The sequence below is a fragment of the Vibrio albus genome (assembly GCF_003144035.1).
Classification (GTDB): Bacteria; Pseudomonadota; Gammaproteobacteria; order Enterobacterales; family Vibrionaceae; genus Vibrio; species Vibrio albus.
In genome coordinates, this window is sequence record NZ_QFWT01000011.1 from 1 (window position 1) to 115,343 (window position 115,343).

The 115,343-nt window shown below is 47.1% G+C and carries 92 protein-coding genes, 12 tRNA genes and 1 other annotated feature; of the genes, 47 read left to right on the forward strand and 57 right to left on the reverse strand.

Annotated features, from left to right (window positions below; genetic code table 11):
* Positions 1-391: 391 nt before the first annotated feature.
* The 3 genes from clpB to rluD form a co-directional block, all read right to left on the reverse strand.
* Complete coding sequence (clpB, locus tag DI392_RS16915) at positions 392-2,980, reverse strand: ATP-dependent chaperone ClpB (protein ID WP_109320885.1); 2,589 nt, start codon at positions 2,978-2,980, stop codon at positions 392-394.
* A gap of 84 nt (positions 2,981-3,064) precedes the next feature.
* Positions 3,065-3,790 (reverse strand): peptidoglycan editing factor PgeF, encoded by a 726-nt coding sequence (gene pgeF / locus DI392_RS16920; protein ID WP_109320886.1) that lies wholly within the window; start codon positions 3,788-3,790, stop codon positions 3,065-3,067.
* A complete protein-coding gene (gene rluD / locus DI392_RS16925; RefSeq protein ID WP_109320887.1) occupies positions 3,791-4,765 on the reverse strand; it encodes a 23S rRNA pseudouridine(1911/1915/1917) synthase RluD in 975 nt (324 codons plus the stop codon). It abuts the gene before it with no gap.
* Positions 4,766-4,901: 136 nt separating this feature from the next.
* Between rluD and bamD the strand changes: the two genes are divergently transcribed.
* The 4 genes from bamD (at position 4,902) to yjjX (ending at position 8,344) form a co-directional block, all read left to right on the forward strand.
* Complete coding sequence (gene bamD, locus DI392_RS16930; RefSeq protein ID WP_109320888.1) at positions 4,902-5,630, forward strand: outer membrane protein assembly factor BamD; 729 nt, start codon at positions 4,902-4,904, stop codon at positions 5,628-5,630.
* 365 nt (positions 5,631-5,995) lie between these two features.
* Positions 5,996-6,328 (forward strand): ribosome hibernation-promoting factor, HPF/YfiA family, encoded by a 333-nt coding sequence (gene hpf, locus DI392_RS16935; protein ID WP_109320889.1) that lies wholly within the window; start codon positions 5,996-5,998, stop codon positions 6,326-6,328.
* A gap of 157 nt (positions 6,329-6,485) precedes the next feature.
* Positions 6,486-6,608: a sequence feature (Phe leader region), on the forward strand.
* Positions 6,609-6,622: 14 nt separating this feature from the next.
* On the forward strand, positions 6,623-7,801 hold the full coding sequence (pheA, locus tag DI392_RS16940) for a prephenate dehydratase (protein ID WP_109320989.1): 1,179 nt from the start codon (positions 6,623-6,625) through the stop codon (positions 7,799-7,801).
* 9 nt (positions 7,802-7,810) lie between these two features.
* Entirely contained in the window at positions 7,811-8,344 is a 534-nt protein-coding gene (yjjX, locus tag DI392_RS16945) for an inosine/xanthosine triphosphatase (protein WP_109320890.1), read from the forward strand.
* A 31-nt stretch (positions 8,345-8,375) separates the two neighbouring features.
* On the opposite strand, the gene trpR is transcribed toward yjjX, so the two are convergent.
* The gene (gene trpR / locus DI392_RS16950) at positions 8,376-8,690 is read right to left on the reverse strand and encodes a trp operon repressor (RefSeq protein WP_109320891.1); all 315 of its coding nucleotides are present in this window, start codon (positions 8,688-8,690) and stop codon (positions 8,376-8,378) included.
* Positions 8,691-8,784: 94 nt separating this feature from the next.
* Positions 8,785-10,713 carry a transglycosylase SLT domain-containing protein gene (locus tag DI392_RS16955; RefSeq protein WP_109320892.1) on the reverse strand — a complete coding sequence of 643 codons (1,929 nt, stop codon included), beginning with the start codon at positions 10,711-10,713 and terminating at the stop codon, positions 8,785-8,787.
* Positions 10,714-10,961: 248 nt separating this feature from the next.
* On the opposite strand from DI392_RS16955, the gene ettA reads away from it, so the two are divergent.
* The 3 genes from ettA (at position 10,962) to DI392_RS16970 (ending at position 13,618) form a co-directional block, all read left to right on the forward strand.
* Positions 10,962-12,629 carry an energy-dependent translational throttle protein EttA gene (gene ettA, locus DI392_RS16960; protein WP_109320893.1) on the forward strand — a complete coding sequence of 556 codons (1,668 nt, stop codon included), beginning with the start codon at positions 10,962-10,964 and terminating at the stop codon, positions 12,627-12,629.
* A 107-nt stretch (positions 12,630-12,736) separates the two neighbouring features.
* On the forward strand, positions 12,737-13,105 hold the full coding sequence (locus DI392_RS16965; RefSeq protein WP_109320894.1) for a PilZ domain-containing protein: 369 nt from the start codon (positions 12,737-12,739) through the stop codon (positions 13,103-13,105).
* A 234-nt stretch (positions 13,106-13,339) separates the two neighbouring features.
* Positions 13,340-13,618 (forward strand): type II toxin-antitoxin system RelB/DinJ family antitoxin, encoded by a 279-nt coding sequence (locus tag DI392_RS16970; RefSeq protein WP_181388457.1) that lies wholly within the window; start codon positions 13,340-13,342, stop codon positions 13,616-13,618.
* Between the two features lie 90 nt (positions 13,619-13,708).
* On the opposite strand, the gene lspA is transcribed toward DI392_RS16970, so the two are convergent.
* The 4 genes from lspA to murJ all read right to left on the reverse strand — a co-directional run bounded on the left by lspA (position 13,709) and on the right by murJ (position 19,895).
* Positions 13,709-14,227 (reverse strand): signal peptidase II, encoded by a 519-nt coding sequence (lspA, locus tag DI392_RS16975; RefSeq protein ID WP_109320896.1) that lies wholly within the window; start codon positions 14,225-14,227, stop codon positions 13,709-13,711.
* A gap of 13 nt (positions 14,228-14,240) precedes the next feature.
* Positions 14,241-17,072, reverse strand: a complete 2,832-nt coding sequence (gene ileS, locus DI392_RS16980) for an isoleucine--tRNA ligase (protein WP_109320897.1) — start codon at positions 17,070-17,072, stop codon at positions 14,241-14,243.
* A 63-nt stretch (positions 17,073-17,135) separates the two neighbouring features.
* Positions 17,136-18,071, reverse strand: a complete 936-nt coding sequence (gene ribF, locus DI392_RS16985; protein ID WP_109320898.1) for a bifunctional riboflavin kinase/FAD synthetase — start codon at positions 18,069-18,071, stop codon at positions 17,136-17,138.
* 270 nt (positions 18,072-18,341) lie between these two features.
* Entirely contained in the window at positions 18,342-19,895 is a 1,554-nt protein-coding gene (murJ, locus tag DI392_RS16990) for a murein biosynthesis integral membrane protein MurJ (protein WP_109320899.1), read from the reverse strand.
* Between the two features lie 240 nt (positions 19,896-20,135).
* Between murJ and rpsT the strand changes: the two genes are divergently transcribed.
* Positions 20,136-20,396 (forward strand): 30S ribosomal protein S20, encoded by a 261-nt coding sequence (gene rpsT / locus DI392_RS16995; protein ID WP_109320900.1) that lies wholly within the window; start codon positions 20,136-20,138, stop codon positions 20,394-20,396.
* Between the two features lie 75 nt (positions 20,397-20,471).
* Here rpsT and DI392_RS17000 read toward each other — a convergent pair whose 3' ends face one another.
* Positions 20,472-20,768, reverse strand: a complete 297-nt coding sequence (locus DI392_RS17000; RefSeq protein WP_109320901.1) for an ArsR/SmtB family transcription factor — start codon at positions 20,766-20,768, stop codon at positions 20,472-20,474.
* A 126-nt stretch (positions 20,769-20,894) separates the two neighbouring features.
* On the reverse strand, positions 20,895-21,785 hold the full coding sequence (gene nhaR / locus DI392_RS17005) for a transcriptional activator NhaR (protein ID WP_109320902.1): 891 nt from the start codon (positions 21,783-21,785) through the stop codon (positions 20,895-20,897).
* Between the two features lie 382 nt (positions 21,786-22,167).
* Here nhaR and DI392_RS17010 point away from each other — a divergent pair, with 382 nt between their 5' ends.
* The 3 genes from DI392_RS17010 to DI392_RS17020 all read left to right on the forward strand — a co-directional run bounded on the left by DI392_RS17010 (position 22,168) and on the right by DI392_RS17020 (position 25,132).
* Positions 22,168-23,316: a Na/Pi symporter gene (locus DI392_RS17010; protein WP_109320903.1), complete on the forward strand. Its 1,149-nt coding sequence runs from the start codon at positions 22,168-22,170 to the stop codon at positions 23,314-23,316.
* Positions 23,317-23,463: 147 nt separating this feature from the next.
* Positions 23,464-24,315 carry a thymidylate synthase gene (locus tag DI392_RS17015; protein WP_109320904.1) on the forward strand — a complete coding sequence of 284 codons (852 nt, stop codon included), beginning with the start codon at positions 23,464-23,466 and terminating at the stop codon, positions 24,313-24,315.
* Positions 24,284-25,132, forward strand: a complete 849-nt coding sequence (locus DI392_RS17020) for a helix-turn-helix domain-containing protein (RefSeq protein ID WP_109320905.1) — start codon at positions 24,284-24,286, stop codon at positions 25,130-25,132. The genes DI392_RS17015 and DI392_RS17020 overlap by 32 nt, the downstream gene beginning before the upstream one ends.
* Positions 25,133-25,169: 37 nt before the next feature.
* Here DI392_RS17020 and DI392_RS17025 read toward each other — a convergent pair whose 3' ends face one another.
* The 5 genes from DI392_RS17025 to rppH form a co-directional block, all read right to left on the reverse strand.
* Positions 25,170-25,847, reverse strand: coding sequence for a fructose-6-phosphate aldolase (locus tag DI392_RS17025; protein ID WP_109320906.1), 678 nt, complete (start codon positions 25,845-25,847; stop codon positions 25,170-25,172).
* Positions 25,848-26,088: 241 nt separating this feature from the next.
* Positions 26,089-26,898, reverse strand: a complete 810-nt coding sequence (gene lgt / locus DI392_RS17030) for a prolipoprotein diacylglyceryl transferase (RefSeq protein WP_109320907.1) — start codon at positions 26,896-26,898, stop codon at positions 26,089-26,091.
* 30 nt (positions 26,899-26,928) lie between these two features.
* Complete coding sequence (locus DI392_RS17035) at positions 26,929-27,723, reverse strand: sulfite exporter TauE/SafE family protein (RefSeq protein WP_109320908.1); 795 nt, start codon at positions 27,721-27,723, stop codon at positions 26,929-26,931.
* Positions 27,724-27,731: 8 nt separating this feature from the next.
* Positions 27,732-29,984, reverse strand: coding sequence for a phosphoenolpyruvate--protein phosphotransferase (ptsP, locus tag DI392_RS17040; protein WP_109320909.1), 2,253 nt, complete (start codon positions 29,982-29,984; stop codon positions 27,732-27,734).
* A 2-nt stretch (positions 29,985-29,986) separates the two neighbouring features.
* The gene (rppH, locus tag DI392_RS17045) at positions 29,987-30,505 is read right to left on the reverse strand and encodes an RNA pyrophosphohydrolase (RefSeq protein WP_109320910.1); all 519 of its coding nucleotides are present in this window, start codon (positions 30,503-30,505) and stop codon (positions 29,987-29,989) included.
* A 633-nt stretch (positions 30,506-31,138) separates the two neighbouring features.
* Here rppH and DI392_RS17050 point away from each other — a divergent pair.
* The 3 genes from DI392_RS17050 (at position 31,139) to DI392_RS17060 (ending at position 36,962) form a co-directional block, all read left to right on the forward strand.
* Complete coding sequence (locus DI392_RS17050; RefSeq protein ID WP_109320911.1) at positions 31,139-32,224, forward strand: AI-2E family transporter; 1,086 nt, start codon at positions 31,139-31,141, stop codon at positions 32,222-32,224.
* A gap of 94 nt (positions 32,225-32,318) precedes the next feature.
* On the forward strand, positions 32,319-33,341 hold the full coding sequence (gene rsmC / locus DI392_RS17055; protein ID WP_109320912.1) for a 16S rRNA (guanine(1207)-N(2))-methyltransferase RsmC: 1,023 nt from the start codon (positions 32,319-32,321) through the stop codon (positions 33,339-33,341).
* Between the two features lie 264 nt (positions 33,342-33,605).
* Positions 33,606-36,962, forward strand: a complete 3,357-nt coding sequence (locus DI392_RS17060) for an ATP-binding protein (protein WP_109320913.1) — start codon at positions 33,606-33,608, stop codon at positions 36,960-36,962.
* 93 nt (positions 36,963-37,055) lie between these two features.
* Here the strand turns inward: DI392_RS17060 and brnQ are convergent, their stop codons facing one another.
* Positions 37,056-38,372, reverse strand: a complete 1,317-nt coding sequence (gene brnQ, locus DI392_RS17065) for a branched-chain amino acid transport system II carrier protein (protein WP_109320914.1) — start codon at positions 38,370-38,372, stop codon at positions 37,056-37,058.
* Between the two features lie 291 nt (positions 38,373-38,663).
* Here brnQ and DI392_RS17070 point away from each other — a divergent pair, with 291 nt between their 5' ends.
* Positions 38,664-39,383 carry a tRNA1(Val) (adenine(37)-N6)-methyltransferase gene (locus DI392_RS17070; RefSeq protein WP_109320915.1) on the forward strand — a complete coding sequence of 240 codons (720 nt, stop codon included), beginning with the start codon at positions 38,664-38,666 and terminating at the stop codon, positions 39,381-39,383.
* A 91-nt stretch (positions 39,384-39,474) separates the two neighbouring features.
* On the forward strand, positions 39,475-40,704 hold the full coding sequence (srmB, locus tag DI392_RS17075) for an ATP-dependent RNA helicase SrmB (RefSeq protein ID WP_109320990.1): 1,230 nt from the start codon (positions 39,475-39,477) through the stop codon (positions 40,702-40,704).
* Positions 40,705-40,744: 40 nt separating this feature from the next.
* On the opposite strand, the gene DI392_RS17080 is transcribed toward srmB, so the two are convergent.
* Positions 40,745-42,076, reverse strand: coding sequence for a sigma-54-dependent transcriptional regulator (locus DI392_RS17080; protein WP_109320916.1), 1,332 nt, complete (start codon positions 42,074-42,076; stop codon positions 40,745-40,747).
* A 678-nt stretch (positions 42,077-42,754) separates the two neighbouring features.
* Here DI392_RS17080 and DI392_RS17085 point away from each other — a divergent pair.
* The 7 genes from DI392_RS17085 to DI392_RS17115 all read left to right on the forward strand — a co-directional run bounded on the left by DI392_RS17085 (position 42,755) and on the right by DI392_RS17115 (position 54,180).
* Positions 42,755-44,425 carry an ABC transporter substrate-binding protein gene (locus tag DI392_RS17085; protein ID WP_109320917.1) on the forward strand — a complete coding sequence of 557 codons (1,671 nt, stop codon included), beginning with the start codon at positions 42,755-42,757 and terminating at the stop codon, positions 44,423-44,425.
* 154 nt (positions 44,426-44,579) lie between these two features.
* A complete protein-coding gene (locus tag DI392_RS17090; RefSeq protein ID WP_109320918.1) occupies positions 44,580-45,566 on the forward strand; it encodes an ABC transporter permease in 987 nt (328 codons plus the stop codon).
* 2 nt (positions 45,567-45,568) lie between these two features.
* On the forward strand, positions 45,569-46,579 hold the full coding sequence (locus DI392_RS17095) for an ABC transporter permease (RefSeq protein ID WP_109320919.1): 1,011 nt from the start codon (positions 45,569-45,571) through the stop codon (positions 46,577-46,579).
* Between the two features lie 28 nt (positions 46,580-46,607).
* Entirely contained in the window at positions 46,608-48,314 is a 1,707-nt protein-coding gene (locus DI392_RS17100) for a glycoside hydrolase family 9 protein (protein WP_109320920.1), read from the forward strand.
* A 14-nt stretch (positions 48,315-48,328) separates the two neighbouring features.
* A complete protein-coding gene (locus DI392_RS17105; RefSeq protein ID WP_109320921.1) occupies positions 48,329-50,251 on the forward strand; it encodes a beta-N-acetylhexosaminidase in 1,923 nt (640 codons plus the stop codon).
* Positions 50,252-50,317: 66 nt separating this feature from the next.
* On the forward strand, positions 50,318-52,726 hold the full coding sequence (locus DI392_RS17110; protein ID WP_109320922.1) for a glycoside hydrolase family 94 protein: 2,409 nt from the start codon (positions 50,318-50,320) through the stop codon (positions 52,724-52,726).
* Between the two features lie 41 nt (positions 52,727-52,767).
* Entirely contained in the window at positions 52,768-54,180 is a 1,413-nt protein-coding gene (locus DI392_RS17115) for a phosphoglucomutase/phosphomannomutase family protein (protein ID WP_109320923.1), read from the forward strand.
* 154 nt (positions 54,181-54,334) lie between these two features.
* Here DI392_RS17115 and DI392_RS17120 read toward each other — a convergent pair whose 3' ends face one another.
* From DI392_RS17120 to ffh, 5 genes are all read right to left on the reverse strand, one after another.
* Positions 54,335-55,564: an ammonium transporter gene (locus DI392_RS17120; RefSeq protein ID WP_109320924.1), complete on the reverse strand. Its 1,230-nt coding sequence runs from the start codon at positions 55,562-55,564 to the stop codon at positions 54,335-54,337.
* A gap of 25 nt (positions 55,565-55,589) precedes the next feature.
* On the reverse strand, positions 55,590-55,928 hold the full coding sequence (gene glnK / locus DI392_RS17125; RefSeq protein WP_109320925.1) for a P-II family nitrogen regulator: 339 nt from the start codon (positions 55,926-55,928) through the stop codon (positions 55,590-55,592).
* 265 nt (positions 55,929-56,193) lie between these two features.
* Positions 56,194-56,439, reverse strand: a complete 246-nt coding sequence (locus DI392_RS17130) for a DUF1127 domain-containing protein (RefSeq protein ID WP_109320926.1) — start codon at positions 56,437-56,439, stop codon at positions 56,194-56,196.
* Positions 56,440-56,894: 455 nt separating this feature from the next.
* On the reverse strand, positions 56,895-57,260 hold the full coding sequence (locus tag DI392_RS17135; protein ID WP_109320927.1) for a YacL family protein: 366 nt from the start codon (positions 57,258-57,260) through the stop codon (positions 56,895-56,897).
* A gap of 79 nt (positions 57,261-57,339) precedes the next feature.
* Entirely contained in the window at positions 57,340-58,731 is a 1,392-nt protein-coding gene (gene ffh / locus DI392_RS17140) for a signal recognition particle protein (RefSeq protein ID WP_109320928.1), read from the reverse strand.
* Between the two features lie 162 nt (positions 58,732-58,893).
* Here ffh and DI392_RS17145 point away from each other — a divergent pair, with 162 nt between their 5' ends.
* Both DI392_RS17145 and DI392_RS17150 read left to right on the forward strand, forming a co-directional pair.
* Positions 58,894-59,688: a cytochrome C assembly family protein gene (locus DI392_RS17145; RefSeq protein WP_109320991.1), complete on the forward strand. Its 795-nt coding sequence runs from the start codon at positions 58,894-58,896 to the stop codon at positions 59,686-59,688.
* A 130-nt stretch (positions 59,689-59,818) separates the two neighbouring features.
* Positions 59,819-61,084 (forward strand): HlyC/CorC family transporter, encoded by a 1,266-nt coding sequence (locus DI392_RS17150; protein ID WP_109320929.1) that lies wholly within the window; start codon positions 59,819-59,821, stop codon positions 61,082-61,084.
* Positions 61,085-61,183: 99 nt separating this feature from the next.
* Here DI392_RS17150 and luxS read toward each other — a convergent pair whose 3' ends face one another.
* From luxS to recA, 23 genes are all read right to left on the reverse strand, one after another.
* Complete coding sequence (luxS, locus tag DI392_RS17155) at positions 61,184-61,699, reverse strand: S-ribosylhomocysteine lyase (protein ID WP_109320930.1); 516 nt, start codon at positions 61,697-61,699, stop codon at positions 61,184-61,186.
* 17 nt (positions 61,700-61,716) lie between these two features.
* The gene (gshA, locus tag DI392_RS17160) at positions 61,717-63,285 is read right to left on the reverse strand and encodes a glutamate--cysteine ligase (RefSeq protein WP_109320931.1); all 1,569 of its coding nucleotides are present in this window, start codon (positions 63,283-63,285) and stop codon (positions 61,717-61,719) included.
* 120 nt (positions 63,286-63,405) lie between these two features.
* Positions 63,406-66,258, reverse strand: a complete 2,853-nt coding sequence (locus DI392_RS17165; protein ID WP_109320932.1) for a M16 family metallopeptidase — start codon at positions 66,256-66,258, stop codon at positions 63,406-63,408.
* A gap of 9 nt (positions 66,259-66,267) precedes the next feature.
* Positions 66,268-66,726, reverse strand: a complete 459-nt coding sequence (locus DI392_RS17170; RefSeq protein ID WP_109320933.1) for a YqaA family protein — start codon at positions 66,724-66,726, stop codon at positions 66,268-66,270.
* The gene (locus DI392_RS17175) at positions 66,720-67,670 is read right to left on the reverse strand and encodes an NADP-dependent oxidoreductase (protein WP_109320934.1); all 951 of its coding nucleotides are present in this window, start codon (positions 67,668-67,670) and stop codon (positions 66,720-66,722) included. Before DI392_RS17175 ends, DI392_RS17170 begins: the two co-directional genes overlap by 7 nt.
* Positions 67,671-67,953: 283 nt before the next feature.
* On the reverse strand, positions 67,954-69,084 hold the full coding sequence (locus DI392_RS17180) for a sodium ion-translocating decarboxylase subunit beta (protein ID WP_109320935.1): 1,131 nt from the start codon (positions 69,082-69,084) through the stop codon (positions 67,954-67,956).
* A 9-nt stretch (positions 69,085-69,093) separates the two neighbouring features.
* Positions 69,094-70,875: a sodium-extruding oxaloacetate decarboxylase subunit alpha gene (gene oadA, locus DI392_RS17185; RefSeq protein ID WP_109320936.1), complete on the reverse strand. Its 1,782-nt coding sequence runs from the start codon at positions 70,873-70,875 to the stop codon at positions 69,094-69,096.
* Positions 70,876-70,907: 32 nt separating this feature from the next.
* Entirely contained in the window at positions 70,908-71,162 is a 255-nt protein-coding gene (locus DI392_RS17190; RefSeq protein WP_109320937.1) for an oxaloacetate decarboxylase subunit gamma, read from the reverse strand.
* A gap of 352 nt (positions 71,163-71,514) precedes the next feature.
* Positions 71,515-71,591: transfer RNA gene (locus DI392_RS17195), tRNA-Arg, on the reverse strand.
* Positions 71,592-71,640: 49 nt separating this feature from the next.
* Positions 71,641-71,717 (reverse strand) — tRNA-Arg (locus tag DI392_RS17200).
* Positions 71,718-71,766: 49 nt separating this feature from the next.
* Positions 71,767-71,843: transfer RNA gene (locus DI392_RS17205), tRNA-Arg, on the reverse strand.
* A gap of 52 nt (positions 71,844-71,895) precedes the next feature.
* Positions 71,896-71,972, reverse strand: a tRNA-Arg gene (locus DI392_RS17210).
* A gap of 68 nt (positions 71,973-72,040) precedes the next feature.
* Positions 72,041-72,117 (reverse strand) — tRNA-Arg (locus tag DI392_RS17215).
* A 47-nt stretch (positions 72,118-72,164) separates the two neighbouring features.
* A tRNA-Ser gene (locus tag DI392_RS17220) sits at positions 72,165-72,257 on the reverse strand.
* A 32-nt stretch (positions 72,258-72,289) separates the two neighbouring features.
* Positions 72,290-72,366: transfer RNA gene (locus DI392_RS17225), tRNA-Arg, on the reverse strand.
* Between the two features lie 23 nt (positions 72,367-72,389).
* Positions 72,390-72,482: transfer RNA gene (locus DI392_RS17230), tRNA-Ser, on the reverse strand.
* Positions 72,483-72,745: 263 nt separating this feature from the next.
* Complete coding sequence (csrA, locus tag DI392_RS17235) at positions 72,746-72,940, reverse strand: carbon storage regulator CsrA (RefSeq protein WP_109320938.1); 195 nt, start codon at positions 72,938-72,940, stop codon at positions 72,746-72,748.
* A 116-nt stretch (positions 72,941-73,056) separates the two neighbouring features.
* Positions 73,057-74,256: an aspartate kinase gene (locus DI392_RS17240; protein ID WP_109320939.1), complete on the reverse strand. Its 1,200-nt coding sequence runs from the start codon at positions 74,254-74,256 to the stop codon at positions 73,057-73,059.
* Positions 74,257-74,497: 241 nt separating this feature from the next.
* The gene (gene alaS / locus DI392_RS17245) at positions 74,498-77,083 is read right to left on the reverse strand and encodes an alanine--tRNA ligase (protein WP_109320940.1); all 2,586 of its coding nucleotides are present in this window, start codon (positions 77,081-77,083) and stop codon (positions 74,498-74,500) included.
* Between the two features lie 207 nt (positions 77,084-77,290).
* Positions 77,291-80,443 (reverse strand): efflux RND transporter permease subunit, encoded by a 3,153-nt coding sequence (locus DI392_RS17250; protein ID WP_109320941.1) that lies wholly within the window; start codon positions 80,441-80,443, stop codon positions 77,291-77,293.
* Positions 80,444-80,449: 6 nt separating this feature from the next.
* Complete coding sequence (locus tag DI392_RS17255; RefSeq protein ID WP_109320942.1) at positions 80,450-81,601, reverse strand: efflux RND transporter periplasmic adaptor subunit; 1,152 nt, start codon at positions 81,599-81,601, stop codon at positions 80,450-80,452.
* A gap of 119 nt (positions 81,602-81,720) precedes the next feature.
* Positions 81,721-82,170: a recombination regulator RecX gene (gene recX / locus DI392_RS17260; RefSeq protein WP_109320943.1), complete on the reverse strand. Its 450-nt coding sequence runs from the start codon at positions 82,168-82,170 to the stop codon at positions 81,721-81,723.
* A gap of 215 nt (positions 82,171-82,385) precedes the next feature.
* Entirely contained in the window at positions 82,386-83,435 is a 1,050-nt protein-coding gene (gene recA, locus DI392_RS17265) for a recombinase RecA (protein ID WP_109320944.1), read from the reverse strand.
* 207 nt (positions 83,436-83,642) lie between these two features.
* Here recA and modF point away from each other — a divergent pair, with 207 nt between their 5' ends.
* From modF to DI392_RS17280, 3 genes are all read left to right on the forward strand, one after another.
* The gene (gene modF, locus DI392_RS17270) at positions 83,643-85,100 is read left to right on the forward strand and encodes a molybdate ABC transporter ATP-binding protein ModF (RefSeq protein WP_109320945.1); all 1,458 of its coding nucleotides are present in this window, start codon (positions 83,643-83,645) and stop codon (positions 85,098-85,100) included.
* Positions 85,101-85,176: 76 nt separating this feature from the next.
* Positions 85,177-85,452, forward strand: coding sequence for a PepSY domain-containing protein (locus tag DI392_RS17275; protein WP_109320946.1), 276 nt, complete (start codon positions 85,177-85,179; stop codon positions 85,450-85,452).
* Positions 85,445-85,945: a cytochrome b/b6 domain-containing protein gene (locus DI392_RS17280; protein ID WP_109320947.1), complete on the forward strand. Its 501-nt coding sequence runs from the start codon at positions 85,445-85,447 to the stop codon at positions 85,943-85,945. The genes DI392_RS17275 and DI392_RS17280 overlap by 8 nt, the downstream gene beginning before the upstream one ends.
* Before the next feature lie 69 nt (positions 85,946-86,014).
* Here the strand turns inward: DI392_RS17280 and carB are convergent, their stop codons facing one another.
* From carB to secA, 5 genes are all read right to left on the reverse strand, one after another.
* Positions 86,015-89,242, reverse strand: coding sequence for a carbamoyl-phosphate synthase large subunit (gene carB / locus DI392_RS17285; protein WP_109320948.1), 3,228 nt, complete (start codon positions 89,240-89,242; stop codon positions 86,015-86,017).
* Positions 89,243-89,256: 14 nt separating this feature from the next.
* Positions 89,257-90,396 (reverse strand): glutamine-hydrolyzing carbamoyl-phosphate synthase small subunit, encoded by a 1,140-nt coding sequence (carA, locus tag DI392_RS17290; protein ID WP_109320949.1) that lies wholly within the window; start codon positions 90,394-90,396, stop codon positions 89,257-89,259.
* Between the two features lie 509 nt (positions 90,397-90,905).
* Complete coding sequence (gene dapB, locus DI392_RS17295) at positions 90,906-91,715, reverse strand: 4-hydroxy-tetrahydrodipicolinate reductase (RefSeq protein ID WP_109320950.1); 810 nt, start codon at positions 91,713-91,715, stop codon at positions 90,906-90,908.
* Positions 91,716-91,789: 74 nt separating this feature from the next.
* The gene (gene mutT / locus DI392_RS17300) at positions 91,790-92,188 is read right to left on the reverse strand and encodes an 8-oxo-dGTP diphosphatase MutT (protein ID WP_109320951.1); all 399 of its coding nucleotides are present in this window, start codon (positions 92,186-92,188) and stop codon (positions 91,790-91,792) included.
* A gap of 283 nt (positions 92,189-92,471) precedes the next feature.
* Entirely contained in the window at positions 92,472-95,201 is a 2,730-nt protein-coding gene (gene secA, locus DI392_RS17305; protein WP_109320952.1) for a preprotein translocase subunit SecA, read from the reverse strand.
* Positions 95,202-95,588: 387 nt separating this feature from the next.
* Here secA and DI392_RS17310 point away from each other — a divergent pair, with 387 nt between their 5' ends.
* The 6 genes from DI392_RS17310 to ruvX all read left to right on the forward strand — a co-directional run bounded on the left by DI392_RS17310 (position 95,589) and on the right by ruvX (position 99,386).
* Entirely contained in the window at positions 95,589-96,050 is a 462-nt protein-coding gene (locus DI392_RS17310) for a DUF721 domain-containing protein (protein ID WP_109320953.1), read from the forward strand.
* A complete protein-coding gene (locus tag DI392_RS17315) occupies positions 96,047-96,562 on the forward strand; it encodes a SprT family zinc-dependent metalloprotease (RefSeq protein WP_109320954.1) in 516 nt (171 codons plus the stop codon). The genes DI392_RS17310 and DI392_RS17315 overlap by 4 nt, the downstream gene beginning before the upstream one ends.
* Positions 96,563-96,645: 83 nt before the next feature.
* Entirely contained in the window at positions 96,646-97,377 is a 732-nt protein-coding gene (gene rsmE, locus DI392_RS17320; RefSeq protein ID WP_109320955.1) for a 16S rRNA (uracil(1498)-N(3))-methyltransferase, read from the forward strand.
* A gap of 13 nt (positions 97,378-97,390) precedes the next feature.
* The gene (gshB, locus tag DI392_RS17325; protein ID WP_109320956.1) at positions 97,391-98,338 is read left to right on the forward strand and encodes a glutathione synthase; all 948 of its coding nucleotides are present in this window, start codon (positions 97,391-97,393) and stop codon (positions 98,336-98,338) included.
* Positions 98,339-98,377: 39 nt separating this feature from the next.
* Positions 98,378-98,941, forward strand: coding sequence for a YqgE/AlgH family protein (locus tag DI392_RS17330; protein WP_109320957.1), 564 nt, complete (start codon positions 98,378-98,380; stop codon positions 98,939-98,941).
* 19 nt (positions 98,942-98,960) lie between these two features.
* Entirely contained in the window at positions 98,961-99,386 is a 426-nt protein-coding gene (ruvX, locus tag DI392_RS17335) for a Holliday junction resolvase RuvX (protein WP_109320958.1), read from the forward strand.
* A gap of 129 nt (positions 99,387-99,515) precedes the next feature.
* On the opposite strand, the gene DI392_RS17340 is transcribed toward ruvX, so the two are convergent.
* Positions 99,516-100,622 (reverse strand): PilT/PilU family type 4a pilus ATPase, encoded by a 1,107-nt coding sequence (locus DI392_RS17340; RefSeq protein ID WP_109320959.1) that lies wholly within the window; start codon positions 100,620-100,622, stop codon positions 99,516-99,518.
* Between the two features lie 158 nt (positions 100,623-100,780).
* On the reverse strand, positions 100,781-101,818 hold the full coding sequence (locus DI392_RS17345; RefSeq protein WP_109320960.1) for a type IV pilus twitching motility protein PilT: 1,038 nt from the start codon (positions 101,816-101,818) through the stop codon (positions 100,781-100,783).
* A 28-nt stretch (positions 101,819-101,846) separates the two neighbouring features.
* Here DI392_RS17345 and DI392_RS17350 point away from each other — a divergent pair, with 28 nt between their 5' ends.
* The 6 genes from DI392_RS17350 to hemW all read left to right on the forward strand — a co-directional run bounded on the left by DI392_RS17350 (position 101,847) and on the right by hemW (position 106,604).
* Entirely contained in the window at positions 101,847-102,557 is a 711-nt protein-coding gene (locus tag DI392_RS17350) for a YggS family pyridoxal phosphate-dependent enzyme (RefSeq protein WP_109320961.1), read from the forward strand.
* Between the two features lie 261 nt (positions 102,558-102,818).
* The gene (gene proC / locus DI392_RS17355; protein WP_109320962.1) at positions 102,819-103,637 is read left to right on the forward strand and encodes a pyrroline-5-carboxylate reductase; all 819 of its coding nucleotides are present in this window, start codon (positions 102,819-102,821) and stop codon (positions 103,635-103,637) included.
* Between the two features lie 50 nt (positions 103,638-103,687).
* Positions 103,688-104,245 (forward strand): YggT family protein, encoded by a 558-nt coding sequence (locus DI392_RS17360; protein WP_109320963.1) that lies wholly within the window; start codon positions 103,688-103,690, stop codon positions 104,243-104,245.
* Positions 104,245-104,562 carry a DUF167 family protein YggU gene (yggU, locus tag DI392_RS17365; RefSeq protein WP_109320964.1) on the forward strand — a complete coding sequence of 106 codons (318 nt, stop codon included), beginning with the start codon at positions 104,245-104,247 and terminating at the stop codon, positions 104,560-104,562. The genes DI392_RS17360 and yggU overlap by 1 nt, the downstream gene beginning before the upstream one ends.
* 265 nt (positions 104,563-104,827) lie before the next feature.
* Positions 104,828-105,421: an XTP/dITP diphosphatase gene (locus DI392_RS17370; protein ID WP_109320965.1), complete on the forward strand. Its 594-nt coding sequence runs from the start codon at positions 104,828-104,830 to the stop codon at positions 105,419-105,421.
* A gap of 22 nt (positions 105,422-105,443) precedes the next feature.
* A complete protein-coding gene (gene hemW, locus DI392_RS17375; RefSeq protein WP_109320966.1) occupies positions 105,444-106,604 on the forward strand; it encodes a radical SAM family heme chaperone HemW in 1,161 nt (386 codons plus the stop codon).
* Between the two features lie 400 nt (positions 106,605-107,004).
* Here hemW and trmB read toward each other — a convergent pair whose 3' ends face one another.
* Entirely contained in the window at positions 107,005-107,724 is a 720-nt protein-coding gene (gene trmB, locus DI392_RS17380; RefSeq protein WP_109320967.1) for a tRNA (guanosine(46)-N7)-methyltransferase TrmB, read from the reverse strand.
* A gap of 141 nt (positions 107,725-107,865) precedes the next feature.
* Here trmB and mutY point away from each other — a divergent pair, with 141 nt between their 5' ends.
* The 7 genes from mutY to DI392_RS17415 all read left to right on the forward strand — a co-directional run bounded on the left by mutY (position 107,866) and on the right by DI392_RS17415 (position 111,000).
* Positions 107,866-108,927 carry an A/G-specific adenine glycosylase gene (mutY, locus tag DI392_RS17385; protein ID WP_109320992.1) on the forward strand — a complete coding sequence of 354 codons (1,062 nt, stop codon included), beginning with the start codon at positions 107,866-107,868 and terminating at the stop codon, positions 108,925-108,927.
* A 13-nt stretch (positions 108,928-108,940) separates the two neighbouring features.
* Positions 108,941-109,213 carry an oxidative damage protection protein gene (locus DI392_RS17390; protein ID WP_109320968.1) on the forward strand — a complete coding sequence of 91 codons (273 nt, stop codon included), beginning with the start codon at positions 108,941-108,943 and terminating at the stop codon, positions 109,211-109,213.
* A gap of 189 nt (positions 109,214-109,402) precedes the next feature.
* Positions 109,403-110,533 (forward strand): membrane-bound lytic murein transglycosylase MltC, encoded by a 1,131-nt coding sequence (mltC, locus tag DI392_RS17395; protein WP_109320969.1) that lies wholly within the window; start codon positions 109,403-109,405, stop codon positions 110,531-110,533.
* Positions 110,534-110,629: 96 nt separating this feature from the next.
* Positions 110,630-110,705, forward strand: a tRNA-Phe gene (locus tag DI392_RS17400).
* 54 nt (positions 110,706-110,759) lie between these two features.
* Positions 110,760-110,835, forward strand: a tRNA-Thr gene (locus tag DI392_RS17405).
* A gap of 7 nt (positions 110,836-110,842) precedes the next feature.
* Positions 110,843-110,918 (forward strand) — tRNA-Phe (locus DI392_RS17410).
* 6 nt (positions 110,919-110,924) lie between these two features.
* A tRNA-Asn gene (locus DI392_RS17415) sits at positions 110,925-111,000 on the forward strand.
* 115 nt (positions 111,001-111,115) lie between these two features.
* On the opposite strand, the gene DI392_RS17420 is transcribed toward DI392_RS17415, so the two are convergent.
* The 3 genes from DI392_RS17420 to DI392_RS17430 all read right to left on the reverse strand — a co-directional run bounded on the left by DI392_RS17420 (position 111,116) and on the right by DI392_RS17430 (position 115,179).
* A complete protein-coding gene (locus DI392_RS17420) occupies positions 111,116-112,675 on the reverse strand; it encodes a methyl-accepting chemotaxis protein (protein ID WP_109320970.1) in 1,560 nt (519 codons plus the stop codon).
* Positions 112,676-112,839: 164 nt separating this feature from the next.
* Positions 112,840-113,454 carry a LysE family translocator gene (locus DI392_RS17425; RefSeq protein WP_109320971.1) on the reverse strand — a complete coding sequence of 205 codons (615 nt, stop codon included), beginning with the start codon at positions 113,452-113,454 and terminating at the stop codon, positions 112,840-112,842.
* A 702-nt stretch (positions 113,455-114,156) separates the two neighbouring features.
* Positions 114,157-115,179, reverse strand: coding sequence for an OmpA family protein (locus DI392_RS17430; RefSeq protein WP_109320972.1), 1,023 nt, complete (start codon positions 115,177-115,179; stop codon positions 114,157-114,159).
* Positions 115,180-115,343 lie beyond the last annotated feature (164 nt).

Here is a 115,343-nt window from a genome sequence, read left to right on the forward strand (position 1 = left end):
AGACTAAGTAAACTTAATCTCGATTGGTCACTCAGTTCATTGAAACCTAATTTGATACCGAAGTATCTCATTTGATTTTCATCAACGAGTGCCCACACAGATTGATAGGTTTAAATTGTTAAAGAGCGTTGCTTTGAAGCTTTCCTCAAAGCGGACGTGCATTTTAGCGAGATAACTGTCAGTGTCAAACACTTTTTCAATTTTATTTCTCAGAAGCTTTCGTCCTGACTGACTCTTGGCTGAAGCCTTGTGGGCTCTGCCGTGTCAGTGAGGCGGCATTATAGAGATCCCAATCACATTGGCAACCCCTTTTTTCATAAAAATGTAAAAAAAGGGGTTATATGCTCAAGGAGTGAACGAATTGGCAAAAAACGAAGTTAGACAGCGATTTTTAGTCCTCAAGTTTACTTTGATACGCCATTATTTTGCCGTTACTGACCACTAATTGAACGGTCTTGTCCGTACTCACCTCTCCAGACAATATGGATTTCGCTAACGGGTTCTCAACACTATTCTGAATTGCCCGCTTCAATGGCCTTGCACCATAGACAGGATCAAACCCGACTTCAGCTATCACTTCCAACGCTTTGTCAGATATTTCAAGTTCGTAGCCATGTTCCAGCATTCTGGACGCAAGACGCTGCAGCTGAATTTGTGCTATCGACTTGATATGTTCTTTGCCCAGTGGATGGAACACAACGGTTTCATCTACCCGGTTAAGAAACTCAGGACGGAAATGCTTGTGGACCACATCCATCACCTCATTCTTAATACCCTGATAGTCAAGATGCATGAAGTTTTCCTGGATTCGGGATGAGCCCAGATTAGAAGTCATAATGACAACGGTGTTTCTGAAATCGACCGTTCTTCCCTGTCCGTCAGTCAACCGGCCGTCATCCAGCACCTGCAGCAGAATGTTAAATACATCCGGGTGTGCTTTTTCCACTTCATCCAGAAGGATGACAGAATAAGGTTTGCGACGAACAGCTTCTGTCAGATATCCACCTTCTTCATAGCCGACATAGCCAGGAGGAGCCCCAACCAGACGCGCCACTGAATGTTTTTCCATAAATTCGGACATATCAATCCGGACCATGGCATCTTCACTATCAAACATAAAGTTGGCCAATGTCTTACAGAGCTCTGTCTTACCAACCCCAGTCGGACCTAAAAACAGGAAGGAACCAATTGGCCGGTTCGGATCAGAAAGTCCAGCGCGACTACGGCGTATCGCATCGGCAACCACTTCCACCGCTTCTTCCTGTCCTACGACTCGTTTGTGTAAGGCCTTTTCCATATGTAATAACTTATCTTTCTCGGCCTCCAGCATTTTGGATACCGGTATGCCAGTCTGTTTTGAAAGCACTTCTGCAATTTCCGCCTCTGTCACTTTGTTTCTCAGCAGAGTCATCTCCTGCATTTCTGCCTGAGTGGCCAGATCCAACTGCTTTTCCAGTTCAGGAATCCGACCATACTGAAGTTCTGACATACGGTTCAGATCACCAGCCCGACGAGCCACATCCATATCCATACGGGCTTGTTCCAGTTCAGACTTTATATGCTGGGTACCAGAAAGCGCGGCTTTCTCTGTTTTCCAGATCTCTTCCAGCTCGGCATATTCGCGCTCTTTTTCATTTAATTCTTCATTCAGAGCCTCAAGCCTTTTCACACTAGGCTCATCGTGATAATTCACCAGCGCCTGCTGCTCTATTTTCAACTGGATGATTTTTCGATCCAGTCGATCCAGAGATTCAGGCTTGGAGTCCATCTGCAGACGAATGCTGGAAGCGGCTTCATCGATCAGATCAATGGCCTTATCCGGCAACTGACGATCAGAGATATAACGATGAGATAAGCTGGCTGCGGCCACAATAGCCGGATCAGTAATTTCAACATGGTGGTGAAGCTCATAACGTTCTTTGAGTCCACGCAGAATCGCGACCGTATCCTCAACGCTTGGCTCGTCCACCAGCACTTTCTGGAAACGGCGCTCCAGTGCAGCATCTTTCTCAAGGTACTGGCGATATTCGTCTAAGGTAGTCGCGCCAACGCAATGCAGTTCACCTCTGGCTAACGCAGGCTTGAGCATATTACCCGCATCCATAGAGCCTTCGCCTTTACCGGCACCAACCATGGTATGCAGCTCATCAATAAAGAGGATGATATTTCCCTCTTCTTTTGCCAGTTCATTCAGCACGGATTTCAGGCGTTCTTCAAACTCACCACGATATTTTGCACCGGCGACCAAAGCGCCCATGTCCAGAGAGAGAACCCGACGACCGCGCAGCCCCTCAGGCACTTCGCTGTTGATAATACGCTGCGCTAACCCTTCTACGATGGCCGTTTTACCTACCCCTGGCTCACCAATAATTACCGGATTATTTTTTGTTCTGCGCTGCAATACCTGAATGGTTCGGCGGATCTCATCATCTCGACCGATAACCGGGTCCAGCTTACCCTGCTCTGCCCTTTCGGTAAGATCGATGGTGAATTTTTCCAGAGCCTGACGTTTCTCTTCCGCATTGGGATCATCCACTTTCTGCCCACCACGAACTTTTTCGATGGCTTCGGTGACAGACTCTTTTGTCAGCCCTTGCTCTCTGAGCAGAGTCCCAAGCTCACCTTTATCTTCGATAGCCGCAAGTAAAAAGATTTCGGAAGAAATATAAGCATCTTTTCGGTGCTGAGCCACTTTATCGCACAGGTTAAACAGCACGCCCATATTATTGGATAACTGTACGTCACCCCCTATTCCGCTGACTTTCGGTAAGCGATCCAACATTTCTGCAAGTTTGGATCGCAGCTGTACGACGTCAACATCCAGCATGGTAAGCAACGGACGGATCGTACTGCCATCCTGATTCAGCAGTGCAACCATAAGGTGGACCGGCTCGATATACTGATGGTCACGTCCCAAAGCCAAAGACTGAGCATCAGAAATAGCTAACTGAAATTTACTGGTAAATCTGTCTAAACGCATGACAACCTCCGGCGAGATAATTCTGTTACAAGAAAGATGGTCACTGCCGGGAGGATTTTCAAGAGAAAAGAGTGTGGATATGATCTATTTTTCGATCCAGATGAAGGAGGCCTGACGTCCGGTAACGCCCTGACGACGATAAGAATAGAAGCGTGAAGGATCTGAGTAGGTACACAATCCACTGACGGTAATGTCTTCAACGCCAGCCGCTTTTAGCCGCTGTGTTGCCAGCAAAAACATATCTGCCAGATATTTCCCATTGCCCTTGCTGCGAAAGGCCCATTCAGCCGTGGGATCATGGCTGACAAATACCTCAAAGACATCCTGACCGACTTCAAATGCGTTAGCCCCAATAGCCGGGCCAAGCCAGGCCATCACCGGCTTATCGAACTGACTCACCGCATTTTCCACAATCCCGTTTGCCAGCCCACGCCAGCCGGCATGTACAGCGGCTACCTGAGTTCCCTCAGTATCAGTCAGCAAAACGGGTAAGCAGTCCGCAGTCATCACACCACACACAACTGAGCTTGCTGTGGTTATCGCCCCATCTGCGGCCATAACCTCATCAGTCGGCTCACAAACCCGCTGCACGACAGTCGAATGGGTCTGCTCCAGCCAGACCGGCTTAGCCGGGAAGTGATGCTCACGAACCAGTAAGTCCCGGTTGGTCTGTACTACATCAGGCTTATCCCCGACATGCATACCAAGATTCAGACCATCATAAGGCGGCAGGGAAATCCCACCGTCCCGGGTAGTACTGATTGCCTTTATCTTCGCGGGTGCATTCCAGTCGGGAATAATAACGTCCATTTAAATCTCATCCTCATGATGTAGCTTAGCGTCTTCACGCAGCGCCTCAGTCATCGCCACCATATCATCAGGAACCGGAGCGTGGAATTCCAGATCTTCACCGGTAATAGGGTGCGCAAACCTCAACATAACCGCATGCAAAGCCTGGCGATCAAAGGCCCGGATCATTTCAGCCAGCTCGTCAGACGCCCCTTTAGGGATTCTGGCTCTGCCACCGTAGGCGATATCGCCTAAAAGCGGATGCTGAATATAGGACATATGTACCCGGATCTGGTGAGTACGCCCCGTCTCCAGACGCAAACGAATACGGGTATGTTCACGAAAATGTTCCGCTACCCGATAATGAGTTATCGCTGGTTTACCCAACACATTCACGGCCATCAGAGTACGTTTGGTCGGATGTCGGCCAATCGGCTTCTCAACTTTGCCACCAGCGGTCATGGTACCAATAGCTATCGCTTCATACTCTCGGGTAATGTTTCTTTTTTGCAGCTCTCGGACCAGGCGTGTCTGTGCCGGTACCGTTTTCGCGACAACCATCAGACCGGTTGTGTCTTTATCCAGACGGTGTACGATCCCCGCACGAGGCACTTCAGCAATTGGCGGGTAATGGAACAACAACCCGTTAAGTACGGTTCCGTCCGGGGTTCCAGCGCCTGGGTGCACAACCAGATCCCGAGGTTTATTGATGACGATAATATCGTCATCTTCATAAACGATATCCAGAGGCACATCCTGCGCTTCCCAGCGTTCTTCATCTTCCAGTTCAGCCAGCACAGTGATCTCTTCACCGCCCATGACTTTGGTTCTGGGTTTGGTCACGACTTCGCCGTTAACCTGAACTTTGCCATCCAATAGCCACTCTTTAAGGCGAGAGCGGGAAAAATCTTCAAACAACTCCGCAATAGCCTGATCTAATCGCTGACCAAGCTGGCTCTCTTTTACTTTATTTGTTAACTCAATCTGTTGGGCCATATCGAACTTTTTTAAAAACCGTGAGACTAATACTCACTTCTATGAAAGAATAAGTGGTTGGGCTATTGTAGCCGTAACCGCTTTAAAAGTAACGGACGCTCAAGAATTATTTGAATCTGAGGAATAAAATCCTGACATGAAATACCGCACTTTATCGGGTTTACTGACCTTATCATTACTGTTTGGCTGCTCCAGCACAGAGGAAATTGTACCGGATATTCCTGCTGCTGAACTCTACTCAGAGGCACAGTCTTCTCTTCAAAGCGGGAATTGGATGACCGCGATCGAAAGACTGGAAGCACTTGATAGCCGCTATCCTTTCGGAGCATATTCAGAGCAAGTTCAACTTGATCTGATATATGCCTACTACAAGAACAATGATATTCCATTAGCTCAGGCGAGTATTGAGCGGTTTCTGCGCCTGAATCCAACCCATGAAAAGCTGGACTGGATTCTATATATGCGTGGTCTAAACTATATGGCCCAAGATCATAGCTTTATGCACAGTGCTTTTAATATCGATCGCTCAGACCGGGACCCAGAGCCGGCACGTTCTGCATTCAATAGCTTCAAACAGCTACTGCAACGATATCCAAACAGCGTTTATACGGCAGACGCTCATAAGCGTATGTACTCACTCAAAAACAGACTGGCCAATTATGATCTGGCAACCGCAGACTTTTATCTGCGCCGGGAGGCATGGATCGCCGCTATCAATCGTTGTCAGGAATTGCAGAAAACCTACCCGGATACGGAAGCTGCAAGAGAATCCCTAAAAATACAACTTGAGGCATATCAAAAACTGGGACTGGATGAAGCAGTACAGCGAACCCAAAAGTTAATAGAGCTGAATCCTCAGTTTTAATTTCTTTACGCCTGACATAAAAAAATGCCGCGAACAAAAAGTAAGCGGCATTTTTTTATTGATCAATTTGAACAGGACTCGGGTCACAAAAAGTAAGTGTTTACTATTTGTCCACAGCTTTATTTATGGCTGTACAAGCCCCCTAAAAAACACAAGATTTCTAGTCCTTACCTTTCCCCAAGGTAACAAACTCCAGTGAATCTACAAGCTTTTTTTAATATTTTCTGAAATAGTTTTTGTGAATGATCACATTAATCTTCTCATTCGAATTCCTTTTATTTAAAAGTGATCTTGATCACATTTTTTCCTAATCACTGAGGTAGTCTGGAGTTAACCCATAAGGGATGTTACAGAGGAGATCATCTATGAGAGTAAATATCACTGGTAAAAATATTGACACAACCTCTGCAATCCGTTCGCATATCGAAGCGAAGCTGAAAAAACTGGAGAAATGGCAAGTAGATATCATTAACTGTCAGGCGGCTATCAGCGAAGAACCTAACCGGCAGAAAAAATTTGAAGCAACTGTGACTATACCTAAAGGCAAGCTCGTCGCTTCTGCAACTCATGAAGATCTGTATGCAGCAATTACAGAAACAGAACAAAAATTGGAGCGTCAACTAAATAAATTGCGTCATAAACCTGATGCAAAACGCGCTGCTTACCCAGATAAGCCAGAGTTAGATGAAGCGGTTTAATGTAATAGCCTGTAAATAGATAAGAGGATTTAGAAAATAGCGCCGATAAGGCGCTATTTTTGTCTGAGACGTTTTTTGCATAGACAAACTTCTGCTTGACGCGTACACCCACCTTGCTTATTGTGTATTCCAACTTATGAAGGAACCCATAACCAATGCAAACCACCATCCTGTTCTTTTTTGATTTCTTTTTTATCTCCTGAATACACGGGGCTGAAATCGTTTTGGAAAAAGAAATCAAAAACGAACAGAAAGCCTCCCACCGGGAGGCTTTTTTAATAAGGATAATAAATGATGACAGACAGTAATTATTCTCTGGATGAGATACGACTTCGCCTAAACGAGTTAGACGACAACCTGCTGCAGATTCTTTCGGAACGCCGGGCACTCAGTATCGAAGTCGCCAAAAGCAAAATTGAAACGTCTAAACCCGTCCGGGATTCAGAGCGCGAACAACAACTGTTAGTCAAATTAATTGAGAACGGTAAAAGTAAGTACCAGCTTGATGCTCAGTATATCACCAAAATCTTTCATACTATTATCGAAGATTCAGTTCTGCTCCAGCAGGCCTATCTGCAAAACCTCGCTAACCCTGAATTAAGCAGGAAGCCGCTCGCCAGAGTCGCCTACCTTGGCTCAAAAGGTTCGTACTCTCACCTTGCCAGCCGTGAATACTTCGGCCGTAAAAATATGGAATTGGTCGAACTTAACTGCGATAACTTTAAGGAAGTAACAAAAACAGTTGAATCCGGACATGCTGACTACGCGGTACTGCCTATTGAAAATACCAGTTCAGGCTCCATCAACGAAGTTTACGATTTGTTGCAACACACCACCCTATATATCGTCGGTGAGCTGACTCAACCTATTGAACATTGTATTCTTGCCAACTCAGATATCCGCCTTGAAGAAATAAAAACACTTTACTCTCATCCGCAACCACACCAGCAATGCAGTGAATTTCTCAGCCGCCTGAAAGGAGTGACTTTAGAAAGCTGCGCCAGCACCGCTGATGCTATGCAGAAAGTAGAAGAATTAAACCGTCCGGATGTCGCCGCTATCGGCAATGCTTCCAGTGGCAAACTATATGGTCTTCAGACAATCCAGAGCAACATTGCCAATCAGACAGAAAACTATACCCGGTTTATTATTGTTGCCCGTAAACCCGTTGAGGTTTCTTCACAGATCCCAGCCAAAACGACACTGATTATGTCAACCTCTCAGGAAGCGGGTTCTCTGGTTGAAGCGCTTCAGGTTCTGCAACGCTATGGCATCAATATGACTAAGCTGGAAAACCGCCCGATAATGGGTAACCCATGGGAAGAAATGTTTTATGTTGACCTGGAAGCTCACCTCAACTCAGAACCTATGCAGAAAGCACTCTCAGAGCTGACGAGCATTACCCGACACCTTAAAGTGTTAGGTTGCTATCCGGTGGACAATGTACAGCCAACAGAAGTCAAAATGGATTAAATCAATACTATGCAGAAAGTCATTGTCGCTTCGTTAAATCCAGCCAAAATTAATGCGGTAAAAAGCGCCTTTCAGGAAGTCTTTCCTGAACAGGCGTTTGTCTTTGAAGGTATCAGTGTTCCAAGTGATGTATCTGATCAGCCAATGTCAGATAGAGAAACAAAACAGGGGGCGCTGAACCGGGTAAAAAATGCTCGTGCAGCCGTTCCTGATAGCACCTTCTATGTTGGACTGGAAGCCGGTAATGAGGAAGATGTGACCTTTGCATGGATGGTCATTGAATCGGGTAACCGGAGAGGCGAATCCCGTTCCGCCAGTCTTATGCTCCCGCCACATGTTGTTGAAGGCGTACATAACGGCAAAGAACTTGGGGATGTCATGGATGAAGAGTTTGGTACCCAAAATATCAAACAGAAAGGCGGAGCTATCGGGCTGTTAACCAAACATATTCTGACACGAAGCTCCGTTTATCATCAGGCCCTTATCCTGGCACTGATCCCTTTTATCAACCGGGAACATTTTCCGGATAATCTTCAGAGTTAGTTGTCGATATCATCCCTGCGAAAGCAGGGATTTATTTATTAGCAGAAAGCAGTTCAAGCAGTGTCTGCTTTTCTTCTTCACTGCGACTTTTGAGCTCGTTCGAGCCGCGGGTAATCGTCGCGACCCCAACCCCCAGCATCTGGCTTATCTGGCGCTGGGATATCTCCCCTTTCAGTAATTCATTAAAGATATTGACTCGGGCAACCAACGCGTCTCGCTCATCCGCCGTCATCATCATCGTCAACAACATCTCATGCTGATCCTTTTCTGCTGCATTCTTAACCAGTTTCATTAAGTGTTGCCAGTCTGAAAACTCAGGCACCAGGGTCTCTTTTATAGTAGACATTCAATGTACTCGTCAGGTAGTTTGTCCACGCATAGTATACTTAAGCCACCTGAATATGCGAGCATCACTGAGTATTATATTCTTCCCGGTTTGTTTAATATCTGGAACTTAACTCCTTCGCGTGCAGAAAACTGCCGTCGACCCCCATCAACTCTCGGTAATAGGTTTCAAACATCAGAATATTTTGCACATAACGTCGGGTTTCCTTAAACGGGATCGTTTCGATAAAAGCAAAGGCATCCAGCTTGTTACCACTGATTTCACGCCATTTTTTTACCCGATGAGGTCCTGCGTTATAAGCTGCCAGCGCCAGAATACGGTTATTATCATACTGACTCAGCAGGCTATTCAGATACCGACTGCCGATTTCAATATTTTTTCCGACATCATAAAGATCACTCGCCCCTCGATAGTTGAGCTTATATTTTTTTGCCGTGTATTTCGCGGTTCTTGGCATGATCTGCATTATCCCCCGGGCACCTACCGGTGAACGAGCCTGAGCATCTAACGCACTTTCCTGCCTGGCAACTGACATCAAAGTAATGGGGTCAACCTTATGTTTATCCCCATAAAAGTTAAACCACCATCGATGTGCTACCGGAAAGCGTAATGCCGTGTCATCCCACATTTTCGCTTCAATCGTGGCGGTTACCGTCAGGTGATGCCACCCCCGCTCCGCAGCATATACTGCCAGCGCTTTTTTCTCAGACTTGCCAACCATCCATAGCAGCCAACTCCATTCTCGTTTTGCCGCATAAATCTTATCCAGCTCAATCATTTCTTTGATTCGAATAAGGCTGTCTTTATACGGATCCAGAATACGGGTATCCGTTGAGGTTTTCTGTACCTGATAAATCACCGGCTTATCCAGTGATTTGGCGGCTGCCACACTATAAAAGTTGCGTTGCCCCAGAATAGCCTGTAGTCGCTGTATTCCCTGCTCTCTCTTGCCCAGAACCAGTTCTGCCCTGCCAAGCCAGTATTGCCAACGCAAGGTTTTCTTCTTATCTGCTGGTAAATGCTGAATCCAGCGCTGAGTTGCAGGCCAGTCACCAAGTCTAATAGCCAGCCGGATGCGCCGTTCCAGAACCGATGACGCATGACTTTTTTCCAGCACACTATCACGCCACTCGGCCAGTTCACTATCATCGGTACTGATAAGCCGGGAGGCTAGGTATTCCAAGACTTTCTGGGCATGGGTGTCAGAAAACTCCTGCGCAATAAAGACGGTATCCAGCAAAGAGCGTGCTTTATTGATGTCTTTACGCGCCAGCCTTTTCAGGGCAATCGCAGACTGCTTACGGTTAAATGCCGAAGGGGGATTGGTCTGAGCGAACACTTCAACATAATCAGGGTGAGCCGACATATATTTGAGAGAGTTTGCTTTCAGCTTACTCTTCTCGCTCTGCGTCATCTTAGCCAGATAGGAAAGCAAAGAGTAACTTCGGCTGTCAAAAGTCAGTAGCATACGCCGCAGGATAAGATCGTCAGTCCTCAGACCTGCCTGATCCCAGGCTTCAAACAGCGGGTCACAATGGTCTGAAACACTATGCCCATTTAACCAGAGCTTTTCCGCCCCCTCGAATGCTTTATCCGTCTGCCCGTTTTTATACTGGGCATAGTAATAACTGCAGCGGTATTTCTCTGTTTTGGGTTCATAGGTCTGGTACTGATAAAACCGCGTCCAGTTACCCTGCTTTATCAAAGCATCCAGATACGCTGCCCTCACATTATTGATGAAAGGAAAAGACTGGTGCAGCCGGGTAAACTGCTCCACTTCCTCCGGTGTTCGTTTACCGATATCAATCAGAAAAGTCCGGTAATCGACATAAGGAGTAAGAGGGTAATCCGCGATCTTGTCTCGAATTTCCAGGTATTCGTCTACTTGCTTTTTATCCAAATAGCTTTGTGCTTGTTGGTATATAACTCGCTGCTGTGCAAGAGACGCTGGTGCGGCATTGGCACCAGAAGAGATAGCCACGAATGGCAAAACAGCAGAGACAAGTTTTATCAACTTTTGCATCTGTTCGTACTTCCTGAGAGGTGTATATTGCGTGAAACTTCACCAAATCTCATACTAGCGTAATACTCAAGCAATGTCTGAACAGAAAATGAAAAAAAATGCAGAAATGAATTAACAAAATGAATCCACAGCAAATATTTTTTTGTCTTAATCATTAAGCCGCGGTTATAAGCTTTCATATTTGAAATAGACAACAGCCCCGGTCTAAAATAGACGCTTATTTTTTCTGATAATAGGTTCAATCGGCAATGGCTGAATACGTTTATACCATGTCGCGGGTGAGCAAAATTGTTCCCCCTAAGCGTCAAATACTTAAGGACATTTCTCTTAGTTTCTTCCCGGGAGCTAAAATCGGCGTACTTGGCCTGAATGGTGCGGGGAAATCAACCCTGCTACGCATTATGGCAGGTATTGATACCGACATCGACGGTGAAGCCCGTCCACAACCAGGTTTGAATGTTGGGTACCTGCCACAGGAGCCGATTCTTGATGAATCGAAAACAGTACGGGAAATTGTGGAAGAAGCGGTTTCCGACGTTGCAGATGCCCTGAAACGCTTAGATGCGGTTTATGCCGCCTATGCCGAACCAGATGCCGATTTTGATGCACTGGCAAAAGAACAAGGTGATCTGGAAGCCTTGATTCAGGCAAAAGACGGACACAACCTGGACAACGCTCTGGAGCGTGCAGCCGATGCCCTTCGCCTTCCTGAGTGGGATGCCAAAATTGCGAATCTTTCCGGTGGTGAACGCCGGCGTGTGGCTATCTGTCGCCTGCTGCTGGAAAAACCAGATATGCTACTTCTGGACGAACCAACCAACCACCTGGATGCCGAATCCGTTGCCTGGCTGGAACGATTCCTGGTGGACTACAGCGGTACCGTTGTGGCCATTACCCACGACCGTTACTTCCTGGACAACGCTGCCGGCTGGATCCTGGAACTGGACCGTGGTGAAGGTATTCCATGGGAAGGCAACTACACCTCATGGCTGGAACAAAAAGATGCCCGCCTGCAACAGGAAGCATCGCAGGAAAAAGCTCGTCAGAAAACCATCGAGAAAGAACTGGAATGGGTGCGTCAAAATCCAAAAGGTCGCCAGGCCAAATCTAAAGCGCGTATGGCCCGCTTCGAAGAGCTTAACAACACCGAACACCAGAAGCGTAACGAAACCAACGAACTGTTTATCCCACCGGGTGAGCGTCTGGGCGACAAAGTTGTCGAAGTCAACAACCTGACAAAATCATTCGACGGCCGCGTACTTATTGATGACCTGTCTTTCAGCATGCCTAAAGGTGCCATCGTCGGCATTATTGGTGCCAACGGTGCGGGTAAATCAACCCTGTTCAAAATGCTCAGCGGTACAGAACAAGCCGATTCAGGCACCATCGAACTGGGTGACACTGTAAAACTGTCTTCTGTTGACCAGTTCCGTGACAGCATGGATGACAGTAAAACTGTCTTCCAGGAAATCTCTGAAGGGGCGGATATTATTCGTATCAACAACTTTGAGATCCCGGCTCGCGCATACTGCTCCCGCTTTAACTTTAAAGGTACCGATCAGCAGAAAGTGATTGGTGAGCTGTCTGGTGGTGAGCGTAACCGTGTTCACCTGGCGAAACTGCTTAAGGCCGGCGGTAACGTGTTGTTACTCGATGAACCAACCAACGACCTGGATGTAGAAACCTTGCGTGCACTGGAAGAAGCTCTGCTTGAATTCCCAGGCTGCGCCATGGTGATCTCGCATGACCGTTGGTTCCTTGACCGTATTGCTACCCATATTCTGGATTATCGTGATGAAGGCCAGGTGAACTTCTATGAAGGCAACTATACTGAGTATACCGAGTGGCTAAAACAGACTCTCGGGGCTCAGGCTGCCGAGCCTCACAGAATCAAGTACAAGCGTATTGCAAAGTAAATATTTATTGTACGGGTTAACGAATCGTGTATCAGGCTGCTTTTTATAAGCAGCCTTTTTATTTATGATTATTCATAGACAATAGATAGCTTATAGAGAGATAAACCATGACAGAACGACGCCGTTTCTCACGTATTCTTTACCAGGCTCCAGCTGAACTGCGTCAGGGCGACACCAGATTTAGTTGTTCCATTCAGGATCTATCACTCCATGGCATGCTTCTGACTTCATCAGATGACAACCCGATCAATGCAGATAAACTGGTTGATGTTTTTTTCCATTTGCCGGAAAGCGACATTGTGATTTCTTTGACGGCGAATGTGATTGAGATTACGTCAACCCTGATGCGGACCAGCATTGACCATATCGATATTGAAAGCATCAGCCATCTGAAAAGACTGGTAGAGCTCAATATGGGAGACGATGCTCTTCTCCACAGAGAAATCGAACAGCTTTCCGAACTTGGAGACGAGTAAGTCATTTTCCGTCTCAAAATTTGGAATCAAGTTCAAAAACTGGAATTTATTTTTCATTTCTATCAGCCCCTAGGTTGGCTTAAGACAACAGTAATTGTTTATAAATAAAACATATTTTCACTCAATCTTAAAAATAAGACAAAACACCCATTGCTTTATTGCCTCTGGTTGCGTATGGAAATGCTTTTTCCTAACGATAAAATTAGAGTGGAGAGAGAGCCGTTGAGGAGAAGCATGATGAGTTACGACGTTAAATTAACCCCGGTAGACAAAAAAACAAAAGCCGCTTTTGCACAAGTGTGTGAAGATGCAGGCCTTAGCCCGAGAGAAGCTCTGAGTCTGTTTACTAAATCTGTCGCTGCAAAAGGCGATATACCTTTCGATATAAAGGCAATGCAACTCTCTAATACGATGTTTGGTGAAGTGGGAGAAGAACACTTCATTGTCGATGATGACATGAGCATAGAAACAGAAAAAGAAAGCCGTTTCTTCAATGAAATGATGGGAATCTAATCCTTTTTTGATATTATGCTGACCGCTCTCTTTCCGACTCAATTAAAAAGGGAGCCTTGATAGGCTCCCTTTTGCTATTCCTGATACCATTTATTCTGGTTTACTGCGAAAACCATCCAGAATAATCATGACAGCACCAATGCATATCGCTGAATCGGCAAGATTAAAGGCTGGCCAATGGTAACTGCCCCAGAAAAAATCCAGATAATCCACCACAAAACCATGAACTAAGCGGTCAAACAAATTACCTATTGCCCCGCCAATAATCAGCGCATAGGCACTATTATTCCATTTTTCCCGGGCTGGTAACTTGCTCATCCAGAAGACCAGCATCAGACTGACGGCAACAGCAATACCAGTAAAGAACCAGCGCTGCCACCCGGCCTGATCGCCGAGGAAGCTGAATGCCGCACCGTAGTTATGTACATGCAATAAATTAAAGAACGGAAGGATTTCTATCCGGTTCCCCCATCCATAGCCTATACGGTCCAGAACCAGAAACTTAATTCCGATATCTGCCAGAAAAACCAGAGCTGCCAGCCATAGCCAGCGGACTCCTGATTGTGATAACGCGGGCTTATTCTTGCCCGCGTATTTCTCTTCTGTCATGCCAGAGCATCCATTAAGCAAAGCGACGTTGCTCGCCTTCGCCCTCAACGTTAGATACACAGCGACCACAGATTTTTTCATGGCCTTCAATCGTGCCTACATCCGCTACATGGTGCCAGCAACGGTCGCATTTTTCGGCTTCTGATGCTTTCACTTCAACAAACAGACCTTCAATATCCGTTGCCTGTGCCGCGTCTGATTTCTCGCTCAGAGGCTTCACTGCCGCTTTAGAAGTCAGCAGTACAAAGCGCAGCTCATCTTCCAGCTTGTTCAGTTTTTCCGCCAGAGCATCATCAGCATACAGAGACACCTCAGCCTGAAGTGCACCACCGATCACTTTTTCGCTACGAGCCGCTTCCAGCAGTTTATTCACAGCGCCACGAACCGCCTGAATCTCGTTCCAGAACTCATTGTTCAGCTCTTCACCTTCAGCCAGGCCAAACAGACCGTCATACCACTCTTCAGTGAAGACAAACTTGCCTCGCTCGCCCGGCATCTGGTTCCAGATTTCATCCGCAGTAAACGACATGATAGGTGCCATCCAGCGAACCAGAGCCTCTACAATGTAGTACAGAGCGCTCTGACAGCTGCGTTGTGCGTTGCCGCCCAGTTTTGCTGTGTACTGGCGGTCCTTAATCACATCCAGGTAGAAAGAACCCATTTCGATAGAGCAGAACTGCATCAGACGTTGAGTCACGGCGTGCGTGTTGTACTCTTCATACGCCTTAATAATGTCTTCCTGAGCTGCCAGTGCACGACCAACCGCCCAGCGATCCAGAGCCACCATATCTTCTTTTGCAACCAGATCCGTTTCCGGATTAAAGCCGCTCAGGTTAGCCAGGAAGAAACGCGCTGTGTTACGGATACGACGGTAAGCATCAGCAGAACGCTTCAGGATTTCATCAGATACAGCCACTTCACCAGTGTAATCTGTGGATGATACCCAAAGACGCAGAATGTCAGCACCCAGTTTGTTGGTCACATCTTTTGGTGCTACCACGTTGCCGATAGACTTGGACATCTTACGGCCTTGTCCGTCAACCACGAAACCGTGAGTCAGTACCTGGTTGTACGGTGCCTTATCCTTCATTGCAATTGAAGTGATAAGTGAAGACTGGAACCAGCCGCGGTGCTGGTCTGAACCTTCCAGGTACAGGTCAGCACTGTTGCCGTTAAACTCTTCACGGCTATCCACTACAGAGTAGTGAGTCACACCGGAATCGAACCAAACATCCAGAGTATCCAGCACTTTTTCGTAGTTCTGTGCGTCTTCTTCACCCATCAGCTCAGCAGGCTCAACATCCCACCACGCCTGAATGCCTTTTTCTTCCACCAGCTTAGCCACTTTTTCGATCAGCTCAGCACTGTTCGGGTGAAGCTCAGAGGTTTCTTTATGCACAAACAGCGCAATTGGCGTACCCCAGGTACGCTGACGGGAAATACACCACTCAGGACGACCTTCGATCATCCCTTCGATACGGCTTTGACCCCACTCAGGCATCCACTGAACACCTTTGATCGCTTCCAGCGCTTTCTCACGCAGACCAGCCTGATCCATAGAAACAAACCACTGTGGTGTTGCACGGAAAATGATCGGTGTTTTGTGACGCCAGCAGTGCGGGTAACTGTGTTCATACGCGTGATGGTGCAGCAAAGCGCCACGCTCTTTCAGTACTTCAAGAACAGAATCGTTCGCTTTAAACACGTGCTGACCGGCAAACAGTTCAGTATCCGGCAGGAATACACCGTTTGAACCAACCGGATTAGCCACCTCAAGGTCATACTGCTGACCAACCGCGAAGTCTTCCTGACCGTGGCCAGGAGCGGTATGTACCACACCCGTACCAGAATCAGTCGTTACGTGGTCGCCAAGGATAGCCGGCACATCAAAATCGTAGAACGGATGCTGGAAACGAACCAGCTCAAGATCCGTACCTTTACAGAAGCCAAGATTGTGGAAATGCTCAATGCCAGCGCGATCCATCACGTCTTTGGCCAGCTCAGTCGCTACGATAAGACGCTCTTTCTTCTCACCTTCAACCTGAATAAGTACGTACTCAAGATCAGCCCGAACAGCCACAGCACGGTTTGCCGGCAGTGTCCATGGCGTTGTGGTCCAGATAACAATCGAGACATCACCTTCACCAATATGCTCGTTGGCCAGAGTAAATTTCTCTAGCAGAGCCGCTTCATCGACTGCAGCGAACTTAACATCAATAGATGGTGAAACCTTGTCTTTATATTCCACTTCGGCTTCTGCCAATGCAGAGCCACAGTCAGTACACCAGTGTACTGGCTTAAAGCCTTTGTGCAGGTGTCCCTGATCCGCAATCTTACCCAGAGCACGGATGATATTCGCTTCAGTCGCGAAATCCATCGTACGGTATGGCTTATCCCATTCACCCAGAATACCCAAGCGCTTGAAGCTTTCTTTCTGACCTTCAACCTGACCGGCAGCATACTGGCGACACTTCTCACGGAATTCCGCAGCTGTCACTTTCTGACCTGGCTTGCCCACCTTTTTCTCTACCATCAGTTCGATAGGCAGACCATGGCAGTCCCAACCCGGGATATAAGGTGCGTCATAACCTGAAAGGGTTTTGGATTTAATAATAATGTCTTTAAGAATCTTGTTTAGCGCGTGACCAATATGAATGTCACCATTAGCGTATGGAGGACCATCGTGTAGTACGAAAGATTTCTTGCCTTTCTTCGCTTTACGGATCTCACCGTAAAGGTCTTCTTTGTACCAACGCTTAAGCATGTCCGGCTCGCGATTAGCCAGATTACCGCGCATCGGAAACCCTGTTTCAGGTAAGTTCAGGGTATCTTTATAGTCTGTCATTGATTCTTAATTCCGTTATATTGGGCGAAAGTTAGACATTATACCAAGTGGAGGAACAGCCACTCAGTGCTCAAGCTGACGCAGCCACACCCTTGCTGCCTCAGCATCCAATTCAATTTGTTTTTTCAGCACATCGAATGATTCAAATTTCTGTTCATCACGCAGTTTTTTTAATAGCGACACTTCAAGCTGCTGGCCATAGAGGTTCCCACTGAAGTCAAATAAGTGGACTTCAAGCTGCTGACGGATCCCATTGACCGTTGGTCTGTGACCGATATTGGCCACCCCACCGACAGGACCGCCCTGCAGGCCATGAACCTCAACAGCATACACTCCGGATACCGGTGACACACACCGTTTCAGAGGAATATTTGCCGTTGGGAAGCCGATAGTCCGGCCCAGTTTACGTCCATGGGATACACGTCCGTTGATACTGTACGTCCGGCCCAGCATGCGCTCAGCTTCACTTAAATTGTTGCTTGCCAGAGCTTCCCGGATAGCCGTACTGCTCACCCTTTGTTCTCTAACACAAAAACTGCGGGTATTAACCACTTCAAAACCAAACTTTTTGCCGGCTTCCTGTAACATGGAGAAGTTGCCTGCCCGGCCCCTGCCGAAACAGAAATCGTCTCCAACCACCAGAAACTTAACACCCAAGCGATCGACCAGCAAGTCACGAATAAAAGCATGGGCAGATAAATCGGCAAAACGCTGATTAAAATTCACACACAACAAACGATCAAGCTGCAATTTGCGTAACTGAACATACTTATCCCGTAACCGGGTTAGCCTGGCGGGTGCCTTTTCTCCGATAAACAGCTCTAATGGCTGAGGCTCAAAGATCATGGCCGCGGAAGGAAGCCCTAACGCCTTTGCTTTTGAAGCCACCTGTGCCAGAACCTCCAGGTGACCAAGATGAACACCATCAAAGTTACCTATGGTCAGTACACACCCGTAGTGCTCCGGCTTTATATTGTGAATACCACGAATCAGTTCCATTTGAACCAGCTACAAATCCAACTCAGTTTATTATGCTTAGCGTGAAACCGACGGATTATATACCAGTGGCTGTTTTGCTTCCAATATTTGTTCTATGTTTCTAAGGCTCACAACAGCATGCAGGTATCGATAAACAGACCCTCTGCGCCAAGGATGGCGCAGCGGAACTCCATGGATGGATTTATGCGTGCCTGTGTTCGATACTTGCGTGCTGCTCTGCAATCCGAAACACATTCCAACCGAAGATATCAACTGATTAGTCAGACCTAATCAGCCTTTTAAATGACGCATTCTCATTCCTAGTGCGACAGCAGTGACCACATAGACCAGACCACCAAAGCCGATCAGTAACGCCAGCATCATGGCGCGCTCGGTCAGGCTCCACCCCAGCCAGACCGGCATCGCTTCTAACTGCCACAAAACTGCAGCTACCATAACCCCACCAGCGATGACAAGGCGGGCAACAAAACCCATCGTCTGTTTGCTGATTTGGTACACCTGAGCAATATGCAGCCCACGGTACAGCAACGCCATATTCACAAATGCAGACAACGCGGTCGCCATTGCCAGGCCGATATAGCCATAGAAATACGCCAGAATCGCGTTAAACACCATATTAGTGACCATCGCAATGATGCCGTAACGTACCGGTGTCTTGGTATCCTGGCGCGAGTAATAGCCGGGAGCCAGTACTTTTATCAGCATAAAATTCAGCAGGCCGGATGCGTATGCCAATAAAGATAACGAGGCCTGCTGCACGTCGGCCGGAGTAAATTCACCGCGCATAAACAGCACCATCATCATCGGCTTGGCCAACACCATTAACCCCAGCATCGCCGGAAGTCCGAGCAAAATGACCATACGCACGCCCCAGTCCATAGTAGAAGCGAACCCTTCGCTATGAGCATCCACATGCTTTCTGGACAAAGCAGGCAGTATCACGGTCGCAATAGCAATACCGAACAGACCAAGAGGAAACTCCAGAAGACGATCAGAATAGTACAGCCAGCTGATCGAGCCGGTTTGCAGAAAACTGGCGATAAAGGTATCAAACAACAGGTTAATCTGACTGACTGACACCCCAAACAGCGCCGGGATCATCAGGGTACGAATTTTAACCACGCCCGGATCATGCCAGCCCCATTTCGGCCTCACCAGCATCCCCTCTTTAATCAGGAATGGGAGCTGGAAAAGAAACTGCACCAACCCGCCCAGAAAGACCCCAATAGCCAGACCGATCTCCGGCTGATCCAAATTCGGGGCGATAAACAAAGCCGACGAAATGATCATGATGTTGAGGAACACCGGCGTAAAAGAGGACACCGCGAATTTCCCTAACGTATTCAGCACAGCTCCGGACAAGGCCACAAAGGTAATAAACCAAAGATACGGAAAGGTGATCTTCAGCATCAGGCTCGCCAGCTCAAATTTAGGTGCTGCGGGTCCGTCATTCAGCCAGTCGATAAACCAGCCCGCCCCAAATAGTGCTGCGACAGCCCCGGAGCCGACTACCCCCAACAAGGTGACAATGGTAACAATGCCCCCCAACGTACCGGACACCCGGGCAATAAGCTCTCTGGTTCGATTTTTATCACCAGAAGACTCATATTCCGTTAATACGGGGACAAACGCCTGTGAAAATGCCCCTTCAGCAAACAGACGACGTAAAAAATTCGGGATCTTATTAGCGAAGAAAAACACATCGGCACTCGCTCCGGCCCCCATCAGGTTGGCAACGACCACATCCCTGACCAACCCCAACACTCGGGAGATAAAAGTCATCATGCTTACGATTAAGCCTGACTTTAACAATCTTTTGCTCACATATACCTCATCAGAACCATGCCGATAACAGAAACCAATGCCAATAGGACGACTTATTTAATAGCATTGGCAAAAAAATGCTGATAGAATCCCCGCCATCTTAACCGCGTTAACCTGACTATTCCAAAATTTGTGTGGACTAGATGGGTTTTTGCACAAATCATTTGACATTCCGGCGAGAAAGAGGCATCCTCCTCCGCCTTAAATTGTCACCGAACTAAGTTTTTGGGAGTTAGACCCTTGGCAAACAGTAAATCTGCTAAGAAGCGCGCTATCCAAGCTGAGAAACGTCGCCAGCACAACGCTAGCCGTCGTTCAATGATGCGCACTTACATGAAGAAAACTATCGCTGCTATCAACGCTGGCGATAAAGAAGCTGCAACTGCTGCATTTGCTGCAGTTACACCTATCCTGGACCGTATGGCAACTAAAGGCCTTATTCACAAGAATAAAGCTGCTCGTCATAAGTCTCGCTTCGCTGCAGCTATCAAAGCTCTGTAATTCAGTCTTTGTTGCAAGCGAAAAAAACCGGCTTAATGCCGGTTTTTTTATATTCGTTATATTGTTAAGCAACCATTATACGGCGCAATACATGCTATGCAGCAGATGGATCATCTGCTTTACTTCGTCACTCTTCAGTGAATAATACACCGTCTGCGCTTCTTTTCGGGTACTCACCAGACCGTCTCTTCTCAACCAGGCCAGATGTTGTGAAAGGGCTGACTGACTCAGCTCCAGCTTGGTACATAACTCCCCAACTGAAAGCTCCTGACCATGAAGTAAACAAAGGATTTGCAGTCTCCTCTCATTTGCCATTGCTTTCAGCAAGGCTACAGCCTGAGCAGAGTTTTGCTCCATATCCTGTAGATTCATTCTTAGCCTCCGTTGAGCTACCACATTATCATCTGTAAACTAAACTCTGGATATTAATACATTCATTATCTGTATAAAAGTATTTACAGCTGTTTATATTACAAATTTAGACTTATAAAAAAGAAATCAGTCAAATAGGTGGCTGAAGTCTTCATCACATACTTTTTTCACCGCTGGATGCTGGATCATTCTCTCGGCAAAAATGACATAATACTCTTCTTTGAGATCTTTAACCTCCCCAACCAGCTGTAACTGAAATTCATCACCCACCTCTGACAGATAAAAGTGAGGGGCCAGAAATATGGCATCGGTGTTATAACGGGCAAACGCTTTCATCAGTGCAACATCATCGAACTCTCCCAGTATATTCGGCTGAATTCCCTGCTGATCAAACCACTGCGATACTTTTCGTCCCATCGAAGTACGGCTTCCGGGAACCAGGAGCTTTCTTTGCTCTAAAATAGCTGGAAAATCTGGGTTATCGACACTCCCTGCACAAAAGAAGCTAAGAGAGCACTCTCCCAGCTTCTTACTGTACAATCCCGGGCTCTGACTGGAATCCACCGGACAATCAGACAAAATCATATCCAGTTTATGTTGGGAAAGCTGATCGATAAGCATTTCATGCGTCGATTCAAAGCAGCGTAAATGAATACTACTGTCCTCCGGTACAATCGACATCAAAACCTTACTGACCAAGTGTTTTGACAAAGCATCAGACACTCCGACATCAAACAACAGATTAGACCGCTGGCTATAATTAACAATATCCAACATTTCATAGCTCAAACCAAACATACGGTCGGCATACTTAAAAATAAGCTGACCAAGTTCGGTTGGCTCTATATTTCTGCCATTACGTTTAGTTAGCTTTCCTTTAACTCTCTCTTCCAGGGCCTTAATCTGACCGGTTACCGTCTGCGGAGTCAGAAACAGTGCGTCTGCTGCTTTGGAAACCGAGCCTTGCTTACAGACCATCCAAAAATAGTAGAGGTGATTATAATTAAGGTGTGACATATCTTTTTCTCGTTCGCTTATCCTATTAAGCTTAAATCATATTGATTGTGAACACGAACACTTAAAAATAAATGAACAAAACACCATTAACCATCGGAAATACCGAACAATGAAAATCATAAGATGACAGTACTGTCATTTTTCCAGAGGCAAAAAGGATAAAAAAGAGAATTGATTTTATATTTCCCAAACCATTACAAAAACAAGTAAAACATAGTAAAACCAAACAGTTAACCAACAACAAAATCACATCCTAAACTCAAAAAAACAACTCCCCCCTCAGTTTTATAAAACTGTCATATTACTGAAACATTACCTCTCTAGTATCCGCCTCAAGTTAATCAATTTGACCACAACAAAAACGGTCACGGAGAAAACGACTATGAACCAAGCAACTACTGTCGCAGAGCAACCGGTAACAAACTCTTCCCGCTTGCTACGCTGGATAAACTTGGCTTTCATGCTTTACTTGCTGTTATTGGCAGTATCAATGGTCGGAAGTGGATTTAAACTCGCAACCGGAGAACACGCCAAAACATTATTTGAGTTTGCGTCACACCCTGTCGCAGGCCTGATGATCGGCTTAGTTGCAACGGCGCTAATTCAATCTTCCAGTACGGTAACCTCTATCATCGTTGGCCTGGTTGCCGGCGGACTGCCGGTGGAAACCGCAATTCCTATGATCATGGGTGCCAATATCGGTACCACAGTAACCAATACTCTGGTCAGCCTTGGCCATGTTCGTTGCAAAGACGAATTCAAGCGAGCCTTTGCCGGTGCCACTGTTCATGACTTTTTTAACCTTTTGGCTGTGCTTATTTTCCTACCGATGGAAATGATGTTTGGTCTGCTGGAAAAAGTGTCTCACTGGCTGGTTTCACCAATGCTGGCAACGGGTGATATGAGCATCAAAAGCTTTAACTTTGTTAAACCGATTACCAAGCCTGTCGTGCATGCTCTAAAAGAACCTCTTAGCCATTTCAGCGATGTAGTTGGCGGTGCCGTGCTGATCGTTCTGGGTATTGCTATTGTTTTCGTAGCCATCACCGTAATGGGTAAACTCATGAAGAGCCTGATGGTTGGTCGTGCAAAAGATATCCTGAAAAATGCCATTGGTCGTGGTCCCCTGCACGGTATTCTGTCTGGTTCGGTTGTAACGGTACTGGTTCAGTCTTCTTCAACCACGACCAGCCTGATGGTACCGCTTGTCGGAACTGGTGTACTAAAAGTTCGTGATATCTATCCGTTTACTCTGGGCGCGAATATCGGTACCTGTATTACCGCGCTGTTAGCGGCAACAGCAGTAACCGGAGAGTTTGCAGCATTTGCTCTGCAAATCGCACTAGTGCACCTGACGTTCAATATCTTGGCAACACTGCTTATCTTCGGTATTCCTTTCCTTCGGGAATTGCCACTAAAAGGGGCTGATATCATCTCCGACCTCGCAATAAAGAATAAAGGGGTTGTAGCGGCTTATCTGCTGGCAGTATTCATTGTGATGCCGGGTAGCATACTATTACTGACAGTCTGATACAGAACCAATAACAGACTGAAATTTAAGGGCCTGCCGGCTATTGTCGGCAGGCCTTTTTGATCGCATGGAAAGTGCTACAGAAATGAAACTGAACCGTAAAGGTGATACGATTGCCCGCAATTATATTAACTCTCAGTTCAGACTATGAAACAGTACTTAGATTTATGCCAGCGGATCGTTGATGACGGTGTTTGGGTCGAAAACAAAAGAACCGGAAAACGTTGTCTTACCGTAATTAATGCGGACCTGACCTATGACGTCGCTAACGGTGAATTCCCGCTGGTAACAACCAGAAAAAGCTTCTGGAAATCAGCCATTGCAGAGATTATCGGGTATATCCGCGGATACGATAATGCAGCCGAATTCAGAAAACTCGGCACCAAAACCTGGGATGCGAATGCGAATGACAATGCAGACTGGCTGGCGAACCCACACCGTAAGGGCGCAGATGACTGCGGATTTATCTATGGTAAAGTCGGACGCAACTTCCCTAAGCCAGACGGCGGTAGCGTCGACCTGCTGAGACAGATCGTGGATGACCTGTCCAAGGGGATTGATAACCGGGGAGAGATTTTTACTTTCTACCATCCCGGAGCCTTCCATATGGGCTGCCTGCGTCCTTGTATGTACAGCCATCACTTCTCCCTGTTAGGTGACACCCTGTACCTTAACAGCACACAGAGAAGCTGTGACGTACCACTGGGGCTGAACTTTAATATGGTCCAGGTTTACTTCTTCCTGGCAATTATGGCCCAAATCACCGGTAAAAAGCCCGGACAGGCCTATCATAAAATCGTGAATGCCCATATTTACGAAGATCAGCTTGATCTGATGCGGGATGTTCAGCTGAAACGTGAGCCATTCCCGGCACCAAAGCTGATCATCAATCCGGAAATCAAAACTCTGGAAGATCTGGAAACCTGGGTCACTCTGGACGACTTTGACGTCGAAGAGTATCAGCATCATGAAGCCATCCGATATCCGTTTTCTGTCTGAATACGCTTCAGCCCCACACCTGATAGGGCAGGTTTACTTTTCTGATAACCTGCCCAGCCCGCCAGAAACGGCAGTACAGGTGCATTTTCAGCGTCTGGATATTGTTGTGGACGGGAAGCTACTCATAGAGACGGGTAGCGACACCGGACAGCATACCCGGTTTCATTTAAATCAGGGAGATATTTTATATACTCCGGCTAATTGTTGGAGCATTGCCCTCCCGAAAAAGCCGGTCACCATACTGAGTGTTCAGGTTGGTAAGCAGAGCTTCGGCCTGACTATGAAACTATGGGATGGGGAGCAATTTTCTGACCTTCAGGATATCCACATTCTCCGCAGAGGCCCAAGAACCGGCACTTTTATTTTACAGTCAATAGAAGAACTGCACTGGCATCAGAAAGACCAAAGTACTTTACGGTTGCTGTTCTCCTCACTATTCAGCCATATCCTCGATTTATACCTCAACCCACCAGATACACTTTCCCGGGGCAAAGCTCTGTTTGAGGCGGTAAGAGACTATCTGGAGCAACATTATCATACGCCTTTAACCCGCGAGGCTGTCGCACAGCATTTCTATGTCTCTCCGGGCTATCTGTCGCAGCTATTTCAGAAAGAGGGAAAGCTCAAATTTAATGAATACCTGACCCATATCCGCCTGGAACGGGCCAAGTATCTGTTGAAAGAGTATGACATGACGGTAAAAGAGGTCGCACACCGATGCGGTTTCAATGACAGTAACTATTTCTGCCGTGTATTTCGTAACCAGACAGCTCGCTCACCATCAGAATATCGTACCCAGTATCGCAGTCATCTCTGAGCGTGATGATACTGAACCGTCACTCTATGCCTGAGAGCTACAGAGCATCCAGTACCGTTGTACCAGCCCCATACACCGCTTCCCAGTCCGCAGTAAACCCGGCAACACCAGAATCCGTTAACGGATGCTTCAGCAATTGATCAAACACATCCGGGGCGATAGTCACCGTCTGAGCACCGGCTTTGGCCACTTCATGTACCTGCTGAACATTTTTAAAGGAAGCAGCCAGCACCTTCGCATCGAGATCGTACACACTAATCAGATGAGCAATTTCAGCAGCGACCAGCGTTCCGTCACCACAGATATTATCCAGACGGTTTACATAGGGGGCCAGAAACTCAGCACCAGCTTTTGCCGCCATCAGGGCCTGTTGGGGGGTCAGAATCGCCGTTGCCGTAACACGAATGCCTTTCGCTTTTAAAGCCTTCATGGCCTTAATACCCTGCGGCGTCACCGGAACCTTTATGATGAGCTCAGGGTCCACTTCTCGCATCGCATCGGCTTCTCTGACCATAACGTCTGCAGTCTCTCCCATAACCTGAGCGTGCAGCATGCGTTCAGAGCCAATAACTTCCCGGATACCCATCAAAATATCTTTCAGGGGCTTATTTTCTTTTGCCACAATAGAAGGGTTGGTTGTCACCCCCTCTAATGGGTACAAATCCACCGCTTTTTTGATCGCCTCTAAATTGGCCGTATCTAGCATATAAATCATCATAAATCTCCTGAGCATAGGACCATTTTTCTCAGCCCAATTTTCACTGGAAAAGGCTGACATATCAGGCCACCATTAAGTTGATGCCTATACTATAGAGAGAAAATGCTATTGCCCGCCAGAGGACAAATATTCTATTTACTGGATTTTTGTATACTGGGTATAAAAGGTAAACCAAACCCTCAAAAAAAGCCGCACTGTAAAGTGCGGCCCATGTGCATACCAAACAACCGGCATCCATTCACTTGGCGATGTTCTTACGGGCATCCACTCTATAAGCCCATACCATCATCAATACGCCGACAAAAATCATCGGGGATGAAAGGATTTGCCCCATAGAGATAATCCCGCCAAACAGTCCCAGATGAGCATCCGGTTCGCGGAAGTACTCAACGATAAAGCGAAACACACCATACCCCGCCAGGAATAATCCCGAAACGGCTCCTGCCGGCCTTGGCTTACGGATAAAGATATTAAGGATAATAAACAACAATACGCCTTCCAGTGCGAATTCATATAGCTGAGAAGGGTGTCGGGGCAGGTAGCCGCCACTTGGAAACAGAATCGCCCATGGCACATCGGTCACCCGTCCCCAGAGCTCATCATTCATGAAATTACCTAACCGGCCCAGTCCCAGGCCAAACGGAACCAGAGGAGCAATAAAGTCCGCCACGTTAAAGAAAGTCCGGCTATTTTTCCTGCCATACCAGAACATTGCGGTGATCACCCCAAGCAGACCGCCGTGGAAAGACATGCCACCAGTCCAGACCTTTAACAGATATAAAGGGTTATCCATAAACAGGTCAAAATGGTAAAACAGGACATAACCGACCCGCCCGCCGATTACCACACCCAGAAAACCTGCAAACAGCAAATCGGATACTTGCTCCCGCGTCCAGCCGCTATCCTTTTTATCTGCCCGGCGGTTCGCCAGCCACATAGCGAAAATAAACCCAAACAGATACATCAATCCGTACCAGCGAATGGATACCGGTCCGAACGAAATCAGTACAGGATCAATTTGTGGAAACTCAATAAACCCCTGAGCCATAAACATTCTCTTCTTTAATGTGATGAATTATCAGATAAACAGCATCTTACCAGCGACGAAAAGTAAAAACACGGCAAACACTTTTTTCAATATCTTAGTTGGAAGCCGGGATGCCAGAGACACCCCAACACGAGTGGTAAAGACTGAAGCAGAAACAATCGCTAACATAGCTGGAAGGTAAACATAACCAATGCTGTAATCTGGCAGGTTTTCAGTTCCGGCACCATTCAGAATAAACCCTATCATGCCTGATACCGCAATCATAAAACCACAGGCAGAAGCAGAGCCTATCGCCTTACGCATTTCAACCCCAAACCGGCTCAGAAAAGGAACCGTCAGTGACCCGCCCCCGATACCTGCCAGTGTCGATATGGTACCAATAAGTAAGCCAAAGAGTGTGGTACAGGCTTTTCCCGGCATCTCCCTCATCTTCGTGGCTCTTACGGACAGAAACATCTGCAACGCCAGTATCAGTAAAATTACGCTAAATATCTTAGGCAATATCTCTGCCGGAACCAATTCCGCTACATAAGCCCCCAGAAACCCTCCACAGACCACTCCGGGGATCAGCCACTTCACAACAAACAGATCAACATTGCCGCTTTTCAGGTGACTACGTACTGAGGATGCAGAGGTAATAATGATGGTAGACAAAGAGGTCGCTAAGGCAATATGCATAATATTGTCATGCCCTATACCGGCCTTGGGCAGCAGCCACAACAGAGAAGGCACAACAATAATACCGCCACCGATCCCCAGAAGACCCGCCATAACACCGACTATGCTCCCAATCATAAAGAGCACAGCTAATAATTCATAATTCAAGAGAACCTCTATTTGTTGCCGGCCCGTACCAGTCCGGCAAGCCCTTTTTCTTCCAGATAACTAAAGACTATGCTGGAAATTTTATGTCCATATGACTGCATGAGTGCTTTTTCTGCCAGCTCCTTCAGTTCCGAACTGTCAGACTGACGCAGCAGATACTTGATACGCGCCACATTAGACGCATTCATACTCAATGAACGGTAGCCTAACCCGGTCAGCAACAGGGCCCCGACCGGATCCCCCGCCAGCTCACCACAGACGCACACCGGCAACTGATAACGCTCACAGGTTTCCTGAATTTGTTTAAGTGCCATGATGACGGCCGGGTGCATGGACTCATACACATCGGCAACCCGGGAGTTATTCCGGTCAACAGCCAGTAAGTACTGAGTCAGGTCATTACTACCCACAGAAATAAAGTCGACATCATTGGCCAACATAGGTAATAAGTAGAGCATAGAGGGGACTTCAACCATAACACCTATTTGAGGCTTGGTCAGTTGCGGGGAGACCTTTTTCACCTCATTGTAAGCCTGCCAAACAAGCGTCATGGCGTCATCAAACTCCTGACAACTGGATATCATCGGCAGAAGAATACTAAGGTTATTCAACCCGAGACTGGCTTTCAGCATGGCTCTGACCTGGATAAGGAAAATATCCGGATGGTCCAGAGTAAAGCGAATTCCCCGCCAGCCCAGAAATGGGTTATCTTCCTCAATGGGCAGATAAGGCAATGCCTTATCGCCACCAATATCCAGTGTTCGTAGTACCACTTTCTGCTGAGGGTAGGAGTTCAGAATCGCACGGTACTGCTGCACTTGCTCTTCTTCAGACGGGAAACGATTCTGCAATAAAAAGGAAAATTCCGTCCGATACAAACCGACGCCATCAACCCCCTGATTAATAATCAGATTAGAATCAGCGCTCAAACCAGCATTCAGTAAGATTTCAAGACAACACCCATCTTTAGTACAGGCCTGTTCGGAGATTTCACCTTCCACCATTTGGGAAAATTCAGATTCTTCCGTCTGCAGCAACCGATACTCCGCCAGAATTTGGGGATCCGGGTCAACCAGAATCCTTCCGCTGTAGCCATTCACCACCCCCATTTTCTGATGCAGGGCATTAGGGTTACAACTGGCACCCATAATAACCGGGATGCCTAACGCTCTGGATAAAATAGCCGCATGAGAATTGGCTGCCCCTTCCAGAGAAACCACCGCCAGCAACTTATCTTTAGGAACTCCGGCGAGAATAGATGCAGTCAGTTCCCGGACAACCAGAATGACTGGCTCTTTAAGCTCCAGCCGGCTGCTGGTTTCGGTATTGTAAAGGAAGTACAGCAGACGCTGACCCAGCTCACGAATATCCTGAGCCCGTTCACGCAGGTATACATCCGTCATTCTGGCAAAGCGATTAGAATAGCTTTCTACCACCTGCCTCAGTGCCCAGTCAGCACGATCACCTTTATTAATCTGCGCCTTTAGGTCGGAACGCAGCATGGGATCATTAAGCAAGTGGGTAAACAGGTCAAAAATTGCCAGAGCGTCTTTGTTGATTTCACTGTCTAACTTTTTACGCATACGGCGAAAATCAACGGTAGCATTTTCTATCGCCAGTAACAGGCGTTCATGTTCCTGATCGATATCCAGAGAAGAGGCCGGATAGACCTCAGATAATTCCGGCTGCGTATTATCCCACCAGAATGATCCGATAGCGACGCCGGATGACGCAGCGATCCCCTGAATAATTTCGACACTTTTATCTGAAATCAGCCAATGCCCCTGGGTCTGAGCATGAGCAATAATCACCGCAATCTGAGCCGCAAGAGTCACTAAAAAAGACTCTTCCATTTCACTGAACTGCCTGGGCTTTTTCTGCTGAATAACCAGTACACCCAACACTTGTTTACGGTGAATGATGGGGGTTCCAAGAAAAGAGTGGTAAATATTTTCACCAAGTTCCGGAAAATATTTAAAATCGGGATGTTTGGAGGCTTTAGCCAAGTTGAGTGGTTCTGCACTCCTGCGAACCAGACCAACCAGACCTTCCTGATAGCCGATATGAATCGTCTTACCCTTGAACTTCAGCCCTTGCGTGGCTATCAGTTCTAACCGTTGTTTCTCATCATTTGCCAGATAGACAGTACAACACTCTGTATGCATTGCCTGGCATGTTTCTTTTACAAGAATATCAAAGGCCTGATGGACGTCATCCACCTTTGATACATGTTCAACGATGTCCCTTAACTGGGTAAGCATTTTTATCCTCTGCGTTTTTTGCGTTTACCTTTTACCCTGCGTTCTTTAAAAGGCATTGCAACCGATGCAAACTCCTTCATTGCACGACGATAAACGTCTCGTTTAAAAGACACAACCTGCCTGACCGGGTACCAATAACTCACCCATCGCCACCCATCAAATTCAGGGGTATTACCACGCTGCATATTGATTTGTGATTCATCACAATTCATGCGCAGTAAAAACCATTTCTGTTTCTGCCCGATACAAACCGGCTTCGAGTCCCAGCGAACCAATCGTTTTGGCAGGCGGTACCTTAGCCAATGCCGACTGGTTCCTATGATCTTCACATCCTGTTTTGTAAGACCAACCTCTTCGTACAATTCACGAAACATTGCCTGTTCAGGAGTTTCTCCGTCATCAATTCCCCCTTGTGGAAACTGCCAGGAATGTTGTCCGTATCGTTTAGCCCAGAATACCTGACCATGGTTGTTACAAATTACAATTCCCACATTTAAGCGGTAACCATCGCCATCGATCACTGGCTGACCTCTAAAAATAATTCTCTATTACCCTGATTTTTCCACATATCCCCAGAAGGGGCAAACTTAGCAGGTGATTTTACTTAAGTTTTATTACTTAGAGCCCATATTTTGTATAACCTTTCTGCTTCCGCTGACTTATTAACACCAGAGTGAGATATACTCCACATTTATTCACCTTTTCTGTGAATAAGTGTGTGCAGAATTATGATCTTCACGGCATCCGTGGTGAATTAATCATCGTTACGGAAAAGCCGCCCTCACAAAAAGAACAGTAAAAATCATTAAATAACAACAACATAAAACAACAAAAGTACTCAAACAAAGTTGAGTATTATTGAAAATCAGCGCCTCTACAGAGATCGGTTAAAGATCCACCACCACTATCTTTATCCACACAAACAGACCCGACATTGAGTAAAGCCAGTAATTTTCAAGTTATTTTTCTTAAAAAAACCCTGTTAATTGATCCAGTAATCCATCAGAAATGGTTATTGTCCCCCTTTCCCTGTGGATAACCTGAGTGTGCTTTTCTTCTAAGAATAGAAAGATCATCAGCTACAAATTGAAAATAAGAATCTAACCGTCCATTATAGAAGCCACTAACCTTATGACAAACAAGAGAACCTCTGGGTGAAAAACAAACTGCAAATACAGTCCAGTCACTGGGTATTGATCATTGCACTCCTGACCGCCGGATATGCTTGCTATCAGCTCATTCAGCCGTACATACACTCCATTGTAATGGCATTTATCTTCTCACTGCTTATGTTTCCTATCCATGAACAGATAGAGAAAAAGCTGCCCCAGCGTCCTAACACCGTGTCCTTTATCTCATGTGTTCTGTTAACGTTTATCATCATCATTCCGTTACTGGCGGTCTTTGCTGCCATTGTGCAGCAAGGTTCTTTAGCTTCCCAGAGTGTCTACCAATGGGTAACGAACGGAGGCATAAACCAGTTTTTTGAACAGCCCTGGATCCTGGATACGGTTTCCATCATCAATGAATACTCCCCTTTCGATAAGATAGAACCTCAGGAGATAGCCCAGAAAATCGCCCAGCTCTCAACCACATTCGGCAGTAAGCTTGTCTCTATCAGTGCAAAAGTACTGGGGGATGCCACCAGCTTCCTGGTGAATTTTTTCCTGATGCTGTTCGTCCTGTTCTTTCTGCTTAGGGATAACGATAAGATCATCCGGGTACTGCGCCATGTCCTGCCTCTGTCCCGAAGCCAGGAAGATAAACTACTGGACGAGATTGAAAAAGTGTCCAAATCTGCCGTCATGGGATCCTTCCTTACCGCCCTTGCTCAGGGTATCGCGGGCGGCATCGGGATGTTTATAGTCGGCTTTCCCGCTCTGTTCTGGGGAACCATGATGGGATTTGCCTCCTTTATCCCGGTAGTTGGTACAGCCCTTATCTGGCTGCCCGCAGCGGCTTATCTGTTCATTACCGGCGACACCGGATGGGCTATCTTTCTGAGTGTCTGGAGTATTGCTGTCGTCGGTTCTATCGACAACATCTTACGTCCTTTTCTGATGCAGGGCAGCGCTGGAATGAACACACTGCTGATCTTCTTCTCTCTGCTGGGCGGGCTGCACTCCTTTGGTCTGATGGGGTTAATTTATGGCCCGCTGATCTTTGCGATTACCATTGTTCTGTTCAATATTTATGAAGAAGAGTTCCAGAGCTTTCTTAACCAACAGGACAGAAATTAGACGTCGTGATGATATGATTTGGAGGAACGGGCAGATTATGCGAAAATCCGCCCGTTTTTATCCCCTGTTAATAGACTTCCTGTGAGAAAAATTCATGTCCGTTTATACCGCTCCAAGTCAGATCGCCGAACGTCAGCTTAATTACTTTGCAGGCAAGCACGTGCTTGTCGCGGGTGAAGCCGAAGATCGGTTCCCGGTGGAGCTGACGAATCACTGTGAGTCTGTCTCGATATTTACGACCAACTACGGGTATCACCGCCAGATGCAGAGTCACTCTGCCGTGACCAGCTATTTTGACGTGGAGCTGAATGCCGAAGTGAAAGCAGACATGATCCTACTGTACTGGCCAAAAGCAAAAGCAGAAGCCCAATATCTGCTGAAAATGCTGTTATCCCGTTTAGGAACAGATACTGAAATCTGTGTAGTAGGAGAAAACCGATCAGGGGTAAAAAGTATTGAAAAGATGTTCAAGCCTTACGGAACCATCCGCAAATACGACTCAGCCCGCCGCTGTTCTTTCTATTGGGGACTCTGCAGTGAACCGGCTTCTGAATTCAACCTGAACGACTGGTTTAAGAGCTACTCACTCACCATTTCCGGCACAACACTGAACATCAAAAGCTTACCTGGCGTATTCAGCCATGGTGAGTTCGATCTGGGCACACAACTATTAATTGATTCCTTGCCAGAATTACACGGTAAAGTCCTGGACTTCGGGTGTGGTGCCGGGGTCATAGGCTGTATTCAGGCAATCAAAAACCCGCAAATTGAGCTGGAAATGTGTGATATCAATGCATTCGCTATTGCCTCCAGCCGGGCGACTCTGGAAGAAAATGGCCTGAAAGGTCATGTTTTCGCTTCTGATGTGTACTCAGACACCGCTGACGATTATGACTTTCTGATCAGTAACCCCCCTTTTCACTCCGGACTCGATACCAGCTACAGTGCCACAGAGACCTTATTACAACAGGCTCCGGAACACCTTTCTGCCCACGGAGAATTATTTATCGTGGCCAACAGCTTCCTGAAGTATCCTCCTATCATTAATACAGCGTTCGGTAATTACGCAACTCTAAATAAGACCAGTAAATTTGCGATTTATCACGCAAAAAAATAGCTATGCCGCCCCTTTAACGGGGCGAAATCTATATTACCCTTCTTAAATTGTCTATTTATGCGCCATACTCCACGGTTCACATAAAACTTTCTTGCCAACAAAAAATAAGTTGTTACCTTTAGCTTACAAGACAGGCTCTCAGCCTCGTAAATCTCGTTACTGAATTCATTACTGTATCCAATGCTATTTAGAACATTTCACAAAATAGGTTTCAGAAAAAACCTGTTGCAAAGACAAAGTTTCAGACGCCTCCAGAGCACACTCATGGGGGCGTTTCTGTTGCTGAGCCTGATCCCGCTGACCAGCATTAGCCTGTTTTTCCTTCACTCTCACAGTCAGGATTTACAGGAACAAAGTCACTCTTATCTGCAGTCAGTACGCGACACCAAGCGCCAGCAGTTGCTCGATTATTTTAATGCTCAAGAATCCTACGTACTTGGTTTTGTCCGCTCTGAGCTGGCCTATGCCAGCGGGGGAAAATTCTATGGCCTGATCAATGCGTTCCGCAACCTTGGCGTTGATATTGAACAGGCCCGAAATAACGCACAACAACGCTATATTGCTGGCTCAGGAAATCAAATCAAAACCTCTGTCTTAAAAGAATCGGAAAACTATGCTGGTAGTGAACGTTATCGCCTGCTGCATAAACGTTATCACCGAGCCTATATCGAGTTACTGAAACGGTCAGATTTTGACGATATTCTTCTGGTTGACCGAGAAGGCAATGTTGCCTACTCCACTGCGAAACATGATAACTTTGGTCACAACCTGCTGACCGACAAATACCGGAACACGAATCTGGGCAAAACATTCCAGCAACTGAAACAGGTCCTGTCCTCTGAGCATAGTGATATAGAAGAGTTCATTCCTATTGTTATGTCTGATTTCGCCACCAGTGATTCATCAGAAAACAGTGGCAAAAGTTACGCCTGGTTTGGTTCACCCATTATACAGCATGGCTATCTGCACAGTTATGCGCTTCTACGGCTGCCAATTGCCGGAGTAAGCCGGATCGTTACTGACATCCGAGATAAGACGGAAATTAAGACACTGCTTGTCGGTAATGATATGCGCCCGAGATCGCTCGGAGTCTCTCCGGAACAGATCACTACCAGCCAAACGGTTGTACAAAAAGCATTATCAGGTGATAGCAATGTCGGAAGCTATATCAACAAACAAAACAACAATATCATCGCAGCCTATAGCAGGCTCCGCGTCCATAACCACAACTGGGCTCTGGTGACCGAAATAGAAAAAGACCAGGCCTATGCCAGAATCTATCAGCTCAAAAAAATCTTTGTGGTGGCCCTGGCTATTGCCGTTGTTCTGGTTATTGTTGCGTCCCATTTTTTGTCCAATTTTATTACCTACCCTTTGCTGAAGCTGACATGGGCAGCGGAGAAAGTCTCTGCCGGGGATCTGGATACCACGATCATCAACACTGACAGAAAAGACGAAATCGGCCGCCTTGCAGTGAGTTTTGAACGCATGCAACGCTCCATCCGGGAAAAAATCACAACGATTAGGGCACAAAATCAGGAGCTGGAAAAAAATATTACTCTTATCAGGAAACAAAATGATGAACTACATTTGGCAGATAAACTGAAGGATGATTTCCTTGCGACCACGTCACACGAGCTAAGAACACCTCTGCATGGAATGATAGGCATAGCCGAGGCCCTTGCCTCCGGAGACAATGGTGTTGTCCCACCAAATCAACGCTATCAGTTAGACATTATTATTAACAGTGGAGAACGGTTGGCAGCGCTGGTTGATGACCTTCTCGACTATCATAAAATGCGCTACGGTAATCTGGAAATACATCTTTCTGCAGTAGATCTCGCCTCTGCGACCAGTTTAGTTCTTGAGCTTTCATGTCATCTGATAAGTAAAAAGGGGATCCGGATCATCAATCAAATCCCAGACAACCTCCCTTTGGTATCCGCTGATCCACAACGCCTTGAACAAGTACTGTATAACCTGATAGGAAACGCCATCAAGTACACCGATGAAGGAAAAATTGTTATCTCCGCGACCGTTCTGGATGAAAAAGTCCGGATCCAGGTTGTTGATACCGGGCAAGGTATTCCTCCGGAGTATCTTGAGCAGATTTTCGAACCACTGACACAGAACACCACAGATAGCATCAGATACCGGCAGGGTGCCGGACTTGGGCTGTCAATCAGCCGACAACTGATTGAGTTAATGGGGGGAATCCTCTATGTCAGCAGCCAGCCACTGGTAGGTACAACATTCAGTTTCTACCTTCCTCTGGCAACAGAAAAAGAGAAGCAGGCATCACCACCGTCCTACGATACTCACTTCCAGCTTCCAGAAACCGACCTGCCTGTTGTGTATACCGAGACCGACCTGCCTGAGAACAGCGACGGTCCACTGATCATGATTACCGACGATGAAGCCGTAAATATACAAATTCTGAACAGCTTTCTACGGCTAGAAGGCTACCGTACGCGTATAGCCAGCAACGGCCATGATACGCTTAAGCTCATTGAAGAAGAAAAACCGGACTTGTTACTACTGGATCTAATGATGCCGGGAATCTGCGGATACGAAGTCTGTGAATCACTGCGCACCCAGTATGACCGGTATGAGCTGCCTGTCATTATGCTAAGTACACAGTCTCAGACCAAAGACAGAATCATCGGCTTTGAATCCGGAGCCAACGATTACCTGACCAAACCATTTAACAGGCAAGAGCTTGTTGCAAGAATAGACGTCCATCTGACTGCCAGCAGGACAGAAAAGCAACGACAGGAAAACCGCCTTTTACAGGCAGAACTGAACCAGAAAAAAGAAGTCGAAACCAACCTGCTCAAAACTCAGAAACACTTATTACAACAACTGGATTTCACGTCAGACGCCATTATATGTGTCCAGAAAGATCTGCGTATTCGTTACGCGAATGAAGCCGCTATACGGCTATTTAACCGAACAGAAGAGCAACTCAAACGCTCCGGAATAGACGAAATAGTGGTGTCCAAATATCTGCGTCCTGCAGAGGAACATTTTTGTGGTGGTATCGATATTTTTGTGGGTGATCAATATCAACGGGTCTCTGCTGACATCTTTCAGTTACCTGAACACTCAGGCTTAAGCGCCATGTATATTTTTAATACCAATGAAACTTCTGAAACCGAAAAAATATCCAAACTGGAAACTGCGGTGGAAGCATTGTCCTGTTATGCCTTTGACGGAGATATAAGTAAGCTGAATCATCTAAAATCCATAGGAGACGAATACCCTCACATTACCGGAAAACTGAACAATAATGTTGCGGATAAACAGGAGATAATCAGAAGCGTTCAGGTCGAAATAATGATCACCGCTCTCGAATACTGGAAAGAAGCGACTGGGCAGAGTAAGTTTGAATTTGCAGAAAAAAGTGGATTATGGCGTGTTTATCTCGATCGCTGTACGCTACAAACCAGAACTCTGGATAAGTATCTGCAACTTGAAACCTTACCGAAAACACCACGCTGGAGAACCGTTATTAAATCAGCGGATTATATCCTTCAACACTGTGAGAAAGAGTCAGGATCACGACACAAGCTGGAACAGCTAAGAAATAAGCTACACAGGTTACAACAGCAAGAAAAATAACCTGTGGTTTATGCCATATTCGCTACTAATAAAAAGAGCCCCACATTCGTGTGGGGCTCATCAGTTCACGGGTTTAGACATCAAGCCAGTTAGTTACTGGCTTACATTTGCGGTCAATGATGTCTCCGGTTTTGTACCGATGAAAAACATACCGACTAAGGTAAGTACCGTCGGCAATAACCAACCCATTCCGTATTCAAACAGAGGCAGGAAGCTGAACAGAGTGACATCCGCTCCAGCTACTTTTGCTGCATCAATCAGTGCAAACAAAAATGCGACGACAATAACAGCACGATAAGCTTGCTCTGCACTGGCAAGAAAACGCCGGGTAAGTGTCAGCATAACCAGAGCAATCGCGACAGGATACAATGCAAATAATACTGGGACAGAAAGAGTAATCAACTGAGACAGGCCAACGTTAGCAACGGTCGCACAAGCCACACCATTAATGATGACCCATGTTTTATATGACAGAGGAGTCAATGAGCAGAAATAATCTGAACATGCAGACACAAGACCAATGGCGGTTGTCAGACACGCCAGTAAAATAATGATGGACAATACAAGCTGACCCGAAGGACCAAACAAAGCCTGAACATATTCACTCAAGATAACCCCACCATTATCGGCTCCACCGATAAGCTCACCACTGGTTGCTCCCAGATAGAACAGTGAAATGTACACAAATGCCAGACCAGCCGCCGCAATCAACGCCGCGTAGATCAGGTACCGGGTTGTACTACGGGTATCACTCACCCCTTTCTTACGCAGAACATCCACCACCAGCATACCAAACATCAGGGAAGCAAAAGTATCCATGGTGTTATATCCCTCAAGGAAGCCCGTGGTCAGGGGCTGAGAGATATAATCACCCTGTGGTGCTAATGCACTCCCCTGAGGGTCAATAAATACTCCCACAGACAATACAATAAGGCCGACAAACAGCGCAGGCGTAAGGAACTTACCGATAATGTCGATCAGTTTTCCCTGTGACCAGGCGAAAAACATAGCGACTGCAAAAAACAGAACAGAGAAAAGCGTCAGATCCGTCTGGGCAGCATCGGTAATAAATGGCTTCACTGCCATTTCATACGATACCAACCCGGTACGCGGAGCCGCAAATGCAGGGCCGATAATAACAAAAATCAACACAGCCATAGCAGTTGCTGCCCGTTGAGGTAAACTCTGTGTCAGGTGATCCCAGGTTCCACCAGCGATAGCAACGGCAATAATGGTAATTAAAGGAAGGCCGACAGCGGTAAGAAGAAATCCGGACATTGCCGGCAATAAGTTTTCACCGGCTAACTGACCGGCCATAGGTGGAAAAATAATGTTTCCCGCCCCTAAGAAAAAGGCAAATAACATAAAGCCGACAGCAATAATGTCGGTTAGTTTTAGGTTTTGATTCACTAGGATACCCTTAAGACAATATAGTGCAATTTACACACAAACTAGAATATTCAACTAAATATTATAATCATGATGAATAAATTCATCATCATCTTCAACAGCTCAGCAAACAACGCAATATAACGCTATAAAACACACAAAAAGGCAAAACAAAACACTACAAAAACAACAAAAGAATAGAATATAGGTTTAAAAACGGACCAGGACCCCAGAATCAATACAATAAATAATGCTGATATATCACAGATTAGCAGCCATAAACTCTCAAAAGTAATGAATTTGTAAAACTTTATGAACACAAACAAAAAGAAGACCAAAGATTTCCATTTCAAACAGTTCTCAATCTATGGTGGATTATCCGGAATGCCTGTCAGTACAGATGGTGTACTCCTTGGGGGATGGAGTCGCTTCTTCGGATGCAACAAGATTCTGGATATAGGTACGGGTACAGGTTTACTGGCCCTGATGTGTGCCCAGCGCTTTCCGCAGGCACAAATTACGGCCATAGATATCGACCAGCAAGCCGCTAAAGCTGCTGACTACAATTTCAGACAAAGCCCCTGGAGCGAAAAACTCTCTGTTATCCATGCAGATATTAATGATGTCGCCATCACAGAAATGTTTGACGGGATTATCTGTAATCCACCATACTTCACATCTGGGATACCAGCCCAACAGCCACGCAGAGCGATAGCTCGCCACACTCATAGCCTTTCGCACACGTCTCTTCTTAACAAATGTAAAGAATTTATTACAGATGACGGCGGGGCCAATTTCGTATTACCCCTGACTGAGGGAAAAGCCTTTATACGGGCAGCACAAGATAGTGGATGGCATTTAACCCGACTCTGTCGCGTGCGTCCGACAGCAAACAAAGCAGCCCATCGATTACTGATTGAATTGTCAAAACAGAATACCGGCTACGCAGAAGAAGAACTTATCGTGCATAATAAACAGGGCTATAGTGAGGCTTTTATTCTGCTGACTAAAGATTTTTATCTGAAAATGTAATCCAGTCTGCGTATTGTGGTAGCCATTGGATAGCTCTATAATGCCGAGCCAAAATGGCCCTCTTAACTTTCCTGCTTGTGGAGATCCCTCTGTGATCAAAAATTTTTCTGAACTCGATCTGGATTTAAATTTACTGGATGCTATTGAAGAGTGTGGATTTACTCGTCCAACCCAAATTCAGGCTGAATCTATCCCGCAAGCACTGAATGGCAAAGACATCCTTGCATCGGCACCAACCGGTACCGGAAAAACAGCGGCCTTTGTTATTCCAGCTCTGCAATATCTGCAGGATTTTCCGCGGAAACAGGCTGGCCCGGCTCGGGTTTTGATCCTGACTCCGACCCGAGAGCTGGCAATGCAGGTCGCAGATCAAGCCCGCCTGCTGGCAAAAAATACCAAGTTGAATATAGCCACCATTACCGGTGGTGTTATGTATCAGGAACATGCCGAACTTCTGGCTGCCACTCAGGATATTGTAGTAGCAACCCCGGGACGCCTGATGGAATACATTGAAGCAGAACGTTTCGACTGCAGGGCAATTGAATGGCTGGTTCTGGATGAAGCTGATCGCATGCTGGATATGGGATTCGGCCCAATCGTAGACCGTCTTTCTGGCGAGTGTCGATGGCGGAAACAAACACTGCTTTTTTCTGCGACTCTGGAAGGTAAAGGTGTGGAAGGGTTTACCGCAGACCTTCTTAATGAACCAGAGAGAATCGATGCAGAACCATCCCGCAGAGAAAGAAAAAAAATATCTCAGTGGTATCACCGTGCTGATGATATGGAACATAAACAGGCACTTCTAAAACACCTGCTCACTGAACAGGCAGAGAAGACCATCGTTTTCATCAAAACACGTGAACGCCTGGCAGACCTGCGCAGTAAACTGGAAAGTGAACAAATCACCTGTAGCTGGATTCAGGGTGAAATGCCTCAGGATCGACGTAATAATGCTATCCGCCGTTTCCGTGACGGAGAAGTTAATATACTACTGGCAACCGATGTTGCTGCCCGGGGCATAGACTTACCCGATATCAGCCATGTCATAAACTATGATATGCCACGCAGCGCGGATGTTTACCTGCACCGAATTGGCCGTACAGCCCGAGCAGGAAAAAAAGGATGTGCCATCTCTCTGGTTGAGGCTCATGATCAGCCAATGATGGAGCGTATCTCCCGGTACATTAAAGAAGATATCAAAGAGCGCTTTATCGACGGACTTCGTCCTAAACACAAAAAGCCAGTGTTTAAGAAGAAGAAAAAGAACAAACCTGACAGCAAAACCAAGCCGGCAAAGAAAGCCAAAGCGAAGAAAAAATAAAGACTGTTACCAATAGGGGCCTGAACTCAGGCCCCTAATACTACATCTCTTCGGTAATCAAGCCATGTTTATTCAGCAAACGGTACATAGTCGCCCGGGATACTCCAAGCTCTTTAGCTGCCGGTGAAACCTGCCCGCCATGAGATTCAAGTACCAAAATAAGAGCATCACGCTCAGATTCTTCTCTAATGGATTTCAGAGTTCGCTTCCCATTCAGTCGCTGAGGCAGATCAAGCTGAGCCAGGCTGATCATGGCCCCATCTGACATCAGGACAGCACGTTTTATCTGATTAATCAGCTCATACACATTGCCCGGCCACAGATACTGAGTCAGGGCCTTCATTGCCTCGTCAGAATACTCTACAGCCTGGGCGTGGTACTCTTTTGAAAACTCCCTTAGATAGTGGGTAGCTAAAACAGGGATATCCCCCGCTCTCTCTTTCAGGCTAGGTACATTAATTCTCAGAACATTAATGTAATGATAAAGATCTTCGTTGAAGTCATGCTCCCCCAGAGCCTTTTCTATATCAAAGCAGTTCGCGGCCAGAATCCTGACATCCAGATCGACATTTCCCTCCGGAGTTTCAATCTTTCCTTCTTGCATAAACCGCAATAAATTTGCCTGCTGTGACTTCGGCATACTTAAAATGTCATTTAAAAACAGGGTTCCTTCATGAGCCTGTTCAAGCAGAGATACGGGATCATCGTCTTCCCGCCGCTTTCCAAACAGCTCTTTTTCCATTCTGGCTTCAGAAAGTGCCCCACAATGAATGGAAATAAACGGTTTTTTGGCCCGGGAGGACGTAGCATGGATAGCTCTGGCAACCGTCTCTTTCCCTGAACCATTTTCGCCGTAAATAAGAATACTGACATCGGTCGGACCAATTCGCCTTATTTGATCTTTAAGGCGCTTAATTGGCATTGAATCCCCCATTAACCCCATATCCGTTTTCTGTCCGTAATTCGGCCAGACTTTCTTTTCCAGTTTAAGCATGCCAAGCTGATGACCAATAGTACTCAGCAACTGAGTATCTGGTATTGGTGCGGTAAAGAAATCAATACAAAAATTAACGATAAACTGACAGATAGTGTCTGAACCTAACTGAGACTCCCGTATGAAGGCAAGCCACCGAACCTGTTTATGACTGCTCACCAGATTAGCAATGCCATTCAGACTAAATTCATCATGGCTAAGATCGACCACACCAATACATGGTCCTATCTCGGTAAAAAGCGTATCCGCTTTACGTAAATCGCCACAGCGCTGACATTGCCAGCCAGCCTGTTCGAGTACAGATAACCAAGGCTCGTGTTTGCCGCCAACCACAACCAGAGAGCCCGGCACAGAATCCATCCGGAATTGAGTACCCATTTTTTTTCCTTTTTTTTTATATATATAGGACGTTGTATCAATACAAAATTAAGCAAGCGCTACATTAACGATACTGAGACAGTTTTTCTGTCTCATAGTTAAGACTAAGCACACTGTAAAAAAACTTCAAGTCTAAGTTACCCTCGCCTCTTTCTCGAAGAAATAACTTTATGTTTAATAACCACAACACAATAAAATCAAGCCTGTTTTATCTCTAATTTGGGACGGAAATCGCAATTAATATCGCCCTGACATTTTTAAGAAGACGTTAATACCAATCAGACAACGTGAGTTTTATCACCTATTAGTCCCCCTCCTACTTCCTCCTTTAAAATCAGACCTTATGTCAAAAGTAAGCACTTACATTTAAATCATAAAAAAACATAAACATGATTTATATCACACATCAGATAACCAATATTCTTCATAGCTAATAAGGCACTTTGACAAAAATAACGAGAGGAATGACTCTTTTAACGTTTTTTACGATTTCGAAGTTTGACCCATTTCGTTATACCGTGCTTTCCTTATTTCAACCTTGAACCTACAGGCCACCCATAAGCCATTGATCACTGAAAATTATTTAAGTGCTAATTGATACTTTGGGGTAGGAGAAAGGATCACTGATGACTTTCATCATCCATTTTCGTGAAACAAAGCAATTAGTAAGGAACAGCTATGCTTGCCAATATCAAAAGAACAGCACTGGCAGCTGCCATTATTACCACAGCAGTCACAAGTGTCTCTGCTCAAGCAGCAAGAAGTGAGCTTACCATCGTGCCTGAATTCTATCCAACTATGGTACGTAACTTTAACCCATACCTGGCAACAAACCTGCATACCACAACAGACTTTATCTATGAACCTCTGGTCATTTTCAACGAGATGCAAGGGAATACCCCGGTAATGCGTCTGGCTGAAGATTACCGCATGGCAGACGACCTGATGAGCGTGACTTTTGATATCCGTAAAGGAGTCACCTGGTCAGACGGTGAAAAATTCACTGCGGATGACGTGGTATACACCTATAAGCTACTGGAAGATAATCCAGAACTGGATCAGCGTGGCATCAACAAGTGGGTGAAGTCAGTCGATCGTCTGAGTGAATATCAGGTACGTTTTAACCTGTCGGAAGCAAACTCGAACCTTCCTTATGAAATTGCTCAAATTTCTATTGTTCCTGAGCACGTATGGAAAGACGTGAAGAATCCGACAGAGTTCACTAATGAAAATCCTGTCGGCACGGGTCCATTTACCGAGATCGACACCTTCACACCACAACTTTATATCCAGTGCCGCAACCCGAACTACTGGGATGCAGATAACCTGGATGTCGACTGTCTGCGGGTACCACAACTTGCCAACAACGACCAGCTACTGGGTAAAGTTATTAATTCCGAACTTGACTGGACCTCTTCCTTTATCCCGGACATTGACCGCACCTATGCCGCGGCGAACCCGAATCATCACTACTGGTATCCGGCATCCGGCACACAGGCATTTATGCTGAACTATAAGAACCCGGATCCAGCCAAAAAAGAAGCCTTAACCGATATTAATTTCCGTCGGGCATTCTCAATGGCGCTTGACCGTCAGACCATTATTGATATTGCCTTCTACGGTGGTGGTACTACTAATGACTTTGCGTCCGGTCTTGGTTATGCCTTTGAAGCCTGGTCTGATGAAAGCGTACACAACAAATATAAGCAGTATAACACTTACAATGTTGACGGCTCGAAAGCACTGCTTAAGAAGTCTGGCTTTAAAGATATTGATGACGACGGCTATGTTGAAACCCCGTCAGGTAAGTCATTCGAGCTGCTGATCCAGTCGCCGAACGGATGGACCGACTTCAACAATACCGTACAGCTGGCAGTCGAACAGTTGCAGGAAGTGGGCATCAAAGCCCGTGCCCGTACTCCGGAGTTTGCCATTTACAACCAGTCTATGCTGGAGGGCAACTATGACGTGGCTTATACCAACTACTTCCATGGTGCGGATCCGCATAAATACTGGAATGACGCTTACAACTCCGCTCTGCAGGGTGGTGAAGGTATGCCTCGTTTTGCTATGCATTTCTACAAAAATACCAAACTGGATAAGCTACTGGACAGCTTCTACAAAACCGCTGACCGCGATGAGCAGCTCAATATCGCCCATGGCATCCAGAAGATTGTAGCCGAAAATCAAATTACGGTACCGGTTATGTCTGGCGCATGGATGTATCAGTATAACACTACTCGTTTCACCGGCTGGTGGAATGAAAACAACCCTAAAGGCCGCCCAAGCGTCTGGGCTGGTGTATCTGAACGTCTGCTACATGTACTGGACCTGAAACCAGTTAAGTAACCGACATTACCAAAAGTGGCGTATTAAGCAGTTACGCCCTTTCTCCTTCCCTTTCGTAAAGCAATGGTATGACGCTAGTCGTCAGGGAAGGTTGCGCCCTGAATAAAGCAAACCTAATCCAGTACCGACCACTGGGTGAGTAAAGGTGTAAGTTATGAGATATTTTTTACGACGACTGTCGTTTTATCTGATTGCGCTGTTAGTCGCAATCACCCTTAATTTTATTATTCCCCGGGCCATGCCTGGTGACCCAGTGACCATGATGTTTGCAAATGCCACAACCCAGGTAACCCCTGAACGTATAGAGGCAATGAAACAGCTGCTCGGTTTTGTCGATGGCCCTTTATATATACAGTACTTCACCTACCTTAAAAGCATCCTGAGCTGGGATCTGGGTACCTCTATCAAGTTTTATCCGCTCAGCGTTAATGACCTGCTGGGTAGCGCGTTCGGCTGGTCGCTGTTTCTTGCTGGCAGTGCTGTGCTGCTGTCTTTCTCGATCGGCTCAATTCTGGGCATCTATGCAGCATGGCATCGAGGCAGCAAATACGACGCCATTGTGACTCCTGGCATGCTGATCATCCAGGCGGCCCCTCAGGTTGTTATCGCCATGCTGGCCATGTTTATCTTTGCTGTTGGTCTGAAATGGCTCCCGACCGGCTATGCCTATACCGCAGGCAGTTCTCCGGACTGGACCAGTTGGGCCTTTATTAAAGATGTGGCCTACCACGCGGTCCTGCCTCTGTTCTGTGCTTCGGTGATTCAGATAGGCGGGTTTCTGGTCAACATGCGTAACAATATGATCAACCTGCTGGCTGAAGACTACATTACCATGGCCAAAGGCAAAGGACTGAGTGAGAAACGGGTAGTATTTAACTATGCAGCCCGTAACGCCATGCTACCTAGTGTGACGGCACTGTCTATGTCTCTCGGCATGGCTATCGGTGGTCAGCTAATCATTGAAATTATCTTTAACTATCCGGGACTGGGTTCAGTGCTGTTCAACGCGATAACAACCCGTGACTATCAGGTACTGCAGGGGCAGTTACTGATCATGACCCTGTTTATGCTGTTCTTTAATCTGCTTGCTGACATGCTTTATGTATTCCTTGACCCTCGTCTACGCAAGGGAGGTAAATAATTATGAAAGACATACTAAGACTCATCTGGCGTAACCCCAAGGCATTAGCCGGGGTATCCATTCTGCTCGTGTTCATGTTTGTCAGTATCGCCGCTCCGTTAATCACCAAACATGAACCGGACAGACGTAGCGGTAATCCGCATGAATACCCGTCGTTTGTGGTCAAGGCGGCGCAAAACAACCCTGACGGCTGGACGGCAGAAAATCTGGCCACCGACAGAAGAACACTCATCCTGTCCAAAAAAGCGGATCATACCCTGGGTACCACCCGCATGGGGAGAGATGTCTGGTCCCAGTTAGCCTACGGAGCCCGGGTATCCATGGCCGTTGGCTTTGGTGCCGGGATAACCGTCTGCATTCTCGCAACCATTATCGGCGTCTCGGCCGGATATTTTGGCGGACGTGTCGACGATGTGCTTACCGCAATGATGAATATCATGCTGGTGATACCTCAATACCCATTAATTTTCGTTATTGCTGCATTTATCGGTGAAGCCGGGCCGCTCACCATTGCTCTGGTTATCGGCTTTATGTCCTGGCCATGGGGAGCAAGGGTCGTACGGGCACAAACAATGGCATTGCGTGAAAAAGAATTTGTTAAAGCATCAGAGGTTCTGGGTGAGTCCTCCTGGCGCATTATCTTTGTCGAAATTCTCCCTAACTTAGTCTCCATCGTTGGTGCCAGCTTCATTGGTTCGGTTATGTATGCAGTAATGATGGAAGCAACAATCTCCTTCTTAGGGATGGGCGATCCGAATACCGTCAGTTGGGGAATCATGCTGTACAACGTACAGACCTCTTCCTCAATGCTGATCGGAGCCTGGTGGGAAGTTATCGCACCATGCCTGGCACTCATTCTAATGGTAACCGGTCTGGCTCTGCTTAACTTTGCTGTCGATGAAATTGCTAACCCGCAGTTGCGATCCAACAAAGGGATGAAACGCTGGAAAAAGCTGACCGAACAGGCGAAGAATGCTCCAGAAGCAGAGCTATCAGCAGAGAAAATTCTCTGATTATTCAACACAGCACAGGATGACAAACATGCAATTACTCACCAACCATATCGGCTATGAGCTGTCAGGAACCAAGCAGGCGGTCCTGATGTCAGCACAACCGTTGTCCGGAACAGATGTTGCGTTCCTGTACGATGCTGACAGCTATGAGATAATTGCTGAATATCCTGTCGGAAAAAGTAACCGTGTTGCCAACTGGCATCAGGGTTACTTCAGCTGTATTGATTTTTCTGAGCTCACCCAAAAGGGCCACTACTACCTTGAGGTGGCCGGATACCAGTCTCACCGGTTTGAAATAGGTAACGGCGTACTGATGTGCCATACCTTTTCCGATCTGCTCCACTATTTTAAGTCCCAGCGTTGCAGTGGCACCTTTGATCGTCAGGACAGGATGCTACCGCTGCTCGGCACTGAAAACAGGGTGGATGTCCATGGCGGCTGGTACGATGCGTCCGGGGATGTAAGTAAGTATCTGAGTCACCTTTCTTACACCAATTACCTCAATCCACAGCAGACCCCCATGATTGTTTGGAATATGCTGAAAGGATTATCACTTTTAGAAGAGCGCGATGACTTAGCCCCCTTTTTCCGGCTAAGGCTGACTGAAGAAGCCCTGTTTGGAGCAGACTTCTTACTGCGTATGCAGGATCCGTCCGGGTTCTTCTACATGACCGTCTTTGACCAATGGAGCAAAGACGTTAAACAACGGGAGATTTGTGCCTACGCCACTCAGGAAGGGCTGAAGTCTGATGACTATCAGGCGGCATTCCGACAAGGAGGCGGAATGGCTATTGCAGCTCTGTCTTCTGCTGCCAGGCTGGACGTCCACGGTGAGTTTACTCAACAGGATTACCTGCAAGCAGCAACAACCGGGTACTGGCACCTTAAAGAGCACAATACGACCTATCTGGATAATGGTGAGGAAAATATCATTGACCAGTACTGTGCTCTACTTGCATCGGTGGAACTTTACCGAACCACTAAGGAAAATGTTTATCTCGCTGAAAGCAGAGAATGGGCCTTGAAACTCCTTCTCTGTCAGCACACCGATGCCTTTTTTTCTGATTTTTGGGCCGTAACAGAAGAAGGAAAACGCCCTTATTATCACGCAGCGGAAGCCGGTCTACCTGTGATAGCCTTATGCGAATACCTCGATATCGAGCCGGATTTATCAATCAAAAATGATGTTAAATCAAAGGTAAGTGCTGCAATTAGCTTTGAGATCACTGTAACCCAAAAGGTCTTTAACCCTTTTGGATATCCACGTCAGTATACTCAGTCAACAGATGGTGTAAAACGCGACGCATTCTTTATGCCACACAAAAATGAATCAGAGTACTGGTGGCAAGGTGAAAATGCCCGGTTAGCCTCACTGGCGGTTATGGCCTTGTTAGCAAAAGAACATGTCCACCACGCCGAACTTGAAGCCTATACACAAAATGTCCTGAACTGGATTATCGGTCTTAATCCATACGACATGTGTATGCTAGACGGGCATGGATATAACAATCCGGACTATTTACCTGACTTGGGTTTTTCAAACGCCAAAGGCGGAATATGCAATGGAATTACCAGCGGCTTTTCCGATGAAGATGGCATCGCCTTCAACCCTCCGGCTCAGAAAAATGACATTCTGCAAAACTGGCGTTGGGGTGAACAGTGGATACCTCATGCTGGATGGTATCTGCTTGCCATTACCCTCCAGTTCGCACAAACAACACCAGAGACAGAATAAAACAAGGAATTCAAATGAACTACCGTTTAGAACTTGCAGCACTGACGGAGCAAGACACACAATGCCGTTTTGCTCTGACGTTGCATAACCTGAATGATCACAACCTTGAAAACTGGTCACTTTGTTTTTCATTTGGCCGCACTATTCTGCCTGACAGCTTATCGGCAGGGACTATTCAGCGAACCGGAAGCTTTTATACTTATCAACCCGGTCCGGAAACAACGCTCACTGCAAATGGTCATTTTTATCTGGAGTTCAGTGTCAATACCGCTCCCTTCCGTTATCTGTCAGACGGAATAATTGAAGCTTTTATTCAACACCCTGAGAGTGGGGACTCTACGCCTGTTGATGTCACATCCGTTGCCTTGCTCTCGCCGTATCACAAACGTTCAGCGATAACAGAATGTACCCACACAGGAGCCCCTGTTATCCCGGCCCCACAGAGCCTGATACATCATGAAGACGTTTGCCTTTTGTCTTCCCGAATCCAACTCAGCATCGGAAGTAATGACGCCAAACATGCGGCAAAATGGCTAAAGATTCAGGCCAAACAATACCAGATACATTTGGTTCAGCAGTCCACTAAAACGACTGCCGCAAGTATCCGTTTTATTACCAGTCCTGTTTTAAATGAACAGATGTACACCCTGAAAATCACTCCGGGTCAGATCACTATTGCGGCAAACAGCTCTTCCGGATTTATGTATGGTGCTGCGACTTTATTACAGCTTTTTCCTCATACGACAGAAGAGAGCCTGACCTTACCCTGTGTAACTGTTCAAGACCGGCCAAGGTTTCGTTACCGGGGAATGATGCTGGACTGTGCACGTCACTTCTGGTCCGTGGCGCAGATAAAAGAGCTGCTCGATCAGTTAGCCTGCTACAAATTCAACACCTTTCACTGGCACCTTACCGATGATGAAGGATGGCGGCTGGAAATCAAAGCCTTCCCTGAACTGACTGACATAGGGAGTCAAAGAGGCCCCCACCAACCACTTCAGCCACAATTTACTCACTTAGCTGAGTCATATGGCGGTTACTACACCCAGGAGCAAGTACGAGAAATCATCGAATACGCCAGTGAGCGAGCCATTACCGTCATACCTGAAATCGATATTCCAGGCCATAGCCGGGCGGCGATCTGTTCACTACCAGAGCTTCTTTCTGAACCAGAAGATACCTCTGCCTACCTGTCAATTCAGGGCTACAGGGATAACATACTGAATCCGGCGCTTCCCGGAACCTATACCTTTATAGACAAGGTACTGGAAGAGGTGTCCGCGCTGTTTCCGGGGCCATTTGTACATATAGGTGCAGACGAAGTTCCCGACGGTGTTTGGCGACATAGCCCAGCCTGTCAGAAATTAATGCAGAAACATGACTATCGTGATGCCAGAGAGCTACAAGGGCACCTGCTCCGTCATGCAGAGCAGACTCTGAATGCGAAAGGTAAACGCATGCTAGGCTGGGAAGAAGCTTCCTACGGGAACAAAGTCAGTCATCAAACACTCATCTTTCCATGGCAAAACGAAGATTCTGCATTCGAGAATATCAGAGCCGGTTATGATGTGGTATTGCAGCCGGCACAGTATACCTACCTGGATTTGGCTCAGGACTATGCTCCGGACGAACCGGGCGTCGACTGGGCAGGAACCCTGACACTAGAGTCGGTTTATCATTACTCACCTTTGGAACAGATTCCGGAGGACCACCCATTCAGACAGCAGATACGCGGCATTCAGTGTGCATTATGGTGTGAAATCATACCCACTCAGCAACGAATGCAGTACATGCTTTTCCCCCGATTACTGGCTGTAGCAGAAGTTGCCTGGAGTCAGAAACAAACAAAAAACTGGGAGGATTTTCTTTGCCGTCTCAAAGGACATTTACCTCACCTAGACAAGCGGGAAATCAGCTACCGGGACCCGTGGAAATAAACTTATCTCCGGCCTACCTCTTATTCGGTATGACGGAAATAGCTCAATTACAAGGAAACAAACATAATGAAATACGGTTATTTCGATAACGCAAATCGCGAATATGTTATCACTCGTCCGGATACTCCGGCACCATGGACCAATTATCTGGGCACTGAGAAATTCTGTACGGTCATCTCTCATAATGCAGGTGGGTACTCTTTCTATGATTCTCCAGAATACCACCGTGTTACCAAGTTCCGTCCTAACGCCTCTTTTGACCGACCGGGGCATTATGTTTACCTGAGAGATGATGAAAGTGGTGATTACTGGTCGATCTCCTGGCAGCCTGTAGCCAAAAGCCTTGAAGAAGCAAAGTATGAGATCCGACATGGCCTCTCTTATTCAAAATTCAGATGCGAGTACAGCGGAATCACCGCAACCAAAACTCTGTTTGTTCCTAAAGGTGAAGATGCTGAAATCTGGGATATTGTCTTAAGAAATACCGGTGAAACTCCACGTACTATCAGTGCCTTCTCTTTCGTTGAGTTCTCATTCAGTCATATTGCCTCAGACAACCAGAACCATCAAATGTCACTGTATTCTGCCGGCACGGAGTATCATCAGGGCGTGATAGAGTACGACCTGTATTATAATACCGACGAGTTTGAGGGCTTCTACTACCTTGCCTCAACATTTGACCCTGACAGTTATGACGGTCAACGAGACCGGTTTTTAGGACCTTACCGTGATGAATCAAACCCAATCGCGGTGGTAAACGGTCAATGCTCTGACAGCGTACAAACCTGTTATAACCATTGTGGTTCACTGCACAAACAATTTGTCATTCAACCGGGAGAAGAAGTCCGTTTCGCCTTTATTCTCGGCCTGGGTAAAGGCAACGGTACCAGACTGAGACATAAATATCAGAACCCGGCTGAAGTCGATGCAGCTTTTGCCGCCATCAGACACCACTGGGACAAACGCTGTTCACGATTTCAGGTAACAACACCAAACGAAGGGCTGGACACGATGATCAACACCTGGACCCTGTACCAGGCGGAAACCTGTGTGGTCTGGTCCCGGTTCGCTTCTTTTATTGAAGTGGGTGGACGTACTGGTCTCGGCTATCGCGACACCGCTCAGGATGCCATGGCCGTTCCACACTCCAATCCAGAAATGACCCGAAAACGTATCATTGACCTGCTGCGCGGACAGGTGAAGGCTGGGTATGGTCTGCACCTGTTTGACCCTGACTGGTTTGATCCTGATAAGGCCGATGTTAAGCCATCCAAATCGCCTACCGTCGTTCCGACACCAAGCGATGACGATAAAATTCACGGTATCGAAGATACCTGTTCAGACGACCATCTGTGGCTGGTTCCGACCATCTGTCGCTATGTTATGGAAACCGGAGAAACCTCGTTTTTTGATGAAGAGATCCCTTATGCGGATGGTGGTAATGCCACTGTCTATCAGCACATGAAAGCGGCTCTTGATTTCACAGAGCAATATGTTGGGGCGACAGGCATCGCCAAAGGGCTACGCGCTGACTGGAACGATTGTCTGAATCTTGGTGGCGGTGAATCGTCCATGGTTGCCTTCCTGCACTACTGGGCCATTACCGAGTTTATTGAGTTGGCTAAGTTCCTGAACAGGCCGGAAGATGTGGCTCACTACCAGACGATGGCAGACAAAGTCCGCTGTGCCTGTGAACAACACCTATGGGATGAAGAAGGTGGATGGTATATCCGAGGAATCACCCGAAATGGAGAAAAAGTGGGCACCAGCCAACAAGCCGAAGGGAAAGTACACCTTGAATCCAATACATGGGCAGTCGTTTCCGGCACCGTTTCAGAAGAACGAGGCCGGAAAGCCATGGACGCGGTGGATGAGTATCTGTATTCCGGATTCGGTCTACACCTGAATGCTCCGGCGTTCACTCAACCTAATGACGATATAGGCTTTGTTACCCGAGTCTACCCGGGAGTCAAAGAAAATGGCGCTATCTTCTCACACCCTAACCCATGGGCTTGGGTTGCTGAAGCCAAGTTGGGACGCGGTAACCAAGCGATGAAATTTTACGATGCCCTCAATCCTTACAATCAGAATGACGATATTGAAACCCGTATTTCCGAACCTTACTCCTATGTGCAGTTTGTAATGGGTCGCGATCATCAGGATCACGGGCGGGCCAACCACCCCTGGCTGACCGGAACCTCCGGGTGGGCTTATATTGCGGCAACCAATCATATTCTGGGTGTTCGTCTGAGCTTTGACGGACTGGTCATCGATCCCTGCATTCCAACGGAATGGCCTGGATTTGAAGTCAGCCGGGAATGGCGAGGCTGCCGGTACAACATTTCCGTGAAAAACCCGGACAATGTGAGCCGAGGCATAAAAACCATCACCTTAAATGGCCAGGAAATCAACGGGGCTATTCCGCCCCAGCCTGCTGGCTCTGACAATGAAGTCATTGTCATCATGGGCGAATAACCACGCATTAATAAAAACTTAAGTAAAAACAGGATGTCGTTATGATTCAATTTGGTACAGGCGGTTGGCGGGCCTTAATCGGTGAAGAGTTTACTAAGGACAATGTCCGTATGGTCGCTCAGGCATTAGCCAATATTATGAATAATGAGCACGTCGCTCATCTGGGGTTTGTTATAGGTTATGACCGGCGATTCCTTTCAGACAAAGCGGCGAAATGGATGGCTGAAGTGCTGGCAGCCAATAGAGTGAACGTTAGTTTTATCAACAAATATGTTCCGACGCCAATAGTGATGTTTAAAACAAAGTTGCTGGGGTGTGCCTACTCGGCTTGCGTCACCGCTTCACACAATCCGGCCGACTACAACGGCATAAAAGTGTTCATAGAAGGTGGTCGCGATGCCGATGAAGTCATTACCGGCAAAATTGAGCAGCAGATTCAAACACTAACCAACAACGATATCCGCAACCTGGATTTTGATGATGCCGTTGCAACAGGGAAAATCACCTTGATTAACCCAATGAATGAGTTTGTGGACTCCGTTATCAACCTCATCGACATTGAGGCAATCAAACGGGCTAATCTGCGCATTCTCATCGATCCTATGTTTGGTGTCGCCAAAAATGCACTGCAAACCGTACTGATTAACGGCCGCTGTGATGTAGACGTCATTCATGACGAGACAAACCCCGGTTTTGGTGGCCTGATGCCCTCCCCTAGTGCAGCCACACTTTACCGGTTAAAACACCTCGTCGCCCATGAAGGCTATGACATCGGTATTGGCACCGACGGCGATGCGGATCGGCTGGGAATCATTGACGAGCGGGGACATTTCATCCATCCGAATGAAGTCCTTCTGTTGCTCTACTACTATCTGCTGAAATATAAAGGCTGGAAAGGATCCGTGGTACGCAACATCGCAACCACTCACCTTCTGGACAAAATAGCCGCGGACTATGATCAGCACAGTTTTGAAGTGCCGGTGGGTTTTAAGCATATCAGCGCCCAAATGGAAGCCAGTGACGCACTGATCGGTGGAGAAAGCTCAGGAGGACTCACCATACGCGGACACATCAAGGGCAAAGATGGCGTTTTTGCATCCAGCTTACTGGTGGAAATGCTCAGTACAACGGGTAAAAAGCTTTCAGAGTTACTGGATGAAATCTACACCAAGTATGGATACACATACACGGCAGAGGGAGACTGTACATTCAGGCCTGATGAAAAAGAGGCGCTTTATGAGAAATTGTACATCAGAAAAGCACTACCTGATTTTGGGTATGAAGTCGATAGGGTCAGCTACCAGGACGGAACCAAAGTGTACTTTAAAAACGGGGGATGGTTAATTGCCCGTTTCTCTGGTACTGAACCGTTATTACGTATCTTTGCGGAAATGGAAAATCAGGCTGTAGCAGAAAAAGCGGTTCAGCAGATGAAGGACTTTCTGTCACTTTAGTACCAAGCGCCTCTAAGAGCGCCCCTATAGGTAGAAGCCTTTGCCCGGTCGTATTTCACCGGGCTTTTTTTGCTACTTTTTATGCACCGAAATAACAAAGACCCACCTTTTGGCGGGTCTTTGATTCAGTTCAAGAGACTAAAGAAAATCGAGTTTATTTTACTGTTACAAACTCTGGGTAAGCACCAACACCACAGTCGTGCATGTCCATACCTTCCATTTCTTCTTCTTCAGATACCCGGATACCCATTGTTGCTTTCAGAATGCCCCATACAACCAGGCTTGCTGCGAATACCCAACCGAAGATAACGGCTGCACCCAGTAGCTGAGCACCGAAGCTTGCATCGCCGTTGCTCACAGGAACAACCATCACACCGAAGAAGCCACATACACCGTGAACAGAGATAGCACCTACTGGATCATCAATTTTCAGTTTATCCAGAGTCAGGATGCTGAATACCACCAGCACACCAGCCAGAAGACCAACGATAACCGATGCAACCGGAGACGGAGACAGAGGATCCGCAGTGATAGCAACCAGACCAGCAAGCGCACCGTTCAGAACCATAGTCAGGTCAGCTTTACCCCACATAGTCTGACATACCAGCAATGCTGCGATTGCACCAGCAGCAGCTGCTGCGTTCGTGTTCAGGAAGATCTGACCTACTGCTGTCGCATTTTCAAAGTCAGAAACCATCAGCTGAGAACCACCGTTGAAACCAAACCAGCCTAACCACAGGATAAAGGTACCCAGTGTTGCCAGCGGCATGTTTGAACCTGGAATTGGGTGGATTTCACCGTTTTTACCGTATTTACCCTTACGAGCACCCAGTAGCAGAACACCAGCAAGAGCTGCACCAGCACCAGCCATGTGAACAATACCTGAACCAGCAAAGTCACTAAAGCCTGCTTCTGACAGGAAGCCACCGCCCCACGTCCAGTAACCTTCCATTGGGTAGATAACACCAGTCATCACAACAGAGAAGATTAAGAAAGCCCATAGTTTCATACGTTCAGCAACCGCGCCAGATACCACTGACATTGCCGTTGCAACAAACACAACCTGGAAGAAGAAGTCAGACTCAAGAGAGTGATCCGCACCTTCGCCTTGTGTACCAATCAGACCACCGATAGATGGGAACCAGCCACCAGAAGTATTATCGACATACATGATGTGATAACCGATCAGCAAATACATAGTACAAGCGATCGCATAAAGGATGAAGTTTTTCGCCAGAATCTCAGTCGTGTTCTTAGAGCGAACCAGACCCGCTTCGAGCATGGCAAATCCTGCTGCCATCCACATAACCAACGCACCTGAAATTAAAAAGAAAAAAGTGTCCAGTGCGTAACGTAACTCTGTTACTGTTGTTAATAATTCCATTATAAAGTCCTCAGTCCATTAAACCTTAAAGTGCTTCCGTGTCCATTTCACCAGTACGGATACGAACAACTTGTCCAAGGTCGAAAACAAAAATTTTGCCGTCGCCGATTTTTCCGGTATGCGCTGCTTTGGTAATCGCATCAATAACGCGATCGGCATTGTCAGCCTGAGTCGCGATTTCAATCTTCACTTTAGGAAGAAAGTCAACCTGATACTCTGCACCGCGGTAAAGCTCTGTGTGTCCTTTCTGACGACCAAAGCCTTTTACTTCAGAAACCGTCATCCCTTCGATACCAACATCAGATAGTGCCTCACGGACATCATCTAATTTAAATGGTTTAATTATTGCGTTGATAAGTTTCATTGCATCCTCTCTGAGCATTGAGTTCTTGAACACTTACTTAGTAATCAAGGAGCGTGCCAAAACTATAACTACATGTTTTAAAAGGGATTAAATAAAAAACGAAAGATAATAGAGAAATATACGCATTATTTTGGTGCATCCATTTCCCTGTTTTAAGGCGAGATTTTGGTCAGCCCCATTATTGTGCATTTAGTGAACAAAAGCTGATACAGGGGGAACATCAAAGGATAGGCCTGCAGAAGACATTGCCCTGCAGACCGCATGTTTAGGTTACTGGTCTGGAAGATATTATTCGTCTGTAATGATGAACTCGGTGCTCGGCAATCGCAGCATTAGAAGCACTTGTAGCCCTGCCTTCACGGTCCAGCCCGATATCGCGTAATAGGTGCTCGCTGTGCCAGGGAATATCATAAGCAGAGCGACGCACTTTACGCTGCCATTGCCGCTCTTCACGACGCAAATCTGCCTTTACGAAAAATATCGCCAACTGAATATAAAATGACTGTTTCATTGTTGTTCTCCTGTTGAAAGAAATGAATAAAATTCAGATTCAGACCAGGAAAATGACAGTTTAGGTAGGAATTAAAGAGAGACTCTTATTAAGCTGCCATTTTCCGCAGCCTAATAAGCTTACGGATCAATCAGTTATTGTGTTTACCTGCAAATCGGGCTGCATTCCAGTTTGAAGGCAGTTCGATACGGGACAGATCGGAAGAGGCACAGAAAAGAGTTACGTTCATAAATGTAATCATCTGATGCCTCCTCAATAACTAATTAATCCAATATGAGATAATTTGCTTACCTTTTCGATTAAAGTTTATCCACTTCATTTTTTATTTCAATAAAAATATAGGGTTAACTACAAATACAGAGGGTTATCGCTATTCATCAACAGCAAGCTTTTAAAAATCCGGATAAAACACCAAAATAAGAAACAAGGTTAATATATTAACCTTAACAGTAGTTCTAGCTAATAAATTCACGCCAGGAATGCAATAGCTCTTCAAAGTCTTCCAGCCCGCAACACGCGGTACTTTCGCTCTCGTAGAGGTTGAACTCGCTATACTCATCCTGATCTTGTTCATGCGACAACACGTTTTCCTGAACAATCACATCATCACGGCTAAGAGAAATGCTGATTTCTTTTCCTTCAAACTCAGCCTCTAGTAATGAGCCCAGTTTCAGCCTGGTAATATAGTCAAAGAGTTGATTCAGTTTCTCTTGGTCGGTACGAACTTCATCCAATAGCCATCGTCCGACTATTTCATGCCCCATACTGCAACGGACATGGTAGTCACCCGTTAAACTGTTTTTAATAAACTGATATTCCATCGTTGTTTTGTATACCAATAAAAAATTAAGCGCCTCACAATGGAGGCGCTCTGAAAAGATATCAGGGAGTCAGGCTGAATTAACGGCCGAAACGGCCAAAACCACCACCCATGCCGCCACCGCCCATGCCACCCATCATGCCTTGCATGTTGCGCATCATGCCTTTCATTCCACCTTTCTGCATTTTTTTCATCATCTTCTGCATCTGGGTAAACTGCTTCAGCAAACGGTTAACATCCTGAACCTGAGTTCCGGAACCGGCAGCAATGCGTTTTTTACGTGAACCTTTAATCAGTTCCGGACGAAGACGTTCTTTCATGGTCATTGAGCTGATGATCGCTTCCATCTGCTTGAACATCTTATCATCCACTTTATCCTTGACATCAGTCGGCAGGTTATTCATACCCGGCAACTTATCCAGCATGCCCATCATGCCGCCCATATTCTGCATCTGACCTAACTGCTCACGAAAATCTTCCAGATCAAAGCCCTTCTTCTCTTTGAACTTTTTCGCCAGCTTTTCAGCCTTCTTCTTATCAACGTTACGCTCCAGATCTTCGATCAAAGAAAGAACGTCACCCATACCTAAAATACGGGAAGCTACACGGTCAGGGTGGAAAGGTTCCAGTGCATCAGTTTTTTCACCCACACCTAAGAATTTGATTGGCTTTCCGGTGATATGACGTACAGACAACGCCGCACCGCCACGCGCATCACCATCGACTTTCGTCAGGATCACACCGGTTAATGGCAAAGCATCACCAAAGGCTTTAGCTGTATTCGCCGCATCCTGACCAGTCATGGCATCAACAACGAACAAAGTTTCAACCGGATTGATTGCCGAATGCAGATCCTGAATTTCAGCCATCATATCTTCGTCAATGGCCAGACGTCCGGCGGTATCCAGAATGACAACATCATAGAATTTCTTCTTCGCATGCTCGATAGCACCGTTCGCGATATCGATCGGCTTCTGATCCGGAGAAGAAGGGAAGAAGTCCACACCAACATCTTCTGCCAGAGTCTCCAGCTGTTTGATCGCTGCCGGACGATAAACGTCCGCCGACACCACCAGCACTTTCTTCTTATCACGCTCAGTCAGCAATTTAGACAGCTTACCGACACTGGTTGTTTTACCAGCACCCTGTAAACCTGCCATTAGGATCACAGCCGGTGGCTGGGCCGCCAGGTTAAGCGCTTCATTCGACTCGCCCATAACCGCTTCAAGCTCAGCCTGGACAATTTTAATAAACTCCTGTCCCGGAGTCAGAGATTTGGAAACCTCAACGCCGACTGCTCGTTCTTTGACGCGTTTAACAAAATCACGAACAACAGGAAGGGCAACGTCTGCTTCCAGCAGTGCCATACGCACTTCACGCAGAGTCTCTTTTATATTCTCTTCAGTCAGCCGGCCTTTACCGCTGATATTTTTTAGGGTCTTGGACAATCTGTCCGTCAAATTTTCAAACATTTTCGTCTCTTCGCTGTAGGATTCGCGATCTATTAAGCCGAGTATAACGTAGTGACTGACGGCGTTTCAATTTTTAACCACATTGGATGTCTCAAATGATAGCCGTTATCAGGTTCACAAGGTATAATTGCTGCTACTGTTCAGAAATAATATATGGAAAACATGGATAATCTCATCGCTATTGTTTCCGCTGCATTTTATATCGCTGCCACCAGTATGATCGTACCAGGGCTGATACAGCAAACCAGCATCAGAATAAAGCCTGTATTTGTTACTGCGCTGGTGGCCCTGTTTTTCCATATCTGGCTGCTTGCGGATCTTATTCTGCATGGTAGCGGGCAGAATTTGAGTATCCTGAATGTTGCCTCATTAATCAGCTTTATGATCGCTTTGAGCATGAGCCTGGCCATGCTGAAAACCCGCACCTGGCTCCTGCTTCCTGTAATCTACAGTTTTTCTGCACTCAACATACTGGCCAGCGCCTACCTTCCGGGCAACTTTATCACCCACCTGGATGGACGGGTTGGACTGGTCATTCATATTACCTTTGCCTTAATTGCCTACGCGACACTGATGATTGCAGCACTGTATGCATTGCAACTGGCATGGCTGGATTATAAGCTGAAACGCCGGAAAGCAGCCGCAATTAACACCAATCTGCCACCATTAATGATGGTAGAAAGGCAGTTATTTAAAGTTGTAATGGCAGGCACCGGCTTTCTGACCCTGACACTGCTTTCTGGCTTTATTTTCCTTGATGATATCTTTGCGCCAGGTAAAGCGCATAAAACCATACTCTCATTCATTGCCTGGGTCGTATTCTCTATACTGCTCTGGGGTCACCATAAACAAGGATGGAGAGGCCGAAAAGTGGTCTGGTTTACCATTTCCGGGGCCATTATTTTAACTATGGCCTATTTTGGTAACCGTCTTCTTCAGGAATTTATTTTGTCCTGAACCTTAACAGTAAAAATACCACTATACATAAATTAGCATGTCAGATAATGTCTGGAACTGGTATAACATTGACAGACCATCTGCTTTCCGTCATTAATAACTTCAACAAAGATAAAAGGGACCCTGTACATTGGATGACATATCAACGGGCATATTATTTGCCCTTCTCGCATGTCTAATTATTATTTCTGGTTATTTTTCTGGCTCAGAAACGGGAATGATGTCTTTAAACCGCTATCGGTTAAAGCATCTTTCCGGCAAAGGGCATAAAGGTGCCAAACGGGTAGAAAAGCTCCTTAACCGCCCGGATCGCCTGATTGGTCTGATCCTTATCGGTAACAACCTGGTCAACATTCTCGCCTCTGCGATTGCCACCATACTGGGTATGCGCCTGTATGGAAACTATGGCGTGGCTATTGCTACCGGTCTGCTGACTCTGGTCATTCTGGTCTTTGCTGAAGTGACACCAAAAACACTTGCAGCCTTGTATCCGGAAAAAGTGTCCTATACCAGCAGTATTTTCCTGAACATCCTGATGAAGCTACTCGCCCCTCTGGTGCTGATGGTCAACTTCATTACCAACGGTTTTCTTCGTCTGCTGGGAGTAAACGGTAAACACGGCGCAGAAGATCCGTTGAGCTCGGAAGAACTAAGAACCGTTGTCAATGAAGCCGGAGGGTTAATTCCCCGCCGGCACCAGGACATGCTGTTGTCGATTCTGGATCTGGAGCACGTCACCGTTAATGATATTATGATCCCCCGTAACGAGATTACCGGCATTGATATTAACGATGACTGGAAATCTATTGTACGCCAGTTAACCCACTCGCCACATGGCCGCATCGTTCTGTATCGCGACCAGATTGACGAAGTGGTTGGCATGTTACGCCTGCGTGAAGCTTATCGCATTATGCTGGAAAAAAATGAGTTCACGAAAGAGATGTTGCTACGCTCTGCCGATGAAATCTACTTCATTCCCGAGGCAACGCCACTCAATGTGCAGTTACTTAAGTTTCAGCGTAATAAACAGCGTATTGGCCTGATTGTTAACGAATACGGCGATATCATCGGGTTGGTAACACTGGAAGATATTCTGGAAGAAATTGTGGGCGAGTTTACCACCTCAATTGCTCCAAGCCTGTCAGAAGAGATCACCCCACAAAGTGACGGCAGTTTTCTGATTGAAGGCAGTGCAAATATTCGTGATATCAATAAAGGCCTGAACTGGCATTTACCCACTAATGGTCCCAGAACACTGAATGGCCTGATTCTGGAGCATCTGGAAGATATTCCGGAAAGCAAAATGAGTATTGAAATTTCCAGGCATCAAATGGAAATTATCGATTTCACTGAAAATAAAATCAGTCTGGTCAAAGTGTTTCCCAAAAAAGCTTAATACCACATTCTGATAACGTTTCTGATATAAATAAGCGGGCCGTTCATACCATGAACGGCCCGCTTTATTTTCGATGAACGAGTCTGATTTCCTGAAAGCTTATACTTTCAACTCTTCCAGCATATCAGCTGGCAGTGCCAGTTCATCGTTCTTATTGACTTGGATCCCAGCAGCTATCACTGCTTTAGCAATATCTTTTGCCTCCTGCAGTGAGTGCATGGAATAGGTACCGCACTGGTATTCATTCAGCTCAGGAATTTTCTCCTGGCTTTCCACTTTCAGCACATCTTCCATTGCCGCCAGCCATGCATCAGCGACACGCTGCTCTTCCGGCGTACCGATTAAACTCATATAGAAACCGGTACGGCACCCCATTGGAGAGATATCAATAATCTCAACGCCGTCACCATTCAGGTGTGCGCGCATAAAACCGGCATAGAGGTGCTCTAATGTGTGGATACCTTTTTCGGAAAGGATATCTTTATTCGGCATACAAAAGCGCAGGTCAAACACCGTAATGGTGTCACCTTTAGGGGTCTGCATCGTTTTTGCGACACGAACGGCCGGTGCGTGCATTTTTGTATGGTCAACCGTAAAACTGTCTAATAGTGGCATAGGAGCGTCTCCAAAACTTAATCATTCAGATACGAAAAATAGTCGGCCAGAAACTCATCAAAGCTCTGCGTATCTGCTTGTTCTATATTGTGCTGGGTTTTTACCGAATTTTCCACCTCATCAAGCATCTGCTCCTGAGTGTAATAACGGTAACTGTGGGCTAAATGCTGCTCACGATGCTCTTTTCCAAGTGCACATCCAACCAGTCCATTGCCACCATGCTCCAGAGTCTTACGCAGCAGTTGACCGGATAACGTTAGTTCCGGGTTATCAATCCATGTTTCCAGCTCTTTACAGGTAGCAAGGTAATCCTCTCCACCACAAGCCGCATCCATGACTTCAGCAATGTCTCTTAACTCGTAGAAAATCTCTTTACCGAACTCAACCAGAGAAATTTGTTCACCGCCGCACCCTGCTTTCAGAATCAGTCCCGGCTTACGCCCTTCCAGAATCACTTTGTTCCAGTTGTCCTTCCAGCAGCCCAGCTCTTTGTTATCCATACACTTCGCATCGCGTATCAGACACCAGGTCAAAAACAGATCCAGAAAACGCACCTGCTGTTCAGTAATACCAACCGGGCTGAACGGGTTGACATCCAACGCTCTGACTTCAATGTATTCAACGCCTCCTCGCTGTAACGCTTCGGATGGCTTCTCTCCGCTGTTTGCCACACGCTTTGGCCGGATCGGTGCGTAGAGTTCATTCTCAATCTGCAATACATTAGCATTCAGTTGTCGGCGCTCAGTACCAGAGCCCTGATCAATTTTGGCAAAATCTTCTGATGGCGTACGAATTGCTCGCTCCATCCCTTGCAAATACTGCTCCAGATCGTTATAGCTGATTTTCAGATCACTCTGAGCACTGTTGGTGTAGCCAAGATCACTCAGGCGCAGCGATGTCGCGTAGGGTAAATAAAGGGTTTTTCCGACTTTCTCAAACGGCAGATCAGATTCTTTTCCACACAGGAACGATTCACATAACGCTGGTGATGCACCAAACAGGTAAGGAATCATCCAGCCAAAGTGGTAGTAATTACGGATCAGCGTAAAATAACCGTCTGATTTACTCTCCGCACGTTCTTCCTCGCTCTGCTCCCCATAAAGCGCATCCCAGAAAGATTCCGGAAAGGAGAAGTTAAAATGTACACCGGAAATAATCTGCATCAGACTACCATAACGATGCTTTAACCCTTCCCGATAAAGCGTCTTCATTTTTCCGACGTTGGACGTGCCATATTGAGCCAGTTCAATGCTGTCTTCCCCCTCTACAAAACAGGGCATGGAAAGCGGCCAAAACTTCTCTCCGTTCATCTGGGTTTGAGTAAAATGATGAATATCCGCGAGCTGATCGAGCGTTTCAGATATGCTGGTTGAAACAGGGGTAATAAACTCCAGCAAAGACTCAGAAAAGTCTGTTGTAATCCACCGGTTCGTTAACGCCGCCCCCAGCCCTTTCGGGTGTGGGGTATTGGCCAGACGCCCTCCGAGAGAATAGCGCAGCGTTTCCCGCTCAACTCCACGGCCAAACTGTTTAAAGTTATCCGCATTTTTTGCAACCCGCTGCAAACGCTTAGAAAAATTAGTCAAAATGAAGGCCACTTATATCGTTATAAAGGTATTGTTATTCGCATTATCCCACTAAATTGCTGTCTCCTTAACAAGGAAACGGCTCTCATTTTCGAAAGATAATAGTTTCTATGTGCGGTCTTACTTCTCAATTTCAAGTTCAACAACAGGAATATCTAACTTTTCCAGTTGCGGAGCCAACGTTTTTGCATCCCCGACGACAATAACCTGATAATCATCCGGGTTAAACCAGTGGTTTGCCACCTTATTCAGCTCACTCTTTTCTACCGTCATCAACACCCGGTCACGCTGTTCAATATAGTCGTCATCCAGAGTGTAATGCAGGATATTACCTAGCAGGTGTGCCTTCTTAGCTGGTGTTTCGTATTTCAGAGCATCCTGCTGCCCCACAGCCAGCCGCATATACTTCAGTTCGGCATCTGTCATACCCTGCTCACTGAATGTCCGCATTTCTTTTTGAAACTCCCGGATCGACGCCACGGTGGAATCTGCACGCACCTGAGCACTAAACACCATCATGCCTGTTTCTTTATTACTGACATGATAACCATTAGCCCCATAGGTATACCCCTTGTCTTCCCGTAAGTTCTGATTAATTCGGCTGTTAAAGTTTCCGGACAGATTAAAGTTCGCCAACTGGGTCAGATACTGCTCCCCAACGGCATCAAAGGGTAACCCTAGACGAACCAGACGGATGATAGTCTGAGGCGCTTTCGGTTTATCCACCAGATAAATATGCTGCGCAGTTACCGGAGTAAACAATTGCGGACTCAAAAGAGGGGCATCAAGTCCTCGCCACTGCCGAAACGGGTCAAGTGCGTCTGTTATCTCTGCCTGGCTGATATCACCAACAACCAGCAACTGTGCACCTAATGGTGTATAGTTTTGCCGATAGAAACGCTTCACATCCTCCAGAGTCAGAGCCTGAACCGACGATACCGTTCCATCACCTGAACGCTCAAAAGCCGTATTAGCAAACAGAATTTCGCGTGCGGCTTCCGAAGCCATCCAGTCCGGTTTCTGGTGATCATAGATAAGACCTTCTATCGTCTGCTTCTTCAGACGCTCAAAGTCAGCCTTGTTGAAGGCAGGCTGAAATAACATTTCCTGAACAATGGCTAAGGTCGGTTGCAGGTTTTTCTCCAGAGCGGATACCGTAACCGTTGTCGTATAATTGCCGGCCCCAAAGCTAATACTGCTCCCCAGTTTATCCAGCTCTGTTTCAATCAGATCCATGCTACGCTGCTGCGAGCCTTCCATCATCATAGAAGCCGTTAAAGAAGATAACCCCTCTTTCCCGTTTTCAACATAGCGGTGACCTGCTGGCATGCGGATCTGCATTAGCACCGTCGGTGTTTCCGATGATACCGTGCCCAGCACCTCTATGCCGTTCTGCATATGCAGGCGATATAATTCCGGCATTTTACCTTTCACCGCTGTAGCCACTTCAGGCATGTGTGAACGGTCAAAGTCATCCTGCGGCTTCCTATAGGCCAGCTGCTCAGCAGTCACAGGAGCATACTCAGGTAAGGTTCTTGGCGGAGTAACGAAGGTGGCTTGGCGCACTGCAAGATTGGTCTTGCTCGTTGGCACCACGCTCAGCGTCACTTTCGGCTTATGCTCGATAAACCGGTTATACACCTCCATGACCGACTCTGGTGTCACCGCTCGCAACAATTCAAGATCGTGCTCAATTCTATCCGGTTGATCATAATAGGTCTGATTCAAAGCCAACTGAGACACTTTCCCGCTGACGCTTTGTAAAGCAAACACAGCATTTGATTCTGCACTGCCAATAACCTGATCCAATTTTTCCTGAGCAACCCCCTGCGATTTCAGGCTATCCAGTGCTTGCATCAGTTCCTGATAAATCGCCGTCAAATTACCTTTCTGCCCGGAATCCCCCATGGCATAAACATAAAAACCGCACGCCAGCTCATAACACGAATGAAATGCTCCAGCATCAATCGCTTTTTCCGTTTTGACCAATGTCTGATAGAGTAGACCGCTCTTACCATTGCTCAGTACCGAAGCCAGAGAGTCCAGAGAGGCTTCTGATGCTTCTCCCTGATAGGTCGTCGGCCAGCCCACCATGACCATCGGCTGACGGATACGATCTTCGAGCGTCACAAACTTGTCCTGCTTAAGAACCGCTGGCTGTTTTGGTGCATCTTTCACTTCTGGGCCCCGGGGTATGGAACCAAAATACTTTTTCACCCAGAGCAAAGTCTGCTTGATGTCGATGTCACCACCAATTGTCAGTGTGGCATTATTGGGCCCATACCAACGCAGGAAAAATGCTTTCAGATCATTCACATTAACCCGGTCCAGATCGTCAACATAGCCGATAGTCTGCCATGAGTACGGGTGGCCTTCCGGATACATCGCCTCCCCCATTTTTTCCCATAAAAGACCATAAGGGCGGTTATCATAGTTTTGTGCTCGCTCATTTTTGACCGTATCACGCTGAATCTCAAACTTACGCTGAGAGACGGCGTCAATGAGAAAGCCCATCCGGTCAGATTCCAGCCACAACACTTTCTCCAACTGGTTTGCCGGCACAGTCTCATAATAGTTGGTCCGATCTTTACTGGTCGTGCCGTTCAGCGAACCACCGGCCTCATTAATCAGTCGAAAATGCTCCTGATCACCGACATGCTCCGACCCCTGAAACATCATATGTTCGAAAAAGTGTGCAAACCCGGATTTACCAATTTCCTCTCTGGCCGATCCCACGTGATACGTCACATCCACATGCACCAGCGGATCTGAATGATCCGGTGATAGAATCAATGTCAGCCCGTTGTTTAGCTGATATTTCGAGTATGGTATTCCCACCTTGCCCGGCTGTTCAGTATGCTTTTCCAGCAACGTGATCCCTTCAGGTAACCCGGAAAAAAAGTGTGGCGTCTTTTGAGCGCAACCACTCAAAACGATGGTGAAAGCGACAACACCCAACCATACTCGTTTCATACATGCTCCTTAAACCATTTGATAAAATAATGCAGCCAGCAGACTGTATCGGACCGATTTACCTAAAGCGATCAATATCAGACAGGGCAAAAAATGCATTCTGAGCCAGCCAGAAGCCAGACATAACACATCCCCGATAACCGGTAGCCAACTAAAGAATAACGCAAAGTAGCCATATTTATGTATCCACTCCAATGCCTTATGACTATTTTTTGCGAAATGAGTTCGTTTTTGGGAATAAGTTCGATTAGGAAGCCATAATCCGAGCAGATAATTGGTCATGCCACCCAGCGTGTTACCGGCTGTCGCGACAGCGACCAGTAAGACCGCAGGGTGATGTGCCGTTTCCAGGGTTGTGACCAGGGCAACTTCCGATCCCCCGGGTAAAAGAGTCGCACTCAGGAAGCCGGCAGAAAACAGCAGCCAGAGTGATGACTCAGAAAAAAAGACAATAACGGAATCTAACACTGCATATCCAGAATAACCTTACCTCTGGTATGTCCGGTTTCGACCTGGCGGTGTGCATCAATAACCTGAGTGTAAGGAAAAATCTGCTGAATCTCTGTTTTTAGCAGCCCCACACTGACCATATACAGCATAGTGTTAAGCTGCTCAGGATCCGGGTCAACCAGCATTCCTTTTGCCTCAAACCCTAACATAGACGCCTTCTCACAGATCATATCTGCCGTTATGGTCGGAACAGTCACTACTCGGGCCCCGTCCTTCAGGCACTTCAGCGCATCCAGGGCTGCCTCACCACCGACCAGATCAATCAATACATCGATGTCAGTCAACCGCTCTGAAACCGGAGCAAATTCATAATTCACAGCATGAGCGCCTAATGTCGCCAGATAATCCAGATTGGCCCCGCTACAGGTGGTGTACACTTCCGCTTTGGCCGCAACAGCGAGCTGTACTGCGAGATGCCCCACGCCTCCCGCTCCACCAAGGATCAAGACCCGTTCCCCCACCTGAACACCGGCTTTATTTATCGCCTGAGCTGCGGTCTGACCCGCCAATGGTAATACGGCCGCCGCTTCGAAAGTGACCGCATCCGGAACCAGACTTAACGCCTCTTCCGGCACACACACATACTGGCTATAGCCTCCCCCCTGAAGCGGAAAACCGATAAAACCAGCAACGGTATCACCTTCAACCAATAACTTAACCCCGTCGCCAAGACCAACCACTTTACCGGAAATATCATAGCCCGGCGTCCAGGGTAGTTTGTCCCGGTTTTGCTGTGCCGCCCACCCCAAACCGGCTCGGGTTTTCACATCAATAGGGTTGACACCGGCAAAATAAACCTTGACCAGAACCTCTCCACGCTGAGGCGTCGGTATCTCTGAACTCTGAATGGCAAGCACTTCCGGTTCACCAAATTCTGTTATTACGATTTGTTTATTTTCCATGTTTGCCATCCATTTGTTCAGTTGATTTCTATGATCCTCAGAGACTAGAGAGAATACAGAGCACTTCGCTTTGAGAATACAGAATAACCTCTAATATTTCTGAGCACTCTCACCATCTTTATAAGATTCCTGCCTTCGCAGGAATGACGAAGATAATTATTTTTACCAATTCTGAAAACACAGCGTTCTGGTTTCTTAGCTTCTGTTATAAAAAAGGGATGCTTATAAAAGCATCCCTTTGACTATAAACCATTTTTATTCGGTTAACCAACCAGTGCGAACTCTACCCTACCAAGGCCAGCAGGATACCGGCTGCTACAGCGGAACCAAGTACCCCCGCAACGTTTGGACCCATCGCGTGCATCAGCAGGAAGTTATGTGGATTGGCTTCCAGACCAACCTTGTTAACCACCCGGGCCGCCATAGGTACCGCTGATACCCCAGCAGCACCAATCAGCGGGTTAATCTCTTCTTTTGAGAACTTGTTCAACAACTTAGCCATCAGTACACCCGCAGCCGTACCGATACTAAATGCGATGGCTCCCAACGCCAGAATACCCAGAGTTTCAAAGTGCAGGAACTTATCCGCCTGCAGCTTGGAACCCACCCCAAGACCCAGGAAGATAGTCACAATGTTGATCAGTTCGTTCTGTGCCGTTTTAGACAGACGTTCAACCACACCAGCTTCACGCATCAGGTTACCCAGGCAGAACATACCAACCAGCGGTGTCGCGGGTGGCAGGAACAGAATGGTCATCATCAATACTGCCAGCGGGAAGAAGATCTTCTCCAGCTTGCTTACATGACGTAACTGCGCCATCTGAACTTTACGTTCTTCCTGAGTAGTCAAAGCCTTCATGATTGGTGGCTGAATAATCGGTACCAATGCCATATAGCTATAGGCGGCAACCGCTATCGCCCCCAGCAAATCCGGAGACAACTGACTGGAAAGGAAAATAGCCGTCGGGCCATCTGCACCACCAATGATAGCAATCGAGGAAGCATCAGCCAGGTTAAACTCCATACCCGGAATAAAGTTAAGCAGGATAGCCCCGAACAGCGTCACAAAGATACCGAACTGAGCCGCCGCACCTAACCACAGTGTTTTCGGGTTAGCGATCAGCGCACCGAAGTCGGTCATTGCCCCGACTCCCATGAAGATCAACAGTGGAAACACCCCGGTTTCGATCCCTACGTGGTATACGTAATAAAGCACTCCACCAGGTTCAGTGAACCCTGCATTCGGGATATTAGACAGGATCGCCCCGAAGCCGATTGGTAACAGTAATAATGGCTCAAAACCTTTTGAAATGGCCAGAAACAGCAGCAGGCAGCCAACCAGGATCATACAGATCTGGCCAAACTCAAAACTCGCTATACCCGTTTCTGCCCAAAGAATCAGTAAACCTTCCATGATTCTCCCTTATGCCAGACTCAGTAGTGGCGCACCAACAGTTACAGAATCGCCCTCTTTAACAAAGAGTTCGCCAACAGAACCAGCACGTGTTGCTCGTACCTCTGTCTCCATTTTCATCGCTTCCAGAATCAGCAATACATCGCCTTCAGCAACCTGAGTGCCAGGCTGTGCGATCACTTTAAAGATAGTACCTGCAAGCGGTGCATTAACCGGTTCTGCGTCCCCCGCTGGTGCGGCCGGAGCCGGAGCGGCGGCAGATGCAGCAGCCGGTGTCACAGATGTCAGCTGACCCTGCGGGCCCACTTCAACATCATACACCTGACCATCAACCTTCACGCTGTACGATTCAATTCCACCTTGTGCCGCAACCGGTGTCACAGGCGCTGATACTGCAGTTTCAGCGGTAGGAACAGGTTCAAACGCATCTGGATTATTTCTGTTTTTCAGGAATTTAAGTCCAACCTGAGGGAAAAGCGCATAAGTCAGAACATCGTCAACCACATTATCCGCCAGAGAAATGTCGTCTTCTTTTGCCTGAACCTGAAGCTCTGCTGTCAGAGTCTCCATTTCATTGTTCAGAAGATCCGCCGGACGACACGTGATAGGCTCAGCACCTTCCAGTACTCTTTCCTGCAGTTCTTTGTTCAATTCAGCCGGAGCCGCACCATATTCACCCTTTAGCAGACCAGCGGTCTCTTTGGTAATGCTCTTATAACGCTCACCGGTCAGCACGTTGATAACCGCTTGGGTACCAACAATCTGAGAGGTTGGTGTTACCAGTGGAATGTACCCCAGATCCTTACGTACGCGAGGGATCTCTTCCAGCACTTCATCAATACGATCCGCCGCACCCTGCTCTTTCAACTGGCCTTCCATATTGGTCAGCATACCACCCGGTACCTGAGCAATCAGGATACGGGAATCAATCCCTTTCAGCTGACCTTCCCACTTCGCATACTTCTTACGTACATCACGGAAATACGCTGCAATAGGCTCAATCTGCGACAGTTTCAGACCAGTATCACGCTCAGTGCCTTCCAGCATAGCAACAACAGTTTCAGTCGGCGTATGGCCATAAGTCTGACTCATGGAAGAGATAGCAGTATCCAGCATATCAACGCCAGCCTCAATAGCTTTAATAGCCGTTGCTGTCGACAGGCCAGTTGTCGCATGGCAGTGTAGTGCCAGATCAACATCGCAAGACTCTTTGATACGAGTCACCAGTTCTTCTGCCTCATAAGGTTTCAGCAGACCTGACATATCTTTAATACACAGAGAATGACAGCCTAAATCTTCCAGGCGTTTGGCTAGATCAACCCAAGTATTTGAATCGTGTACCGGGCTGGTCGTATAGGAAAGCGTACCCTGAGCATGCGCGCCGACATCTACGGCCGCCTTCACAGCTTTCTGGAAGTTACGCACATCGTTCATTGCATCAAAAATACGGAACACGTCCATGCCATTGGCGTGGGCACGTTCAACAAACTTTTCAACCACATCATCCGCATAATGACGGTAGCCAAGCAGATTTTGTCCACGCAGCAGCATCTGCATACGGGTATTCGGCATTGCCTGTTTCAGCTTACGCAGGCGCTCCCATGGATCTTCGCCCAGAAAACGAATACATGAATCAAATGTTGCACCACCCCAGGTTTCCAGAGACCAGTAACCAACCTTGTCCAACTCGGCAGCTATAGGCAGCATATCTTCAATACGCATGCGGGTAGCAAACAGTGACTGGTGGGCATCGCGAAGCACTACATCAGTAATAGCAAGTGGTTTAGACATGCTCATTAACTCCTTTTAAATCTTTATCGAACTTATTTAGCCTTGGATGAACGGTGTTTGTGCACCGCAGCAGAAATTGCTGCTACAACTTGTGGGCTAACAGCGGATGTGGATTGATTAGTTGAATTCTTGACCGGTGTTTGAATCTGTAACGGCACCTCTTCGGGCAAGACCCGAGACATAAACCGAACAAGATATACCAGAATAGTGAGGAATATAAAAACAAAGGCCATCCCAGTGACCATCAGTGTTGCCGCTTCCCCGAGTAAGCTGCCAATATCTATCATTTTGCTTCCTTTCTTTTGTCATCCTGACAATTGCCGAGCATAAATTTAATGCTTTAAATTCAGTGCGGCATAGGATTATCTCGATAATATCTCAATTGTCAAATGCGATTCCTGCGCTATGCCAAAAACAGCACTCTTTGTACTATTCAGGAAACGAAATTCGCCCTAAGAGATACCTGAACAGTATAAAGTCGTCAGGTTATTTACAAGTTAATATTAAGTTAAGGGAAAGCACCAAAAAATACTGAGATATGGGTAAAAAAATTCAATCCTGATTGTAAAAACAACCGGATATGATGTTTGCGTCTAAAAGTTTGACAGGAAATATCAGGTAGAAAAAAGCAAAAGGAAATGGCGCGCTCGGAAGGATTCGAACCTTCGACCGCCTGGTTCGTAGCCAGGTACTCTATCCAGCTGAGCTACGAGCGCGCAATTGTATGTTGGTCACAATAAAGTGAACAACGAAAATAGGAGAAAATGGCGCGCTCGGAAGGATTCGAACCTTCGACCGCCTGGTTCGTAGCCAGGTACTCTATCCAGCTGAGCTACGAGCGCGCAATTGTGTGTTGGTCACAATAAAGTGAACAACGAAAACAGAAGAAGATGGCGCGCTCGGAAGGATTCGAACCTTCGACCGCCTGGTTCGTAGCCAGGTACTCTATCCAGCTGAGCTACGAGCGCGCAGATATTCTTTCTATTTAAATGAAGCAACAAAATAGACAAACGGAGGAAATGGCGCGCTCGGAAGGATTCGAACCTTCGACCGCCTGGTTCGTAGCCAGGTACTCTATCCAGCTGAGCTACGAGCGCGCAGATATTCCAATAATGTTTGCACTATTCAATGCTTCGTTACAGGCTTGCTGCCTATAACTAAATAATGGCGCGCTCGGAAGGATTCGAACCTTCGACCGCCTGGTTCGTAGCCAGGTACTCTATCCAGCTGAGCTACGAGCGCGCATAATGTGATTTCTATCACGTTTTATTTGTTGTAAAAACAACAAATGGCGGTGAGGGAGGGATTCGAACCCTCGATGCGGCTACAAACCGCATACTCCCTTAGCAGGGGAGCGCCTTCAGCCTCTCGGCCACCTCACCACGTCAGTATCCTTTAACAGGCATTAAGAAAATGGCGCGCTCGGAAGGATTCGAACCTTCGACCGCCTGGTTCGTAGCCAGGTACTCTATCCAGCTGAGCTACGAGCGCGTCGTTTCTTAATCAAGCAAGAATGGCGGTGAGGGAGGGATTCGAACCCTCGATACGGCTACAAACCGTATACTCCCTTAGCAGGGGAGCGCCTTCAGCCTCTCGGCCACCTCACCGTCTTGCGGACGCACATATTACGATTTACCAAAAATATGTCAAACATTTTCTTGGAAAATATGGAGAAAAATGCATTGATAGAACAGGATTCAATCAACCAGCGTTAAAATCCACCATTTATCCAGTAGACTGTGACGATTCACCACACTTTCAGCTGAAATAAGTCATCACCTAAGAAGCCGTCGCCTAAAAATACAAAAAGGCAGAACCAATCATCAATATTGATTCTGCCTCTCTGAGTATCCCTATTGCTAACAATTAATCAGTAGTTAGCCGGTGCAGAACCTGGACCTTTCTCAGCCTGAATTCGCATATAAATCTCTTCACGGTGTACGGATACTTCTTTTGGTGCATTCACCCCAATACGTACCTGATTACCTTTTACACCCAAAACGGTTACAGTAACCTCATCACCAATCATAAGCGTTTCGCCAACACGGCGAGTCAAAATTAGCATTCTTCAACTCCTTGAGTAATCTCTGAACTATCTTTCTTTAAGGCCTTCGTCAGTAAAAGCGGCTCTCAGTTCTTCCTGTGCAAACTTTACGCCGATTCCGGCATTTTATTTCACACTCAGGAGACGGCTAACTTTTGCTGCTGCTCAAGCACTTCTTCTGAAACGATAAATTTGTTATGTATAATATTAGCTGCTTTTTCAACCACATCCGGTTTCAATAGCAACATTGTGTAATTATTACCGGCAAAAGACGCAAACACATCTATCCCGGCACCTGCGAGTAGTTCACATGAGCGTTCGACAATCCCTTGGACTTCACTGCTGCTTTTGGGGGTTCCGATAGCAGACAATGAACTCACTCTGTCACTATTACGGATTTTTTCCGCAAAAACCAGAGCTAATCGACCATAAGCACTCTCTTTAACCACTACACCATACCGTTCTGTTTGCTCGATCACACTCCAGACCGGAATACTGAGCAGTTGGCACTGGCTAATCAGCGCGTCTACCTCACGGGCGTCGACTTCCACAAAGATCAGATCTTTCTGCACCGCAATACCATAAACGCCGAATTCAGCATCGGAGCCTTTAACCAGCGTCCCTTCACCAGAAGAAAATGACGAGCGAACCCTTAGTGGTACCTGATTCTGCCAGGCATAACAGACACACGGCAAATGCAGTACTTTGGCTCCTTTGCTGGCCATTATCTCCATATGAGGAAAATCGATAGTATCCAGTTTTCGGGCCGTCGGTACGATTCTTGGGTCACAAGAATAGATCCCATCGACATCAGTGAAAATCTGGCACTCATCAGCGTTCAGAGCCCCGGCCAGTACGACGGCAGACGTATCCGATCCGCCTCGTCCCAGAGTGGTGATATCACCATTCTCGTTCACGCCCTGAAAGCCGGCTACAACCACTATCTGGTTTTGTTGCAAAAGCGCCTCGATATATCCGGTATTGATATGCCGGATCGTGGCATCATTGTGCAGGTTATCCGTGATAACGCCTGCCTGTCCCCCGGTCAGAGAGACAGCCGGATACCCCATTTTATTCAGCATCATAGCCAGAAGAGCCATGGAAACTTGCTCTCCGGCAGAAAGCAGCACATCAAGCTCTCTTTCATTGGGGACGGTATCGACCTGATTCGCCAATGTCATCAGACGATTGGTTTCACCAGACATGGCTGACACCACCACCACCACACGATGACCTGAGTCTTTAAACAATGCGACACGCTTTGCCACTTCTGTAATGCGCTCAATGGAGCCTACAGATGTGCCACCAAATTTTAGTACAAGTAGCGGTTCTTTCACCGACGCTCACCTCCCGGGAGAGATTGTCTCTCATATACTCGCAGGCTAATTTATGCAGGGATAAGAAACTTTATCTCTGCACAAAAAAGAAGAACCAACTAAGTTCATTAGTTGGTTCACTATCTAACTGTAAACAGCCGTTATCTTTCTACTGGAAAAATAATGGCTAATTTTCCGGCGAATTATATCGCTTATTTTCAAAATTACTACATAATTCGCCTGATTTAAGCCAACAAAGCAGTTATAAACGCTCAGCAAGCCAGGAGTCGACAGATTTAAGCGCCTCTGGCAGAGCCGCTGGATCGGATCCGCCTGCCTGAGCCATATCAGGACGACCACCGCCTTTACCACCAACCTGTTGAGCAACCATGTTAACCAATTCGCCAGCTTTAACCTTACCGATCAAATCTTTGGTTACACCGGCAATCAGGCCAACTTTGTTACCTTCGGCAACATTACCCAGCATTATAATGCCGCTGCCAAGCTGATTCTTAAGTTCATCAACCATACCGCGCAGCGCTTTGTTCTCTGCTCCGTTCAACTGGCTTACCAGCACTTTCACACCGGCAATTTCTTTTACATTGTTCGCCAGGTTAGCACTTTCCTGCGAAGCCAGTTTATCCTTCAACTGCTGGATCTCTTTCTCCAGAGACTTAGATCTCGCAGCGGCTTCTGACAGCTTCTCTTCGAATTGATTAGCCTGAGCTTCAACAGCATCCAGGGCTGCTTCACCGGTTACCGCTTCGATACGGCGAATTCCCGCCGCGATACCACCTTCAGACAGAATCTTGAACAGACCGATATCACCAGTATGCTTGGCGTGAATACCACCACATAACTCAGTAGAAAAGTCACCCATTGACAACACACGAACCTGATCGTCATATTTTTCGCCAAACAGCGCCATCGCACCTTTCGCTTTTGCTGATTCGATGTCCATGATGTTTGTTTCAATCTCATGGTTAATACGGATCTGCTTGTTGACGATACGTTCAACTTCCCGTAACTCTTCCGGTTTCACTGCTTCAAGGTGAGAAAAGTCAAAACGCAAACCTTCCGCTTTAACCAAAGAGCCTTTCTGAACAACATGCTCGCCCAGAACCAGACGTAACGCTTCATGCATCAGGTGAGTGGCTGAGTGGTTAAGTGCTGAGGCAATGCGACGGTCGGCATCGACCTGAGCATGAACCTTATCGCCTTTAGCCAGTACACCTTCTTCCAGTACACCATAATGGGCAAAAGCATTACCCAGCTTCTGAGTATCACTAACCTTAAACAAGCCCGAAGCCGTTTTCAGAACACCGGTATCTCCGCACTGACCACCTGACTCTGCATAAAATGGTGTTTCATCCAGAATAACAATAGCCTTGTCACCAGCACTCAGAGAGTCTGTTTCTTCACCTTCAACAAACATAGCATCAACCGCACCCTCGCCTTCTGTGCCTGTATAGCCACAGAATTCAGTTTGCGTATCGACCTTGATGGCTTCGTTATAATCAGTACCAAACTGTCCGGCTTCACGAGCACGCTGACGCTGCGCTTCCATTGCTTTTTCGAAACCTTCCTCATCAATGGAGAACTCTCTTTCACGAGCCACATCGTTGGTCAGGTCAGCAGGGAAACCATAGGTATCGTATAACTTAAATACGGTTTCACCATCCAGAACCTTACCGTCCAGGTTGTCCAGCGCTTCGGTCAGGATAGTCATGCCACGCTCAAGTGTGCGGCCAAAGTTTTCTTCTTCGATGCGCAGAACTTTCTCAACCAGCTCCTGCTGTTTTTTCAGCTCTTCACCCGCAGTACCCATGACGTCAGCCAGTACTCCAACAAGCTTGTAGAAGAACGCACCCTGAGCACCCAGCTTGTTACCGTGACGAACGGCACGACGGATAATACGACGCAGCACATAACCACGGCCTTCATTAGAAGGCATCACGCCATCCACAATTAAGAAGGCACAAGAACGGATGTGGTCTGCGACGACACGCAATGACTGGTTAGAAAGATCGTCATAGCCGATCACTTCAGCGGTTGCTTTGATCAGCTTCTGAAACACATCGATTTCATAGTTCGAGTGAACGCCCTGCATAATGGCAGAGATACGCTCGATCCCCATACCGGTATCAACGGAAGGCTTAGGAAGTGGCTCCATCGTACCGTCTGCATGGCGGTTGAACTGCATAAATACGTTGTTCCAAATCTCGATAAAGCGGTCACCGTCTTCTTCTGGTGTACCAGGACGACCGCCCCAGATTTCTTCGCCGTGATCGTAGAAGATTTCAGAACAAGGACCACAAGGGCCGGTATCACCCATCTGCCAGAAGTTATCTGATTCGTATGCCTTACCGCCTTTCTTATCACCAATGCGGATAATACGATCTTCCGGAATACCAATTTTCTTGTTCCAGATATCGAAAGCTTCATCGTCAGTTTCATAAACCGTGACCAGCAGTTTTTCCTGCGGCAGTTTAAGCACATCAGTCAGAAACTCCCAGGCATAGGCGATAGCATCATCTTTGAAGTAGTCACCAAAACTGAAGTTACCCAGCATTTCAAAGAAAGTGTGGTGACGGGCAGTAAAGCCGACATTTTCCAGATCATTGTGCTTACCACCCGCACGAACACAGCGCTGTGCTGTCGTGGCCCGGGTATAAGAACGCTTTTCAATACCAAGGAAACAATCTTTAAACTGGTTCATACCGGCATTAGTAAACAGCAGTGTCGGATCGTCTGCTGGTACCAGGGAGGAACTTTCTACTATTTGATGTCCTTTACTTTCAAAGAACTTAAGAAACGCACGGCGTATCTCGTCGGTGCTCATGTACATGCGACTCTTCCTGAAACTTTCGAGATTAATGTAGGGCCAAAACGCCCACTATGAATTTAATGGCGGGTATTGTAAAGCAAGGTTAGCAAATAGCCTAATTTTCTTACTTATAAACTGTGCCTGACCAGTATAACGGATACAAAAAGGCATGGCCTGAGTTTTCACTCTGCGGCCATGCCTTCAAGGTTAAGCAATAACTTAGCGATATTAGGCTGAAGTACTCTGAGCGGCTTCCGCTGCATCACCTTTAATTTTATTTGGCTTAGTACGGAATATTTTCATGACCAGAACATAAAAGACCGGTACAAAGAAAATCGACAGGATGGTTGCAGCCAGCATACCGCCAACCACCCCCCAGCCAATGGCATTCCGGCTTGCCGCCCCCGCACCAGTACTCAGAGCCAGAGGCAGTACCCCCAGAATAAAGGCAAATGATGTCATCATAATCGGACGCAAACGCATCCGGCATGCTTCGATCGTCGCTTTAAGTAGATCCATACCTTCATCATACTGTGCTTTGGCGAACTCTACGATCAGGATGGCATTTTTAGCCGACAGACCTATCGTCGTCAGCAGTGCAACCTGGAAGTAAATATCGTTGGACAACTCTTTTACGGTGGCAGCCACAATTGCACCAAACACACCAAGAGGCACGACCAGCATTACAGAAAAAGGTACACTCCAGCTTTCATATAAAGCTGCCAGGCATAGGAATACGACCAGTAATGAAATGCCATACAGCAAACTAGCCTGGGCACCACTCTGGCGTTCCTGATAAGAGATCCCACTCCATTCCAGGCCGACTCCGGTCGGCAGTTTATTCACGATATTCTGGATAGCCTGCATGGCATCACCGGAACTTTTACCAGGTGCAGCTGCCCCCTGAATATTCAAAGCCGGTGAACCATTAAAGCGCACCAGACGCGGAGAGCCATAACTCCATCGAGTCGAAGCAAATGCACTGAACGGAACCATATTGCCATCAGAGTTACGAACATACCAAAGAGACAAGTCTTCAGGGTTCATCCTGAATGCTGCATCAGCCTGGACAAACACCTTCTTCACACGCCCGTTATCAATAAAGTCATTAACGTAAGAAGATCCCCATGCCGTGGATAAGGTCGAGTTAATATCACTGACGGAGACCCCCATCGCCATCGCTTTCTCATAGTCGATATCGATCTTAAACTGCGGGGCATCTTCCATGCCATTCGGGCGTACTGCATTCAGGTTCGGATCCTGAGCCGCCATCCCCAGTAACTGGTTCCGGGCCTGAAGCAATTTCTCATGTCCTATATTGCCCCGATCGGTCAGGTAGGCATCAAAGCCACTTGCCGTACCCAACGATGGGATCACTGGTATATTAAAGGCAAAAATCTGCGCTTCTTTAATCTGAGACAAGGCTCCCCATGCACGACCAATGATTGCGTTAACTGACTGCGCCGGATTAGTACGCTCATTCCAGTCTTTCAGTTTTACAAAGGCCATCCCCATGTTCTGGCCGCTACCGGCGAAACTGAAACCTGTAATAGTAAATACAGAATCGACATTCTCAGTCTCATTGGTCATAAAGTGGTTGTTCAACTTCTCCATGACCGCGTTGGTACGCTCCTGAGTCGCCCCTACCGGTAACTGAACCATTGCCATTAACACGCCCTGATCTTCTTCCGGAAGGAAAGAGGTCGGCAAGCGAGTCCACATTGCACCTAAGCCAGCAACAATAACGACATAAATGACCAGATAACGGATTTTCTGATTAACCCCTTTCGTCACCATACCTTTATAGCCGTTAGTACCGCTGTTAAAGGCCTTGTTAAACCAGGCCAGAGGACCACGTTTCGCAAGGTGAGCCCCCTCACTTAAAGGTCTGAGCATAGTCGCACACAGGGCCGGTGTCAGCACCATAGCCACAATCACCGACAACACCATTGCCGAAACAATCGTAATCGAGAACTGACGATAAATAGCGCCAGCCGCCCCACCAAAGAAGGCCATAGGTACAAACACGGCACTCAGTACCAATGCAATACCCACCAGCGCCCCGATAATCTGCCCCATGGATTTACGCGTCGCTTCCAGCGGAGGCAGGCCGTCTTCGGCCATAACCCGCTCTACGTTTTCCACGACCACGATGGCATCATCCACCAGCAAGCCGATAGCCAGTACCATACCGAACATGGTCAGGGTGTTAATAGAGAACCCTAACGCCGCCATAATGCCGAATGTCCCCAGCAGTACAACAGGCACAGCAATTGTCGGGATCAGCGTTGCCCGGAAGTTCTGCAGAAACAGATACATAACACAGAACACCAGAATAATCGCTTCGATTAACGTCTGTACCACTTCCTCAATCGAAATCTTAACAAATGGTGTCGTATCATACGGGTAAACGACTTTCAGAGACTGAGGGAAAAACTCTGATAGCTCGTCCATTTTGTCCCGCACGACTTCTGACGTATCCAGCGCATTGGCACCGGTAGACAGTTGGATAGCAATACCGGTGGCGTAGTGACCATTAAACAGAGAAACAGCACTGTAGCTTTCACCGCCGATCTCAACCCGGGCCACATCTTTCAGGCGAATTTGCGAACCGTCTTCCTGTACCCGCAGCAAAATATTCTGAAACTCTTCTGCGGTTGTCATACGGCTCTGCGCCGTAATGGTCGCATTCAACTGTTGACCCGGTACTGCCGGAGCCGCACCGAGTTCACCAACGGATACCTGAGAGTTCTGCGCCCGAATTTCAGCCAGTACTTCATTGGTCGTCATCCGGTATTTATTCAACTGATGCGGATCAAGCCAGATGCGCATCGCATGCTGAGCACCGAACACCTGCACGCCACCAACCCCTTCCAGACGACTAAGCGGATCTTTAACACTAGACACCACATAGTCGGCCAGCTCAGTGTTGTTCATGCTGCCATCTTCAGAAATGAAGCCAACGACCATCAAAAAGCTGCTGGTAGACTTCGCCACTGTGACACCGTTATCCAGCACATTGTCAGGCAGAGAGGACTCCACCAGTGCCAGTTTATTCTGTACCTGCACCTGAGCAATATCCGCATCGGTTCCTGATGCAAACGTCAAAGATATCTCGAACCGGCCGGAAGAATCACTGCTGGAAGACATATACAGCAGGTTATCAACCCCGTTCATGTTCTGCTCGATTACCTGAGTAACACTGTTTTCTACCGTCTTAGCTGATGCACCGCTATACATACCAGTGATTCGTACCGATGGTGGTGCGATTTCAGGGTACTGGGATACCGGCAGCGTTGTAATCGACAATATCCCCGCAAGCATGATGATGATTGAGATCACCCATGCAAATATTGGTCTATCAATAAAAAAACGAGCCATAATAAATTATTCTTCCGAACCAGTTAGATTAGCGACAACGGAACTACCTGCACCGACTTTCTGCAACCCGCTGACAATCACTTTTTCTCCGGCTTTAAGCCCGGACTCGACAAGCCATTGAGAATTAACCACCTGGCTGGTTTCAATCATTCTGTCTTCCACTTTATTGTCTGCATTGACAATCAATACATGGGCGTGACCGGTTACATCTCTGGTCACAGCTGCCTGAGGAACAAGTATGGCGCTATCCCGGAAATCAGTAGGAACAGCAGCACGGATATACATACCCGGCAGTAGCGTACGATTCGCATTAGGAACAATCGCCCTCAGATTGACCGTACCCGTTCCTTCGTCCACGGTCACATCAGCAAATTGCAGCGTCGCTTCTTGTTCAATCTGTGTACCGTCATCCAGAGACAAAGCAATATCCGCCAGTTTTTCATCCTGCTCTCTCGTGTTCTGACGCATTTTAACCAGAGCGTTACCGGACTGGGAAAGGTCGAGATACAGTGGATCCAATTGCTGGATTCTTGCCAGGTAATCCGTCTGACTCGCCGTGACCAGAGCCCCTTCGCTGACGAATGAGCGACCAATACGACCAGAAATCGGTGCTTTAATGCTGGTATAATCAAGATTGATTCGTGCTGATTTCACCTGAGCCTCAGCTGACATCACCGCAGCAAGAGCTTCTTTATACGTTGCTTCTACATCCACATAGTCTTGCTGGCTCACTGCTTTTCGCTTCAGCAGGTTCTCATAACGCTTGAGCTGTAGCTCGGCCCTTTCCAGTGTTGCTCTTGCTGAAGCCAGATTTGCCTGGGCGCTCTCAAGAGCGACTTCGTACGTAGCAGGGTCAATTTGATACAGCACATCATCTTTTTTCACCAGGCTCCCTTCAACAAAAAGTCGCTTAGTGATAATGCCCTGCACCTGAGGTCTGACTTCAGCGATACGGAAAGCACTCGTCCGGCCAGGTAAGGTAGTGGTTAACTTAAGAGGTTGTTGATTAATTTCTATTACATCGACTGCAACAGCACGAGGCTGTTGGGCTGCGGCTGCATTGTTTGTTTCCGTTTCGTCAGGTTGACACCCTGTTAAGGCGACAGCTAAGCTAACTGCAATCACAGAATAGCGAAAGAAAGGAAAGACCTTTATCATAAATAAATACTCCTAGCCCAGGTTTTGTTTGTTTTTTCGGGCACATACCAGATTGCATGATTGCACGCAAAAACTCTAAATTTTTTACAATTTTTTACATCTTATCAGATTTTTTCGATTTAGATATGCTCACCTGAGGCGTTCAAAGCGTAATCAATTTGCTCAAAGGTAAACCCACGGTACTGTAAAAAACGTACTTGTCTGGCGTATTCCTTTCGTTCCTCAGCCGACTTGCCTTTGAATTTCTTTTCTGCCACCTGACGTGCTAAGTCAAACCAGTCAGTTGCTTCCTCTTCGAGCGCAATATCGACAACACTCTCTTCCACTCTTTTCTGTAACAATTCCTGACGAATACGCCTCTCTCCATGTCCCTTGTTGATATGCTGCCGCACCTGGCTTTTAGCGTAACGCAGATCATTCAGGTAATTATTGTTCAGGCAATACATGACCGCCTGATGAACCTCTTCTTCCGGATAACCTTTGATCGATAATTTCTGGGTTAATTCAAACTGCCCGTGATCACGGCGGGAAAGGAGATAAATAGCGGTTTCTAAAGCGGTGTAAGACATAGAAGTAGTATGGTTTGAGGAAAGTGGAGGAGCTGGAGAGACTAGAGACTAGAGACTAGAGACTAGAGACTAGAGACTAGAGACTAGAGACTAGAGACTAGAGAAAGAATACAGTGCGTTTCGCTTAGAGAATACAGAAAAACGTCTCAATTTATGAATATTCTGGTCATCCCTGCGCAGGCAGGAATGACGATAATTCCTAGTCTCTTGGGGTTTTACTCTTTATCTGAACCGGCTTCAGCTTCCGGAGCGGCTTCTGAAGATTCTTCAGCCTTAACCGGAGACAACAGCATCTGGCGCAGTTTTGTATCAATTTCAGTGGCTGCTTGAGGGTGTTCTCTCAGGAACTTACAGGCATTCGCTTTACCCTGACCGATTTTGTCGCCCTGATAGCTGTACCAGGCACCCGCTTTTTCTACCAGTTTATTTTTCACACCCAGGTCGATCAGCTCACCTTCACGGTTAAAACCCTGACCATACATGATCTGAGTATCTGCCTGCTTAAATGGTGCTGCGATTTTGTTCTTCACGACTTTAATACGGGTTTCGTTACCCACAACCTCATCGCCGTCTTTGATAGAACCGGTACGGCGAATATCCAGACGAACAGAGGCATAGAACTTCAGTGCATTACCACCCGTTGTGGTTTCAGGGTTACCAAACATCACACCAATCTTCATTCGAATCTGGTTAATGAAGATACACATACAGTTCGACTGCTTCAGGTTACCGGTCAGCTTACGCATTGCCTGAGAAAGCATACGAGCCTGAAGCCCCATATGGCTGTCACCCATTTCACCTTCAATCTCTGCTTTTGGTGTCAGAGCGGCAACGGAGTCTACAACCAGAACATCAACTGCGCCTGAACGGGCAAGCGCATCACAGATTTCCAGAGCCTGCTCGCCTGTATCCGGCTGGGAAACCAACAGCTCATCAATGTTGACGCCTAATTTACCCGCGTAAATCGGATCAAGAGCATGTTCAGCATCGACAAATGCACAAGTTTTACCTTCGCGTTGCGCCGCAGCAATCAGTTCAAGTGTCAAAGTCGTTTTACCTGAACTTTCAGGGCCGTAGATTTCTACAATACGTCCCATTGGCAGCCCACCAGAACCCAGTGCAATATCCAGAGCAAGAGAACCGGTTGAAATTGTCTCGACATCCATAGTACGGTTGTCACCAAGACGCATGATTGAGCCTTTACCAAACTGCTTTTCAATCTGACCAAGTGCTGCCGCGAGAGCTTTTTGTTTGTTCTCGTCCATTACTTTCTCCAACATTTATTCATTACTGGCAGCTTTCTGCTCAAGCAACCAGGCATCTGTTCTTAATCTTCCACTCATTATACTGTTGATTCATACAGTGTCTACACCTGTATGGTAAATTTATTGATTCGCTCTGGTTCTTGTTCCAGATTTCGGGCTGGGTCATGGATTTATCCTGTAGTATGGTGAAAGAAACAGGGAGTCGTTATGAACATACAATTCGAGCAATTTAAGACAGTTACCACCGCTTTCACACTGGATATCAATAGCTGGTGCATTAAAGACAGACAATCATGGGGCATATTCTGTACTGAAGGGGATATTGGCTCTCGACTTGGCGACTTACTGTGCAGCAAAGCGGGCGGGCCATCACCTCACCTTCAAATCTCGTCGGGGCATATTGCTCAGGTCTCTCTTGCTGAACAGCAACGCCTGCTTGAGTCTGAGTTGGCTGATGATGATACCGATTTTATGGATCGGCTGGATACGGGCAGCAGCGTTTATGAACTGATATACCAACAGTGTCACGATGAGTCCCTGGCTCTGACTCTGATTAACGATCTCGATCTGTCTCATCTTCGGGAAAGCGGGTTCAGGGTCTTATCCACCGGAGAAACCCGCCGTCTGATGCTAGCCAGAGCACTGGCCAGCAAACCCGCTCTTCTGGTTCTGGATGAACCTTATGCAGGGCTTGATACGCAACACAGACAAACGCTGGCTGGCTACCTGCAGCAACTGGCGAACTCTGTTCAGATGATCGTAATTATTTCCCGTGAAGAAGAGATGCCAGACTGGATAGATAACGTGGCAATATTTGATCAGGGTAAGCTTGAGGATACGATGCCAAAGCGCGACTGGGATAATCACCCGGTTATCGCTCAGCTAAAATCACTGTCCCAGCAACGGAGTCAGGAAATGATGGCTCTTATTCAGCGCCACAAACATAGCTCTGACTTCTCTGATCCGGTATTCCAGCTCACCAACGGCAAGGTCGCTTATACCGATAAAACGATTTTCACTGAGGTAAACTGGCGCATCAACAAAGGGGAACACTGGCAGGTTCGCGGACCAAACGGATGCGGCAAAAGTACCCTGCTGGGACTGATCTTCGGCGATCATCCGCAGTGCTACAGTAACAACATCCAGATCTTTGGCAAAAAACGCGGTTCGGGTGAAACCATCTGGGAAATAAAAAAACATATAGGTCTCGTGTCTTCCGCTCTTCATCTGCAATACCGCGTCAGTTGCAGTGCACTGGAAGTCATCCTTTCCGGTTTCTATGATTCTATCGGGCTATACCAGAACCCATCAAAGCGGGAAGTGAGTATAGCCAGAGAGTGGCTGGAGATTCTGCATATGACCGACCTGAGCGATACCTCTTTCCGGGAACTGGAGTACGGTCAGCAAAGGCTTCTCCTGATAGCCCGGGCAATCGTCAAACAACCGGCATTTCTGATTCTTGATGAACCCTATCAGGGGCTGGATTTCCTGGGGAGAAAACTGGTGATGAATACACTGGAATTGATTGCCGAAGAAAACCTGAGTCAACTTCTGTATGTGTCCCACTATCAGGATGACGCACTGAAAAGCATCAAAAATTATCTGGATTTTGTTCCGGCGAAAGAGCATGAGGGCTATAAAGCGGTTATTTCTCAACAGTCATAAAAAGGGAATAAATCCTTAAGAGGTTCTTAAGTTTCCTTGTGTAGATTGATAGCGAAACTTAACAAGGAGTAACCTAATGAAACTACAACGTCCCCTGACTATTCTGGCTTTAACTTGTACATCTTTCGTGGCTCTGGCCGATCCTACCTGCACAACAAAACCAGAAAGCGAGTGGCTGCCAATGGAACAAGCAAGAGAACAAGTAAAGGATATGGGATACAAAATCAAAGTATTTAAGAAAACCCACACCGGATGTTACGAGTTATACGGCTACTCTTCCGATAATAAAAGAGCAGAAATTTACTTTGACCCTACTGACTTAAGTAAAGTTAAGGAAGAAATAGATGACTAGTGAATTTAAATGGGATTGGGTCGTGAAAGCGACCCACTGGACAGTCGCAGGACTGTTCTTTACTAACTTTTTTATAACCAGCCCTGGCAGCGATACCCACGAACTCACTGGTTATATCGTTATCGCCGCTATAGTGATTCGTCTGCTCTGGGGCTTAGTAACAACCTCACCCGCCCGTCTCAGCCGGTTTGCCCCTTCCGTACCCAGTGCGATTGAGCACCTGAAAGAAGTACTTCATGAAAAACGCGACAGTCATGTTGGTCACAATCCGGCAGGTGCCATTATGATCTGGGCAATGTGGACCCTTATCTTAGGGACAGCCATTTCAGGCTGGTCGATGGAAACCGATATGTTTTGGGGCGTTGGCTGGGTTGAGGAAGTTCACGAAACGCTGGCAAACCTGACCATGCTTGCTGTGACCATTCATGTCTCAGCAATCATTGTAATGACGAAACTGGTTAAAAAGAATTACCTTAAATCTATGCTGCCTTAACCTCAGGAAGCAGATATAAAAAAGGAGGCCAACCGGCCTCCTTTCTTTTTAACAATCAACAACTCAAACTTAAGCTTCAGCCTTGATCTTTGCATGCAGTTCCTGAACGGAGGTTACCGAGTTACGGGCATCCGCAGTGTGAGCCATGCAGGTCGCGAACGCAGCATTCAGAGTTGTAGTGTAGTTCACCTTCTCAGCCAGTGCGCCACGACGCAGAACTTTTGAATCTTCAATCGCCTGACGACCTGCCGCCGTGTTCACGATATAGGTGTATTCATTGTTCTTGATGCGGTCAAGGATATGCGGACGGCCTTCGTGTACCTTGTTAACCAGACGAGGGTTAATACCCGCTTCGCCAAGAATAACCGCAGTACCATGAGTCGCATCCAGCTTATAACCAAGCTTCGTCAGTTTAGACGCCAGGTCAACAACACGCTGCTTGTCGCCTTCACGAACAGACAGCAATGCACGTCCGCCTTCAGGGTAAACATTACCGCAACCCAGTTCTGCTTTCGCAAATGCTTCAGCAAAAGTAGCACCAACACCCATTACCTCACCGGTAGAGCGCATTTCAGGACCAAGCAGCGGGTCAACACCCGGGAACTTGTTGAATGGCAGTACGACTTCTTTAACAGAGTAATAAGGAGGAATGATTTCCTTAGTGAAACCTTGCTCTGCCAGAGACTGGCCAGCCATCACACGCGCGGCGATTTTCGCCAGCGGTGCGCCGGTTGCTTTAGAGACAAACGGAACCGTACGTGCTGCACGAGGGTTAACCTCAATCAGATACACTTCGTTATCTTTTACGGCAAACTGTGTATTCATCAGACCACGAACGCCCAGCTCAAGTGCCAGTTTTTCTACCTGCTCACGCATCACATCCTGAATTTCTTTGCTCAGAGTGTAAGCCGGAAGTGAACATGCTGAGTCACCAGAGTGAACACCCGCCTGTTCGATGTGCTCCATGATACCGCCGATAACCACGCGATCACCGTCGCATATAGCATCGATATCCACTTCGGTTGCATCATCCAGGAAGCGATCCAGCAGTACTGGAGATTCGTTCGATACGCTTACCGCCTCATTGAAGTAACGACGCAAGTCTTGCTCGTCATAAACGATTTCCATCGCACGGCCACCCAGTACGTACGAAGGGCGAACAACCAGAGGGAAGCCGATATCTTTAGACTTCTCAATCGCCTGTTCCATCGTTGTTACTGTCGCGTTTTCTGGCTGTAGCAGGCCAAGACGGTCAACCGCATCCTGGAAACGCTCACGGTCTTCGGCGCGGTCAATGGCGTCAGGGCTGGTACCAATGATTGGTACACCAGCCGCTTCAAGAGCACGAGCCAGTTTCAGCGGAGTCTGACCACCGTACTGAACGATAACGCCTTTTGGTTTTTCAACACGAACGATAGACAGGACATCTTCCAGTGTTACCGGCTCAAAATACAGACGGTCGGATGTATCGTAGTCGGTAGAAACCGTTTCAGGGTTACAGTTAACCATAATGGTTTCGTAGCCATCTTCACGCAGAGCCAGTGACGCGTGCACACAGCAGTAGTCGAATTCAATACCCTGACCGATACGGTTTGGACCACCGCCCAGAACCATGATTTTATCTTTATCAGTCGGATTCGCTTCACACTCTTCATCATAAGAAGAGTACATATAAGCCGTATCGGATGAGAATTCAGCCGCACAGGTATCTACACGCTTGTATACAGGATGGATATCGAACTGGTCACGCAGACGGCGGATTTCGCTTTCTGCTACACCCAGAAGATCACACAGACGAGCATCAGAGAAGCCCTTACGCTTCATCTTACGCAGAATATCTTTGTTCAGGCCGGCAAAGCCACCCGCCTTGACTTCCTGCTCAAGCTTAACCAGTTCTTCAATCTGAACTAAGAACCAGCGGTCGATTTGTGTCACGTTAAAAATGCCGTCAACAGACATACCGGCACGGAATGCATCAGCGATATACCAGATACGCTCGGCACCCGCTTCTTTTAGCTCGTGACGGATTTTAGTCAGTGCATCCGGTGCGTCCAGATCCACCATTTCATCAAAGCCGTTCGCGCCAACTTCCAGACCACGCAGAGCTTTGTGCAGTGATTCCTGCTGGTTACGGCCGATAGCCATTACCTCACCTACGGACTTCATCTGAGTCGTCAGACGGTCATTCGCACCGGCGAATTTTTCGAAGTTAAAGCGAGGGATCTTAGTAACCACATAGTCGATGGTTGGTTCAAACGATGCTGGTGTTGCGCCACCAGTAATATCGTTCATCAACTCATCCAGAGTGAAACCAATCGCCAGTTTAGCCGCGACTTTCGCAATCGGGAAACCCGTTGCTTTTGATGCCAGAGCAGAAGAGCGGGATACACGCGGGTTCATCTCGATGATAACCATACGGCCATCTTTCGGGTTGATACCAAACTGTACGTTTGAACCACCGGTTTCAACGCCGATCTCTCGCAGTACTGCCAGAGAAGCGTTACGCATCAGCTGATATTCTTTGTCTGTCAGCGTTTGTGCTGGTGCAACTGTGATTGAGTCACCGGTGTGGATACCCATCGGGTCGAAGTTTTCGATAGAACATACGATGATGCAGTTGTCGTTCTTATCACGAACCACTTCCATCTCGTACTCTTTCCAGCCGATAAGAGACTCATCGATCAGCAGTTCGTTGGTTGGAGACAGGTCCAGACCACGACGACAGATTTCTTCAAACTCTTCTTTGTTATAAGCGATACCGCCACCGGTACCACCCATAGTAAAAGAAGGACGGATGATACATGGGAAGCCCACCATATCCAGCACTTTGTAGGCTTCGTCCATGCTTTTGGCAGTGTCGGCACGTGGACATTCCAGACCGATAGATTTCATTGCCGCATCAAAACGGGAACGGTCTTCTGCTTTATCAATTGCGTCAGCCGTTGCACCAATCATCTCAACGCCGAACTCTTTCAGCACACCTTCACGTTCCAGATCCAGCGCACAGTTCAGCGCAGTCTGACCACCCATAGTAGGCAGAATCGCGTCCGGACGCTCTTTCTCGATGATCTTACCTACCACTTCCCAGTTGATAGGCTCAATGTAAGTTGCATCAGCCATATCTGGGTCAGTCATGATCGTCGCTGGGTTAGAGTTCACCAGGATAACGCGATAACCTTCTTCACGCAGCGCTTTACAGGCCTGTGCACCTGAGTAGTCGAACTCACAAGCCTGGCCGATAACGATCGGACCAGCACCGAGAATCAGAATGCTTTTTATATCAGTACGTTTTGGCATTTTTACTACTCCAGTTACGCTTTGTGCTGCTGAATTAATTCAATAAAGTGGTCAAATAGTGGTGCCGCATCATGTGGACCAGGGCTTGCTTCAGGGTGCCCCTGGAAGCTGAATGCCGGCTTATCGGTGCGGTGGATACCCTGCAGAGAGCCATCAAACAGTGATTTGTGTGTGGCACGAAGATTTGCAGGCAGTGTCGCTTCGTCCGCTGCAAAACCGTGGTTCTGAGAAGTGATCATAACAACGTCACGATCCAGGTCTTTTACCGGGTGGTTAGCACCGTGGTGACCGAACTTCATCTTCACAGTCTGAGCGCCTGACGCCAGAGCAAGAATCTGGTGACCAAGACAAATACCAAAAATAGGTAAGCCTTTATCCAGGAAGGTTTTTGTCGCTTCAATCGCGTAGTCACAAGGTTCTGGATCACCAGGGCCGTTAGACAGGAACACACCATCCGGATTCATCGCCAGAACATCTTCAGCCGGTGTTTGTGCCGGAACAACCGTCAAACGGCAGCCACGGTCAACCAGCATGCGCAGGATATTGCGTTTCGCACCAAAGTCATACGCTACAACGTGATAAGGCAGTTCACTATCGTCTTTCGCTTCAGGAAGCCCTTGTTCCAGAGTCCATGAACCCTGTTTCCATGCATAAGCTTCTTGGGTTGTCACCTCTTTCGCCAAATCCATGCCTTTCAGACCCGGGAACTCTTTTGCTTTAGCCAGAGCCAAGGCTTCATCAAGATTATCTCCAGCCATGATACAGCCGTTCTGAGCACCTTTTTCACGCAGAATACGAGTCAGCTTACGGGTATCAATATCGGCAATACCAACAATATTCTGTGATGTCAGATAATCAGAAAGGGATTGTTCATTGCGGAAGTTAGAAGCGATAAGAGGAAGATCGCGGATCACAAGGCCTTGAGCATGAATAGAAGAGGATTCTTCATCTTCGGTATTAGTACCGGTATTGCCAATGTGAGGATAAGTAAGAGTAACGATTTGTTGTGAGTAGGAAGGATCGGTGAGTATTTCCTGATACCCCGTCATCGAGGTGTTAAAAACGACTTCTCCAACGGAGGAACCATCTGCTCCAATGGATGTTCCGTGGAATACTGTCCCATCTTCCAGGACTAGCAGTGCTGACTTACTCAAGACAACCTCCAGAATAAAAATGCATGGATTTTAATTTAATTTGCAAATTACCCTACTTTAAACCAAAAAGAAACCATTCCTTGGGGTTCAGGTAAATTGGCGGCATTTTAGTGATCGGTGTGATGCATGTCAACATTCAAAACAAAAGAAAACATACATTTTCTTCCATAAAGGAAGAAATCAGACCACAAAGCTTCAAAAGAACAACTTAATTATAGCTATCCAGGGAGTTTTTTCTGAGAATTCTTTCAAGCAAGCATAAATTTATGCTTTTTCTTTAAATTCCTCTATTCACCCAGACGCAAACGTTACCCTCCCTGCAACAACCTTAAGTTTTAGAACATTTTTACAAAAAAACTGACAAAGCCACGATAAACCTATACAAAACCGGTCATTAACGTATAGATTTTAGTCAGTCCTGTTCAATAAATACATAAAGCGGACAAAAGAAGCGCCAGAACTTACTGGCGCATAATTATGTATTTATTGCTTCTAATTCAGAAAGTAACCTATATGCTGTTTAATCCCAGTACATCGGTCATGGTATAAAAGCCGGCTGGTTTATCGTGCAGCCAGATAGCCGCCTTCACCGCACCATTTGCAAACGTCATTCTGTCCGTCGCTTTATGAGTGATCTCTACCCGCTCACCGATATCAGCAAACATCGCTGTATGTTCCCCAACAATATCCCCGGCGCGAATAGTAGCAAAGCCGATTTCATCCTTGGTGCGTTCACCGGTGATGCCTTCACGGGCATACACAGCCACATCATTCAGGTTATTCCCCATAGCACCGGCAATCGCCTCACCCATACCCAGAGCAGTACCGGATGGCGCATCAACTTTATAACGGTGGTGCGCTTCGACGATTTCAATATCACAGTAGTCACCCATGACCTTGGCGGCTTTTTCCAGCAACTTAAAGACCAGGTTCACACCAACACTATAATTAGGAGCCATAATCATCGGCACCTGCTTAGAAGCTTCGCTGATCTGTTGTTTCTCTTCCTCTGAAAAACCTGTGGTACCAATAACCAGTTGTTTACCATGTTGCTTACACAGTTCAATATTCGCCATGGTACTTTTAGGTGCTGTAAAGTCGATGATGACATCAAAATCGGCAATTGTTTTTTCCAGATCATCGACCAGAGCAATTTCAAAATGACCTTCTCCGCACAGTTCGCCAACATCAACACCAATAAGAGAAGACTCCGATCTTTCTGAGGCTGCACCAACAGATGCCTGTGGACTATGATAGGTAGCTTTGACTAAATTGCGGCCCATGCGGCCAGCTGCTCCTGCAATCGCAATTCGAACCATTGCGTAAATCTCCGTTTGTTAGGGGTTGCACCAATTTAACGCAAAATTGGGGGCTTATCAAAGGGAAAGGAGAATTAAGAAAATTCTGCTATCACCCGCTCCAGAACAGGCACATTCGCCTCCGGAAAATCATAATTCGTCAGATCGGAGATGGTCACCCATTCTCCCCTCTGACCTTCTTTTCCATAGGGCTGCTCCCTAAAAGCGGTGACAGCAAAAAAGTCAAACTCCAGCGACTTTTCCGGGTAATCATAGTCCAATGCCTGAAAATGGTGTAGCTCTGTCACATGAATACCTACTTCCTCAAACAGCTCCCGGACTGTCGCCTGCTCTGCGGTTTCTCCCGGTTCCACTTTACCTCCGGGAAACTCCCAGAAACCACCTTTATGCGCTTTATCCGGACGCTTGGTAATAAATATTTTATCTTTTTCTTCGTTTAGAATAATCGCGGCGGCGATATGAAGGCGTTTCATTAGCTGGTTCAGTCCTTTCTATTTTCTATATTTTAAGAAGACAGAATACAGAGCGGTCGCAAGCTCCCTTGAGAATACAGAAGCCAGAGACTAGACCGCTGCGCTGCTAGAGACTATACAACCCAAAGTTGTCATTACAACCACTACATCAAAATTATGCTTTTCTGTATTCTTAAAGCGAAGCGCCCTATATTCTTCCCATAAAAAAGCCCATTAACGGTTACGTTAACAGGCTTTCCTTATAGTCTCTAGTCTCTAGTCTCTAGTCTCTAGTCTCTAGTCTCTAGCTAAGCTTACCATGACACTGCTTGTACTTTTTACCTGAACCACAAGGGCACGGATCATTACGGCCAATTTTCTGACCTTCCCGGACCACAGGCTGGTGATGAGCTGAAGCACTATCATTATTTTCTTCGGCATCAAACTGACCGCCGGACTGATGCTGAAGCTGCTGACGACGTGCTGCTTCTTCAGCCTGAGCACGGCGTTGAGCTTCCATTCGCTCGACTTCTTCCTGCTGCTGGACGCGCACTTTACTTAAAATAGTGATCACATCCATTTTCAGTGCATCCAGAAGCCCTTCAAACAACTCAAACGATTCACGCTTGTATTCCTGTTTCGGGTTCTTCTGTGCATAGCCACGCAGGTGAATCCCCTGACGCAGGTGATCCATAGCCGCCAGATGCTCTTTCCAGAGATTATCCAGCGTCTGCAGCATGACTGATTTTTCGAAGTTACGCAGAACTTCTGCACCAACCACTTCTTCTTTACTGGTGTATACCTCAACCGCTGCAGTCAGGATCTTCTCGCGAAGCGCTTCTTCATACAGCTTATCATCTTCATCCAGCCAGGACTGAATTGGCAGTTCCAGATCAAAGTCGTTCTTCAGGCGCTCCGTCAGCCCTGCAATATCCCACATGTCTTCCAGAGATTGTGGCGGAATGTATTCATCAATCACCGCAGTAAACACATCTTCACGGTTTTGCAGAATCATGTCGCTGATATCATCGGCTTCCATCAGCTCATCACGCAGTTCATACACGACTTTACGCTGATCATTGGCCACATCATCGTAATCAAGCAGTTGCTTACGAATATCAAAGTTACGCCCTTCGACCTTACGCTGTGCTTTTTCAATCGAGCGGGACAGCATGCGGCTTTCAATCGCTTCACCTTCTTCCATACCGCTCTGGATAAGGCCAGCCATACGGTCAGAGGTGAAGATACGCAGCAGTGAGTCTTCCATAGACAGGTAGAAGCGGGATGAACCGGCATCACCCTGACGACCAGAACGACCACGTAACTGGTTATCAATACGACGAGATTCGTGACGCTCGGTACCGATAATATGCAGACCACCAGCTTCCAGCACTTTATTGTGCTCAACCTGCCACTCTTCTTTGATCTTCGCTATCTGCTCTTCGGTTGGGTTATCCAGCTTGGCAATATCATGCTGCCAGCTACCGCCCAGTACGATATCGGTACCACGGCCAGCCATGTTGGTCGCGATTGTGACCGCTCCTGCAGCACCGGCATAAGCGACAATATCCGCTTCCTGTTCGTGGAATTTGGCATTCAGTACGCTGTGCTTAATCTTGGCTTTCTTCAGTGCATTGGAAAGCAGCTCTGATTTCTCGATAGACACAGTACCAACCAGGCTAGGCTGCCCTTTGGCTACCCGTTCCTTGATATCTTCAATGATGGCATTGAATTTTTCCGCTTCGGTACGGAAAACCATATCGGCCATATCATCACGAATCATTGGTTTATTGGTTGGAATCACCACCGTTTCCAGGCCGTAGATTTGCTGGAATTCAAAGGCTTCGGTATCTGCAGTACCTGTCATACCAGACAGTTTTTCATACAGACGGAAGTAGTTCTGGAAGGTGATAGAAGCCAGAGTCTGGTTCTCATTCTGGATCTGTACCCCTTCTTTAGCTTCTACCGCCTGGTGCAGACCTTCAGACCAGCGACGCCCCGGCATAGTACGGCCGGTATGTTCATCGACAATGATAACCTCACCGTCTTTCACGATGTAATCGACATCTTTTTCAAACAGAACATGGGCACGCAGAGCCGCGTTAACATGATGCAGCAGGCTGATATTCGTAGGAGAGTATAGGGTATCGCCCTCTTCCATCAGACCGTTTTTCACCATCAGTTCTTCAACGAATTCCTGCCCCGTTTCGGTCAGATATACCTGCTTAGACTTTTCATCCACAGTATAGTGGCCGTCACCACGGTACTCTTCCGAGTCTTCCTTATCCTGCTTCTCAAGGGAAGGGATTAGGGTATTGATACGGGTATATAATTCAGAACTGTCTTCTGCCGGACCAGAAATAATCAGAGGGGTACGCGCTTCATCGATCAGAATGGAGTCCACTTCATCGACCACGGCAAAGAAACGTTCACGCTGTACACGGTCTTCCTTACGGAAAGCCATGTTGTCACGCAGGTAGTCAAAACCGAACTCATTATTAGTACCGTAAAGAATATCGGCATTATAAGCAGCCTGTTTCTCAGGCGGAGCCATATTCGGCACGTTAACGCCAACTGTCATACCCAGGAATTCAAACAGCGGACGGTTAGTTTCAGCATCGCGTTTCGCCAGGTAATCGTTGACAGTAACGATATGTACCCCTTTACCCGCAAGTGCGTTCAGATAAGCAGGCAGGGTTGCCGTCAGCGTTTTACCTTCACCGGTACGCATCTCTGCAATCTTAGCACCATTCAGTACCATACCGCCGATAAGCTGAACATCGAAATGACGCATACCAAATACACGCTTGGACGCTTCACGAACAGTAGCGAAAGCTTCAGGTAGAAGCTGATCTAACTCTTCGCCTTTCTCCAGACGCTCACGAAACTCAACGGTCTTTGCTTGTAGCTGTTCATCGGACAGAGCCTCAAAATCCGGCTCATAATTATTAATTTCTTTTACAATTTTTCTTAAACGTCGCAAAGTTCGGTCATTGCGACTGCCAATTACCTTGGTCAGTAGCTTAGTTATCATCGGTTATGAATCTCTTGTTACTTTCCGGGCGGCTTATCTTCTAATCGTCGAAACAAGAAGATACCTTCCCCGATACTACTTAAATACTGTCAGTCTCCAGACTAGGGCGTGACCTAAGAATACTGATACGAATACTATGAGTCAGATATGGCGACCTGAGTGGCTATTTTCAAGCCTGGTGCCTACTTATCTTGCAAATTGAGACAAAACGCCGATTATCATAAGGGATTCTTTGCTCAACAACCATGAAGAATGCAATTAGTTTGAGCGAGCTAGTGATTTTCATCAAAAATTCATCTGGCCTTGCTCAATTCTTATCCGCTAAAGGTATATACGGAACCGCTCTCCTCCATTAAACTGATAGCATTCCTGAGATACGAGTCATTTATGCGCGATCATCGACCGACTTCAACTGAATCTATTATTTCTGGCAGTAAACTGCACCAGCTGCAGGAACATGCGGAACTCATCCATCAGCTAAACCAATTGCTTGTCTCTCTGCTGCCTAAAGGGACAGCTAATCAATGCCGGGCGGCCAATATCCGTAACGGCTTTCTGATTATTGAAGTGGCCAGCGCAGCAATCAAAATGAAGCTGGATTATGAACGACTCAGTATTCTTAACCAGTTACGGGCTAATGGTTTTGCCCGTTTAAGCGGCATTGAAGTTAGAATAAACCCAGAACTCTACCGTCAGCAGCAGGAACAGGAAAAACCGGTAAAGAAACGCCCGCCACTTTCTGATTCGGCAGCCAGCTCTATTCTGACCACCGCGGGTATGGCAACATCGCCTAAGCTCAAAGCAAGGCTGGAGAACATTGCCCGGCTGGCCAAAAAAGGCGATGAATGAGTTACCGTTATACTCCGACAGACACTGAAAGCCGAGACATCAAACAAAAGCTCAACCACTGTCTGCACCGTGCAGAAGTTGCTTTTCAGCGCACTTTCCCCACTCCATCCATTAATTTTAAGTTACGGGGCAAAGCTGCCGGGAAAGCCTATCTGCAACTCAATGAGATCCGTCTGAATCCGATTCTGTTTCAGGAAAACAGCCAGGCCTTTATTGATGAAGTGCTTCCGCATGAATTCGCTCATCATATCGTTCATCAGGTATTTGGCCGGGTTCGTCCTCACGGTAAAGAGTGGCAGATGGTGATGGAGAAAATCTTTTCCGTTCAGGCCAAAACCACCCACTGTTTCTCGATTGATTCCGTACAGGGAAAAACCTTTGAATATCAGTGCGGCTGTGACACTCACTCTCTTACTATCCGACGTCATAATAAAGTCATCCGTCAGCAAAGTCGTTACCTGTGCCGCCAGTGTGGCGAGTCGCTGCTATTTACCGGCAGACAACTTTCCTGACGCCCTTGTTTTTTCAACTTCTTGCATCCATGTTAAGAAGACTGAGAACATTAATATCAATGAAATAAGCGGAATCAGCAGCAATGAGAGTCCCACGAATTTACCACCCGGAACGAATTAACACTCTGGGCCCAGTCTCACTCAGCGACGATGCGGCCGGACATATCGGCAGGGTACTGAGAATGCAGCCAGAACAGGAAGTCTTACTCTTTGACGGCAGTGGGGCGGAATTTCCCGCGACAATAACGGAAGTATCCAAAAAACATGTTCAGGTCAATGTTACCCAGCGAGTAGAAAAGAGTTCCGAGTCTCCGCTGGATATTCACCTGGGACAAGTCGTTTCCCGCGGAGAAAAGATGGAGTTTACCATCCAGAAATCCGTAGAGCTGGGCGTTAATACGATTACACCGCTGATTTCTGAACGCTGTGGCGTTAAGCTGGATCCGAAACGCTTTGAGAAAAAGCTACATCAGTGGCAAAAGATCGCGATTGCTGCCTGCGAGCAATGTGGGCGAAATGTTGTCCCGCAAGTCCGCCCTCTGATGAAACTGGAAGACTGGTGCGCAGAAAAAGACGATGCTCTGAAGCTCAACCTGCATCCCCGAGCCCACTACTCAATCAATACCCTTCCGGAACCACTCACTAAGGTTCGCCTGCTTATCGGCCCGGAAGGAGGCCTCTCAGTTGAAGAGATTGCCATGACCGAAAACTATAAATTTGCGGAAACACTGCTCGGCCCTAGAGTGCTCAGGACCGAAACTGCAGCGCTAACCGCAATTACCGCTCTCCAGGTTCGCTTCGGCGATCTGGGTTGACTAGGAGAAAAGAATGATCAAACTTGGCGTTGTGATGGATCCTATCTCATCCATCAAAATCAAAAAAGATTCCACTTTTGCCATGATGCTGGAAGCGCAAAAGCGTGGCTACGAACTGCATTATATTGAAATGGGCGATCTGCACCTGGATCAGGGTACGGCTATGGCGGATACCAAGGTTGTCGAAGTCAAAGAAGATCCACAGGACTGGTACCAGTTTAAGTCAGAACAGACCATTGAACTGTCCGAGCTGGATGCGGTGCTGATGCGTAAAGATCCGCCCTTTGATACCGAATACATCTATGCCACCTACATCCTCGAGCGAGCTGAAGAAAAAGGCACGCTGATTGTCAACAAACCGCAAAGCCTGCGCGACTGTAACGAAAAGCTGTTTACCGCCTGGTTCCCGGAACTGACCCCGACCACGATTGTGACCCGGAAAGCAGAACGGATCCGCGCCTTCTATGAAGAACACGGCGATATCATCCTGAAACCGCTGGATGGGATGGGCGGAGCCTCTATCTTCCGTGTAAAAGCCGGCGATCCTAACCTGTCGGTCATCATCGAAGCTCTGACCAATAATAGCCAGTATTATGCTATGGCTCAGGCATTTATCCCGGATATCAGTAACGGTGACAAACGAATTCTGGTCGTTGATGGTGAACCTATGCCTTACTGCCTGGCCCGTATTCCGGCCAAAGGGGAAACACGCGGCAACCTTGCCGCGGGCGGAACAGGAGAACCAAGGCCATTAAGTGACACAGATAGGAAGATAGCTGAAGCAGTTGCGCCTACACTTAAAGAGAAAGGACTTATTTTTGTCGGACTCGATGTTATTGGTGATAAGCTGACAGAAATCAATGTGACCAGCCCGACCTGTATCCGTGAGATCGAAGCTGAATTCGATATCTCAATTACCGGTAAACTGATGGATGCCATTGAGCGCCGTCTGAATAAATAATCTGGGATTTTTTGGGGATAAGCGATGGGAGGAGAAATAATGAATCTGACAAACCACTTTCTAGTAGCAATGCCAGGCATGGCAGATCCATTCTTCTATCGTGCTGTCATCTATATTTGTGAGCATAATGAAGACGGAGCGATGGGGCTGATCATCAACGCCCCTATTGATATCACCGTAGCCGGCATGCTTAAGCAGGTAGAAGTAGAATCTATCCACCCGAAAATTTATAAAGAGCACCTGAATATGCCCGTACTGAATGGCGGGCCTGTTTCAGAAGATCGGGGCTTTATACTGCATGAGCCCAAAGACGAATACCATTCCAGTATTCAGATGACGGATAAACTGATGGTAACAACGTCAAAAGATATTCTTGGCGTGCTTGGCACCGAAGCCGAGCCAAAGAATTATATTGTCGCCTTAGGTTATTCCGGCTGGACAGCCGGTCAGCTGGAAAAAGAGCTGGCGGAGAATGCCTGGCTCACTGTCAAAGCCGATCCGGAGGTCATGTTTAATACTCCGGTACATGAACGCTGGAACAAAGCAGTAGAAATGCTGGGTATTGACCCTGCTCAGCTGTCAACGGAATCCGGGCACGCATAAAGAGATAAATCAGACAAACATGACTTCAAGAACCATCATGGCTTTTGACTATGGCACCAAAAGTATCGGCAGTGCCATCGGTCAGGAGATCACTGGCACCGCAACGCCACTCAAAGCCTTTAAAGCTAAAGACGGGATCCCAAACTGGGATGATATAGAAAAACAAATAAAAGAGTGGCAGCCCGATCTTCTGGTTGTCGGCTTACCGACGGATCTACACGGACAAGCGCTGGAAACCATCACCCCTCGGGCCAAAAAATTTGCCAACCGCCTGCACGGCCGCTTTGGCCTGCCTGTCGAACTGCATGACGAAAGACTGTCTACTGCCGAAGCGAAAGCCGAGCTTTTTTCAATGGGCGGATATAAGGCCTTGAGTAAAGGCAACATCGACTGCCAGTCCGCGGTCGTCATCCTCGAAAGCTGGTTTGAGAACCTTTACCGCTAGTCATCAGTCATACGGATAAATTAGCCGGAATTCGATAAGCAGACCTTCTGCGCCATGGATGGCGCGGCAGAGCCCCATGGATGGGTTTATGCGTGTCTGCGTTTGACTTCCGGCTAATTAAGCGCCCACTCAATCCATATCAATCAGCACACCATCCAGCATGCTGTTATTCTGACTCTCTCCACGTTTCGTCTTGAGCATCAGACGCAGATCATTGGCGGAATCGGCACCATGCATAGCATCCTGTTCCGTGATCTTTTCTGCCAGAATCAGCTCATACAGTGACTGATCAAAAGTTTTCATGCCAATTTCATTGGAACGTGCCATGGTGGTCTTCAGCTCATGCAGATCCCCGCGCCGGATCAGATCCGAGACTCTCGGACTGTTCAGCAGAATCTCAAACACTCCATGCCGTCCCTTTCCGTGTTTGTCTCGAATCAGTTGCTGACCGATAACACCACGCAGGTTCATAGAAAGATCAAACAGAAACTGCTCCTTTTGCTCCTTTGGTACCAGATGCAGAATACGCTCAAGAGCCTGATTCGCGTTGTTGGCATGTAGCGTAGCCATACACAAATGGCCCGTTTCCGCGAAAGTCATGGCGTATTCCATCGTTTCCCGGGTGCGGATCTCTCCAATCAGGATCATATCCGGAGCCTGACGAAGCGAGTTCTTCAATGCGACTTCATAGCTTTCCGTATCCAGTCCGACTTCCCGCTGAGTCACAATACAGCGTTTATGCTCATGCACAAACTCGATAGGATCCTCGACCGTAAGAATATGTCCGCTACGATTACTGTTCCTGTAGCCTGTCATGGCAGCCATGGTGGTAGACTTACCAGAGCCTGTCGCCCCGACCACCAGCACCAGCCCACGCTTGGCAATGGAAAGATCTTTCAGTACCTGTGGCAATTTCAGTTCTTCAAAGCCTGGGATCTGAGTTTCGATACGGCGCAGTACCGCTCCCGGTAGTTCCCGCTGATAAAAGGCACTGACCCGGAATCGGCCACACTCCTTCACAATGGCAAAATTAGCCTCTCTGGTCTGATGAAATTCCTGCTGCCGCTCCTGATCCATCATCGCATTCAGCAGCTGTACCACCTGCTCCAACTCCAGCTTACTGCCTAGCTGTTTTAATTCACCATCAACCCGCAGCAGACAGGGAGCCCCTACCGTAATATAAACATCGGATGCTTTATAAGAAATCATGGCATCCAGTATCTGACCCAGCTCCATTTATACCTCTGTTGTAACCTTATCGATATCCCATATGACTTGAGTAATCATACATAATTGACGTCACCTAGAATTTTCGTCACCTATGATTTTCGTCATCCCTGCGAAGGCAGGGATCGCCTTAACCATCTCTGGATACACCATCCACTCAGTATTATTTAAAAAGGCGAACTCGCTATTTCGATCTTCTTCTTCACCTCATCCGTATCCACAATCCCCTGAGCGATAAGCTGCTTAGCACTCTGCTCCATCGTTTTCATGCCCACAGCTGATCCGGTCTGAATCATAGAATACATCTGCGCCACTTTATCTTCCCGGATCAGGTTCCGGATGGCCGGTGTTGCCATCATGATCTCGTGACAGGCAACCCGTCCCCCACCGATACGTTTCAGCAGTTTCTGCGCAATAACAGACCGTAATGATTCTGACAACATAGAACGCACCATGTCTTTATCACTACCCGGAAACACATCAATAATCCGGTCAACCGTTTTCGCAGCTGAGCTGGTATGCAAAGTGCCGAAAACCAGATGTCCGGTTTCAGCCGCCGTCAGAGCCAGGCTAATGGTCTCTTTATCACGCAGTTCTCCGACCAGAATGACATCCGGGTCCTCCCGCAGCGCAGAACGTAGTGCGGCATTAAAGCTGTGTGTATCCCGGTGGACCTCTCGCTGGTTTATCAGGCACTTATTATTCAGGTGAACGAACTCTATCGGGTCTTCAATAGTAAGAATATGCTTGTTATGCTGCTGGTTAATATAATCCACCATAGCCGCCAGAGTTGTCGACTTACCGGAGCCTGTCGGCCCGGTCACCAGCACCAGTCCTTTTTCGTAATTGGCGATATCTTTAAAGATTTCCGGTGTATCCAGTTGCTCCAGTGTCGGAATATCGGTAGGAATCGTACGGAACACCGCGGAACATCCACGGCGCTGATGGAATGCATTCACACGAAACCGGCCTATTCGCGGCAGTTCAAAAGAAAAGTCCACTTCCAGCTTTTCCTCAAACTCGCTTCTTTGTACATCATTCATAATCTCAAAGACCAAACGATGCACGTCAGCATGGTCAAATGCAGGCACGCCAAGCTTTCTTACATCCCCGTCAATCCTTACCATAGGAGGAACACCTGCAGAAAGATGTAGATCTGACGCATTATGTTTTACACTAAACTCCAGTAACTCGGCGATATCCATTTACAATCCTTAATAAAGTCAACTAACTATGTGTAGTATTCAACAAAACATTGAACAGGTCACCACACAGATCCGCAATACTGAACATAAGTGTGGTCGAGAACCGAACTCCGTACAACTTCTGGCGGTAAGTAAAACCAAACCAAACGAAGCTATTTCAGCCGCTCTGGAAGCGGGACAAAAGGCCTTTGGTGAAAACTATGTTCAGGAAGGCGTAGAAAAAGTTCGTTATTTTTCTGAGCACTATAGCGATGCAGACATCGAATGGCACTTTATCGGACCGATTCAGTCCAATAAAACTCGACCTGTCGCTGAAAACTTTGACTGGGTCCATTCCATCGACAGGAAAAAAGTTGCGCAGCGTCTCAACGATCAGCGTCCTGAATCTATGCCACCATTGCAGGTACTCATTCAGGTCAACACCAGTGGAGAAGTCAGTAAATCAGGCACCGATGAATCGGAAGTTTTTGCGCTGGCTGAGTTGATTTCTTCGCTACCCAACCTCACTTTAAGAGGACTGATGTCGATCCCGGCCAATGTCTCGGATTATGCATCCCAGCTTCGGGCCTTCCAGCAACTGGCAGAACTGAAAGAAAAGCTGACAGAAAAATATGACGGCTTAGATACCCTTTCAATGGGAATGAGCGGTGATATGGAAGCGGCCGTTGAAGCAGGCAGTACTATGGTTCGTATCGGCACAGCGATATTCGGTGCAAGGGATTACGGGACCAGAGACTAGAGACTAGAGACTAGAGACTAGAGACTAGAGACTAGAGACTAGAGACTAGAGACTAGAGACTAGAGACTAGAGACTAGAGACTAGAAGAAAGAATACCGAGCGCTGCACTTTGAGAATAGAGATTACAGCAAACATTTGTTGCTTTTATAGTCTCTAGCAGCGCAGCGATCTAGTCTCTTTTCTGTATACTCAGGGACGCTTGCTATCGCTCTGTATTCTGATATCTCAGTACAGGCACAAACATCTTAAGGAAGAAAAATAATGCAACACAAGAACATCACCTTTATCGGCGCAGGGAATATGGCTCGCTCAATTATTGCCGGACTGATTGCCAGCGGTTACCCTGCAGAGAAGATTACCGCTACTGACCCGAATGAAAGCCAACGGAATATACTGGCAGAGCAATACGGTATCAACACCAGTGAAGACAATTCAGCGGCGGCAAAGCAGTCTGATGTTGTCGTACTGGCGGTAAAACCTCAATTAATGCAGGTAGTCTGTGAAGCTTTTGAAGGTGTCGATTTCTCCGATAAGCTGGTTATTTCTATCGCTGCCGGGGTGTCAGTGGCGAGGCTGAATGATCTGCTACAAACAGAGCTGAAACTGGTGCGCGTAATGCCAAATACCCCAGCTTTGGTGAGCAAAGGGATGAGCGGACTGTTTGCAGCTGACACCGTTTCAGCGGAGGATAAACAGTTTGCCGGTGAACTGATGCAGGCTGTCGGCGAAATCTGCTGGGTGGAACAGGAATCCGGCATTAATAATGTCATTGCGGCTGCAGGCAGTGCACCGGCCTATTTCTTCTTGTTTATGGAAGCGATGCAAAAAGAAGCGATTGCACAAGGTTTTGATACAGACACCGCTCGTCTGCTGGTACAGCAGTCTGCACTGGGCGCAGCGGAAATGGTGGCAGCGAACCCGGAAACCGAGCTGTCAACATTAAGAGAACAAGTCACCTCTAAAGGTGGTACCACAGCCGAAGCGCTGCGCACCTTTAACGAACACCAACTTTCCGATATTGTGGCGAAAGCCATGCAGGCAGCGGTTATCCGCGCCGAAGAGATGGAAAAGTTGTTTTAAAAAATTGTTTTAAAAAATAGCTTTAAAGCGAGCTTAACAAAGGGCAAACAATGAACTCGATACACTTTTTACTATCCACTGTGCTTGATCTGTATATCATGGTGGTTCTGCTGAGAATCTGGCTTCAGGCTGTACGGGCTGATTTCTACAACCCGTTTTCTCAGTTCATCGTTAAAGCAACCCAGCCGGTTATCGGCCCGCTAAGGCGTATCATTCCGTCTGTCGGTTCTATTGATGTGGCCACCCTGCTGTTTGCCTACTTCCTGAGTGTCATGAAGTTCGTGATAATGGTGATGCTGGTCTCCAGTGGCTCTGCCGTATTAAGTGTACAGTTCCTGTTCCTTGGTCTGCTGTCTCTGGTGAAAGCTGCCGGTGGCCTGCTGTTCTGGATCCTGCTGATACAGGCAATCATGAGCTGGATAAGTCAGGGACGCAGCCCAATGGAGTATGTGTTCCACCAACTGACTGAGCCAATGCTTAGCCCAATCCGTCGTATCATCCCGCCAATGGGTGGCCTTGATCTCAGCGTGTTGGTGCTGTTTATTGCTTTGCAGTTCGCTAACTATCTGATGGGCGACATTATTGGTCCTGTCTGGTATCAGCTCTGATGACACAGCCTTCAAACGATGTCGTAAGAAACAATGCGGTAAAACGTGATGGTGATGATCTGATTCTGCGGCTGTATATTCAGCCCAAAGCCAGCCGGGATCAGATCGTCGGCCTGCACGGTGAAGAGCTGAAAATCGCCATTACCGCGCCGCCGGTTGACGGCAAAGCCAACAGCCACCTGACAAAATATCTGTCCAAGCAATTCAAGGTTGCTAAAGGGCAGATCGATATAGAGAAAGGTGAGCTGGGCAGGCATAAACAGGTGCGGATTCACTCTCCGGGACTGATCCCCAAAGAAGTGGAAGTATTACTCTAATCCTCGTCATTCCTGCGCAGGCAAGGAATCTAATAAATACGACAACAATGGTTAAGTAGATCCCAGCCTTCGCAGGGATGACGGCTATATTTAACGCCGGGATGACGGCTGTATTTCCCTCGTTCCCATGCTCTGCGTGGGAATGAATACAAAGCTATATCATGTATGGTAGCGTTTAGTTCGGTATGCGTTCCCACGCTGGAGCATGGGAACGAGAGGGGAAAACACATTTATCCCAACATTCACCTATTCAGAGAAAAACACCATGAATAAAATCGTTCTGGCTACCGGTAACCAGGGTAAGGTTCGCGAGATGGCGGATCTGCTGTCTGACTTCGGTTTCGAAGTACTGGCGCAAAGTGAATTTAACGTATCAGACGTCGCCGAAACCGGAACGACGTTTATCGAAAACGCTATTATCAAAGCGCGTCATGCGGCCCAGGAGACAGGCTTACCGGCCATCGCAGATGATTCTGGCTTAGAAGTCGATACCCTGAAAGGCGCTCCGGGGATCTATTCCGCCCGTTATGCCGGAGAAGGTGCCAGCGATCTGGATAACCTTAATAAATTGCTGGAAGAGCTAAAAGACGTGCCTGAAGCAGAAAGAACCGCACGTTTCCACTGTGTACTGGTGATGATGCGTCATGCTGATGACCCTACTCCTATCGTCTGTCACGGTACCTGGGAAGGCCGGATTTTAAACGAATCTCAAGGCAGTAATGGCTTTGGCTACGACCCGGTATTCTTTGTACCTGAAAAAGGCTGTGCCTCTGCGGAGCTTGAACCTGTAGTGAAGAAGCAGCTTTCCCACCGTGGTAAGGCACTTCAACAGCTATTCGCTACACTAAAACAGTCTTAATCACTTTGTCTGACGTATTGTTATGCTGATACCGCCCCCATTAAGCCTGTATATCCATATCCCGTGGTGTGTGCAGAAATGTCCGTACTGTGATTTCAACTCACATGCGATGAAGTCAGAGATCCCGGAAGATCAGTATATCGATGCACTTCTGGACGATCTGAGTATCGATCGTCAGCGTTATCAGCTGGAACAGGATAGCCGGGAACTGCACTCGATCTTTATCGGCGGCGGCACCCCCAGCCTGATCTCTCCGGAAGGGATCGGCAGACTACTGAGAGGCGTAGAAAGCCAGATCCCGTTTGCTGCCGATATTGAGATCACTATGGAAGCCAACCCCGGAACGATCGAAGCTCAGCGTTTTGCCCAGTACCGGAAACAAGGGGTGACCCGTATTTCTATCGGGGTGCAGAGCTTTGAACAGGACAAGCTAAAAAAGCTGGGACGGATCCATGGTCAGGACGAAGCGGTTAACGCCGCCAAACTGGCACACAGTATCGGCCTGAACAGCTTTAATCTGGATCTGATGCACGGGCTACCGGATCAGACGCCAGCACAAGCACTGGCGGATCTTGATAAAGCCATAGAACTGGCTCCACCGCATCTGTCCTGGTATCAGTTGACCATCGAACCTAACACCCTGTTCTACTCTAAACCACCGGTACTGCCGGACGACGATGACCTGTGGGATATCTTTGAGCAGGGGCATAAAAAACTGAGTGAGGCGGGCTACGTTCAGTACGAAATCTCCGGCTACAGCAAACCGGGCTTTCAGTGCCGGCATAACCTGAACTACTGGCGTTTTGGCGATTATCTGGGTATCGGCTGCGGCGCACACGGTAAAATCAGTTTTGCCGACGGACGTATCATCCGTACCACCAAGGTGAAGCACCCTCGCGGCTACCTTAATTTGCTAAAGCCTTATCTGGATACAGAGGCAGAGGTGGCGGCTGAAGATCGCCCGTTTGAATTCTTTATGAACCGTTTCCGCCTGCTGGAAGCCTGCCCGAAGCAGGATTTTCCAGACAGAACCGGACTGGATCTCAGCGTGATCCAGCCAACCATTCAGCAGGCTCTGGAACTGGGTTATCTTGCAGAAACCGACACCCACTGGCAGGTCACGGAAAAAGGGAAGTTGTTTTTGAATGATCTGCTGGAGATGTTTGTCGGGGACGACGACTAGAGGCTAGAAGCTAGAAGCTAGAAGCTAGAAGCTAGAAGCTAGAAGCTAGAAGCTAGAAGCTAGAAGCTAGAAGCTAGAAAGAATACAGAGCGCTTCGCTTTGAGAATACAGAAAAGCCCTTGTTATTTCTGAATATTTTTATCACCCCGGCCTAAATTTTCGTCATCCCTGCGAAGGCAGGGATCTGATTAAGTATTATCGCCATGTTGATAAGATTCCTGCCTTCGCAGGAATGACGACATTTTGTACAGGAATAACGATGTTTTGTGCACAAATTGTGATATTTCTTGCTTTTATAGTTTCCAGAAGCGCAGCGATCTAGCCTCTAAGGTTTTCTGTATTCTTCAGGACGCTCGTGTCCGCTCTGTAAGGGAGCCTGCGACCGTCCTGTAATCTCTTCTTAGCTCACGCGCTTAAACTTAATATCCCAAACACCGTGTCCCAGACGGTGGCCGCGGGCTTCGAATTTAGTCAGAGGTCTCTCTTCAGGACGTGGTACGTAATCACCCTCTTCAGCAATGTTTTCATAGCCAGGTGCTACGTTCATCACCTCAATCATATGCTCGGCATAGTTTTCCCAGTCCGTTGCCATATGGAAAATACCCGCATCAGGGATCAGCTTCTGACGCACCATCTCAGCAAAATCCAGCTGCACAATGCGGCGCTTATGGTGACGTTTTTTATGCCAAGGGTCAGGGAAGAACAGCTGTACCGTTGCCAGACTGTCATTCGGGATCATATGCGCGAACACTTCCACTGCGTCATGACACATCACTCGCAGGTTCGTCACTCCCTCTTCCTGAGCGGCAGAAAGGCAGGCACCAACACCCGGGCTGTGAACTTCAATACCGATAAAGTTTTTCTCAGGCGCATTCTTCGCCATTTCTACCAGAGAAGCCCCCATACCAAAACCAATTTCGAGTACCACAGGGTTATCATTACCGAACACTGCCTGCCAGTTAAGCAGTTGTGGCTGGTAATCAATACCCATGGTTGGCCAGCACTCTTTCAGAGCGTTTTCCTGCCCCTTGGTTAAGCGTCCTTCACGACGCACAAAGCTGCGCACTTTACGTATTAATTTGCCATCTTCAGTGTATTCGTTAGTGGTCACTTCACTCATTGGTTTTGCCTGTGTCTGCCTGTTCATTGTTCAATCAAAGCCGGAATTATCCAAAGAAACCGCCGCTATGCAAGCGGAATTTACTTATCCCGGCAAGTGTGATGCAATTTGCCGCCAGACAGAGTAATGAAAGAGAAAACTGTGACCCCATTTGCAAACGCCATTCTCGCTTGGTATGAAGAGTTTGGCCGGAAACACCTGCCGTGGCAGCAGGACAAAACTGCCTACAAAGTATGGCTGTCAGAAATCATGCTACAGCAGACTCAGGTAACCACGGTTATCCCTTATTTTGAGCGCTTTCTCCAGCATTTTCCGACCGTCACTGCTCTGGCAGAAGCCGATCAGGATGAAGTGCTGCATCTATGGACGGGGCTGGGTTACTACGCCCGTGCACGTAACCTCCATAAGGCCGCTAAAATCGTCGCAGAGCAATATCAGGGCGAGTTCCCGTTAACGATTGAAGAGATGAACGCCCTGCCCGGCGTAGGGCGCTCTACTGCTGCGGCTATTCTGTCTTCGGTATATAAACAGCCTCATGCCATTCTGGACGGAAATGTAAAACGCACCCTGGCACGCAGCTTCGCAGTAGAAGGCTGGCCGGGGAAAAAACAAGTGGAAAACCGGCTCTGGGAACTGGCAGAAGAACACACCCCAGCGACAGAGACCGATAAGTACAACCAGGCGATGATGGATATGGGGGCGATGGTTTGTACCCGTAGTAAGCCAAAATGCTCTCTTTGCCCCGTAGAGGCGCTCTGTGAGGCTAACAAACTAGGACGCCAGCTCGATTTTCCGGGAAAAAAACCAAAGAAAGAAAAACCAGTAAAAGAGACCTGGTTTATCCTACTTTATCATGACAACCAAATCTGGCTGGAGCAAAGACCACAATCGGGGATCTGGGGCGGTCTGTTCTGCTTCCCGGAGCATAATGCTGCGGACATTACAGCTCAGCTGGATCAACGTTCGGTTCAGGAGTCGCACATTGAAGAGCTACGCCCTCTGATAGCCTTCCGCCATACTTTCAGCCACTACCATCTGGATATCACCCCTGTACTGGTGAAACTGAAACAAACTCCGGATTTGGTCATGGATGGAAGTAAAGGTCTCTGGTATAACTTATCTGTCCCGGAAAAGGTCGGGCTTGCTGCACCAGTAAAACAGCTTATCGACAGCCTGCCTTCGGAACTGAATGAACATAATTAAACAAGGAGAAGATATGAGTCGCACTGTATTTTGTGTCCGCCTGCAAAAAGAAGCTGATGGACTGGATTTTCAGCTATATCCGGGAGAGTTGGGCAAACGCATTTTCGATAATATCTCCAAAGAAGCATGGGCAGAATGGCAAAGTAAACAGACCATGCTGATCAACGAAAAGAAACTGAATATGATGGATCCGGAACATCGTAAACTCGTAGAACAGGAGATGGAGAAATTTCTGTTTGAAGGTAAAGATGTACAAATTGATGGTTATACACCGCCAAGCGAGTAACGCTATTTCGTCACCTGATACCTCGCTATCTGATATCTCGTTATTTGATATCTCGTCATCCCTGCGCAGGCAGGGATCTTATCTGTACTCCTCAAAAAAACCAGATTCCCGCCTTCGCGGGAATGACGATATCTGGCTTAACGCCTCAACAGAAATGACTCTGTCTGGTTTAGCATTTGGTATTCCGATATGAAAAAGTTCTGCTACCTACTGCTCCCTTTCCTGCTGACCGGTTGCAGCCGTGAGTTTGTTGAATCCATCTATGAAGTGGATTATGAACCAACCAACCGTTTTGCTAAAAACCTGGCTCAGCTACCGGGCCAGTTTCAGAAAGATACCGCGGCGCTGGATGCTTTGATGAACAGCTTTTCCGGAAATATCCAGAAACGCTGGGGGCAAAAGCAGATCCGTATGGCCGGTAAGCGCAATTACGTTAAATATATCGATAATTACCTGAGCCGGACCGAAGTCGACTTTGCCAAGGGTACAGTCACGGTCGAGACCGTCTCTTCAACCGAGCCGAAAAAGCACCTGAGAAATGCCATCGTCACCACGCTGCTCACTCCGGATGATCCAGCTCATGTCGACCTGTTCTCCTCATCCGCCATTGAATTGAAGGGTAATCCTTTTCTCTACCGTCAGGTAGTTGATCAGGATAATCAGCCCATTCAGTGGCACTGGCGGGCCAACCGCTTTGCTGATTACCTTATAGCCAACAAACTGAAAACCAAAGATGTGGATTTCAAAAAGGCGTATTACGTTGAAATTCCAATGGTCGAGGAACATTTCAAACTGCGCAGTTATAAATATGCCGATATTGTCCAGCGGGCTTCCCGTAAATACGGTATTCCTGAAGACCTGATCTATGCCATTATCAAAACAGAGAGCAGTTTTAACCCTTATGCCGTCAGTTGGGCTAATGCCTATGGCCTGATGCAGGTGGTGCCTAAAACAGCCGGTGCCGATGTGTTTAAGCTGGTAAAAAAACGTTCAGGGAAACCAAGCCCGCAGTATCTGTTTGATCCGGAAAATAATATCGATACCGGAACGGCCTATTTTTACCTGTTGAAGAACCGCTATCTGAAAGGTGTAAATAACCCCACCTCTCTGGAATACAGCATGATTTCAGCCTATAACGGTGGTACAGGCGGGGTACTGAATACCTTTGACCGCCGCAGCCGTTCCAGAGCGATGAGTGACTTAAATTCGTTACAACCAAATCAGGTATACTGGGCTCTGACGAAAAAACACCCAAACAGTGAATCACGTCGCTACCTGGAAAAAGTCACAAAGTACAAAAAACAGTTCAATCAGGGCTAAAACGATTAAAATCACAGCGCTTAATCACTTTTTTATGTTTTTTTCCAAAAAACTGGTTGACGCTGAGGCCGAAAATCCGTTTAATAGCGCTCCGTCGCCCGGATAGCTCAGTCGGTAGAGCAGAGGATTGAAAATCCTCGTGTCGGTGGTTCGATTCCGCCTCCGGGCACCACAATTTGATTGTTGGTGTCTAAGACATCAATGAATATGCAAAGAATAATAGTGTGCCGACTTAGCTCAGTAGGTAGAGCAACTGACTTGTAATCAGTAGGTCACCAGTTCGATTCCGGTAGTCGGCACCATTCTTTTGCCTCGATAGCTCAGTCGGTAGAGCAGAGGATTGAAAATCCTCGTGTCGGTGGTTCGATTCCGCCTCGAGGCACCATATAATTCCCCCTTAGTTCAGTTGGTAGAACGGCGGACTGTTAATCCGTATGTCGCAGGTTCGAGTCCCGCAGGGGGAGCCACATTAAAAAAGCCAGACCGCAAGGTCTGGCTTTTTTGTTTTCTCTTAACATAACAAACATAAGCACTCAGCCGCCAGGCTGGTTATAACGCAACAACCCGCCCGGCCCGTTTCTGTTATGATTGAAACTGATTAATCAAACGCCGTAACGCTTCAAGGTTATCAACCAGCTTACTGGTTCTCTCTACCGACATTCTTGACATCTGCAAAGTCTCATCCGCCAAACATTTGATATTTACTGTATTGCTATTCACTTCCTGTGTTACCCCGGCCTGCTGCTCCACCGCAACAGCAATCTGGTGGCTGTTATCCGTTATCTGCGCCAACATCTCAGAGATATTACTCAGGACACTTCCTGTCTCATTGGCTCGCTCTGTACACTGCTTGGAGAGCTCTCCTCCCCGCTCCATAATTCCTACGGCATTTTTCGCGGTATCCTGCAGCTCCGAAATCATACCGTGAATTTGATCGGTTGAAGCCTGGCTTTTCGTCGCCAGAGAACGAACCTCATCGGCCACAACAGCAAAGCCTCTTCCTGCTTCGCCTGCTCTTGCAGCTTCAATTGCAGCATTAAGTGCCAGCAGGTTTGTCTGCTCAGAAATATTACCAATAACATCCAGTATACTTTCAATTTTAGTGCTGTTCTGAGCAAGACGGTCGATAACTTCCCGTGAATGATCCAGTTCCGAGGCCAGAGCTTCGATCACATCAATGGTAACAGCAATGCTTTCCATGCCTTTCTGAGACTCTCTGTTCGCTTCTCGAGTCGCATCTGAGGTTGCGGAGGCATTATCAGCCACTTCCTTAATAGAGTGACTTAATTCCTCAACAGCTGTTGCTACCATCTCTGTTTCCGCTGACTGTTTCCCCAGGCTTTGCTCAATAGACTGAATCGTTCCAAATTCATCTTCGGCATCCACGAGTATCTGACCCGCGGTTTCAGAGGTTCTTCCTGACACAGCTCTTAGTTCAGCTTTCCTCATCATGAGTGCCAACTCGACCGGAGAATAATCGTCAAAATGACCGGTATAAGGTTTTTCCATCAGCGGATTGTCATACGCATCCTTCGCCAGTTTTCTTATATGCTTAAAACGCTTATTCTGATAGAAAGCCATCCCCAGCATTAAACAACCGAGCAAACCACCAGAAGCAGCTATATATAATGGTTTAATACCAGAAAGTAATAATGACGACTGAATTAAAATCAGGAAACAAAATAAAGTATGAATCTGAAAATAAGGGATTCTTTTTAAGCGGACTTTATCACCGTTATTTAGCTTTTTATATAATAATGAAGCACGCTTAATTTGCTCTGCATCAGGTTTGGAGCGTACTGACTGATACTCAGTAATTTCTCCCTTATGATCTTTTATTGGGGTAACAAATGCGGAAACCCAATAATATCCTTGACCTTTGCACTGGTTTTTCACCAGCCCCATCCAACTCTTACCAGACTGGACATAGTCCCAAAGCTGAGCAAACGCAGCCTTTGGCATGTCCTTATGACGCACTTTGTTATGCGGTTTACCTGCCAGCTCATCTTCTTCATACTCTGCAATATTGCAGAACACCTCATTGGCGTAAGTGATGGTACTGGAAGGATCTGTAGTAGATATTAAGTTCGCTTCTGCGGGATAATCCTTATTCAACGGATCATCGGGTGTATCAACTGACATTTTGTATAACCTCATGATTCCAATAATGCAATTTAAAGCCTAATCCCTGGCTTAGTCTAAAAAACGACCAATCAGCTTATATTGATAACATAATCAGGGAGGATACTCTATATTTATTAGAGCAAGACAATATTAACTTTGATCAATAATTATGGAAGGGAACACTAAAAACCGATAAAAACTTTCAAGGCCAATGCCATCAATAATAAACCGGAAAGTCTGTCTATCCATTTTGCCTTAGCTCTTAATTTTTCTAAAAAAAGAGAAGAAGAAAGGACAAAAGTAATCAAGGTATACCAAAGCCCATCTACCAACCATGGAGTGACAACAATAATGGCTTTACTGCTCATTTCACTACTCGCACTAATAAACTGGCTAAACAGAGCAATAAAAAACAACATAATTTTTGGACTAGTCAAAGAGATGAAAAAACCTTCCCGGGCTGACTGCCATACGCTCATTCTCTCTCCGGCCTCCAGCCTAGCCGCAATCCCCCCCTTAGAGCGCAGGGCATTAAAACCAAGATACGCAAGATACATTGCCCCAACGTAAGTAATCCCCCTGAAAAGAAGTGGGGACTGATGTAGAAGTGCCGCCAGCCCCACCAAAGTAATAAGGGCATACAGAGCAATACCGGATGCGTGAGCCCAGGCCGTTGCCAGGCCATTATTTCTGCCTCCCGCAAGGCTATGTTTGGCCACCATCGCCAGGCTGGGCCCGGGAGACATCGCTCCAAGTAAACAGACGGTAAACAATGAGAGCCAAATGGTCAGTGTCATGATCTTCTCCTTATTGTGCCATGTTTATCTTTCGTACTAGCAACGAAAGATAGATACCCCTTTAGGCACTCTATACCAACCCTAGCCGGATACCAAGAGTCTCAGAGACCAAAAAACCTCAGCCCAAGCTGAGGTTTTAATGACACGATCTATACAAATTAACCTTTAGATAAAAGGATAAAGGGAATTGAATAAGGTTTTGTTATTTATGTTTTTTGTTCCAGCCATCTTTTGCCAGATATATACGAGCTTCACAACATGGACAATACGGCAGTATTTCCTGATCGCTATTCAGCACCACAGCAATTCTGCACTTCTCACACACGTAAGATCCTTTCCCTGGTTTATCCCCTGTTGAAAACATCTCTTACCCCCTTTTTTTATTTACCCTAGCCTTCGAAGAACTATACGTTATAACGATACAAAATCAAAATAAATCTTAAACTTTTGTTAACATCGGTTAACATTCCAACTTCTTCATTGACTAGGATCAATCCCTGTTGCACATCGAAGTTTCAGAGAAAGAGGAGGGAGAGAAGACAAAAACAAGATAAACAAAAATCAAACACTCATTAACAAATAACACAAAAAGTGTTTTGTTTTTGTGAAGACGTATACATGGCCACATAAAAAAAGAGAACAGCCCCCTCTCTGTTCTCTTGTGTCACTATCCGTCAAAAAATGCCGACATAGCCTTTCCGGCTACTCCTGATATTCGAACTCGTCTATCGTCACTTCGACACGGCGATTCTGCATACGTCCTTCAGCAGTATCATTGGACACTTTAGGTAAAGATTCCCCCGCACCACTCACTGTCAGCCGGGAAGCCTCTATGCCGTTTTGAATCAGGTAATCGGCAACCGCTTGGGCCCGCTTTTCTGAAAGGGTCTGGTTATACGCTTCTGAACCACGAGAATCTGTATGCCCTACAATTTCAGCTTCTGCTTGTGGGTACTTCTTCATCACCCCTACCAGCCAGTCAAAATACTGCTCACTGCCATCGGCCAGATCCGCACTGTTAGTATCAAACAGCTCAACTCCAAACTCCTTAAAGATTTTCGTCTCTAATACGGGGGCAGGCTCTGGCTCTGGTTCCGGCTCAGGCTGAATAACGGGGGTCGGCTCTGGTTCTTCCTCTACCATGACAACGGGTTCTGGCTCAGGCATCGGCTGTGCGACAGCAGAACCAAATTTGTACGCTAACCCAAAGAAGACAGAATTAGCATCCATATCATCGATGATGCCCTCGTTCATATCATTAACGTGTTGATACTCCAGGCGGGCAACCCAGCTATCAGAAAGGGCATACTCACCACCAATAGCGGCGAGCGGTGAAAAATCATCGTCGTAACTGCCGTAATCAATCCAGGCTAACCCAAGCTTCAAATATGCGCCCAGATTTTCAGTTAATGGCATATGGAATTTAGGTGCCAGGGTAAAAATGTCCAGATGGTCATCTACCTCAACGCTGGTGAGACCATCAGTAAAGTTGGATTGGAAATCCCCCAGACGATCATAACCCGCTTCAATCGCTACGTTCTCTTGAAGGTCATACCCTGCAAAAATGCCCCCGCCCATACTGTCATCATCACACGGAGAACTCACGGCACAGCTGTCATCCAGCCAGGTTTGTCCCAATTTACCTCCGAGATAAAACTCAGCATTTGCCAAGGGTGCCACAGACACTCCCAATATAGCCGATATCGCCACTGCTAACTTTTTCATACTATCTCCTTTGCTTTTATATGTTTTTTTATCGCCCATGTAGCCACATTATACTGTCATAGGCCGTGACTACTGGTATCAGTTCTAAGATAACCTTGCTTAATTATCTTTTTGTCAGAGTAATATTAATTTTAGAACAAATTATAGAAAGCACTTATTATTCT

What these genes read in the sequence shown, in the direction of transcription:
- clpB (WP_109320885.1), bottom strand. Translation starts at nt 2,980, where the DNA reads ATGCGTTTAGACAGATTTACCAGTAAATTTCAGTTAGCTATTTCTGAT.
- pgeF (WP_109320886.1), bottom strand. Translation starts at nt 3,790, where the DNA reads ATGGACGTTATTATTCCCGACTGGAATGCACCCGCGAAGATAAAGGCA.
- rluD (WP_109320887.1), bottom strand. Translation starts at nt 4,765, where the DNA reads ATGGCCCAACAGATTGAGTTAACAAATAAAGTAAAAGAGAGCCAGCTT.
- bamD (WP_109320888.1), top strand. Translation starts at nt 4,902, where the DNA reads ATGAAATACCGCACTTTATCGGGTTTACTGACCTTATCATTACTGTTT.
- hpf (WP_109320889.1), top strand. Translation starts at nt 5,996, where the DNA reads ATGAGAGTAAATATCACTGGTAAAAATATTGACACAACCTCTGCAATC.
- pheA (WP_109320989.1), top strand. Translation starts at nt 6,623, where the DNA reads ATGACAGACAGTAATTATTCTCTGGATGAGATACGACTTCGCCTAAAC.
- yjjX (WP_109320890.1), top strand. Translation starts at nt 7,811, where the DNA reads ATGCAGAAAGTCATTGTCGCTTCGTTAAATCCAGCCAAAATTAATGCG.
- trpR (WP_109320891.1), bottom strand. Translation starts at nt 8,690, where the DNA reads ATGTCTACTATAAAAGAGACCCTGGTGCCTGAGTTTTCAGACTGGCAA.
- DI392_RS16955 (WP_109320892.1), bottom strand. Translation starts at nt 10,713, where the DNA reads ATGCAAAAGTTGATAAAACTTGTCTCTGCTGTTTTGCCATTCGTGGCT.
- ettA (WP_109320893.1), top strand. Translation starts at nt 10,962, where the DNA reads ATGGCTGAATACGTTTATACCATGTCGCGGGTGAGCAAAATTGTTCCC.
- DI392_RS16965 (WP_109320894.1), top strand. Translation starts at nt 12,737, where the DNA reads ATGACAGAACGACGCCGTTTCTCACGTATTCTTTACCAGGCTCCAGCT.
- DI392_RS16970 (WP_181388457.1), top strand. Translation starts at nt 13,340, where the DNA reads ATGATGAGTTACGACGTTAAATTAACCCCGGTAGACAAAAAAACAAAA.
- lspA (WP_109320896.1), bottom strand. Translation starts at nt 14,227, where the DNA reads ATGACAGAAGAGAAATACGCGGGCAAGAATAAGCCCGCGTTATCACAA.
- ileS (WP_109320897.1), bottom strand. Translation starts at nt 17,072, where the DNA reads ATGACAGACTATAAAGATACCCTGAACTTACCTGAAACAGGGTTTCCG.
- ribF (WP_109320898.1), bottom strand. Translation starts at nt 18,071, where the DNA reads ATGGAACTGATTCGTGGTATTCACAATATAAAGCCGGAGCACTACGGG.
- DI392_RS17000 (WP_109320901.1), bottom strand. Translation starts at nt 20,768, where the DNA reads ATGAATCTACAGGATATGGAGCAAAACTCTGCTCAGGCTGTAGCCTTG.
- nhaR (WP_109320902.1), bottom strand. Translation starts at nt 21,785, where the DNA reads ATGTCACACCTTAATTATAATCACCTCTACTATTTTTGGATGGTCTGT.
- DI392_RS17010 (WP_109320903.1), top strand. Translation starts at nt 22,168, where the DNA reads ATGAACCAAGCAACTACTGTCGCAGAGCAACCGGTAACAAACTCTTCC.
- DI392_RS17015 (WP_109320904.1), top strand. Translation starts at nt 23,464, where the DNA reads ATGAAACAGTACTTAGATTTATGCCAGCGGATCGTTGATGACGGTGTT.
- DI392_RS17020 (WP_109320905.1), top strand. Translation starts at nt 24,284, where the DNA reads ATGAAGCCATCCGATATCCGTTTTCTGTCTGAATACGCTTCAGCCCCA.
- DI392_RS17025 (WP_109320906.1), bottom strand. Translation starts at nt 25,847, where the DNA reads ATGATTTATATGCTAGATACGGCCAATTTAGAGGCGATCAAAAAAGCG.
- lgt (WP_109320907.1), bottom strand. Translation starts at nt 26,898, where the DNA reads ATGGCTCAGGGGTTTATTGAGTTTCCACAAATTGATCCTGTACTGATT.
- ptsP (WP_109320909.1), bottom strand. Translation starts at nt 29,984, where the DNA reads ATGCTTACCCAGTTAAGGGACATCGTTGAACATGTATCAAAGGTGGAT.
- rsmC (WP_109320912.1), top strand. Translation starts at nt 32,319, where the DNA reads ATGTCCGTTTATACCGCTCCAAGTCAGATCGCCGAACGTCAGCTTAAT.
- DI392_RS17060 (WP_109320913.1), top strand. Translation starts at nt 33,606, where the DNA reads ATGGGGGCGTTTCTGTTGCTGAGCCTGATCCCGCTGACCAGCATTAGC.
- DI392_RS17070 (WP_109320915.1), top strand. Translation starts at nt 38,664, where the DNA reads ATGAACACAAACAAAAAGAAGACCAAAGATTTCCATTTCAAACAGTTC.
- DI392_RS17080 (WP_109320916.1), bottom strand. Translation starts at nt 42,076, where the DNA reads ATGGGTACTCAATTCCGGATGGATTCTGTGCCGGGCTCTCTGGTTGTG.
- DI392_RS17085 (WP_109320917.1), top strand. Translation starts at nt 42,755, where the DNA reads ATGCTTGCCAATATCAAAAGAACAGCACTGGCAGCTGCCATTATTACC.
- DI392_RS17090 (WP_109320918.1), top strand. Translation starts at nt 44,580, where the DNA reads ATGAGATATTTTTTACGACGACTGTCGTTTTATCTGATTGCGCTGTTA.
- DI392_RS17095 (WP_109320919.1), top strand. Translation starts at nt 45,569, where the DNA reads ATGAAAGACATACTAAGACTCATCTGGCGTAACCCCAAGGCATTAGCC.
- DI392_RS17100 (WP_109320920.1), top strand. Translation starts at nt 46,608, where the DNA reads ATGCAATTACTCACCAACCATATCGGCTATGAGCTGTCAGGAACCAAG.
- DI392_RS17105 (WP_109320921.1), top strand. Translation starts at nt 48,329, where the DNA reads ATGAACTACCGTTTAGAACTTGCAGCACTGACGGAGCAAGACACACAA.
- DI392_RS17110 (WP_109320922.1), top strand. Translation starts at nt 50,318, where the DNA reads ATGAAATACGGTTATTTCGATAACGCAAATCGCGAATATGTTATCACT.
- DI392_RS17115 (WP_109320923.1), top strand. Translation starts at nt 52,768, where the DNA reads ATGATTCAATTTGGTACAGGCGGTTGGCGGGCCTTAATCGGTGAAGAG.
- DI392_RS17120 (WP_109320924.1), bottom strand. Translation starts at nt 55,564, where the DNA reads ATGGAATTATTAACAACAGTAACAGAGTTACGTTACGCACTGGACACT.
- glnK (WP_109320925.1), bottom strand. Translation starts at nt 55,928, where the DNA reads ATGAAACTTATCAACGCAATAATTAAACCATTTAAATTAGATGATGTC.
- DI392_RS17130 (WP_109320926.1), bottom strand. Translation starts at nt 56,439, where the DNA reads ATGAAACAGTCATTTTATATTCAGTTGGCGATATTTTTCGTAAAGGCA.
- DI392_RS17135 (WP_109320927.1), bottom strand. Translation starts at nt 57,260, where the DNA reads ATGGAATATCAGTTTATTAAAAACAGTTTAACGGGTGACTACCATGTC.
- ffh (WP_109320928.1), bottom strand. Translation starts at nt 58,731, where the DNA reads ATGTTTGAAAATTTGACGGACAGATTGTCCAAGACCCTAAAAAATATC.
- DI392_RS17145 (WP_109320991.1), top strand. Translation starts at nt 58,894, where the DNA reads ATGGATAATCTCATCGCTATTGTTTCCGCTGCATTTTATATCGCTGCC.
- luxS (WP_109320930.1), bottom strand. Translation starts at nt 61,699, where the DNA reads ATGCCACTATTAGACAGTTTTACGGTTGACCATACAAAAATGCACGCA.
- DI392_RS17165 (WP_109320932.1), bottom strand. Translation starts at nt 66,258, where the DNA reads ATGAAACGAGTATGGTTGGGTGTTGTCGCTTTCACCATCGTTTTGAGT.
- DI392_RS17175 (WP_109320934.1), bottom strand. Translation starts at nt 67,670, where the DNA reads ATGGAAAATAAACAAATCGTAATAACAGAATTTGGTGAACCGGAAGTG.
- DI392_RS17180 (WP_109320935.1), bottom strand. Translation starts at nt 69,084, where the DNA reads ATGGAAGGTTTACTGATTCTTTGGGCAGAAACGGGTATAGCGAGTTTT.
- oadA (WP_109320936.1), bottom strand. Translation starts at nt 70,875, where the DNA reads ATGTCTAAACCACTTGCTATTACTGATGTAGTGCTTCGCGATGCCCAC.
- DI392_RS17190 (WP_109320937.1), bottom strand. Translation starts at nt 71,162, where the DNA reads ATGATAGATATTGGCAGCTTACTCGGGGAAGCGGCAACACTGATGGTC.
- csrA (WP_109320938.1), bottom strand. Translation starts at nt 72,940, where the DNA reads ATGCTAATTTTGACTCGCCGTGTTGGCGAAACGCTTATGATTGGTGAT.
- alaS (WP_109320940.1), bottom strand. Translation starts at nt 77,083, where the DNA reads ATGTACATGAGCACCGACGAGATACGCCGTGCGTTTCTTAAGTTCTTT.
- DI392_RS17250 (WP_109320941.1), bottom strand. Translation starts at nt 80,443, where the DNA reads ATGGCTCGTTTTTTTATTGATAGACCAATATTTGCATGGGTGATCTCA.
- DI392_RS17255 (WP_109320942.1), bottom strand. Translation starts at nt 81,601, where the DNA reads ATGATAAAGGTCTTTCCTTTCTTTCGCTATTCTGTGATTGCAGTTAGC.
- recX (WP_109320943.1), bottom strand. Translation starts at nt 82,170, where the DNA reads ATGTCTTACACCGCTTTAGAAACCGCTATTTATCTCCTTTCCCGCCGT.
- recA (WP_109320944.1), bottom strand. Translation starts at nt 83,435, where the DNA reads ATGGACGAGAACAAACAAAAAGCTCTCGCGGCAGCACTTGGTCAGATT.
- modF (WP_109320945.1), top strand. Translation starts at nt 83,643, where the DNA reads ATGAACATACAATTCGAGCAATTTAAGACAGTTACCACCGCTTTCACA.
- DI392_RS17275 (WP_109320946.1), top strand. Translation starts at nt 85,177, where the DNA reads ATGAAACTACAACGTCCCCTGACTATTCTGGCTTTAACTTGTACATCT.
- DI392_RS17280 (WP_109320947.1), top strand. Translation starts at nt 85,445, where the DNA reads ATGACTAGTGAATTTAAATGGGATTGGGTCGTGAAAGCGACCCACTGG.
- carB (WP_109320948.1), bottom strand. Translation starts at nt 89,242, where the DNA reads ATGCCAAAACGTACTGATATAAAAAGCATTCTGATTCTCGGTGCTGGT.
- dapB (WP_109320950.1), bottom strand. Translation starts at nt 91,715, where the DNA reads ATGGTTCGAATTGCGATTGCAGGAGCAGCTGGCCGCATGGGCCGCAAT.
- mutT (WP_109320951.1), bottom strand. Translation starts at nt 92,188, where the DNA reads ATGAAACGCCTTCATATCGCCGCCGCGATTATTCTAAACGAAGAAAAA.
- secA (WP_109320952.1), bottom strand. Translation starts at nt 95,201, where the DNA reads ATGATAACTAAGCTACTGACCAAGGTAATTGGCAGTCGCAATGACCGA.
- DI392_RS17310 (WP_109320953.1), top strand. Translation starts at nt 95,589, where the DNA reads ATGCGCGATCATCGACCGACTTCAACTGAATCTATTATTTCTGGCAGT.
- DI392_RS17315 (WP_109320954.1), top strand. Translation starts at nt 96,047, where the DNA reads ATGAGTTACCGTTATACTCCGACAGACACTGAAAGCCGAGACATCAAA.
- rsmE (WP_109320955.1), top strand. Translation starts at nt 96,646, where the DNA reads ATGAGAGTCCCACGAATTTACCACCCGGAACGAATTAACACTCTGGGC.
- gshB (WP_109320956.1), top strand. Translation starts at nt 97,391, where the DNA reads ATGATCAAACTTGGCGTTGTGATGGATCCTATCTCATCCATCAAAATC.
- DI392_RS17330 (WP_109320957.1), top strand. Translation starts at nt 98,378, where the DNA reads ATGAATCTGACAAACCACTTTCTAGTAGCAATGCCAGGCATGGCAGAT.
- ruvX (WP_109320958.1), top strand. Translation starts at nt 98,961, where the DNA reads ATGACTTCAAGAACCATCATGGCTTTTGACTATGGCACCAAAAGTATC.
- DI392_RS17340 (WP_109320959.1), bottom strand. Translation starts at nt 100,622, where the DNA reads ATGGAGCTGGGTCAGATACTGGATGCCATGATTTCTTATAAAGCATCC.
- DI392_RS17345 (WP_109320960.1), bottom strand. Translation starts at nt 101,818, where the DNA reads ATGGATATCGCCGAGTTACTGGAGTTTAGTGTAAAACATAATGCGTCA.
- DI392_RS17350 (WP_109320961.1), top strand. Translation starts at nt 101,847, where the DNA reads ATGTGTAGTATTCAACAAAACATTGAACAGGTCACCACACAGATCCGC.
- proC (WP_109320962.1), top strand. Translation starts at nt 102,819, where the DNA reads ATGCAACACAAGAACATCACCTTTATCGGCGCAGGGAATATGGCTCGC.
- DI392_RS17360 (WP_109320963.1), top strand. Translation starts at nt 103,688, where the DNA reads ATGAACTCGATACACTTTTTACTATCCACTGTGCTTGATCTGTATATC.
- yggU (WP_109320964.1), top strand. Translation starts at nt 104,245, where the DNA reads ATGACACAGCCTTCAAACGATGTCGTAAGAAACAATGCGGTAAAACGT.
- DI392_RS17370 (WP_109320965.1), top strand. Translation starts at nt 104,828, where the DNA reads ATGAATAAAATCGTTCTGGCTACCGGTAACCAGGGTAAGGTTCGCGAG.
- hemW (WP_109320966.1), top strand. Translation starts at nt 105,444, where the DNA reads ATGCTGATACCGCCCCCATTAAGCCTGTATATCCATATCCCGTGGTGT.
- trmB (WP_109320967.1), bottom strand. Translation starts at nt 107,724, where the DNA reads ATGAGTGAAGTGACCACTAACGAATACACTGAAGATGGCAAATTAATA.
- DI392_RS17390 (WP_109320968.1), top strand. Translation starts at nt 108,941, where the DNA reads ATGAGTCGCACTGTATTTTGTGTCCGCCTGCAAAAAGAAGCTGATGGA.
- mltC (WP_109320969.1), top strand. Translation starts at nt 109,403, where the DNA reads ATGAAAAAGTTCTGCTACCTACTGCTCCCTTTCCTGCTGACCGGTTGC.
- DI392_RS17420 (WP_109320970.1), bottom strand. Translation starts at nt 112,675, where the DNA reads ATGTCAGTTGATACACCCGATGATCCGTTGAATAAGGATTATCCCGCA.
- DI392_RS17425 (WP_109320971.1), bottom strand. Translation starts at nt 113,454, where the DNA reads ATGACACTGACCATTTGGCTCTCATTGTTTACCGTCTGTTTACTTGGA.
- DI392_RS17430 (WP_109320972.1), bottom strand. Translation starts at nt 115,179, where the DNA reads ATGAAAAAGTTAGCAGTGGCGATATCGGCTATATTGGGAGTGTCTGTG.